The following is a 105125-nucleotide window of genomic DNA, read 5'->3' as shown; positions in this document are numbered from 1 at the left end:
TCCGCCCCGACCGCGACCGCCCGATGCTCAAGCTGCGCCCGCGAAGTCACCAACGAGTAGCCCGTGTCGAGGAGTTCGAGTTCGGGCCGCTCCTCCACATGGGTCAGCAGCCGGGCTGCCTGCTGGCGCAGTGCTCCACGGCTGCCTGCCGAGACCACCAGGGGAAGAGCGGGCGGGGCAGCCACATCAGGCGCGTCCGCAGCGTCCGGAACCGGCGCCGTCGGTGCCTCCTCGATGATCACGTGGGCATTGGTGCCGCTGATCCCGAAGGACGACACACCCGCCCGCCGAGGTTCCTTGCCGCGCGCCCACGGCTGGGCCTCCGTCAGCAGCCTGACCTGGCCGGATGACCAGTCCACATGCGCGTTGGGCTGGTCCGCGTGCAGGGTCTTGGGCAGGACCCCATGGCGCATCGACTCGACCATCTTGATGATCCCGGCGACACCGGCGGCGGCCTGCGTATGCCCCATGTTCGACTTGATCGACCCCAGCCACAGCGGCCGGCCATCCGGCCGGTTCCGGCCGTACGTAGCAAGCAGCGCCTGCGCCTCCACAGGGTCGCCCAACGTCGTACCCGTGCCATGCGCCTCCACCACGTCGACCCGGTCGCTGGCCACCTGGGCGTTGGTCAACGCCTGCTGGATGACACGGCGTTGGGCCGGTCCGTTGGGTGCGGTCAGGGCGCTGCTCGCGCCGTCCTGGTTGACGGCGCTGCCGCGTACGACGGCCAGGATGGGGTGGCCGTTGCGCTGGGCGTCGGACAGGCGCTCCACCAGCAGGACGCCCGCGCCCTCGCCCCAGCCCGTACCATCCGCGGTCGCCGCGAAGGACTTGCAGCGGCCGTCGGGGGCCAAGCCGCGCTGCTCGCTGAAGGCAATGAAGGTCCCCAGCGTGCCCATCACGGTGACGCCGCCGACCAGGGCCAGCGAGCACTCGCCCGCCCTGAGCGCCCGCCCGGCCAGGTGCAGGGCGACCAGCGACGACGAGCAGGCCGTGTCCACCGTCACGGCCGGCCCCTCCAGGCCCAGCGTGTAGGAGACCCGTCCTGACACGATGGAGCCGGTGGCCCCGCCCGCCGCGTAGTCGTGGTACATCACTCCGGCGAAGACGCCGGTACGGCTGCCACGCAACGACAGCGGGTCGATGCCCGCGCGTTCCAGCGCCTCCCAGGAGGTCTCCAGGAGCAGCCGCTGCTGCGGGTCCATCTCCCGCGCCTCACGCGGGCTGATCTTGAACAGTTCGGCGTCGAACTCGGCCGCGTCGTAGAGGAATCCGCCTTCGCGCGAGTACGTCTTGCCCGGCTTCCCCGGTTCCGGGTCGTACACCTCTTCGGTGTCCCAGCCCCGGTCGGTGGGGAATCCGGAGACGACATCCGTGCCGTCCGCGACCAGCCGCCAGAGTTCGTCGGGCGAGGTCACGTTTCCCGGGAATCGGCAGCCCATACCCACGATCGCCAGCGGCTCGTGTTCGCGCTGCTCATTCTCGGTAATCTGTTTACGGGCCTCACGCAGCTCAGTTGTCGCGCGCTTGAGATAGCCAAGAAGTTTTTCCTCGCTACTCACAGAGGTCACCCCGCCATTTCTTCAACTGCGCAGACTCAGCAACAGGACCGAATTCGCTACAGGATCGAATTCCTGAAATGACGCTACTCGGCTTCGACAGGCGGGCCAACCCCTGCCCCTCCTGACCCCACCCCTAAGCATCGGGGCAGGCCGGGTGACCAGTGGAGACGCAGGGGTTCTGCGGCTGCTACGCGGGGTTGTCCAGCTCCGCGTCGAGGATGTCGAAGAGTTCATCGGCGGTCGCCGAACCAATTTCGGGGCCCGATTCCCCGGACTCCGCGTCCAGCTCGCCCCGGAAGCTTTCCATCCACTCTGCCGTCAGGGCGCGAAGTCGCTTTCCGATGCGGGTGTGTTCTTCCTCATCCGGTGCGGCGGACGCCAGCAGGGATTCCAGCTTCGACAGCTCTTCCTCCAAGGGGCTCGCGGGCGCGTTCTCCGCCTCTTCGGCCAGCACCTCGGCTACGTATCCGGCGACGGCGACGGAAGTCGGATAGTCGAAGATGAGCGTGGCCGGAAGTCGGCGGCCGAGCAGGTCGCCCAGCCGGTTTCGGAGTTCGAGCGCCGACAGCGAGTCGAATCCCATGTCCATCAGGCCCCGGTCGGCCTGCACGGCATCGGGCCGCGCATGGCCGAGCACCTCGGCGATATGGCCGCGGACCAGGGTCAGCAGCGCCTTGTCGAGCTCGGCCCCGGCCAGCCCCGCGACGCGCTGCCGCAGGGCCGCGATTCCGGACGGTCCGGCTGCCGTACCGCCGCCGTCGGCGCGCGCGGCGGGGCGGACCAGCGTGCGGAACATAGCGGGCAGCGAGGCCGCCTGGGCGCGGAGCGCCTTGAAGTCCAGGTGGACGGGCACGAGTTGGTGAGGTCCCGGCAGGGTCGCGTCCAGCAGCGACAGGCCTTCGTCCGCCGTCAGCGCGGCGACACCGACCCGTGCCAGCCGTGCCGCGTCGGCCTCGGCCATCCCGCCCGCCATGCCGCCTTGCTGCTGCCACAGGCCCCAGGCCAGGGAGGTCGCCGCGAGGCCTGCTGTCCTGCGATGCGCGGCCAGCGCGTCCAGGAAGGCGTTCGCCGCGGCGTAGTTGCCCTGCCCGGCGCCGCCGAGCGTTCCCGCGATCGAGGAGAAGAGGACAAAGGCCTTGAGGTCCAGGCCCAGTTCGCTGGTGAGCTCGTGCAGATGCCAGGCGGCATCTGCCTTCGGGCGGAGTACGGCGTCGATCCGCTCCGGGGTGAGCGAGGAGACCACACCGTCGTCCAGGACTCCGGCTGTGTGGACGATGCCGGTCAGGGGGTGCTCGGGCGGGATCTCCGCGAGGAGTGCGGCCAGCGCGGCTCGGTCGGAGACGTCGCAGGCGGCCACTCGGGCTTCAGCACCCAACTTGGCCAGCTCTGCCTGGAGTTCTCCGGCGCCTGGAGCCTCCAGACCCCGACGGCTCACCAGCACCAGATGCCGTACGCCATGCTCTTCCACGAGATGCCGGGCCACCAGCGCGCCCAGGCCACCCGTGCCGCCCGTGATCAGCACCGAGCCCTCGGCGCCCCACACACCAGCACCATCGGGGGCCGCTGCGGCCCGTACGAGCCGAGGCACGAGCACCTCACCACCCCGTACCGCCACCTCAGGCTCACCCGAAGCCAAAGCGGCCCGTACCGCATCGGGCGAGTCCTGGTCGTCGGGCAGGTCCACCAGCGCGATCCGGCCGGGGTTCTCCTCGTGTGCCGCCCGCACCAGGCCCCAGACCGGCGCCTGGGTGACGTCCACGGCATCCCCCGGCACAGCGGCGACCGCCCGCCTGGTGACGACCGCGAGCCGGGTCTCGGCGGACTGTTCGTCGGCCAGCCAGTTCCGTACGGACTCCAGCACATCCCGCGTCACCGCACGTACGGCGGCCAGCGTCTCGCCCTCTGCGGGCTGGACGTTCAGCAGTTCCACCTCACCGGGCCGGGGCTCGCCGACCGCTCCGGCCGGAGTCCACTCCACCCGGAACAGCGAATCCCGATGCGCGTTGCCCGCCGCGCTCAGCTGCGCGGGGGACACCTCCCGGGAGTCCAGCGACTCCACCATCAGCACCGGCTCGCCAAACGAGTCGGCCGCCTCGATGACCGAAGCGTCGCCGCCCTTCAGCCGCTGGATACGCACCCGCAGCGCCGTCGTGCCCTCCGTACGCAGGGAGACCCCGTTCCAGGCGAACGGGAGAACGGTCCGCTCGGCCTTCCCCTGGCCCGCCTCGCCCGCCTCGCCCGCCTGGTCCGCCTGTTCGTCGGCGAGCAGCTCCGCGTGGAGTGCCGCGTCCAGCAGCGCGGGGTGCAGGGCGAACCGGGCAGCGTCCGCGTGCGCCTCCTCCGGCAGCGCGACCTCGGCGAAGATCTCATCGCCGCGTCGCCACACCGCCCTCAGGCCCTGGAACACCGGGCCATAGGCGTAACCCCGCTCGAAGAACCGCTCGTACGCGCCCGTCACATCGACCGCTTCGGCCCGCGCGGGCGGCCACTCGGCGAGGCTGCCGCCCATCTGCCCGGTGACGGCTGCGACGGAAGCGAGGACTCCGTCCGCGTGTCGGGTCCAGGGGGCGTCCTCACCGTCGTCGAGGCGCGAGTAGATCCGTACCGACCGCACACCGGCGTCATCCGGCTCGCCCACGACCACCTGAAGCGCCACGGCACCCTGTTCGGGCAGCACCAGCGGCGCCTCAAGCGTCAGCTCCTCCAGCCGCCCGCATCCGACCTCGTCCCCGGCCCGAAGCGCCAGCTCCACAAAGGCCGTGCCCGGCAGCAGCACACTGCCCAGGACGTCGTGATCGGCCACCCAGCCATGCGACTCGGCCGACAACCGCCCGGTCAGCACCACCCCGTCCCCTGCGGGCGAGGCCACGGCCGCGCCCAGCAGCGGATGGTCGACGACCCTCTGCCCCACCCGGGACACATCACCACTCGGCGTCGGACCATCCTGCCAGTACCGCTCCCGCTGGAACGCATACGTCGGCAACTCCACCCGCCGCGCACCCCGCCCGGCGAAGAACGCCGCCCAGTCCACATCCACACCCTGTGCATGAAGCGCGGCGACACCCGCCACCAGCTCCCGCTCCTCGGAGCGGTCACGGCGGAGTACGGGAACGAAGGCACCCTCGGCGGACTCCTGCCCCATGGCCGTCAGTACGGCGTCAGGCCCCAGCTCCAGGAACGTGGTCACCCCGCGCCCGGCCAACTCCCGGACCCCGTCGGCGAACCGGACGGCCTTGCGTACGTGGCGAACCCAGTACTCCGGGTCGGCCAGCTCGGCTGAGGCCAGTGCTCCGGTCACGTTGGAGACGATCGGGATGGACGGCTCGGAGTACGACAGCGACCGGGCGACGTCCCGGAACTCGGCCAGCATCGGCTCCATCAACGGCGAGTGGAAGGNCATCCAGCACGGCATCAAAAGCCTCAGCGAACACCGGAAACGCGCCGTACAACTCCCGGCCCATCCCCAGCCGCTGCGCCCCCTGCCCCGTAAAGAGAAAGGCCGTCAGCCCACCAGACCGAACGCCCCCACCCGCCGACCTGCCCTCCGCCACCGCCGCCAGCCCAGCCAGCAACTCCGCCCGATCCGTACCGACCACAGCCGCCCGCTCGTCGAGCGCCGCCCGCGTCGTAGCCAGCGAGAACGCCACATCGCCCACAGCGAGTTCAGCCCGCTCACTCACATACGCGTGCAACCGAGCGGCCTGCGCCCGCAGCGCCGCGCTCCCCTTCCCCGAGACCACCCACGGCACCACCGACCCATCCGTGGCCGCAGGCGGCTCAACCGACGCCTCCGGAGGAGCCTGCTCCACGATCACATGCGCGTTGGTCCCACTGATCCCGAACGACGACACCGCGGCCCGCCGCGGATGATCCGTCTCCGGCCAGTCCCGCGCCTCCATGAGCACCTCGGCCGCCCCCGCCGTCCAGTCCACCTGCGGCGACAGCTCATCCACATGCAGCGTCCCGGGCAGCACCCCGTGCCGCATGGCCTGCACCATCTTGATGATCCCGGCGACCCCGGCCGCGGCCTGCGTATGCCCGATGTTCGACTTGATCGACCCCAGCCAGACCGGCTGGCCCTCCGGCCGGCCCTGCCCGTACGTGGCCAGCAGCGCCTGCGCCTCGATCGGGTCGCCGAGCGTCGTCCCCGTACCGTGCGCCTCCACCGCGTCCACCAGGTCGGCCGACAGCCGCGCGCTGCTCAGCGCCTGCTGGATGACCCGCTGTTGCGCGGGGCCGTTGGGCGCGGTGATGCCGTTGCTGGCCCCGTCCTGGTTGACCGCGCTGCCGCGCACGACGGCCAGTACGTCGTGACCGTTGCGCAGCGCGTCCGAGAGCCGCTCCACCAGCAGGACGCCGGCGCCCTCGCCCCAGCCGACACCGTCGGCGGCCGCGGCGAAGGCCTTGCAGCGCCCGTCGGGCGCCAGGCCGCGCTGCAGACCGAACTCCACGAACGTGTCCGGAGTGGCCAGTACGGTCACCCCGCCGGCCAGCGCCAGCGAGCACTCGCCGCGCCGCAGCGCCTGGATGGCCAGATGCAGGGCGACCAGCGAGGAGGAACAGGCGGTGTTCACCGAGAGGGTCGGGCCCTCCAGGCCCAGCGTGTAGGCGACCCGGCCGCTGACCAGGCTGCCGTCGGCGCCGCCCGCGTAGTCGTGGTACATCACGCCCGCGAAGGCGCCGACGCGCTGGCCCTTCAGCGTCGTCGGGTCGATGCCCGCCCGCTCGACCGCCTCCCAGGAGATCTCCAGGAGCAGCCGCTGCTGCGGGTCCATCTCGCGGGCGCGCCTCCCAGGAGATCTCCAGGAGCAGCCGCTGCTGCGGGTCCATCTCGCGGGCGTCGCGCGGCGGAGATCTCCAGGAGCAGCCGCTGCTGCGGGTCCATCTCGCGGGCGTCGCGCGGCGCGATCCCGAAGAAATCGGGGTCGAAGTCGGCCACGTCGTGGAGGAAGGCACCGCCGCGCGCATACGTCTTTCCAGGGGTTCCGGGCTCCGGATCGTAGAGGTTGGCCAGATCCCAGCCGCGGTCCGACGGGAAGGACGACACGGTGTCCCTCCCGTCCCGTACGAGGTTCCACAGCTCGTCCGGCGAGGTCACGCCACCCGGGTAGCGGCAGGCCATGGCGACGATGGCGACGGGCTCGTGCTCCCGCTGCTCATAGTCGGCGATCTGCTTACGGGCCTCGCGCAGATCCACCGTTGCCCGCTTGAGGTATTCGAGAAGCTTTTCCTCGTTTTCGCTCACCGTTGCCACGCCTCTCCCACCCGACTTCGCTTGCTTGCTCTGTTCGTCCGACCACGTACACCGACTGCCGCCGCCTATCGGCTCTCGAGTTGTCGACTTCGAGTTATCGGCTTTCGAGTTCGTCGTCGAGCAGGCTGAAGATCTCGTCGGCGGTAGCCGACTTCACATCAGCGCTGTCGTCGCCGCCCCCAGCGGGACGGTTCCGCTCGGTCCAGGCGGCGACCAGCGCCCGGAGTTGGCCCGCGATACGGGCGTGCTCGTCCTCGTCCGGGGTGAGCGAGGCCAGCCCCGACTCCAGGCGGGCGATGTCCGCTTCCAGCGACCCCACACCCGCCGGTCCGCCGTCGCCCGTACCGCCGATCGCGCCCCTGATGTGCTGGGCCACGGCCTGCGCGTTGGGGTAGTCGAAGACGAGCGTGGCGGGCAGCCGCAGTCCGGTGACCCCGTTCAGGACGTTCCGCAGTTCGACGGCGGCGAGCGAGTCGAAGCCGAGGTCCTTGAACGCCCGGTCCGCTCCCACCGCTGCGGTCGTCGTATGGCCCAGTACGGCGGCGACATGCGTCCGTACCAGCTCCCGTACGTGCCGGTCCTGCTCCTCGTCGGACAGCCCGGCGAGCTGCTGCTCCAGCGCGGCACGGCCGGAGTCCGCGCCGCCTGCCGACGCCGCCCGGCGGGCCGCCGACCGCACCAAGCCGCGGAGCACTGGGGGGATGTCGTCCGTACGGGCCTTGAGCGCGGCCGCGTTCACCCGGATGGGAACCCGCATGGCATCGGCGCCACCGTCGGCCAGGGCCGCGTCGAGCGACTCCAGGCTCTCCTCGGGCGTCAGCGCTTGGAGACCCTGCCGGGCGAGGCGCTGCAGCACGCCGTCGCCGAGCTCGGCTCCCATGCCGACATCCCCGGCCCAGAGGCCCCAGGCGAGCGAGGTGGCGGCCAGGCCTTCGGCGCGGCGCCGCTCGGCCAGCGCGTTGAGGAACGCGTTGGCGGCCGCGTAGTTGCCCTGTCCCGGGCCGTCCAGGAGGCTCGCGGTGGAGGAGAAGAGGATGAAGGTCTTGAGGTCCAGGCCCAGTTCACGGGTGAGCTCGTGCAGATGCCAGGCCGCGTCCGCCTTCGGGCGGAGTACGGCGTCGATCCGCTCGGGGGTGAGCGAGGAGATGAGTCCGTCGTCGACCACGCCAGCGGTGTGGACGATGCCGGTCAGGGGCTGCTCGGGCGGGATCTCCGCCAGGAGGGCGGCCAGGGCGTCCCGGTCGGACACGTCACAGGCAGCCACTCGCGCTTCGGCGCCCAACTCACCCAGTTCGGCTCGTAGTTCTGCGGCACCTGGAGCGTCCAGTCCTCGACGGCTCACCAGCACCAGATGCCGTACGCCATGCTCCGCCACGAGGTGTCGGGCCACCAGCGCGCCCAGGCCACCCGTGCCGCCCGTGACCAGCACCGAGCCCTCGGCGCCCCACACACCAGCACCATCGGGGGCTGCTGCGGCCCGTACGAGCCGAGGCACGAGCACCTCGCCACCCCGCACCGCCACCTCAGGCTCACCCGAAGCCAACGCGGCCGACAGCACCTGCTCCGAAGCCTCGGAACCATCCGTGTCGATCACCACGAACCGGCCCGGGTTCTCGGCCTGCGCGGACCGCAGCAGACCCCACACCGGCGCCTGGGTGACGTCCACGGCGTCCCCCGGCACCGCGGCGACCGCCCGCCTGGTGACGACCGCCAGCCGGGCATCGGCAGACTGCTCGTCGGCCAGCCAGTTCCGTATGGACTCCAGTACGCCATCGGCCACTTCACGTACGGCGGCCAGCGTCTCGCCCGCGACGGGTTCGACCCGCAGCAGCTCCGGCAGCGGCCCGGCGTCAGCGGCCGGAGCGGCGGCCAGGGCGGTCCAGTCCAGGCGGTAGAGCGAGTTCGCCCCCGCCTGCCCTGCGGCGCCAAGCTGCTCCGGGGAGACCGGGCGGGAGACCAGCTCCTCCACGGTGAGCACCGGCTGTCCCGCGGAGTCGGCCACCGCCAGGCTCAGGGCGTCCGCGCCCTTGGTGCGGCGCAGCCGCACGCGGAGTGCGCTGGCGCCTGCGGCGTGCAGGGTGACTCCGTTCCAGGCGAACGGAAGCTGCGTGGCGCCCTCGTCCTCACCCTCCTCCGAGAGCAGTTCCGCATGCAGCGCCGCGTCAAGCAGCGCGGGATGCAGCCCGAAGCGGGCCGCATCGGACTCGGCCTGTTCGGGCAGGGCGACCTCCGCGAACACCTCACCGTCGCGGCGCCACACCCCCCTGAGCCCCTGGAACACCGGCCCGTAGTCGTACCCCTGGTCAGCCAGGCGCTCGTACGCACCCTCCAGCGGGACCTGAACGGCGTCCTCCGGTGGCCACATCCCGAGGTCGAAGTCGGGCGCCGAGGCGTTCGGAGTGAGGGTTCCGTCGGCGTGCCGGGTCCAGGGGCCGTCCTCGCTGTCGTCGGGGCGCGAGTAGATGCGTACCGACCGCACACCGGAGTCATCCGGCTCACCCACGACCACCCGCAGCGCCAGACCGCCCCGCTCGGGCAGCACCAGCGGCGCCTCAAGGGTCAACTCCTCCAGCCGACCGCAGCCGACCTCGTCCCCGGCCCGTACCGCCAGCTCCACAAACCCGGTCCCCGGCAGCAGCACACTGCCCAGGACGTCGTGATCCGCCACCCAGCCGTGCGACTGAGCCGACAGCCGCCCGGTCAGTACGACCCCGTCCGACTCCGGCGACACCACACTGGCACTCAGCACCGGGTGATCCACCGCGGCCAGCCCGGCCGAGCTCACATCCCCGACACCGGCATCCACCGGCTCCAGCCAGAACCGCTCCCGCTGGAACGCATACGTCGGCAGCTCCACCCGCCGNACCCCGTGCTCGGCCACCAGGTGCCGGGCCACCAGCGCGCCCAGACCACCCGTACCACCGGTGATCAGCACCGTGCCCTCGCCGTCCCAGGGTGCGGGCCGCGTCTCAGCGGGGGCGGTCTCGCGCGTCAGCCGGGGCGCGAGCATCCGGCCGCCCCTGACCGCGAGTTCGGGCTCGTCGGTGGCGAGTACGCGGGTGAGCAGACCGGTGTCCAGCTCCTCGGTCCGCGCGTCCAGGTCGACCAGGACGACACGGCCCGGGTGTTCCGCCTGGGCCGAGCGCACCAGCCCCCACACCGGGGCCTGGGCGAGGTCGACCGTGTCCTCGTCGGTGGCGACGACCGCGCCCCGGGTCACCAGGACGAGCCGCGCTTCGGGGTCGTCCTCGGCGAGGTGGGACTGGAGCAGCGTCAGCGCCCGGCCGGTGGTGTTCCGTACGGCGGCGGGAACGGCCTGCGTGGTGTCCCCGCTCGCGTGAAGCGCGACGACGGTCAGGCCCGCGAGGTCATCGGCACGGGAGGAGCCGGGTTCCACCGGGCCCCAGGCGATCCGCAGCGGCGTATCGGCGGCCTGCCCCTGTGCGGCCCGCAGCTGGTCCGCCGCGACCGGACGTACGAGGAAGTTCTCGATGCTGGCCACGGGTGCGCCGGTGGTGTCCGCGAGCTCGATGGCCACGGCGTCAGGACCGGTGTGCGTGATCCGCACCCGCAGGGCCGCGGCCCCGGTGGAGTGCAGGGCAACCCCGGTCCAGGCGAAGGGCAGCCGGGTCTCCTCGGAGACCGGCTGCGGGGAGGCGAAGTCGGTAGCGTGCAGTACGGCGTCCAGGAGCGCGGGGTGCAGGGCGAACGCGGCGGCGTCCGGGGCGATCTCGGCGGGCAGCGCGACCTCGGCGTACGCCTGGCCCTCGCCCTGCCAGACGGCGCGCAGGCCCTGGAAGGCCGGGCCGTATCCGTACCCCTGGCCGGTCATCTCCTCGTAGAGGCTGCTGATGTCGACCGGCTGCGCTCCTGGAGGCGGCCACTGGGTGAGGGTGTCGGTGGCGGGCGCGTCGGCGGCGGCCAGCACACCGCTGGCGTGCTGGGTCCACGGGGCGTCGTCGTAGGCGGACTCCGGGCGCGAGTGGAAGGTGATCTCCCGGTGTCCGCTGGCGTCGGGCGCGGAGACGACGACCTGGAGCGCCACGCCGCCGGTCTGCGGGATCACCAGCGGGGTCTGCAGGTTCAGCTCTTCGAGCAGTGCGCAGCGGACCTGGTCACCGGCCTGGACGGCGAGCTCGACGAAGGCCGTGCCGGGTAGCAGGGTCACCCCGGAGATCCGGTGGTCGCCCAGCCAGGGCTGCGAGCGCAGCGAGATCCGGCCGGTGAGCACCGCGCTGCCGTCGTCGGCCAGCGGTACGGCGGCGCTGAGCAGCGGATGCCGTACGGCGACCTGGCCGAGCGCGGTGGCGTCGGTGGCGGTGGCCGGGGCGTGGAGCCAGTAGTGGCGGCGCTGGAAGGGGTAGGTGGGCAGGTCGACGCGGGGGTGGTCGCCGGGCGTGAGGGCGGCCCAGTCGACGCGGGTGCCGTGGGTGTGAGCGGTGGCCAGGGCGGAGAGCAGCTCGCGCCGCCCGTCCCGGTCGCGACGCTGCGCGGCGACCAGCACGACGTCCTCCGCGCTGTCTCCTGCGCTGTCTTCCGCTGGCTGGTCGATGACCTCGCGGGCCATCGCGGTCAGTACGGCGTCCGGACCGAGCTCGACGTACGTGCTCACGCCGGCAGCGCGCAGCGCGCTCACCCCGTCGGCGAACCGGACGGCGGCCCGGACATGGCGGACCCAGTACTCCGGGTCGCGCAGCTCGTCCGAGGTGGCGATCCGCCCGGTCACGTTGGAGACGACGGGGATCGTGGGCGGCCGGTAGTCGAGGATCTGGGCGATCTTGCGGAACTCCGCGAGCATGGGCTCCATCAGCGGAGAGTGGAAGGCGTGCGACACCCTGAGCCTGCTGGTCCTGCGCCCTTCGGCCGCGAAGTGCTCCTTGAGGGCGAGTACGGGCTCCTCGTCACCGGAGACGACCACGGAGCGCGGCCCGTTGACCGCGGCGATGTCCACGCGGTAGGTGAGGTGCGGCCGTACCTCGTCCTCGGTGGCTTCTACGGCCACCATGGCGCCGGTCGCGGGCAGTTCCTGCATCAGCCGTCCGCGGGCGCCTACCAGGGTCGCCGCGTCCTCCAGGGAGAGCACCCCGGCCACATGGGCGGCGGTGAGCTCGCCGACGGAGTGTCCGGCGACGAAGTCGGGCCGTACGCCCCAGGATTCGAGCAGCCGATAGAGAGCGACCTCGATCGCGAAGAGTGCCCCCTGCGCGTAGGCGGTCCGGTGCAGGAGTTCGGCTTCGGGTGAGCCCTCGGGGGCGAACAGCACGTCCCACAGGGAGTGTTCGAGCTGGAGGTCCAGGTGGCCGATGGCGTCGGCGAGGGTGTCCGCGAAGACGGGGTACGCGTCGTGCAGCTCCTTGCCCATGGCCAGGCGCTGGCTGCCCTGCCCGGTGAACAGGAAGGCGAGTCGGCCACTGGTGGCCAGGGACTGGTTGAGGCCGCGTCCGGTGCCGCCACCGGCGGCGGTGCGCAGCGCCCGGACCAGGTCCATGCGGTCGTCGGCGAGCACGACCGCGCGGTGGCGGTGGACGGAGCGGGTGGTGGCCAGGGCGTGGCCGAGCGCGGCGGGGGTGACGTCGGGTCGGGCGTCGAGCAGGTCAGCAAGCCGCTGGGCCTGGGCACGCAGAGCAGGTTCACTCCGCGCGGAGAACGCGACCGGGGTGGGGCCCTGGTGGGACGCGAACACCGCACCCATGCCCTGCCGGGAACCTTCGCCGCCCTGCCGGGCGCCCTCCCTCGACACCGCTCCGGTCGGTGCCGCGCCCGCCGAGGTCGCACCCGTCGGCGCCGGTGTCGACGAGGCCGCTCCCGCCGGGTCTTCCTCGGCCGGGGCCTCCTCGATGACCACGTGCGCGTTGGTGCCGCTGACGCCGAAGGATGAGACCCCCGCCCGGCGCGTCCCGTGCGGGTTGTCCCAGGCCAGAGTCTCGGTGAGCAGCTCGACCGCACCGGCCGACCAGTCGACGTTCGGGGACGCCTCGTCCACGTGCAGGGTCCTGGGCAGGACGCCTTCCCGTAGCGCCATCACCATCTTGATCACGCCTGCCGCGCCCGAAGCGGCCTGGGTGTGCCCGATGTTGGACTTGATCGACCCCAGCCTGAGCGGCCGGTCGGCGGGCCGGTCCTGGCCGTACGTGGCGATCAGGGCCTGGGCCTCGATGGGGTCGCCAAGCGTGGTGCCCGTGCCGTGCGCCTCCACCGCGTCCACGTCGGCCGCGGTGAGCCCCGCGTCGGCGAGCGCCTGGCGCACCACCCGCTGCTGGGCCGGTCCGCTGGGTGCGGTGATGCCGTTGCTGGCGCCGTCCTGGTTGATGGCGGAGCCGCGGACGAGCGCGAGGACCGGGTGGCCGTTGCGCCGGGCGTCAGAGAGGCGTTCCAGGACGAACATCCCCGCGCCTTCGGAGAATCCGGTGCCGTCGGCCGCCGCAGCGAAGGGTTTGCAGACGCCGTCGGGAGCGAGGCCGCGCTGGCGGCTGAAGGCGGTGAGGGTGCCGGGGCTGCCCATCACGGCGACCCCGCCGGCCAGGGCGAGGGTGCTCTCGCCCAGGCGCAGGGACTGGACGGCCAGGTGCAGGGCGACCAGGGAGCCCGAGCAGGCGGTGTCGACGGTGAGGGTCGGCCCTTCGAGGCCGAGCGTGTAGGCGACGCGCCCGGAGACGACGCTGGGCGCGTTACCGGTGAGCAGATAGCCGTCGAGCCCGTCGGGCGCCTCGTGCAGCCTGGTCCCGTATTCCTGCGGTTCGGTGCCGATGAACACGCCGCAGCGGCTGCCGCGGAGCGCGTCGGGGTCGATGCCGGACCGCTCCAGGGCCTCCCACGAGGTCTCCAGGGCGAGCCGCTGCTGCGGGTCCGTGGCCAGGGCCTCGCGCGGGGCGATGCCGAAGAAGTCCGCGTCGAAGTCACCGGCGTCGGGCAGGAAGCCGCCGTGCTGGACGTACGTGGTGCCGGGGGTCTCGGGGTCGGGGTCGTAGAGGGCATCCAGATCCCAGCCGCGGTCGGTGGGGAAAGGCTCGATCACATGAGCCTCGCCGGCCACCAACTTCCAGAGTTCTTCAGGTGAGTTGACCTGTCCGGGGTAGCGGCAGCCGATGCCGACGACGGCGATCGGGTCGTCCGCGGCGGCCGGGCGGGCCGCGAGGGGCTCCACGGCCCGGCCGTGCGGCAGGCCAAGCGCCTCGGTGCGCAGATACTCGGCCAGCGCGGCGGGAGTGGGGTGGTCGAAGCCGACGGTGGGCGGCAGGCTCAGCCCGGTCGCCTCGTTCAGCCGCTGCTGAAGCGCGACCAGGCCCAGCGAGTCCAGGCCCTGCTCCTTGAACGGCCGGTCCGCGTCGATCGGGCTCGACGCCGCGTCAGGCCTGATATCCCGGAGTACCGCCGACGTCCGGGCGCACACCAGGTCGAGCAGGAGGCGGAGTTGCTCCCCGGTCGGCAGGGTCTCAAGTCGGGCACGCTCCATGTCAGAAACAACGCTTCCGGACCCGCTCATCTGCATACTCCACACCTTTTGCGATTTGCGCGGCAAGAAATCGGTGAACTCCCAGGGACAGAGCCTGGGTTGTGACTCTAAGCCGGGCGCGAAGCGCACCCATACCCCTAACCGCCCCCTACCAGGGAACGGTTAACCGTGAACCAGCTCGCCTTCCTGGGCCCCACCGAGTTCCTGGGGCGGTTCGTCGAACTTGCGCCGCACATAGAAGAGGTCGTTCAGCAGATCAGCGGAACCGATCTTCTTCGCCGGACCGCGTTCGGCTATTCCGGCGAGCGGGAGTGATCCGATATCGGACCAGCGGAGTCTGCCGTCGGAGTCGATATAACTGCGCGCCCGTCCCGCGTTGTCCGGATGCACGCAGTACGGGACATCGAGATATCCGCACTGGAATGCGGTGCGCAGGGCCCGCCCGATGTCCTGGTCGACATGGAGTACGGCGTCGACGAGGGCCCGCGCTTCTTGGTAGACCGCCGAATCCGCGCCATCGGGGGCATCGGGGCCATCGGGGGCGGTGGCCTTCGCCGCGGTCTGGCTCGCGTACTCCAGGGCCAGCACGTTCTCCGCGATCGTGGGGATACGGCGGGCCTCGGCGGCCGTCTTGACGATCAGCCGCTCGGCGCCGGTGGTGACCGCGAGCCGGGCGGCCTGCCCGAGCAGCCGGTAGGCGCCCCCGAACGTCTCGGGGTACACCCCCATGTAGGCGTAGATCACCACGTGCCAGTCAGGCGTGGGCAGCAGCTCGCGGCAGAGCCTGCGCAGCGCGGCGACGGCCTCCTGGTCCTGCGTCGGGTCGGTCTGCTGCGCATAGCTCAGCGACAGCGAGCGGATGCCGTGCTGGGCGAAGAACATCGCCTCCAGGAAGCTGATGGCGACCAGCTGGCTCGGCGGGCAGAGCTGGCCCATCATGCAGCCGCCGAAGGTCTCCAGATGCGGCTCGACCCCGACCTCGCGCATGCGCGTGTACAGCTCGCAGCAGGCCTCCCAGTTGCGGATGCCGTCGGCGAGCGGGGTGCGGCCGTAGGGCAGGCAGTACGAGACCGGGCCGCCCTCGGTGGCGCCGAGGCGCAGCCGCATCAGCGCCCAGAAGATGTCGATCGGGGTCGCGGAGCCGTGCCGGACCTGGACCGGGAAGTCCGGCCCTCGGACGCCGTCGAGCACCGCCGCGGTGGTGGCGGGCGGGTGCGTGACGACCGGGTAGCCGTTGAGGTCGGTGCCCTCGCGCAAGGCGGTCGCGGCGGCGTCGAGATCACCGACGCGGGTGTAGCTGTCCAGGGTGAGGGTGCCGACCGTGACGGCGTGCGCGGCCTTGGTGGCGGCAAGGCCCTCGCGCATCCGCTCGGGGGCGCCGAACCCCATGCGCGGCTGGACGACGAGGTGCCCCTGGTCCGCTGCCCGTCGTACGAATTCCCCGAAATCCACGGTCATGCGGATATCCGATCCTGGTCCTGATCCGTGCCGTTCGGGCCGTTCGGCGACCGCAGCAACGCGGACATGAAGAAGTGGAACGCGGCGAGCGGGTCCCGGCCGTCCTCGAATACGGCGTCGAATCCCGCCGCCATGAGTTCTTCCGCGCAGGTGGCGCTCTCGCCGCCGTCGGTGCCGAGTTTCCCGCCGATCACCACGGGTGTCGCGGCCAGCGGCGTACTCCCACGGAGCTGGCCGATGACGCGCATGCCGTCCTGGAATCCATGGCCGTTGACACTGCTGATGACGATCAGTTCGGGGTCGAGGGTGCGGCATTCGTCGACCAGGAGCGCGTCCGGGACGCAGGGCCCGAGGTTGACCACGTCATAGCCGAGCTCCTCGAGCAGCAGCTGCAGGAAGACGAGGTTCCAGGTGTGCGAGTCGGAGGCCATCGAGGTGACGATCACTGTTCCCTTGGGGCTGTCCCCGTACCCCGGCGTGGTCTCGGCGCGCGGCATCAACTGATCACTCACCGGTGTCCTCCTGCCGCAGCGAGGTGCGCACATGCGCGATCCGGGTGACCGAGACCAGCTCGCCCGCGCTGACCACCGCCTCGGCGGGCGCCGGCCTGCCGAGGAACATCAGCAGGCTGGAGGTGGGCCCGTACGCCCCGGTGTTGGGGATACGGACGAGATCACCGGCCTCCAGGACCGGCACCTCGATCTGCCGTCCCAGGACGTCGCCGGGCGTGCACAGCGGCCCGACCAGGCTCGCCTTCTCGGTCTCGGCACCCGCCTCGACCGAGACGGTCACCGGCAGCAGCCGCCCCAGCCCGGACATCCCGCCGAAGGTGTTGATCCCGGCGTCCGCGATGACGAACTTCCGGCCCCTGCTGACCTTGACGTTGCTGACCCGCGCCACCAGCGTGCCGCTGTCCCCGACCAGATAGCGCCCGGACTCGACGGCCAGGCGGGGCGCGCCCTGTCGCCACCGGGGGAAGTGCACATCGAGCGCGGCCTCCAGCTCGGCCTTCAGCTTGGGGTAGGCGGCCCGCTCGCCGTGCTGGGCGTAGGGCACCGAGAAGCCGCCGCCGATGTCGAGGAGCCGCAGCTCGACGCCCAGGTCGTCCTGGATCGCGGCGGCCACCTCGATGGTGTGGGTGAGCTCCCCGATCAGCGCCTCCTCGTCGCGGGCGTTGCTCTGCGAGAACAGGTGCAGCCCGGCGATCGCGGTGCCGGGCACCTCGCGCAGCTTCGGCGCCAGCTCGGCGACGGTCTCGCTGTCGATGCCGAACTGGGTGGGGGCGCCGGTCATCCGGATGCTGGTGGTGGCGCTGGCCTGGGCGCTGTTGATGCGCAGCAGGCAGTCGGCGACGGTGCCGTGCCGGGTGGCTGCCGCGCCGATGTGCTCCAAGTCGGTGAGCGACTCGGCCGAGAAGGTGCGTACGCCGCTGCCGATCGCCGTGTTCAGTTCCTCGGGGGTCTTGCCGGGCCCGGTGTAGAGGATGTCGGCGCCCGGGTATCCGGCCTCAAGCGCTGCGGCCAGCTCGCCGGTGGAGCTGATCTCCGCCTTGCAGGCCGGGCCCTCGCCCTCGCGCAGCGCCCGTACGAGATCGACGTGCGGGTTGGCCTTGAAGGCGTAGAACACCTCGAAGCCGTCGGGCAGCCAGCCGAACAGGTCGCGCCGGGCCGCCCGCAGCCGGTCCAGGTCGTACACGTACAGCGGAGTGCCGTAGCGCCGGGCCAGGTCCTCCGGATCGGTGGTGGTGGTCCTGTCACTCATGTCGCACTCCCGGAATCAAGCAGCAGGGCCAGCTCGCGGCGGGCGTTCTTGCCGTGCTGGGTGAGCGGGAACTGAGCGAGCACCCGGCAGACGGCGGGGACCTTGGCGGGCTCCAGGCGCCGGGTCAGCTCCTTGAGCACCGCGCCCGGTGCCAGGTCGCTCTCTACGAACAGGGCGAGGTCATGGCGCCCGCTGGGCGGCAGTGCGGCGGCCGCCCTGACCCCGGGGATGTCCATAGCGGCGCCTTCGATCTCCAGGGTGCTCATCCGGAAGCCCTTGCGTTTGAACATGTCGTCGCGTCGGCCTTCGAAATAGAGGTAGCCGTCGGCGTCGACGCTGCCGTAGTCACCGGTGTGCAGCCGGAGTTCGCCGCTGTCCGGGTCGGTCTTGAAGGCCTTCCCGGTCAGATCGGGGCTGTTCCAGTAGCCCGGCATCACATGCGGCCCCACGGCGACGATCTCGCCCACCTCGCCGGTGGGTACCGCCTTGCCGTCCGGGTCCAGGATCAGCACCCGGGTGCCCGGCAGCGGCAGGCCGACCGCGCCGGGGCGCTCCCGGTCCTCGGCGGGCGGCATCACGGTGATCCGCTTGGCCTCGGTCTGGCCGTACTGGCGGACCACGGCCGTGCCGGGGAAGTGCTCCCGCAGCGCGTCGATGGTGGCCGGCGGCAGCGCGGCGCCGGTGTTGGTGAACATCCGTACCGGGGCCGGGGCATCACGGTCGCGGCGGGCCAGGCTGACGATCATCGAGGCGAGCGAGGGCACGATGGGCACCACCGTCGCCCCGGTCTCCCGCATCCGGCGCAGCAGCAGCAGATCGGACTCGCCGTCGGCCAGCACGATCTCGCAGCGGGCGACACAGGTCATCAGGACCTTGTAGAGGCCGTAGTCCCAGGACATCGGGAAGCGGCAGAACACCACGTCGTCGGCGCGGTAGCCGAGCGCCTCGGTCAGTGCTCGGGAGGCGAAGGTGACCTGGGCGTGCGGGCAGACGACCGCCTTGGGCGCGGCGGTGGATCCTGAGGTGTAGATCAGGGTCGCCACATCGCCGGGGTCGACCCGCTCCGGCTCGATGCGGCGGCCCTGGGCGCGCAGTTCCTCCACCTCTGCCCACAGGTCGGCCAGTTGGTGCACCGGACCGGCGATCTCGCCGAGTATGTCGCCGGTCACCGTGTCGCCGATCAGCAGCTTGGGTCCGGCGTTGTCGATCACCTTGCGCAGGTGGTACGGCTTCATCGCCGGATTGAGCGGTACGAAGACCGCGCCGCACCGGGACGCGCCGTAGAACATGGCCGCCAGGGCCCGCCCGGTGGGCAGCTGGAGCACCACCCGGTCGCCCCGGCCGACACCCCGCTCGCGCAGCCAGAGCGCGAACGCCTGGCTGTACTCGGCCAGTTGCCGGTAGCTCCAGGCGCCGGCCGCGTCACGGACCGCGGGCGCGTCCGGCACCTCGGCGACGGCATCGTCAAGAAGACCGTGGACGAGTTCGGATTCTTCGTCCGTCGAATACGAGTGGCTGGCCAATGCCGCGCTCCCGCCTCGAGTCAAGGAACAGTTCGTCATTACGGATCGAATACTTCGACCACCACGCTAGGTTCGCCGCAAGAGCAGCCAAACCCCTAGCTCCCCCTACGAATTCCGCCCGACCACTGAAGAACGGAACATCCGTTGCCGGGCCGCGGGCGCGCTCATAGCGTCACGTCGGACACCCAGAGAAGTGGAGTCGCCATGTGGGACCAGAACTTCGAGTTCCTGCTGCGCGGGCAGCTGCCGTTCCCCGACGCCGACGTGGAATTCGAGGAGGACACCGACCTGCGTGACCTGGGCCTCGACTCACTGGGCGTGGTCGAGCTCCTGGAGGAGCTGGAGAAGGTCTACGGCGTGGAGTGCGTAAACGTGCTCCTGGGCGCCGAGAACTTCACCACCGTGGGATATCTGTGGCAGACCGTCCGCGCGGCAAACCCGACGGACGCCTACGCCCGGACGGGGCGCCGCCCCCTGGACGCCCGTTTTCAGGGCACGGCCCACCCTCTGCTACGCTGATCCAGCGACGTCACCCCTGGTGACAGCTCTTAACGGAGCCGATCTCCTTCCAGCTCAGGAAGGCGGCCGGAATCCCGTTGGGAACATGCCAGAGCGTGTGCGAGACTAGTCCCGCACACACGCTTGGTCCTGTGGAGCAGTTTGGAGTGCTCGCCACCCTGTCAAGGTGGAGGCCGCGGNTCTCCTTCCAGCTCAGGAAGGCGGCCGGAATCCCGTTGGGAACATGCCAGAGCGTGTGCGAGACTAGTCCCGCACACACGCTTGGTCCTGTGGAGCAGTTTGGAGTGCTCGCCACCCTGTCAAGGTGGAGGCCGCGGGTTCAAATCCCGTCAGGACCGCTGTGATCCCTTGTGGATCGCGTGGCTGGGTAGCTCAGTTGGTACGAGCGATCGCCTGAAAAGCGATAGGTCGCCGGTTCGACCCCGGCCCCAGCCACAACCCGAAGGCCCCGTCCAGTGGACGGGGCCTTCGCCGTGTCTACCGTTCCACCGCCTCCCGCGCGGCCGCGTCCCGCCGCGCACGCCGCCGCGCCCTGAGCTCCCGCATCACAAAGACCGACGCGACCACGGCCACCACGCCCAACAGCAGCACGGCATCCGGTACCTGGTCCCCCACATCCCGGGCCCACCGCTCGGCCGCGAACGACTCATCCGCTCCCAGCAGCCCCGGCAGCGCCGCAGCCCCGTCGTACACCAGGAACATCGCCCCCAGAACGACGAAGAAGACGCCGGACAGCAGCGACGTCGTATGCAACTCGAGCCGCCCGCCGATACGCAGCGTCCGGCCCCGCAGCCACCCCCGCCGCCCCAGCTCAAACCGCTCCCACAGCAGCGCCAGCACAAACAACGGCACCGCCATCCCCAACGCGTACACCGCGAGCAGCGCCCCGCCGTACCCCGGATTGCCACCCAGCGCGGCCACCGTCAGCACACTGCCGAGGATCGGGCCCGCGCAGAACCCGGCCAGCCCGTAGACGGCGCCCAGCGCGTACACGGACAGCGCGGTGGTCGGCCGGATACGGCCCGACAGTTCCGCCATCCGCCGCGAGGCGAAGCCCATGCCCAGGATCTGCAGCACCCCGAGCACGATGATCAGCCAGCCCCCGACCAGCACCAGCAGATCCCGGTTGCCGTAGAAGAAGCGGCTCGCATACGACCCCGCCGCGCCCAGCGGAACCAGCGTCGTCGCAAGACCGAGATAGAAGATCCCGGTCCGGGCCAGCAACCGCGACGAGCTGTCGATCGAGTACGCGAAGAACGCCGGAAGCAGCAGCGCACTGCACGGGCTGAGCAACGCCAGCAGTCCACCGAGAAACGCGGCGAGATACCCGATGTCACTCACTCGGCGGCCTGCTTCGCCGCCTCGATCGCCTGCGTGAAGGTCTCCTCAGGCTGGGCGCCCGCCAGCGGCCGTCCGTTGACCAGGAAGGACGGGGTCGAGGTGGCACCGAGCCCGTACGCCTCCTCGCGGTCCTTGTCGACGGCCCGCTTCGCCGCGTCGGACTCCCGGTCCTTACGGAACCGGGCGAGATCCTCGACGCCGGCCGTACGGGCCAGCTCGTCGAGCCGCCCGGCACCGAAGCCCTTCTCCTTCGCACCCGGCGCGAACGCCGCCTCGTGGAACTCCCAGAACCGGCCCTGCCGCCCGGCGGCCCAGGCGGCCCGGGCCGCGGCCTCGGACTTCGCGCCGAAGATCGGGAAGTTGCGCCACTCGATCCGCAGCGTGCCGTCGTCGACGTACTTCTTCACCAGAGCGGGCTCGGTGTCCCGGGCGAACTTGCCGCAGTAGGAGCACTGGAAGTCGGCGTACTCGATGAGCACCACGGGCGCGTCGGCCCGGCCCTGCGCGAGCGGGTCCTTGGCGTCGCGCCTGGCCAGCTTCTCCAGCTCGGCGTAAGCGCCCTCCTGCGGGTCGGAGGACACCTCGGCGGCCGGCTTGTCACCCGACGCGGCGGACGAGGTGGAGGAGCTGGACGAGGCGCCGTCCGGCTTGGTCGCCGTGTACGAGAAGACGCCGAGCAGTACGGCGGCGGTGAGGACGCCCGCGCCGAGCGCGATTCCGCGGCGCCGGGAGGTCTGGGCAGAGTTCTTTGCAGGGGTGACGGACACGGGGGTTCGGTACTCCTAAGAGAAATGAAGAAGAGGGGAAGAAGGGGAAGAACGGGAAGAAGGGGACGACGCTCAGCGAGTGACGCCAGCGCCAGCGCCACCAGCACCAGGAGCAGGAGCAGGAGCAGCCGGACAGGCCACCTCACCCGAGAGTCGCCGCACCGTGGCCACCGCGAGCAGCAGCAGCGAGACCACGGCCAGCGCGGGCTGCAGCGGCGCCCAGATGCTCAGCGCGCCCGATGTGCCCAGCGCGAGCAGCACCAGCTTGTTGCAGACCGGGCAGCCCACGGCGAGAAAGGACAGCAGTCCGCCGACCGAGCCGAGCCGCGACGCACGCCCCGCACGGCCCGCTGCCCCCGCACGGTCCACCGCTCCCGTACGGACGTACGTCGCAAGCAGCACCCCCGCGAGCAGCGCGGAGGCCACCAGTACGGGGTAGCTCCACGGCTCCGGCGGGATCTCGCGGCCGAAGACGGGGTTGGGGATCAGGTCCGTCGGCAGCCCGATCAGCAGCGCGCAGCCCACGGCGGAGCCGAGCGCGACGGCCCAGCGGGCGAGCGGCCAGGCGGCGGGGGCGCGCAGCGCGAGCCGCACGCTGGCGCCGCAGGCGCGCAGCAGAGCGCCCGCGCGGCGCGGGGCGGCAGTGGTCACTTCAGGTGTCTCCTGTCCTGAGCGTGGTGGTAGGGGGCCCGGAGGGCGGCCTACACGCGCAGGACGGAGAGTTCGACGGGGGTGGGCGGGTCGAGCGGCGGCGCCCGGTCGGCGAGCGCGTCGCCATGGGTGGTGTCGGCCAGCCAGGCGCCGTCGTACCCGCCGTGCCCGTGGGCGAGTGCCGTGAGCAGTTCGGAGGCGGCGGCCCCGCGCGGCGGCGTGGCCGGGTTCCCGTCGGGATCGGACGGGTCCCGCTGGCCGCAGCCCTGGCCGTCGTCCGTGGACGCGGCCCGGGCGGCATCGACGGCCGCCCGCTCCGCGGCTGTGTCACCGATGTCCGCCGTGGCAGCCGAGCCCGCCGTAACACCAGAGCCCGCCCTGACGGCCGGTGCCGCACTCGCGGCCCCGCAGAACACCCCCAGGGTCAACGCCACGAACACCACGCTGAGCAGCGCGTTCACCGCGGCGCGGCGGCGGGGGCAGGGGTGGGACATGGGTCCATACTGCACCACCGAAGCGGAGGGGGTGGTAATGCGTTCGCCAGCGATCCGGCACGAGTGAGATCCTGGGGTTCGTATGTCTACTTCCTTCGCCGACCTCCAGCAGCTGCTCGACGAGGTCTCACTCCGCGACGCGCACCGGCTGGGGCGCCGCCTCGAGGGCGCCCGCCGCATCCGCAAGCCCGAGGCCCGCCAGGCCGTCCTGGACGAGATCGCGGCCGAGGCCGGGAAGTCCGCTGCCCGGATACAGGACCGGCGCTCGGCCCTACCCGAGATCACCTACCCCGAGCAGCTCCCGGTCAGCCAGAAGCGGGACGAGATCCTGGAGGCGATCCGCGACCATCAGGTCGTGATCGTCGCGGGTGAGACGGGGTCCGGCAAGACGACCCAGATCCCGAAGATCTGCCTGGAGCTCGGCCGCGGCGTACGCGGCATGATCGGCCATACGCAGCCGCGCCGGATCGCCGCCCGCACGGTCGCCGAACGCGTCGCGGAGGAGCTGGACACTCCGCTCGGCGAGGCGGTCGGCTGGAAGGTCCGCTTCACCGACCAGGTGAAAGCGGAGTCCACCTTCATCAAGCTGATGACGGACGGCATCCTGCTCGCCGAGATCCAGACCGACCGCGAGCTGCGCGCCTACGACACGATCATCATCGACGAGGCGCACGAGCGGTCCCTGAACATCGACTTCCTGCTCGGCTATCTCGCCCAGCTGCTGCCCAAGCGCCCGGATCTGAAGGTCGTCATCACCTCGGCGACCATCGACCCGGAGCGTTTCTCGCGGCACTTCGGCGCCGCCCCGATCGTCGAGGTCAGCGGCCGCACGTACCCCGTGGAGGTCCGCTACCGCCCGCTGCTCGAAGAGGACAGCGAAGAGTCCGACCGCGACCAGATCACCGCGATCTGCGACGCCGTCGACGAGCTCCAGACCGAGGGTCCGGGCGACGTCCTGGTCTTCCTCTCCGGCGAGCGCGAGATCCGCGACACCGCGGACGCGCTCACCAAGCGCAGACTCAAGGCCACCGAGATCCTCCCGCTCTACGCCCGCCTCTCGCACGCCGAGCAGCATCGCGTCTTCCAGCGGCACAGCGGCCGCAGGATCGTTCTGGCGACGAACGTCGCCGAGACCTCGCTGACCGTTCCCGGCATCAAGTACGTCATCGACCCGGGCACTGCCCGTATCTCCCGCTACAGCCACCGCACCAAGGTCCAGCGGCTGCCGATCGAGCAGGTCAGCCAGGCCAGCGCCAACCAGCGCAAGGGCCGCTGCGGCCGTACGTCGGACGGCATCTGTATCCGCCTGTACTCGGAGGACGACTTCGAGGCCCGCCCGGAGTTCACGGACGCCGAGATCCTCCGGACGAACCTGGCGAGCGTCATCCTCCAGATGACCGCGGCCGGGCTCGGCGACATCGAGAAGTTCCCCTTCATCGACCCGCCGGACCACCGCAACATCCGCGACGGCGTCCAACTCCTGCAGGAACTGGGCGCACTCGACCCCACCCAGAAGGACGCCCGCAAGCGCCTGACCCAACTGGGCCGCAAACTCGCCCAGCTGCCCGTCGACCCCCGCCTGGCCCGCATGGTCATCGAGGCCGACAAGAACGGCTGCGTACGCGAGGTGATGGTGATCGCCGCGGCGCTCTCCATCCAGGACCCGCGCGAGCGGCCCGCCGAGAAGCAGGCCCAGGCCGACCAGCAGCACGCCCGCTTCAAGGACGAGACCTCCGACTTCCTGGCCTATCTCAACCTGTGGCGGTACGTCCGCGAGCAGCAGCGGGAGCGGGGCTCGTCCTCGTTCCGCCGGATGTGCAAGGCCGAGTACCTCAACTTCCTGCGTATCCGCGAGTGGCAGGACATCTACACGCAACTGCGTACGGTCGCCAAGCAGATGGGCATCCACCTCAACGAGGACGATGCCGCGGACCAGCAGGTCCACATCTCGCTCCTCTCCGGCCTGCTCTCCCACATCGGCATGAAGGACGTGAAGGAGAGCGCGCAGAAGGACGGCGCGAAGAGGGACGGCGGCCGGAACGACTACCTCGGCGCCCGTGGCGCCAAGTTCGCCGTCTTCCCCGGCTCCGCGCTCTTCAAGAAGCCGCCGCGCTTCCTGATGTCCGCCGAGCTGGTCGAAACGTCACGCCTGTGGGCCCGGGTCAACGCGAAGATCGAGCCGGAGTGGGTCGAGCCGCTCGCCCAGCACCTCATCAAGCGGACGTACTCCGAACCCCACTGGGAAAAGGACATGGCGGCCGTGATGGCGTACGAGAAGGTGACGCTGTACGGCGTCCCGATCGTCGCCCAGCGCAAGGTGAACTACGGCCGGATCGACGCGGAGGTCTCCCGCGAGCTGTTCATCAGGAACGCCCTGGTGGAGGGCGACTGGCGCACCCACCACAAGTTCTTCGCGGACAACCGCAGGCTGCTGACCGAGGTCGAGGAGCTGGAGCACCGCGCCCGGCGCCGGGACATCCTGGTCGACGACGACACGCTCTTCGACTTCTACGACGAGCGGGTCCCCGACCATGTCGTCTCCGGCGCCCACTTCGACTCCTGGTGGAAGCACAAGCACAAGGAGGAGCCCGAACTCCTGGACTTCGAGCGCTCGATGCTCATCCGGGAGTCCGCGGAGGCCGTCACCAAGGCGGACTACCCCGACTCCTGGCGCCAGGGCGCGCTGAAGTTCAGGGTCACCTACCAGTTCGAGCCGGGTACGGACGCCGACGGTGTCACGGTGCACATTCCGCTCCAGGTGCTCAACCAGGTCACGGACGAGGGCTTTGACTGGCAGATCCCAGGGCTGCGCGAGGATGTGGTCACCGAGTTGATCCGCTCCCTGCCGAAGCCGATCCGCCGCCACTACGTCCCGGCCCCCAACTACGCGAAGGCGTTCCTGGAACGGGCCGTGCCGCTGCAGGAGCCGCTGCCGGTGACCCTGGCCCGCGAGCTGAAGGGCATGGTCGGAGTCCCGGTCACGGCCGACGACTTCGACCTGGGCCGGGTGCCCGACCACCTCAAGGTCACCTTCCGGGTCGTGGACGAGCGGCGCCGCACGGTCGCCGAGGACAAGGACCTGGAGGCGCTCAGGCTCCAGTTGAAGCCCAAGGCCCGTAAGGCGCTCTCGCAGGCCGCCGCGGCCACCGCCGAGCGCTCGGGCGGCGCGGCCATCGAGCGCACGGGGCTCACGGACTGGACGATCGGCACGCTCAGCCGGGTCTTCGAGACCCGGCGGGCCGGTCAGCCGGTGAAGGCGTACCCGGCGCTGGTGGCGGGTGCCGACAGTGTCTCCGTACGCCTCTTCGACACCGAGGCCGAGCAGACGCAGGCGATGTGGCAGGGCACCCGGAGGCTGATCCTGCTGAACATCCCGGTGAACCCGGCGAAGTTCGCGTCCGAGAAGCTCACCAACCAGCAGAAGATCAGCCTGTCCGCGAACCCGCACGGCTCGGTTCAGGCGCTGTTCGAGGACTGCGCGACGGCCGCGGCGGACAAGCTGATCGCCGACCACGGCGGGCCCGCCTGGGACGAGGAGTCGTACCGCAAGCTCTTCGACCAGGTGCGCGCCGACATCGTCGACGTGACCGTCAAGGCGGTCGGCCAGGTGCAGCAGGTGCTGGCCGCCTGGTCGGCCTGTGAGCGCCGGCTGAAGGCGTCGCGGAGCCCCGCGCTGCTGCCCAACCTCGCGGACGTACGCGGCCAGCTGGACGCGCTCGTCAAGCCGGGCTTCGTGACGGCGACGGGTCTGCGCAGGCTGCCGGATCTGATGCGCTATCTGATCGCCGCCGACCGGCGGCTCCAGCAGATGCCGACCAACGTCCAGCGGGACACCACCCGGATGGCGAAGGTCCACGAGATGGCGGACGAATACGCCTGGCTGCTCGAACAGCTGCCGCAGGGCCGCCCCGTACCGCAGGAGGTCCTGGACATCCGCTGGATGCTGGAGGAGCTCCGGGTCAGCTACTTCGCGCATGCGCTGGGCACGGCGTATCCGGTCTCGGACAAGCGGATCGTGAAGGCGATCGACGCGGCCGCGCCGTAGGGGGTTTTCCGTAGCCGCGTCGTCACGGGCAGCGAGTTCGACCCACGGGATCCGCTGCTGTAGAGTCTCTTTTCGCAGCACAGCGCACGAATCGGTTGCTGCGAAACCTGGTCCTGTGGAGCAGTTTGGAGTGCTCGCCACCCTGTCAAGGTGGAGGCCGCGGNGGGCAGCGAGTTCGACCCACGGGATCCGCTGCTGTAGAGTCTCTTTTCGCAGCACAGCGCACGAATCGGTTGCTGCGAAACCTGGTCCTGTGGAGCAGTTTGGAGTGCTCGCCACCCTGTCAAGGTGGAGGCCGCGGGTTCAAATCCCGTCAGGACCGCAAGAGATAGCGTCAGATACGGAAGCCCGGATCATCAGATCCGGGCTTCCGCGCGTCTTGACGGGGTCAACTGCCGCCGGTACTCACACATCAAGGGATGAGTGACCCGAAGGGGGCGGCGGATGGCCAAGGCTGGACGGCACGAGACACGCGCCTTGTTACGGGCCCATCTGTCGGCCGCGTCCGGCTATCGCCACGTGACGCGCCACTGTCCGATCTGCCATCAGCTTCTGCGGCTCGCCCTGGAGCCCGCGCCGCGCCGCATGCCCCGCCCCTCGGAGGACCGGGAGCCGGTCGAGGAGGAAAGCCCCGCAGACGCGTGACCCGGGCGAGGGGCACTTCACCCCATCGCTGGGTCATCGACTGGGTCACCGACCCACGACCGGCCCACCGCTGGCCCGCCACTGGCCCATGACCGGCCCGCACTTGGCCTGTGACTGGCATCACAGAACAAGTTTTTGGAACCCCTGCACTTACACCACCCCTACAACGCCTCGATTTAATATGTGCAATTGCACGATCATGCTGAGGGCCGCAAAACGACCAGCCGGAGCGCCGGACCAGGAGCTGTCGCCCTGAGCGGACACCCCGCACCGGAGTCCGACGCGACCCACCCAAGAGCCGCCCAGCGACCCGCTCATGGGCCCGTCGAGCGCATAAAAAAATCGCGCTGGACCCGGCGGAGTCCAGCGCGATCAACGACATGCCCCCCACTAGGCGGGGTGGGACCTGTTGGGGCAGGACCCGTCGGGTAGAGCTACAGCCGGACGCGGTCCGAGTTGGGGGACCCGGACTTGCCCGATTGTGTACTGCTATGGAGTTGTTGAGGCTGTGCAGGTCAGGCCTCGCTACGCTGCTGCGGAATACCCGCAAGCAGCGCGCGGACCTCAGCCTCGCGATAACGGCGATGCCCACCCAGCGTGCGGATGGACGTCAGCTTGCCGGCCTTGGCCCAGCGCGTGACCGTCTTCGGGTCCACGCGGAACATCGTGGCGACCTCAGCCGGGGTCAGCAGCGGCTCGGCATCAGGGGTGCGAGCGGTCATGAGCGGCCTCCTCGGGAGAACCGAACCTTCTCGGTTCTTTCCTCTAAATTCTGCACCTTGGCCCGCGTTGCCCGAAATGGCGGACGCGAGTCGAGTCGGTTATAGGACGAACGGCTTGTCCTCGGCACTACAACTACACCATCTGTCCAGCCGCGTCGGCCAAACCGATGGAATTGCCCTCTCAGGTGTCCATCAACGACGGAACCCGATGGACCGTGCCATAGCGGACAGTCACGCCACTGTGACGATCAGTCACAGTGTGATCAGAAGTCATCAGGCCCCCCATAGAGTGCAATGCCGAGCAATCCGCCCACACTTGGACGGAAGGAGCCCTCCCCGGACTCCTTGTCCTATTTTGGCATGAGGGTGGGGGATCAGGGCAAGGGCACCGTAAGTGCGGTCCGTCACGCTTGAGGCAAAAGCCCGGATCGGGACCTACGTCCCCGGGTGCCCTTGACCCTAGCCTCGTCGCGGTCGCGGCAAAAGGCCTGAGGTGTCGGATATGTCACGCGCGGGTCAGCTTGCGAACTGTCGCTCGCGTACCGCACGCCACCGCTCCACCAGCCGCGCGTACGCCTCGGCCGCCGCGGCACCGTCCCCGGACCTGAGCGCCTCGATGCCCTCGGCGACATCCGCCGCCGAGTGGTCCGCGTCGAGCTGGCCCGCCGCAAGAGTGTGCACCAGGCCGCCGTAGTCCAGCTCGACCAGCGACCGGGGGTGGAACTCCTCCAGCCACCGCCCCACATCTACCAGGCCGTCGATCAGCGGACCCTCCTCGATGGTGTCCCGCAGCGCCTTCAGGGCACGCGCCACGCGCCGCCTGGCCTGCACCATCGGTGTGCGGTAGCGCAGCACCGGGGCCTGGTCGCCGTCGGCCGCCGAGCCCCCCTTGGCGTACCGCCGCTCCCCGTCGGAGACCAGCACGAACCAGCTCAGCGGAATCTGCCAGACCGAGGTGCGAATCCAGGGCCGCGCGTCCGGGTTGCGCTCGCGCCAGCGCTCGTAGTCCGCGGCCGCCTGACCGCGCACCACCGGGGGCAGCACCGCGTCCAGGACCGGCGCCGGCAGCTGCTCGGCGAGCTCGCCCAGCGCCTGCCAGCCGCGCAGCCGGGTCCGCCAGGGGCACACGCACAGCACCCCGTCGACATGGGCCACAAACGCGTCGGCGCTCTCGTGCACCGGCACCGGCACCGGTGGCGTCGGCAGTAAGTCCCGCAGGGACCGTCGCAGTTCGTCCTGGTACGAGGGATGCTCGGGCCGCCGCGCATAGCGCTCCCAGTGGCCGCGCTCCGGCTCGGGGAACGCCGCCAGCGGCTCGTACACCCGCAGATAGGACGCGTACGGGACAGCTGGCGAGGACACCTTGGGCACGACTGCTCCCTCCCCTGTAGCCCTTGCGGCAAACCGCCCGCGAAAGTCTGTGAACTCCGCGAATCGTCCCACCCCCCTCGGCCGGGAGAGGGTGATCCTCAGCACTGGACGGATCGCGAGGGCCCGGAGGTCTTACTCTCTTGCCCACGGCACTCGCCACCCGTACGAGCGCCGCCTCATCCGCCGCAACACACATGGGAGTCACCACCGTGACCGAAGTGACCGGCGCCCCTGCCGATGTACTGCACACCTTGTTCCACTCGGACCAGGGGGGACATGAGCAGGTCGTGCTCTGTCAGGACCGGGCCAGCGGCCTCAAGGCCGTGATCGCCATCCACTCCACCGCCCTGGGCCCCGCCCTCGGCGGCACCCGCTTCTACCCGTACGCGAGCGAGGCGGAGGCCGTCGCCGACGCGCTCAACCTCTCCCGCGGCATGTCGTACAAGAACGCCCTGGCCGGGCTCGACCACGGCGGCGGCAAGGCCGTCATCATCGGCGACCCGGACAAGATCAAGAGCGAGGAGCTGCTGCTCGCCTACGGCCGGTTCGTGGCCTCGCTCGGCGGGCGCTACGTCACCGCCTGCGACGTCGGCACCTACGTCGCCGACATGGACATCGTCGCCCGCGAGTGCCGCTGGACCACCGGCCGCTCCCCCGAGAACGGCGGCGCGGGCGACTCCTCCGTACTGACCGCCTTCGGCGTCTTCCAGGGCATGCGCGCCTCGGCCCAGCACCTGTGGGGCGACCCCTCACTGCGCGGCCGCAAGGTCGGTGTCGCCGGGGTCGGCAAGGTCGGCCACCACCTGGTCGAGCACCTCGTCGAGGACGGCGCCCAGGTCGTGATCACCGATGTCCGCGCGGAGTCCGTCCAGCGGATTCTCGACAGGCACCCCGGTGGCGAGGTCACCGCGGTCGCCGACACCGAGGCGCTGATCCGGGTCGAGGGCCTCGATGTGTACGCCCCGTGCGCGCTCGGCGGCGCGCTGAACGACGACTCGGTGCCGGTCCTCACCGCCAAGGTGGTGTGCGGTGCGGCCAACAACCAGCTGGAGCACCCGGGTGTGGAGAAGGACCTCGCCGACCGGGGCATCCTCTACGCGCCCGACTACGTGGTGAACGCGGGCGGCGTGATCCAGGTCGCCGACGAGCTGCACGGCTTCGACTTCGACCGCTGCAAGGCCAAGGCGTCGAAGATCTACGACACCACCCTCGCCATATTCGCACGTGCGAAGCGTGACGGGATTCCGCCGGCCGCGGCAGCCGACCGGCTGGCCGAGCAGCGGATGGCGGAGGCCCGCCGTAGCTGACTGAGGGGGCGGCTCGCCGACGGGTAGCGGACGCGTCGGAGAGACGAGACTCACGCTCGTCGGCGGGTCGCCCGCGAATAAGAGGTTAAAATCGGTGTTGACCAGCGGGGACAAGGGTTCCTGAGGGTCTCGGGGCGAGGCGTGTCCTGTGGGCGGCGTACCGTATGGCCGCCGAAGCAGGTACCGTTGAAGCCCTACGGACCGGTCTCTCCGAGGAGAGTCCGTTCTGAACCATGAACGCGTGTCAAGACTCTGGGGCCATCGAGCCTCATATCCAAGGGGGTCGAGCCATGGGGCGCGGCCGGGCAAAGGCCAAGCAGACGAAGGTCGCCCGCCAGCTGAAGTACAGCAGCGGCGGGACTGACCTGTCGCGTCTGGCCAATGAGCTGGGCGCATCGACTTCGAGCCAACCGCCGAATGGCGAGCCGTTCGAAGACGACGAGGACGAAGACCCGTACGCCCAGTACGCGGATCGGTACAACGACGAGGACGAGGACTCTTCAGACGAGTCCGGGCCCTCGTCGCGGCGCCGCGGCGCTTGACCTCGTTGCAGCAGCACCAGCTCGCTGGTCAGTCAGAGCCAGCGGCATAGATATTCACAGCACCCGGTCCGGGGCCTCAGCGCCGGACCGGGTTCTGTGCTGCCCTTTTCCGCGGCCTTTTCCGGTGTGCCGCGCCCGCCTCTCCGGCCGCGGCGGCAGGGCTTCCCCCGCCGCCGCGATGCGGCGTCAGCTCGCGTAGTCGCCGGTCAGCTCGGCGCCCGTGGTGTGGTCCCCGCGCTCGGCGATCTCGCCGGCGACCCAGGCGTCCACGCCCCGGTCCGCCAGCGTCGTCAGCGCCACGTCCACCGACTCCTGCGGCACGACCGCGATCATGCCGACGCCCATGTTCAGCGTCTTCTCCAGCTCCAGGCGCTCGACCTGGCCGGCCTTGCCGACGAGGTCGAAGATCACGCCCGGGGTCCAGGTCGAGCGGTCGACCGTGGCGTGCAGCCCGTCCGGGATGACCCGCGCCAGGTTGTTGGCGAGCCCGCCACCGGTGACATGGCTGAAGCCGTGCACCTCGGTGGTGCGGGTGAGGGCCAGGCAGTCCAGCGAGTAGATCTTGGTGGGCTCCAGGAGCTCCTCGCCGAGGGTCCGGCCGAGCTCCGGGATCTCCCGGTTCAGGGTCCAGCCCGCGCGGTCGAAGACGACGTGACGGACGAGCGAGTACCCGTTCGAGTGAAGACCGGAGGACGCCATCGCGATGACCGCGTCCCCCTTACGGATACGATCCGGGCCGAGCAGCTGGTCGGCCTCGACCACGCCCGTACCGGCGCCCGCTACGTCGAAGTCGTCCGGGCCGAGCAGCCCCGGGTGCTCGGCGGTCTCGCCGCCGACCAGGGCGCAGCCCGCCAGGACACAGCCTTCGGCGATGCCCTTCACGATGGCCGCGACGCGCTCCGGGTGCACCTTGCCGACACAGATGTAGTCGGTCATGAAGAGCGGCTCGGCGCCGCAGACGACCAGGTCGTCGACGACCATGCCGACCAGGTCGTGGCCGATGGTGTCGTAGACGCCCATCTTGCGGGCGAGGTCGACCTTGGTGCCGACGCCGTCGGTCGCCGAGGCCAGCAGCGGGCGCTCGTAGCGCTTGAGTGCGGAGGCGTCGAAGAGCCCGGCGAAGCCGCCGAGGCCGCCGAGGCCCGCGACCTCGGGGCGCTGGGTCTTCTTCACCCACTCCTTCATCAGCTCGACGGCGCGGTCGCCCGCTTCGATGTCGACGCCCGCGCTTGCGTAGCTGGCACCTGTGGTCTGAGACATGGCTGCAGAACTTTCGTGTCGTGTGCGACGGGGGTCTTACGGGCGACGGAGCGCGTCGGCGGCCGCCGGGCCGCCCGCAAGCTCGGTCTCCAGCAGCTGCTTGCCGAGCAGCTCCGGGTCCGGGAGGTCCATCGGGTACTCACCGTCGAAGCAGGCACGGCAGAGGTTCGGCTTGGCGATGGTGGTCGCCTCGATCATGCCGTCGATGGAGATGTACGAGAGGGAGTCCGCGCCCAGCGACTTGCCGATCTCGTCGATCGACATGCCGTTGGCGATCAGCTCGGCGCGGGTGGCGAAGTCGATGCCGAAGAAGCACGGCCACTTCACGGGCGGCGACGAGATCCGGATGTGGACCTCGGCGGCCCCGGCCTCGCGGAGCATCTTGACCAGGGCCCGCTGGGTGTTGCCGCGGACGATCGAGTCGTCCACGACCACCAGGCGCTTGCCCTGGATGACTTCCTTGAGCGGGTTCAGCTTGAGGCGGATGCCGAGCTGGCGAATGGTCTGCGAGGGCTGGATGAACGTACGGCCGACGTACGCGTTCTTCACCAGGCCCGCGCCGAACGGGATGCCGCTGGCCTCCGCGTAGCCGATCGCGGCGGGGGTGCCGGACTCCGGAGTCGCTATCACCAGATCGGCGTCGACCGGAGCTTCCTTCGCCAGTTTTCGGCCCATCTCCACGCGGGAGAGGTAGACGTTCCGGCCCGCGATGTCGGTGTCGGGGCGGGCCAGATAGACGTACTCGAAGACACAGCCCTTGGGCTTTGCTTCGGCGAATCGGGAGCTTCGCAGTCCGTTCTCGTCGATGGCGATCAGCTCGCCGGGCTCGACCTCGCGGACGAAGGTGGCGCCGCAGATGTCCAGCGCCGCCGACTCGGACGCGACCACCCAGCCGCGCTCCAGGCGGCCGAGTACCAGCGGGCGGATGCCCTGCGGGTCGCGGGCCGCGTACAGCGTCTGCTCGTCCATGAAGACCAGCGAGAAGGCGCCCATGACTTCCGGGAGGACCTGGGGCGCGGCCTCTTCTATGGTCAGCGGCTTGCCGTCGCTGTCCGTCTGGCCCGCGAGCAGAGCGGTGACCAGGTCGGTGTCGTTGGTGGCGGCCACCTGGGTGGCGCGGCCGTTCTCCTTGGGGAGGTCCGCGACCATCTCGGCGAGCTGCGCGGTGTTCACCAGGTTGCCGTTGTGGCCGAGCGCGATCGAGCCGTGCGCGGTGGCCCGGAACGTCGGCTGGGCGTTCTCCCACACCGAGGCTCCGGTGGTGGAGTAGCGGGCATGGCCCACCGCGATATGGCCCTGGAGGGAGCCGAGGGAGGTTTCGTCGAAGACCTGCGAGACCAGACCCATGTCCTTGAAGACCAGGATCTGGGACCCGTTGCTCACTGCGATGCCCGCGGACTCCTGTCCACGGTGCTGCAGGGCATACAGTCCGAAATAGGTGAGCTTGGCGACCTCTTCGCCGGGAGCCCAGACACCGAAGACGCCGCAAGCGTCCTGGGGGCCCTTCTCGCCGGGGAGCAGGTCGTGGTTGAGTCGTCCATCACCACGAGGCACGACACCGAGTGTAGGCGAGATCGACCACTGGTCCGAATTGGTGATACACCCGGTACACACAGAGTGAACGGCGGAGTGAGCGCCGGGGTGCGCCGCTCCTACTCCTGGTCCGGGTCTCCGGGTGCGCTGGCGTGCAGGCCCTCGCCGTCCTTGGTGAGGACCAGGGCGCGGTGCCGCACCTCGTATTCGGCGGTCCCTTCGAAGACCTTCCGCAGCCTGTCCTCGGCCTTCATCTGGCCTTTCTCGCACATCTTGCGGGTGGTGGTGGCGGGCGCCTCGAAGGTGATCCGGCCGTCGGTGATCCTGGCCTTGCTGGTGAAGTCGTTGCAGCCGAGGTTGCCGCGGACCGCGCCGTCATCGGCGATCTTGAAGTGCGGCTTGCCCTGTGCCGACTGCGGGAGTGAGACATGGGTCTCGCCGTCGTCCTCCGCGTATCCGGAGACCGACCACCTGGTGCCCTTCAGCGGTGCGGGCTTCTCCTCGGCCAGCTCGACGGTGTCGCCCTTCTTCGTGGTGAGGGTGAGGCGGTCGCCGCTGACCTCGGCGGTGAGGGCGCCGGTCAGGGCGCGGGCGAAGGCGTCCTCGAACTTCTGGATGTCCTTGCCGCAGCCGATCTCGGTCATTTCGCTCGGCTGTACGGTCAGCGTCTCGCCCTCGGCGGTGTAGTCGGCGCCGAAGCGGTTGCAGCCGTAGTTGCCTCCGACCCGCCCTTTGGTGTCGAACGTGACGTAGGCGCGCTGCGGCGCGTCCAGCTTCTCGCCCCCGGTGGTGAGGCTGGTGACACTCCAGTGGACGCCGGTCACCGGAACCTCGGGCTCGACGGTGCGGCTGCCGCCCGCCCCGGACCCGTCGCCGCCGTTCGCCGACTCGGTGCCACAGGCCGCGAGCAGCCCCAGGGCGGCCACGGCGGCGAGGGTGCTGAGGGTCGATCGCTGCTTGTCCATGCCGCTCTGACGGGGCAAGAGGGGTTTCTGGTTCCCCTTCTCCGCTCGCTTCCCCCTTCTCCGCTCGCTCCCCCTCCCCCGTTCGCTGTCGTTCTCTCCGCTCGCTGTCGTTCAGGACATCAAGGGCAGCAGCGCGGACAGGTCGGCCCGCTCCCCGCTCGCGGCGACCTTCGCCTCGTCGAGCGCGGTCTTCCACTCCGTACGCCCGGTGGCGAGCCGGATCCAGGTCAGCGGGTCGGTCTCCACCACGTTCGGCGGCGTGCCTCGGGTGTGCCGCGGCCCCTCGACGCACTGCACCACGGCATACGGCGGAACCCGCACCTCCGTAGAGGCACCGGGCGCCTTGACGGCCAGCGCGTCGGCGAGCAGCCGCGTACAGGCAGCCAGCGCCTGGCGCTCGTAGGGGATGTCCAGCCCGGCGGCGCGGTTCAGGTCGTCGGTGTGGACGACCAGCTCGACGGTACGGGTGACCAGGTAGTCGGTGAGCGTCATGGCCCCCGGCGGAGTCCACACCAGCCGCTCGCCGGGCACGGCGGCGATGCGCTCGGCAAGCCGCTCCGCCGTCCGCGTGAAGAACGCGTCCAGGTCGGGCTCCCGCTCGGCGAGCCGCTGCATGCCGTCGGCGACCTGCTCGGCGACCCCGGCCGAGGCGAACAGCAGGCCGTGCGGGTCGGCCTCCTGCCGCGCGGGCTCGTCCAGGTCGACGAACTGGCTGACGGACTCGACCGTCATGGCGATATGCGCCACCAGCTCACGGACCGTCCAGTCCCCCAGGTGCGTGGGACGCGCGAGCTGCTCGTCCGTCAGGGTGCGCACGGCCGCGTGCACATGATCGAACTGCCCGGTGACGGCGGCACGGATCTTGGCGGGGTCATAGGTACGGGCTCGGCGCTTGGCAGGTGGCATGGGTCCGAGCGTAGTTCCGGGCACCGACAACGCGGCCCGGCTCTACGACAACAGCAGCACGACCGCCGCCCACACGACGCTCGCCACCACCGCCACCGGACCGAGCGGCATCCCGTGCTCACCCGGCACGCTGTCCTCGGTGGGCCGCAGACCCGGATAGCGGTGCAGGGCCCGGATCTCCTCCACGGCCCGTACGGAGACGGCCTCGGCGCCGAGCTTCCGCTCCAGCCAGGGCCAGCCTGCGTGCCGCAGCGCGATGCGCACCCCGCTGTCGCCGTCCCCGGGCGCGCGTCCCCGTACGAAGATGGCGTCCTCGCTGCGGTCGATCCCCTCGAACTCGTCCCAGGTGACCTGCCTGACCCGCCAGGCACCGGCGATCCACAGGCCGGAACGGTCGGCGGTGATCCGCCAGTTGAGGGCGGTCCCGATCGCGCTGACGGCGGACGGCAGGAACGCGAGCAGCACGAACCAGCTCAGACCGAAGCCGTCGGAGCGGCTCAGGAGCCCCCAGATGACGCCGACCTCGACGGCCAGCATCAAGGCGCCGCCCGTGCGACCGGCCGGGCCCGCCGACCAGCGCCGCGGCCGGTCGGTGGGGGTCATCAGGACGGCGGTCTCCTCGGGTGGCCGCAGCCCGCTGTCGCCCGTGCCGCGCTTGGTTCCGGTGGGGCTCGGGAGAAGTCCGGTGCCCTCGGTGCGGACCGGTGCCACGGAGCACTCGACCACCACCTCGTCATCGTCGACGGCCACCGAGATCACCTCGCCGCCGGCGTGCGGGGCCCCGTAGAGCACGGCCTCGCGCAGCGGCGGCTCCTCTTCGGTGTCCCGGAAGACGGCGGCAATGCTCGCCATCGCCTCGCCGAGCGCCTGCTGGGCGGCGTCCTGATCCTCGGGGGCCTGCCCGCGGTCACCTCCGTCCGCGCCGTCGTGCTCGTCCCCATCCTCGTCCCCGTCCTCGTTCTCGTACTGCTCGGACGAGTAGAAGCGCAGGATCGGCCGCTCACCGGCGAGGTCGTCCGCCGCGTACACCAGCGTGTCGGCGCCGTCCTTCTCCTCCCGCACCAGCACGCTCAAGGCGGGCACGGGACCCGCCCGCAGCCGGGCGTGGCGACGGCGGCCGTCGATGCCGTTCCCGACGAGCGCGAGACCCGGCAGCGCCGCCGCGAGCAGGACCAACTGCCAGCCGGAGGCGTCGTACGGCTCCGAGACCAGCCGCGCCCAGCCGTCGTCCGCGTCCTTGCCCACCAGGACGGCGGTCTCGCCGCCGACGGGGTGGTGCTCGGGGTAGTGCGCTTCGAGCTTCAGCTCCTTCGCACCGGGCAGGGCGACGGTGACACTCTCCTCGCCCCGCTGGATGACTTCGGCGCGCACCAGGTCCGCACGGGCCGCCCGCTCCTCGTCCCGCGCGACCCCGTCGACGCCCTGCCAGGCGGCGTACGCGGCGACGGCCAGCAGCGGAACAGCGAGGGTCAGCGAGGCCCGCCCGCGCCTGAACCTCATGGCGCGTGCGGGCAGCGGATGCCGGACGGGACCCGCCGCGCGCTCGGCGAGCACCCGCTGCCGGTGACGTGCCGAGAGCCGCTCCAGCAGCGTGACGGCGGTGAAGCCGACGGCCGCGAGTACGCCCAGCCGCGCCACACCGGGCGCCGTGCCGAGCGCCTCCGACGACAGGAGCACCATCGCGCTGAGCGGCCCGATGACCAGCAGCGCCAGACCCGGCTGCCGCCAGACCCAGTACAGCTCAAGCAGCGCGAGCCCGGCGAGGGTCGTCCCCCACCACTCGGGCCCGCACGGCGCGGCCGTCGTACAGACCACGGTGTCATCCGCCACGATCGCCCAGATCGTGGCGGCGAGCAGCGCCAGGCACGCCCACAGCGGATGGGTGTGGCGACCGGGCACGGCGGCGGCCCACTGGCGGGCGTCGGCCGACTGCCAGGGCCGGGTGCCCGCGGGTATGTGCTCGGGCGGCAGGGGCACGGGGAGGGCGTTCACTTGCGCATTATGACCTTGGGATCGGTCGGAACCGTGAACTTTTCGCCGCCGCGCGGGACGCCGACGCCACGCCAACTGAAGGGAATGCCACGCGCTTTGTCCACGTCGGGGCTGTCCATCAGCTGGAAGTGCAGATGCGGCTCGGTGGTGTTGCCCGAGTTGCCGCAGTGGCCGACGAGCTGCCCGGCCGTGACCCGGTCACCGGGTCGCACCGCGAGCGAACCCCGCCGCAGATGGGCGTAGGCGGCGTACACCCCGTCACCGAGATCGAGTACGACGTGGTTGCCGAGCACCCGGTGGGTGCCGACCAGGCCGCGCAGCTCTCCCTCGGCGAGCAGCACCCACAGCGCCCCGAGCAGCGAGTTGCGGCTGAGGTGGTCGCGCTGCTGGTCGGTGGCGGCCACCACGGTCGCGTCGGCGACGGCGTACAACGGAGCACCGAAGGCCGGGAAGGCGCGCGGGCTCCGGGCGAGCGGCCACAGCCAGGCGAAGGCGGGGCGCTCGGTGCCCTCCGGCTCGCCCACGATGTCGATGGCGTATGTCTGCCCGAGCTGGTGGGTGCCGTGGCTCGGGGTGCGGTCGGCGGGGCTGTTCACGGCGGACCAGCGGCCGGTGACCGGCGGGTCGACCTCGACCGGTTCGCGCGGGGCGACCTTGTGGTGGTGCGCGGCCAGCCGACCGCTCGCGATCACACAGACGACCCCCAGCAGCAGCGGCGTGAACTGCCACCAGACAACGCCGTAGCCGAGGGCGATACGCGCTGTGGTCAGCGCGAGGAAGGCCACCGTGAACAGCCGGTAAAGGCTCTCGAACAGCTTGGTCAAAGACATGCTTTCCCCCTGAATCGGGCCCTGGTCAGGGCCTGGTCGTGGCGATGGCCACCAGCAGCGGTACGACCCGGGTGACGGGCACCTCGTACTTGCCGCGTCCGGTGCTGTGCAGCCAGCCCGCGCTGGTCAGTTGCCGCAGGTGGTGGTAGATCTGGCCGCTGGTGCCGACCCCGTCGATGTCGGTCAGCTCGGCGACCGTGCGGCGGCCGCCGACGATCTCCCGCAGCAGCCTCATCCGTACGGGATGGCCGAGTGCGGCGAACGACTCGGCGGCCTCGGTCCACTCGCCCTCGACCAGGTCGTCGGTGGTGAAGGCCCGCTGCCACCCGTACTGCTCCTCGGTCGGAAGCCGTACGGACCCGGTGAACAGCACCCCGCCGTCCGGCTCTTCCTGGAGGTCCTCTTTGAGACCTTCGAGCGCCCAGAACTTCTCCCCGAGCGGGCTGGACCGCTCGCTCGGGCGGCCTTCGGCAGCCGCGAGCGCCGCCAACCGCCGCTCCAGCTCCGCTACACGCTCTTCAAGCTCCATCGTCGAACTCCATACATCGAAGATACGTAATTACGTAATTGCCGACAAGGGGAAGGGTCGGCCAGAACGCGCTTCGGCCCCGCCCGGAGTGAGTCCGAGCGGGGCCGAAGTGGCACAGGTGCCGCGTACGCGGCGGCGATCAGGCGAACAGCCCCGGCAGGGTCCGCTCGTGTGCCGTCCGAAGCTCGGCCAGCTCGATGCCGAACTCGCCCTGGATCTCCACCGCGTCGCCGTCCACGACGCCGATGCGGGTCACGGGCAGCCCCCGCGCCCCGCACATGTCGGTGAAGCGGAGCTCCTCGCTGCGCGGGACGGCGACGACCGCGCGGGACGCCGACTCGCTGAACAGGAAGGTGAAGGCGTCCAGGCCGTCGGGGACGACCAGGCGCGCGCCCTTCCCGCCCCGCAGGCAGGACTCGGTGACCGCCTGGATCAGGCCGCCGTCCGAGAGGTCGTGCGCCGCGTCGATCATGCCGTCGCGGGAGGCCGAGATCAGGATCTCGGCCAGCAGCCGCTCCCGCTCCAGGTCCAGCTTCGGCGGTAGGCCGCCGAGGTGGTCGTGGACAACCTGGGACCAGGCCGAACCGCCGAACTCCTCGTGGGTCTCACCCAGCAGATAGAGGAGCTGCCCCTCTTCCGCGAAGGCGATCGGCGTACGGCGCGCGACGTCGTCGATCACGCCGAGCACCGAGACGACCGGCGTCGGGTGGATCGCCGCCTCGCCCGTCTGGTTGTAGAGCGAGACATTGCCGCCGGTGACCGGGGTGCCCATGACCAGGCAGGCGTCGGCCAGACCACGGGTGGTCTCGGCGAACTGCCACATGACGTCCGGGTCCTCGGGCGAGCCGAAGTTCAGGCAGTCGGAGACCGCGAGCGGCTTCGCGCCGGTGGCGGCGACGTTGCGGTACGCCTCGGCCAGGGCCAGCTGCGCACCCGCGTACGGGTCGAGCTTGGCGTACCGGCCGTTGCCGTCGTTGGCGAGGGCCACGCCGAGGCCGGTCTCCTCGTCGATCCGGACCATGCCGGAGTCCTCGGGCTGCGCGAGCACCGTGTTGCCCTGGACGAAGCGGTCGTACTGGTCCGTGACCCAGGACTTGGACGCCTGGTTGGGCGAGGCGACCAGGGCCAGCACCTGCTCGCGCAGCTCGGCCGAAGTGGCCGGGCGCGGGAGCTTGTTCGCGTCGTCCGCCTGGAGGGCGTCCTGCCAGGACGGCCGGGCGTACGGGCGCTCGTAGACCGGGCCGTCGTGGGCGACGGTGCGCGGGTCCAGGTCGACGATCTTCTCGCCGTGCCAGAAGATCTCCAGCCGGTCGCCGTCCGTCACCTCACCGACGACGGTGGCGGTGACGTCCCACTTCTCGCAGATGGCGAGGAAGCGCTCGACCTTCGCCGGCTCGACGACCGCGCACATGCGTTCCTGCGACTCACTCATGAGGATTTCCTCGGGAGTGAGCGTGGAGTCGCGCAGCGGTACGTCGTCGAGCTCGACGCGCATCCCGCCGGAGCCGTTGGAGGCCAGCTCGGAGGTCGCGCACGAGAGCCCCGCCGCGCCGAGGTCCTGGATGCCGACGACCAGCTTCTCGGCGAAGGCTTCCAGGGTGCACTCGATGAGCAGCTTCTCCTGGAAGGGGTCGCCGACCTGGACCGCGGGACGCTTCGACGGCTTGGCGTCATCGAAGGTCTCGGAGGCCAGGATCGAGGCGCCGCCGATGCCGTCGCCGCCCGTGCGGGCGCCGTACAGGATGACCTTGTTGCCGGGGCCCGACGCCTTGGCGAGGTGGATGTCCTCGTGCCGCATGACGCCGATGGAGCCCGCGTTGACCAGCGGGTTGCCCTGGTAGCAGGCGTCGAAGACCAGCTCGCCACCGATGTTCGGCAGGCCGAGGCAGTTGCCGTAGCCGCCGATGCCCGCGACCACGCCCGGCAGGACGCGCTTGGTGTCGGGGTGGTCGGCGGCGCCCATCCGCAGCGGGTCGACGACCGCGACCGGGCGGGCGCCCATCGCGATGATGTCGCGGACGATGCCGCCGACGCCGGTGGCCGCGCCCTGGTAGGGCTCGACGTACGAGGGGTGGTTGTGCGACTCGACCTTGAAGGTGACCGCGTAGCCGTGGCCGACGTCGACGACGCCCGCGTTCTCGCCGATGCCGACGAGCATGGCGTCGGACTCCGGCGCCTTCTCGCCGAACTGCCGCAGATGGACCTTGCTGCTCTTGTACGAGCAGTGCTCGGACCACATCACGGAGTACATCGCGAGCTCGGCGCCGGTCGGGCGGCGACCGAGGATCTCGCGGACGCGCGCGTACTCGTCTTCCTTGAGGCCGAGTTCGGCCCACGGCAGCTTGGTGTCCGGGGTCTCGGCCGCGTGCTTGACCGTGTCCAGCGTCATGCGGTGACCAACTTCTTCAGGATCGAGGTGAAGAACCCGAGGCCGTCGGTGCCGCCCGAGCCGATCAGCGGCTCGACGGCGTGCTCGGGGTGCGGCATGAGGCCGACGACGTTGCCCGCCTCGTTGGTGATGCCGGCGATGTCGCGCAGCGAGCCGTTGGGGTTGCCGTCCAGGTACCGGAAGGCCACCCGGCCCTCGGCCTCCAGCATGTCCAGGGTCCGCTCGTCGGCGACGTACTGGCCGTCGATGTTCTTGAGCGGGATCGAGATCTCCTGGCCGGCCGTGTAGTCGGCGGTCCAGGCGGTCTTGTCCGTCTCCACCCGCAGCTTCTGGTCGCGGCAGATGAAGTGCAGGTGATTGTTGCGGAGCATCGCGCCGGGCAGCAGATGGCTCTCGGTGAGCACCTGGAAGCCGTTGCAGATACCGAGGACCGGCATTCCGGCCTTCGCCTGCTCGATGACCGACTCCATCACCGGCGAGAACCGGGAGATCGCGCCGGCCCGCAGATAGTCGCCGTAGGAGAAGCCGCCGGGCAGCACCACGGCGTCGACCTGCTTGAGGTCCTTGTCGCGGTGCCACAGCGGCACGGCCTCGGCGCCGGCGACGCGGACGGCGCGCTGGGTGTCGCGGTCGTCGAGCGTTCCGGGGAAGGTGACGACTCCGATGCGGGCTGTCACTTCGGCCCCTCGGGCGTCTCGACCTTCACTTCGAAGTCCTCGATGACGGTGTTGGCGAGGAAGGTTTCGGCCATCTCGTGGATGCGGGCGAGGGCGGCGTCGTCGACCGGTCCCTCCACCTCGAGCTCGAAGCGCTTCCCTTGGCGGACGTCCGCGATTCCCTCGAAACCGAGGCGCGGCAGTGCACGCTGCACCGCCTGTCCCTGGGGGTCGAGGATCTCCGGCTTGAGCATGACGTCGACTACGACGCGTGCCACTGGCACTCCCGGTGTGTGGTGCGTGAGCAGGTCAGTTCAGACTACCCGGACAAAATTTCTACGCGAGTAGATTCGTAGTTACATACGTGATGGCCATCACGTTCGGGTATCGGGTCCGGCACCTTGGGGAAAAATTCCGGGAAAACCTGGGACCCACACCTAAATCGCCCGGGATCAACATTGCGCCGCGGACACGCTGAGAGATTTAACGGGACTTCACAATGCAATGCCGGGCACTGTACAAAGGAAACACAAGGAAACACGAGGAAAATCGCAAAGGCACCAACGCTTCCTCGAAACAGCTTGACAGTCGGGCATTGCCGCAGGTCAGCAGGGTGATGCCACATGAAGGGACCGATATTCGTGGCGCAACGTGTCGTGGTCACTCTCTCTGACGACATCGACGGCGGAGAAGCGTCGGAAACGATCGCCTTCGGCCTGGACGGCAAGTCGTACGAGATCGACCTCAATCCAGCCAATGCCAAGAAACTACGCAAGGCGCTGGCTCCGTACCTGCACGCGGGACGCAAGCAGACCGGGAAGCCGGGTAAAGCGGGTAAGCCGGGCAGGGTCTTCAAGCACACCACCGTGACGGCCAACCCGGCGGCCGTCCGCGCCTGGGCGCGCTCACACAAGATGGACGTACCGGCACGTGGCCGGATTCCGAAGAAGGTCTACGAGGCGTTCGAGGCGGCGAACTGAGCGGTGGGGTTCGCTGCGGCGTTCCTGCGGGGTTCCTTGCGGGGTTGGCCGCGGGCCCGGACGCGGTACGCGCCGCGGCGTGGTGCGGTGGCGCCCCGCGCGGGTGTGGTGGCGCCGGGGCCGCCTCCCTCCGTCGCGGAGGGAGGCGGCCCGCGAGGGAGGCGGCCCGCGCCATCGCGGAGCCGCAGCTCGGACCCTCCGCCAACCCCCGTACGCAGCCGACTTGCGCTGCACCCCCGTTGATCNCCGCCCCCCGCGGGGGGGGGGGGGGGCGCCCCGCGAGGGAGGCGGCCCGCGCCATCGCGGAGCCGCAGCTCGGACCCTCCGCCAACCCCCGTACGCAGCCGACTTGCGCTGCACCCCCGTTGATCAGCTAAAGTCTGGAGCACGCCGCAGGGCACGGGCCGAAAGGCCGGGCCACGCGGAGTACATGCGGGTGTAGTTCAGTAGCAGAACACCCCCCTTCCAGGGGGGAGGCGCAGTGTGCAATTCCTGTCACCCGCTCTGCATCGCTTACCAATCACGCAAGTCGATCAGGTAAGCTGGTGCCTGCGCCGGCCGGTGAGAGCCGATCGGATGCGATGCGGACGTAGCTCAGTTGGTAGAGCGCAACCTTGCCAAGGTTGAGGTCGCCAGTTGCGGACGTAGCTCAGTTGGTAGAGCGCAACCTTGCCAAGGTTGAGGTCGCCAGTTCGAACCTGGTCGTCCGCTCGGGAGCGCAACCTTGCCAAGGTTGAGGTCGCCAGTTCGAACCTGGTCGTCCGCTCGGGAAAGAAGCCCCGGTGCCTCAGGTACCGGGGCTTCTTCGTGTGCCGTGTGCACTGCCGCCGCTCACCGCTGCCGCGCACGGCTGTGTGAGCGTGGCCACATCTGGAAGGTCGGTGCCGAGAACCGTCACGCGGAGGTGTGTCTCAGACGCTCACGAGGTTGGTTATAGTGGAGGGGCACCAAGCGGTGCGCGTGCGAACGTAGCTCAGTTGGTAGAGCGCAACCTTGCCAAGGTTGAGGTCGCGAGTTCGAACCTCGTCGTTCGCTCCACGGGAGAAGCCCCCGATGTCATCGACATCGGGGGCTTCTTCGTGTGCCGCGTCAGGACCAGGCGGTACCGGTCAGCAGCTCGTACGCCTCCAGGTACTTGGCGCGCGTACGGTCCACGACCTCCTGCGGCAGCGCGGGCGGCGGCTGCTCGCTGCGGCGGTCCCAGCCGGAGGCCGGCGAGGTGAGCCAGTCCCGTACGAACTGCTTGTCGTAGGACGGCTGGGCTCGGCCCGGCTGCCAGCTGCTCGCGGGCCAGAAGCGCGAGGAGTCCGGGGTGAGCACCTCGTCCGCGAGGGTGAGTTGGGTGCCGTTCGCGCCGTCGGCGGCGAAGCCGAACTCGAACTTGGTGTCCGCGAGGATGATGCCGCGCTCCCGCGCCACGTCCCGCGCCCTGCCGTACACGGCGAGGGTGGCCTGGCGCAGCTGCGCAGCGGTGTCGGCGCCGACCTGGCGGGCGACCTCCTCGTACGACACGTTCTCGTCGTGCTCGCCGACCTCGGCCTTGGTGGCGGGCGTGAAGATCGGCGCGGGCAGCTCGGAGCCGTCGGACAGGCCCTCGGGCAGGGCGAGTCCGCAGACGGTGCGGGACTGTTCGTACTCGACCAGGCCCGAGCCCGTGAGGTAGCCGCGCGCGACGCACTCGACGGGGACCATCTGCAGGGACTTGCAGATCAGGGTGCGGCCCGCCCAGTCGGCGGGGGCGCCCGGCGGGAGGTCGGTGGAGATGACGTGGTTGGGGACCAGGTCGACCAGGCGCTCGAACCACCACAGCGAGAGCTGGGTCAGTACCCGGCCCTTGTCGGGGATCTCGCTGGGCAGCACCCAGTCGTAGGCGGAGATACGGTCACTGGCGACCATGACGAGGTCGCCCGCGTCGTTCTGGTACAGGTCGCGCACCTTGCCGGTGTGCAGATGCACCAGACCCGGGACCTCGATGGGCTCGGGCTTTTCAACGAATCCGGACACGGTTCCTCCCCGTGGTTTCGGCCAATGATCCGATTCTCCCGTATCGATCGGAGATCTTTGGCCAGGGGTGGTGGGCGGAGGTGATGTGGCTCAGTCGCTGCTCAGTCTCATGTACTCAGTCGCGCTTGCAGATGCGGTCCAGGAGGTTGGCGGTCGCTCGCTGGATACGGGCGTCCACATGGCCGGGGCGGTCCAGCGCGGGTGACCAGGCGAAGGTGCCGGACGCGAAGACCAGGGCGCCGGACGGGGCGCGGTAGAGCGAGGTCTCCTGGTGGCGGCGGGCGCCGTCGCCGTCCTCGTACGGGGAGTGGGCGAGCAGGATGCGGCCCTGGTGCTCGGGGAGCGCGGTGCGCGGGTAGTACCGGTCCGCCTCGCCCGCGACCATTCCGGCCAGTTCGTCGCCCTCGTACGCGCCGGTCGCCTCCCAGAGCCAGTGCTCGGAGTTCCGTACGACCAGGGGGCGCGGCTCGGGGACCCGGCCCGCGTACTGGATGCCGAGGAGTTGCTGCTCGGGGCGGTCGATCTCGCGCCAGAGCGCGGGGCGGCCGGGGCCGTGGCGCTTGCGGCAGGTGAGCAGCCGGTCGGCGACGCCGGAGGGCGAGGGGCCGAGCTCCACCTGCCAGTACATGGTGTTGGCGGAGAGGAAGACCAGCGAGGTGCCGTGGTCTCTGGCGAGTTCGGCCGTACGGCGCATGGGCACCGACCAGTACTCGTCGTGGCCGGGGAAGACCAGGCCCCGGTAGCGCGTCGGGTCGACGCGGCCCGCGTGCAGGTCGCGGGTGTCGGCGTAGGCGATGTCGTAGCCGTACCGCTCGGCCCAGCGGATGAAGTCGTAGGCGTGGCCGACGTGCAGTGGCAGGCCCGCGCCCGCGTACGGGCGGTCGAAGGAGACCGTGATGGCGGCGTCGCTCTCGCCGAGCAGACGGCCCTGCTCGTCCCAGGCGTGGTAGAGGCTGGCGCCGGTGCGGCCGTCCTCGGGGTAGAGGTTGTACGCCTGCCAGGTGATGTCCGGCATGAGCAACAGCAGGTCGGCCGGGTGGCTGTCGCGGACCGTGAACGGGATGTGGGAGCGGTAGCCGTCGGCGGTGGTGAGGACGGCGACGTACGCGCCGATGCTCCAGTAGCTGGGGATCTGCAGCCGCCAGGACAGCCACCAGTGGTGACAGGAGACCGTGCGGTCGGCGGTGAGTGGCGGCGGCTGGACGATGCCGGAGAGGCGGGGACTGGTGGTGATCTTCGAGGCACCGTCGCCGCCGTAGTGCCCGATGCGGTAGATGTCGACGCCGAACTGCTGCGGCGGGTCCACGGTGACATGGAAGTCGATCGCCTCGCCGGGTGCCGCGGCGCCGGTGGTGGTGAAGCCCTTGATCTGCCGGTGTACGTCGTCCGCGCTGCGGGGGCCGCTGGTGCGGGGCTTGGGGATCCCCGCGCCGGGGGCCTGGGCGTGGTCGACGTACCAGGGGACGACCTTCCCGGTGTCGTCGAAGTAGTACTCACCGTCGCGCAGCCAGGGCAGGGGGCCCTGCCCGAAGGGGTCTGACACGGCGTGCGCCAGCGCCCCTGACTCCCACCGGCGGATCTGCTCCGCGCTCATGTCGCTCCCCTCCCTCGCTCCCCCGAGGCCCGCGCGCCGACTGGCTGAATCAGCGACCGATCCCAGCACATCACATTACGCACTCACTCCGTCACCGTTCGTCGCGAATTGGCGAAAACGGAACTATGGGCTCCGCCTTCGGTCCACGCGTGCTTCGCGCGGTCTTCGGGCGGGCTTCGGGCTCGGGCCCGGTCCGCCAGGTCCGGCGTGCTGGTCCGCCAGACCCTGCCGACCGGTTGTCAGACCAGGCGCACCGGCTTCTCCGGTCGTACGCCCCGCTGGGCCAGCCAGTCCCGCAGGGGGTCGGGGTCACCGTCCTCGACCAGGCTCATGACCCGTGGGCCGAGGTCCGTGGCCCGCTCACCCGCGACCAGCAGGGCGGGGCCGTCCAGCCAGTCCAAGCCGGGGGCCGCGCCCGCGGTGTCGATCGCCGCGCAGCAGACCATCGCGGTGACGTGGTCGGCGAGCAGCTCCCGTCCCGTGCGGGGCGGCTGGAGCGGGAACAGCGGCAGCTGTCCGTCGTCCCAGAGCCCGTCGTCAGGACCCAGGCCGGGCGGTGTCGGCGGGGGAGCGGCTGCTTCCTCGCGGGCCACCTCGGCGGTGAGCCGCGCGGCCAGGATCTCTCCGGGATCACTCTCCGTGTCCGTCACGGGTCGCGTGACGGGCTCGGACGCGGCCTCCGCGGGGTTCTCCGAAGCCGGATCCGGCTTGGCCCCTGGCCTGATCTGGGGCGTCGGCCCCGGCGTGATCTCGGACGTCGCCCCTGCCGTCGGCTCGGGCACGGGTGTGCCGGTGAGGTGGTCGATGACCCGGTTCAGAGTCGGGACCTCGGGGTCGGCTATGCCCTCGGGATCAGCTATGAGCTCGGGGTCGGCTACGGGCTCGGGGTTGGCTATGAGCTCGGCCGTCGGGTCATGCGTCGGGGAAGCCGTCGGGTCAGCCGTCGGTTCGGTGTCTGGCCTCGCGACCAGATCGGCGCCGGCGCCGGTGCCGGAGCCGGGGCCCGCGGCGGGCTTGAGGCCGGGGTCCGCGCCGCGTCCGGTGCCGGGGTCCGCGCCGCGTCCGGTGCCGGGGTCCGCGCCGCGTCCGGTGCCGGGGTCCGCGCCGCGTCCGGTGCCGAGATCCGCGCCGCGCCCGGTGCCGAGATCCGCGCCGCGCCCGGTGCCGAGATCCGCGCCGCGCCCGGTGCCGAGATCCGGGCCGCGCCCGGCGCTTGGCGCCCGGACCCGGTCGCCCGCGCCTCGCCCGCTCGCGCCTCGCCCACCCGCGCCTCGTCCGCCCAGCGTGTCCAGGACGCGGTGCAGCCTCGCGGCGTCCATGCGCCACTTGCGGTCGACGACCTCTTCCGGGTACTCCTGCCAGCCCACAGGGGACCAGTCCGGAGTCTGCTCCGCCGGTCCGCCGTGGAACAGCCGGGCGGCCAGCAACGATGCGGCCTCGTCCACGCTCCCCGGCTCCTCAAGCAGGTCGCAGGCGGGGCGCTCGCCGAGCCGGGAGGCGAAGCCGTCGGCCAGCCGGTCGCGCCGGGAGAGCTCGGTGAGGGCGGAGACCACGCCCGCGTCCAGCCGCGAGGGCCAGCGGCCCATCCGCCAGGCGGGCAGCGCGACCCGGGTGAGTAGCCGGTCCCAGCCCGCGTACGCGAGGCCGACCTGCTCCTGGGCGACGATCCGCGGACCGTAGTCCACAGTCTGTGCACGCTCGGCGGCGGCGGCCGCGACCCCGCGCTCCATCTCGGCGGCATGGCCACGGCAGGCCCGCAGCAGCAGCCGGGAGATCCAGCCGACACCGGACAGGACGGCACGGGACACCGGACCGCGCCCGGGACGGGACGCGACGGCCACCGCGGCGTCCAGGCCGCGGACGAAGCGCCGGGCCGCCGCTATGTCGGGGTGCGCCGACGGGCCCGTACCGGCGACGACCGGGGCGAGCACCGCCCGTAGCTCACCGACGCGCATCCACCACATGAAGGGAGAGCCGACGACCAACACAGGAGCCACCGAGCGCGCCCGGTCACCCGGGCCGCGCGGAACTCGTGGTCCCGGCTGGCCCTGGGCCGGATGGGTGCGGTCCTCCAGCCAGCTGTCGCAGTCCGGGGTGAGCGCTATGGCCGACGGCGCGGGCACTTCCAGGCGGTCGGCGAGGTCCCGCACCAGGCGGTACAGATCGGGGGCCGACTCCTCGGTGATCGGGACGGTGGGGCTGAGCGCGGGCCGCGCGCGGGCGACGACCAGCGCCACCCCGGCAGCGGCGAGCAACACCAGCAGCGCCCCGACAGTCAGCAGCCACAGCGCGAGGTCCAGGCCGCCTCCACCGCCTCCGCCGCCGATCCGCCCCGTACCGGCGGCGACGAGCAGCACCACGGCGACCGCCGCGGGCAGCAGCGCGACCGCCAGCGCCCTGCTGCGAATACGCAGCACGGCGAGCGCCCGGGAGCGCGCTGCCCGCGCTCCCGCCTCGCCACTGAAACTGGTTCCGGACACGACCCGACGTCACCCCCTCTGCCCTGCGACGGCTTTGCTCACTCCCCCACTGTGACACCCACCACTGACATCGCAATGCCGGTGGGCCAAGTGCCGGAATGCTTGCGCCGCACCCTAGTTGGGGCGTTGGGGCACGTCAGCCGTATTCGGGAGCGCTCACTCGATGGAATGGCCTTGGGTAAAGCTGTAGACGCGTGGGGCCCGGATCAGGTGTCAGATCCGGGNATCGGGGTGGGATCGAGTTCGCGAGCACTCCTCAACGTCTTGTATTGTTTGCGGCGGAGGATTCGCCTAGTGGCCTAGGGCGCACGCTTGGAAAGCGTGTTGGGGGCAACCCCTCACGAGTTCGAATCTCGTATCCTCCGCCAGTGCCTCACCGGGCACGACTCGAAGGGCCCCACCGTTCGCGGTGGGGCCCTTCGACGTGCTTGCTCCCAGTTGCGGTGATCGGACGGGGTCGGATCTCGGCGAGCGTCCGGTGACCGGCCTTCACCGCCTCTTCTTGCCACCACTGGCTCCCGCCCGCGCACGAGCCGATCCGTACGCCACAGCCACCAGGCAGTCGCCGCGACTCCGCCAAGGATCAACACCCCGACGCGGTACGGCCACAGGTCGCCTGTCTCAGCAATCGCCAGTCGCACGCGGTATCGCGCAACTACTGTGGGTCACATGCGCCCCTCCGACGTGCCTATGCCTCCTGCAATTGCCGCTCGTCCTCGTGACCCTCGTGGCTACCCCATCCCGGCGATCACACCGTGGGAAGGAGGCATGCCCCAGTTCGCCTCGCTGAGCATGAGACGTGTGTTCCTTTGTCTGACGCAGCGCAGATGCACCGTATGCGGCCGGGAGATGCCGCCCGGCCCGGTGTGGCGGGTTGTGGATACCGAGGAAACCGAGATGTTGGCGGAAGTGCTCTCACGCGGAGTCGGTGACAAGTTCCGCAACATGGCACCAACCCAGGAGGGCCCGGGGCACCGGTCATGCATGATCTACAGCGCGATGGTCTGCCCCTTCCTCGGAGGGCCGGAAGCCCGCCGCGGGCAAGGCGCCAACTCCTACGGCGAAGAGATACCGCCTGGCGAAGCCCGCGGGCATAAGGGCGGCGTCGTCGCTTACGACTCCTGCGAGTTCCGGGAGACGCCGGTCGGTTCCGGCTGCGTGTACGGCCATCCCCTCGAACTGCTGGAGTACGAACGCGGCGAGGACCTGCTGAACGCATTGAAGGAAGCCGTGGACGCAGACACCGAAGCCCTGACCGGCACGTGTCCTCCGTGGCTACTGGACGACGAGACAGCGGTGGAGGCTGCGTTCCTCCTCGCGATGCGCACTCCCGAAGACACTGCAAGGCTCAAAGCCCAGCGGCGGATGGCGGAAGCGCGGCGCAAGCGGCAGAAGCAAGCCAAGGCATCCCGCCGACGCAACCGCTGATTTTGTGAAGCAACCTAGAACCCGAAAGCACGCGCCCTGACCGTGCCCTTCAGGAGCCGTCAGCGGCCGAACTAGGCAAAGCGCAAAGTGCCGTTGCCAGTCGGTCACTGTCACTGCTCACCCTTACCCTCAACTGCACACACGCGACGACGCGCGAGAGGCCGCCTGGCATGGCTAACGACAACGACATGTCCCCTGAAGTGCAGCGCATGATTCAAGAAGCGCAGGCCATGATGACCGACGAGGTCATGGAGGAGACCCTTCGCAGCAAGGCCGGCGTTGACCCCAGCCACCTGGCCACGTTGCTGGATCTCGTGGCGATCGGCATCACCAACGGTGCCTGGCGGAACGGCTGCGTCGAGAATTGGCACGCCGAAGGCCGACTGTCGGACGGCGACATGATGCGCATCAACAGCTACACCACGGATGCCGTACGTCGACGTCTGAAGGGTTGGTGTATCGAGTCCGGAATCATTTCGGCGAGCAGCAGCGCGCTGGAAGAGACCGACGTGGAGGATGTGGACGTCCTTGTCGGTCGTATCTTCCGATGGCTGACGCATGCTGAGCGCAGGCTCCCCACCGGCATGACTCTCGGCGAGTTGGCTCGTTCCAGGGAAGACCTCGAAGAGTACGAGGACCAAGCGGATCGGGCCCTCGGCGGCTTTACCGGACAGATGGAGGACAAGGGCGTCCGATTCGGCCTCCTCCGCACCGCCTGCCACGGTGCCCTGGCCTGCTCCCAGTGGTGGGCGCATCCCACATGGCCCGACCGCGTCGAACGCTTCATTCGCGTCCTTGACGATGCGACCGAGCCTCATTGGGGTTCTAAGGGGGAGCGAAGGGAGAGACTGGGCGTCGAGCCGACCTCCGTGGAGGACCGCGATGTTCTGCGCTCCACGCTGCTGGGGAGCCCGTGGAAACTCGATCCCACAGCTGCCGAGTGGATCGTGGATGCCGGGATCGGCTACCTGACGCCCGAAGCAGGGCTCTCGGCCGCAAACGCGTCCGATCAGAAGTAGCCAATAGGCATTGAGGCAAGACTCCACCCGAGCTCATGCACGCCCCTCCCCGCTCACAGTTCGGGGAGGGCCGGGGGCATCGGAGGACACGACAGCCGCGGCGGGAGCGGCCACAAGGCCGGTCAGCTCCGTACGGGCCGGCCGTGCCATAACACTCGCGGCGTGGCCGACACGACAACGCACACTCCCCGTGGCTCCAGTCCGCCTCGGCAAGATGAAACGACACTGGCGGGGAGGATGGCAGGCAGCCCCAGCCGCGTGCGGTTCCCACCCGTACGCTGGGTCTCGCGCCTCGGACGACGTGCCAGGCCCGCCGCCCGGCGACTGAGTTCGGGCCGGGCATGTACGCCTATCCCACCAGGGCGATGGAGGAGAACGCCGGCTGAACGTCGCCCCGACACCCCTTGCTGATGCGGTCCTCACACCAACACTGGCCGTGGCTGATCACGGGCAACCTGACTCTCTCTGGTCTCAGTTTTGGTCTCGTTTACCCCCGTCCGGCGCCGTTCGAAACCCCCCACGATCACCCGCTCCGCCGCAGGCCAGCACGCTCCCGGCCCTCGCCGAACCCCGCTGCCACGGCACGGCCGTTGTCCCGCGACCGGCCATGGAGCCGCAGACCAAGGAACGACTGGACGCCTCTGGACCCGACAAGAGGAAACCCGCAGTGCGGCGGCCTCGCAAGGCATGGATTTCGGTGCGGAACCGAGACGCCCAGAGTCACAATCTCGTCGCCCCTCGACTGCTTTGGACCTTCGAACCGCCCTGTCACCCTATGCTTCAGAAGCATCAGCTGAGTGTTACGAGGCACTGTTCTCGGACGACGCCCAGAGGCACCATAGTTCTATGGACAGTGGCGCCAGAGTCCCGTCGTCGCCTCCGCCTTTGGCCCGGCCGAAGCGGCGCAACGCGGTGCTCGGACTGTTCGACGCCCCCGTGTACCGGGACTGGGCGTTCTGGATGACCATCAGCTGGGGACTTCTCGCGGCTGCCTCAATTCCGTCCAGTAAAGAACCGAGCGCTCTACCGACATGGCTGGACACCCTCCTCGCCATCGTCGTGTTCATCGCGCTGTTCGGCATATTCCCAGCTTGGCTGCGGCTGCTCTTCCGCCGATGGCGGAGGCATCGACGGGAGGAGCCACCCAGCGCGGCGCCACGGGTGCCGGCCCAAACCGCTGGGCCAACAACCGTACGGCCGCCTCGGCCCGGTGGGCCGGCGCCGCCCTCCAGGCACGCCCCACAACGCCCGGTTACCCCCGCGCCGACTCCCCAGCCGTCGCCGACTGTGCCGACCAGCAGCGTGCACCGGGAAGACGGCCGTCAACCTCCGCGCTCCTCGCAAGCACTCGTGACCGCCCGGGAATCGCTGCCACACCCCCTCGCCCGCGCCGTACGAGCACTCCAACGGGCACACGCCCCGAAGGACCAGTACGAGGCAATGCTCGAGGCTGCCGAGATTCTCGCCATCACCCTCACGGTCACCGGGGCGGCGCTGCTTCAAGGACAGATCGATGGCCGTGTCACCGGCGACAGTGATCAGCGAGATCGAGCGCGGCGGGGGCTGGCTGCGCTGCGAAACGGCCTCCAGCGCACTACGTTCGGGACGTGGACGAATTGGCTCGACCAGCACCTCGGACCGATCGCCCACACCCAGCCCGACCTGATCCCCGGCCTCCGGAACGCTCTCCAGGACGACGGCGAAACCCCGGGGATCCTCACAGATCTCCGGGCCCTGCAGAACGAACGCAACCGCACATCGCACGGCGACAAGCCCCGGAGCCCGCAGGAATCCGCTCTACGCGTGGTCGAGTTCAGACCGCAGCTCGAACGGGCCCTGGTAAAGGCCGAATTCCTCAGCGGCGCCCCGTGGCTTCTCACCCTTTCGTGCAGCTATCGGCCGAGACCACGAGCCTTTGAAGTAGTCATGCAGCGCGTAACGGGAGACCACCCCGATTTCGAGTGTCAGTCCTTCACATGGGCCGAGCCTGTCGCCAACGACACGTTCTACGTGCTGAGTTCAGAGGGTCCACTCGCCCTGGCGCCCCTCGTGGCCAGCCTCCTGTGCGATCAATGCGAGCAAATGGAGATCTGCTACCCCTCCTCGGTCGATCGACGCACCGGGCCTGCAGTGTTCAAGAGCTTCGCCCGGGGTCATGAGGTCTACGCCCCCGAGCTGGGCGACGAGATCCGCACGCTGCCCGATTGCCGACCGGACGACGGCTCACCGTAGGCACCCTTCTCTGCGACTCACGCTTGCGGCACCTCGCGAGATATACTCAGAGACACATTGGATATCTATGGAGGTGCATCGATGACCCGGACTGTGATCGATCTCGACGACGGCCTGGTCGCCGACGTGGCCAAGGCTCTGGGCACCAGCACCAAGAAGGAAACCGTCAACACCGCCCTGCGCGAGGTTCTGGAGAACCGGCGGCGCGCGCTCGCGCTCGCGCGGCTGCGGGCAGCGGCCGACGAAGGCGCCTTCGACCTGGATCTCTTCGAAGACAAGCGGAACTACCGCAGGTGAACGCGGCACAGTTTCTGATCGACACCAGCGCGCTCGCACGGTTTATGCGCGCTGACGCCGAGCAGTACGGCTGGGACCAGGCCGCAGCGGCTGGGCTGATCGCGACCTGCCCCATCACGGAGCTCGAATTCTTCTACAGCGCCCGGTCCGCCGCGGACCGGGCGCAGGGCATCGAGGACATACGGCTGCTTTTCGGCTGGGTGCCCGTCGACGACCGCGCGCACGACCGTGCATGGCAGGTCCAGGAGGTACTCACCAAGCGCGGGCAGCACCGTAGCGCCGGAGCGGTTGACCTCATCGTGGCGGCCACCGCAGAGCTTCAGGGACTGACTCTGCTGCACCGCGACCGTGACTTCGACTGCATCGCCGCCGTCACCGGTCAGGCACTGCAGTGGTACGGGCCCGAACCGGGCAAGTAGCCGATGCGCAGTTGCAGTTCTGGTTGCATTCACCGACGTACAGAACCGTTCAGAAACCCCATCTGGGTCGGCGGAGCTGCAGGTCAGGACGTTCTTGTACCGTCCAGAACGGCCAGGCGAAGACTTGGAAAGCATGTTGGGGCAACCCCTCACGAGTTCGAATCTCGTATCCTCCGCCAGTGCCTCACCGGGCNCGTACAGAACCGTTCAGAAACCCCATCTGGGTCGGCGGAGCTGCAGGTCAGGACGTTCTTGTACCGTCCAGAACGGCCAGGCGAAGACTTGGAAAGCATGTTGGGGCAACCCCTCACGAGTTCGAATCTCGTATCCTCCGCCAGTGCCTCACCGGGCACTTGAAGACCCCGGACCGCTTCAGCGGCCGGGGTCTTCAGCATGCTCTGGTCTCAGTTTCAGTCTCACTAACTTATGACATTCCCGACATTCTTTGCGATGTGCCGCGACGCCTTCCCGACGAGCCCCGAACGCCCGGACCGGCAGACGCATGCTGCTAGCACCACCAGGAGATAGGAGTATGTTTTATGTAGGCGTACTTCTATATCTGGAGCTAGCTCGTGGACAAGCCTGCCGAGATGTTCGACCGGGATTACGAGTGGTCAGCGCTGAGCCGGTTCATCGCCGATCCTCAGCCAGGAGCGACCCTGGGTGTGGTCTCCGGGCGTCGCCGCCAAGGCAAGACGTTCCTGCTGGATGCCGCCTGCCGTGCCGCCGGAGGGTTCTATTTCGGTGCGACCGAGGCCGCCGATGCCGAGTCGCTACGGCGGATCAGCACAGCGCTGACCGCCCACGTCCATCCCGCCAGCCCGTTCCACTTCGCCAACTGGGCAGAGGCCGTCGACGCACTGCTCGCGCTCGGCGCCGAGCGGCCCGTCCCCGTGGTGATCGACGAGTTTCCGTGCCTCGCCAAGGCCAACCCGGAGCTGCCCTCGATCATCCAAGAAGCGTTGCGGCCTCTGCGTGACCAGCGCGCCGGCTCCCGTACCCGGCTGCTGCTGTGCGGCTCTGCGCTGTCCTTCATGGGCCGGCTGCTGTCGGGCAACGCCCCACTGCGCGGACGGGCGGGGCTGGAACTGGTCGTCCGCCCCCTCGACCACCGCCTCGCCGCCGAGTTCTGGGGCATCGCCGACCCTCGCCTGGCCATGAAGGTGAACGCGATCGTGGGCGGCACTCCCGCCTACCGGCGCGAATTCGCACGCGGCGACACGCCCAGGGGTCCGGATGACTTCGACGACTGGGTCGTCCGCACCGTCCTCAATCCCGAAACCCCCCTCTTCCGCGAGGCCCGCTATCTACTGGCCGAGGAACCCGACCTTCGCGACACCGCCCTGTACCTGTCCGTTCTGGCCGCCGTCGCCGACGGCAACGCCACCCGCGGGGGCATGGCCGGCTACCTGGAACGCAAGGCCACCGACATCGCCCATCCCATCAACGTCCTCGAAGACGCGGGTCTTCTGCACCGGGACGCGGACGCCTTCCGCGACAACCGGCCCACCTATCGCATCGCCGAACCACTGATCGGCTTCTACCACGCGATCATGCGACCCGTCTGGGACCAACTCGAACGCCCCGGCAGTGCGACACGGGTCTGGCAGGCCAGCCGTCGCCGCTTCGTCAGCAATGTCCTCGGGCCTCATTTCGAACAGGTCTGCCGCGACTGGGCGCTGCATCACGCCGACCCCGAGCTTCTGGGCGGTCTGCCCGCCCGCGTCGGACAGGGCGTCGTCCGCGACCCCAAGGCCCGCACCGGCCACGAGGTCGACGTGGCGGTCATCGGAATCGCGGATGGCGCCAAGCCGCCACTGCTGGCCATCGGAGAGGCCAAGTGGAACGACAACATGGGCGCTGCCCACATCGAACGTCTCCGGCACATCCGCGACCTCGTCACCCTGGCGGGCCGCTACGACACCACCAACACCCGGCTCGTCTGCTTCAGCGGATACGGCTTCAACGACAAGGCGCACGCCGCAGCGGCGGCCGACCCGGACATCCGACTGATCGACCTGGCAGTCCTGTACGGCCAGGTCACATAGAGGGCCCTTCGAACGTGCTCGGGCGCCGGGCGCCGTCAAGCCACGCCCCTCGCCCTGTTGATGGACGTGCACGCGCCGTAGCCGCCTAGTACTCCAGCTGTAGATCGCGATCTTCAAGCCTGAGTGGCTTGTCGCTGGTAGTGGCTGTCCTGGGATCGGGCCTGGTGGCGGCGTCGCCAGTGGGACCAGTCGAGTCGGTGGGCCGTGTCGTGGACGCGTTGGACGACGAGCGCGATGAACAGGCGTTGGATCTCGTTGCAGGTGAGCGGTATCAGTCTGTTTGGCCTGGGGTGGCGGGCGTGTTCGTCGGCACGGACGATCGTGAGGAAGGCGTGGGCGAGCATCGCGAGGGTGACCCAGCGGTGCCAGGACGTCCAGCGCCTGACCTGGTGTTCGTCCAGTCCAGCCAGGCCCTTGCCGGACTGGAAGGTCTCCTCGATCGTCCATCTGCGTCCGGCAACCCGCACCAGGGTGGACAGCGGAACCCGGGTGGCTGAGTAACAGCGGTAGAAGGCGAGTTCGCCGGTGCGCCGGTTGCGGCGGACGAGCAGTTGGTGGTGGCCGGGCCGGTCGTCGGCGATGTCGGCCAGGGCCCAGTCGTGGAAGCGGTGCCCCTTGGCTCCGGCGCCGGCGGAGAGTTTTTGCCAGGCTCGCTTCGGCAGCTTCTTGACCAGGGCGTCAGCGCGGAGCTTGCCCGCGCGGGTGGTGATCTGGTGGTCGTGGGCGACGGCGAGTACGTAGCCGATCTCGCGTCTTTCCAGCTCGGTTCGCAGGTGCGGATTGCCTCCGTAGACCTCATCGCCTGCGACCCAGGAAGCGGTGACACCGGCGTCCAGTGCGCGGCCGATCATGCGGGCGGCGAGTGCGGGTTTCGTAGTGAAGCCGACGGTGTCGGGTATTCCGGCGGCCCGGCAGCGGGCAGGGTCCTGGGTCCAGGAGCGCGGGACATACAGCTCCCGGTCGATCGCCGCATGGCCCCGCGGGGTGGAGTAGGCGAGATAGACAGCGACCTGGCTGTTCTCGGTGCGTCCGGCGGTGCCGGTGTACTGGCGCTGCACGCCCACCGTGGCGGCGCCCTTCTTGCGATCACCGGTCTCGTCGACGACCAGGACTGCCGCGTCGTCGTGCCGTTGCTCGACGACGAAGCCACGGATGTCGTCGCGCACTGCGTCGGCGTCCCACTTGGCCCTCGACAGCGGATGCTGCAGACCGTACGGGGTCGCGTCCCCGGCATACTCGGCGAGCGTCCAGCAGTTCTTGCGCGGCAGGTCCGACAGCAAGCCTTGCACGAACGCCCGTGCCCGCCGCCGTGGTTCCACCCTGACGAACCGTCCCGCGATACGGCCCATCAGGACCTCGAACGCCTCCTGCCACCGGGCAGGATCTATGCTGTGACCTGCGGCCACCGTCTGATCTTCTGTCTTCACACACCGATGATCACCGGTGGCCGTACCCGTTCCCGGACCGGCCCTGACGAGCAGGATCACGGTCGGGCCGAAGCACCAGCTCTGGAGTTGAGTCGGCCGATGGACATGTCCTCCCGAGAGATCCGCATACCCCTCAACGAGGTCGTCGCAGTCTTGCAGGACCTGAACGAGTTCGTGGTTTCCCTCGACCAACTTGGATCCCGCATGGCATTCGGAACCGCCGACGAGCACACCATCGGCAAGTTCATCGTCGACTGGGATGTCGCCCGACGCTTGTCCCGAGCCCGACGCGTCATCAGTGTCGCGCTGGACGGGCAACTGAGCGAGGAAGACAACGCCGAGATCGACGCCCTGTGTGAACAGGGCCGCTTCTATGGCACGGACAGCACCATCAGCCCCTCCACTGACCAGTCCAGCTGAGACAGCAAGCACATCGGACCGGACCAATCGAGACGGGGATCAATTCGGCCCAAGACCTGGCACCGGGCCAGCAAGATCGCGATCTACAGCTGGAGTACTAGGGCAACCGGATCTTCTGATCAGGTACAGCGAGGGAAAACGGGGCAAGTCTGCATCTGCCGTACTCATCACATTCACGATGCTCACCGAGGGCCGGAGGGCCGTAGCTGAGCAGGGCGCGGAGTAGTCCGTCGCGCCGTAGATGCCAAGGGATCAGATTGAGGCGGCACCGTCGAGTCGAGACCTGCACGGCCTCGATACTGGCGGAGCCCGCGAGCACGCCCACATGGAGAGGAAAACGATCAGAAAGAGTCAAATTGCTGCCACCAAGGAGCATCTACTGATCCCATTGGGCGGGATTCGGACATCGCATGTGCCTCACGGCGCCGCTCTCTAGCCTTCGCAAGGAGCGAGACAAGCATCTCGCCTTGGTTGGGCGACCGGAATGATCTGAGCGCGAGGGGACAACAACATGTCCGGGGAAATCGGAAACAATCCGCCGGTGTACACCGAAATCATCAAGGTGACGCCCGAGGAGTGCTCGGGCTGGATGACCAGGAGGACATGCAATCGAGTCCCCTTGAAGCGCTCGAATGTAGATAAGTTTAAGAACATTCTCCGCAGCGGGGAATTTCGCACAACGCATCAGGGGTTCGCGCTCGACTGGCATGGCTGCCTCATCGACGGACAGCACCGCGCCGCGGCGATCATCGAGACCGGTACGTCGGTAACCGCACAGGTCACGTACAACCTCAGCCCCGAGACTTTCACCGCGATTGATGGTGGCCGTGTCCGCACTGCGGGCGACTTCGTTGCGCAGATCACCGAAATGAAACAGGCCAACGCCAACGTGTACGCGGCCACGCTGAAGATTCTCGCCAACCGCTCAGCAGGATCCTCCTGGACCCGCTGGACGAACGGCCGACTCACTGCCGAGGAGCTGCAGGAACTGGTGGTGAAGTGGCCCGTAGACGAGGAGCACATCCTCCGCCTAGTGAACAAGGGAAAACAGTGCCATGCGAGTGCAACGGGCTTGATCGTGGCCTTCAAAATCATCACGGAAGCATGGCCGGACGAGGTCGCCGACTTGTTTTTTGATGGCATCGGCGATGCCAGCCGCGAATTCATCGGGCGAGATCCCCGAGCCATGTACACGAACACCATGCTCAGCGTGAACCGGGGGATGGTCAGCCGGGACAGTGTGCAACAGTCAGCCCAGGCGGTCAAAGCCTTCAACGCTCTTATCTCCGGCGAGTCCATCGGCACCCTGAAGAAGATGAAGTTGGGCGGCATTAAGACCGTTCTTGATCGAACGACCGGTGAGGAGATCCAACAGGAATACCTGGCGGATCGTTATCCGGAAGTCATTTCGCATACAGCCATCCCCAATGACAAGTGGCTCGGGAGAGATAGTGTGAGGCTCTTCGGATAGGACGACCCGGACCGCGCCACAATGTGCGGGCAGTAGGCCCCATATCGTGCTGCACTACTGCAGGCTCCCTACCTCACAGCCCGCGCGGCCCCGAGTTCCCACGGCGGGCGCCCCAGCGCGGCGGAGGGGGCGGCGCGTTCTACGGCGGTGATCCGCGCTGGGTCACGGGACTGCTGGACCGGCAAGCGGGGAAGCGGGAAGCCGCCGGTCGGATGCGTGAAACTGCCGGCCACCGTCACGATGCCCAGCACTGCTGGGCATCGTGACCGCTGCTGGCCCGCCGCGTACCCGCTGGCAACGGTGGCCGCGAACATCTCGAACCAGGGCGGTCCCTCGCTCTCGACCACGATGAGATCCAGGCAGCGGTACAGCCCTGATGCCAGCAAGTGAGTGCAGAGGGTGCCCTCTGATATCGCACTCAGCTGTTCGGCGACAGGGGATCTCAGTCCCGCGACCTCGCGAAGTCGGCTCCGGCGAGCAGGTCGGCGGAACGCAGGACAGGGTCTTCAATCCCCATGGCCTCCATAACATCCGCCACAGAAGCCACGTACCTGCCCTTCACCTTGCGGACACGGCAGGGGAATCGATCCGCTCTCACCAACCCAGCCGCCTTCGATGCATCAAGGCCAAGGAGTTCTGCCACGATACGAATGGGCAGGGAGCCGGAGAGCCACTGTGACATCGGCCGCTCGGTTGAACTCACTCTGCCTCCTCCTGAGTTCCGTCTGGTTCGCCAGAATCACCTTCGGGCAACTGATCCCTCTCCAGAGCGAGCAACTCGTGCAAGATCCCCAGGTGGTGCAGGGTCGCACCCATGCGTTCGCCGCTGATCCGCTTTCTCAGCGCTGCGTCCATACTGCCGATAACTTCGACGCCCGACTCACCCCGTGTGGGTGAGTAGCCGTCATCTCTTCCGCCCCCGTAGGCGGCAAGGCTGTACGGATCCGTAGTCCGCTCCGCCGGATCTGCTCGCGGAACCGCCCATCCCGCAGCATTGGCGGCTCGAACGACCTCGCCGCGGACATCGTTACCATGGGTCACCATTGCCAGCCCATGTAGTGCACCGAACACCATCGCGGACCTCACATCCGCCACGTCGACGCAGAACGTAGCCGACACTCTCGCGGCCGACTTCCGCAGGTAGGGGGTGATGAAGTACAAAGCAAGCAACTGACTGCGGCGAGCCAGGTTCGGCACATCGCTGTGGGCATCGCGCCCCACACCTCGCCACAAGGCATCGCGCAGCGCGACATCGACGGCGTCTCGCGCCGCCGCTGCCTTAGCCTCAGAGAGCGTGAGGTGCTCACTCGCCGAGCATCTCTGCCCCGGCGCGTGCGGACAGACCAGCTGTCCACGAAGGAGCTGCGAGACCTGCAGCTCGATCGACTTGAAGATGTCTGCCGAAGGCAGCAAGGACACGGGCTCGCTCCTGTTCATTCCAGTGGCGACGACAGGCTCACCGGCATGAAGCGCTGCCATCCCCGCTCGGACGTCGGTCCGCCGATATGGATGAATGACGCGAGACGACTGAATGGAAAGTAGTCACCCCGACTGCTCTGCCCGAGACGCCTCATCGACCACTCGCGTGCAATGAGCTGCCGGTGTCGGCTGGAACGTTCATTCCACGCAAGCAGCGGTAGCGACGCAATCGGTCAACACAGCGTTCGACCTGCGGGCGCCCAGCCCCGAAGGTTGACCGATATGTCGGCGCCCCTCTTGTGGGCCGTTAGCCGCACCCGCTACGACGGTCCCTATGTACCGATGGTCGCCGCTCAACGATCGACAGCTGGCCTTGCTCACCCGCATCGGAGAAGGAACGGATCCCGTTACCTCTGAGAGCCCGGAACTTGCCTGCACCGCGCGTGCCCTCAAGGGCCGGGGCCTCATCACCATGCCCAAGCATGGTGGGAAGTGGCAGGCGGCGATCACCGATGACGGTCGCTTCTACCTGGAACACGGCCACCATCCGGACCGGCCAGAGCCAGCCCCACGCAGACAACGGCCGGCAGCAGCCGAGTCGAAGCCGGAGGATGCGGCACCTCCCCGCCGGCAAGCGACGCCCCAGCCCGGGGCGAAGCCGACGCCAGCGCGGCCCCTCAGGCCGCCACGACAGTCACCAGCGGACATCGGAGCGGCTTTGATCGCGGAGGTGCAGAAGGCCGGTCGGTTCCTTCGGATCCCGGACCCGAGCAACGAGGAGCGGGCCCGCTATCGCCGGGCGTTCGACGCCGCGCGGCAGTGTGCACCGGAGGGCTACCACCTGAAGTACAGCGGGCGGGCGAAGGGGGATTTCTTCCTCAGCCTGCTCCGGGTGACAGGCGAGGACGACACCGAGTGGAACCGGATCCGCCTGGCACGCAGCCGAGTGTTCACCGACGTCGAGGACGTGATCACGGCGGTCACCGCGGACCACAGCGCCTTTGAGATCTCGGACGAGGTACTGCCGCGAGTGCTCTCTCTCCTTCGACACCTCGCCGAGCAGGCCCTCGCGCGGCACGGCGAGATCGCGGTGTCGAAGAAGCGCAGGCAGCCGCGGCCGTTGCTCACGGTCCACGGCAGGACGTACGAGATCAGCTTCAAGGAACGGCAGAAGCAGGTCCGATACGTGCCCAGGCAGCCAGGCCGGCGGACGTACGACTGGCAGCGGGTCACCCCGGCCCACCGGTTCGAGCCGTCCGGCGAACTGGAACTGCAGGTGACCCAGCAATCGGGGTACAGCTACGGCTACCGCTACGGCTGGAAGAAGGAGTGGGCTGACACCGCCAAGAAGCCGTTGGAGGACCAGATCGACTCCGTCCTGCGGGCGCTGAAGGCCCGCGCGGAGGAAGAGGAGCAGGCCCGGCTGGCGCGGGAGGCGGAACAGCAGCGTCAGCGTGAGGGGCGGGAACGGCAGGAGGAGGAACGCCGCCTGCGAGAGGCCAAGGAAGAAGAGGAGCACCGCCAGCGGGAGGCGGAGAAGAAGGAGCGCGCGCGGCAAGAATGGGAAACGGCGGTCAGCGTCGCGACGATCAAGGCGGTGGACGCCGTACGGGTCGACCGGTTCGGCATCGCCCTGGCGCGGTGGCGGGCCGCAGGGGAGATGCGGGCCTTCTGCGCCGTGCTCGATGAGGCCGCCTCCGCTGCGGACGACGCCCACGAAGCCGAGCGGCTTCGCGAGTGGTCTATGTGGGGGAAGGCAGAAGCCGACCGGCTCGACCCGACCGTAGCCGGCAAGAGCCTGACCGCCCACAGCCTCCACGCGGAGCCCACGGGCGACCAGCTGCGGCCCTTCCTCGACGGATGGCATCCGCAGCGGCCGGAGAAAGAGAAGCCTCCGAAGACGGAAGAGCCCGAGGCGGAAGCCGAACCACCCGTGCCGGAGCCCGAGCGGTGGCGTAGCTTCACCGACGAACGTCTGGACCAAGGCTGGAGATATGGACCCCGAGGTCGCGCTCAATGGTGGAGGCGATGACACCGTGCCCGCGGTCACGTAGGGCCTTCACCGATTTCTCCACAAGTTTCCCGAGCCGGACGACCTCGTCCCGAAGGGCGACCAGCTCGTCGTAGCGCTCGGCCTTGTCCTGGCCACACCACTCCCGGACGGTCCGTAGGACGGCCGCTTCCGCGTCCAGCTTGCGGTCGTCCCGGCGGCTGTAGGAGTACCAGGAGGACTGCGTGCGCTCCTGATCGATGGCCTGCTGCCTGCGGTCCACCTCCGGAAGGATGTCGTCGGCACGACGGCCGGCCACGAGTCGTGCGATGCGCTCAGTGACCGGCCACCCGGCCAGGCTCATGGCGTCACGCTTCTCGTAGACCATCGGATCGCATCGCAGCTCCGAGGGGTCCATCCCGACAAGAGGGGCGCTGTCGTCGAGACGGCCCATCTCCAGGATCCCGGCGTCTCCAACACTGCGCCGCAGACGCAACTTGCTCTTCGGGCGGACGAACCCGAGGACCAGCCGCGCGGCCTCGAAGTCGGCACTCCCCCGCGCGTGCCGCGACGCCTCGGCCAGGGCTAGTTCGCTCGCGTCGTCCGCGCGGAACGCCTCGACGTCCTCCCAGCGCGCCGCGAGGGAAGTCGCGTCGACCCACTCCTGCAGTCCGGCATCGTCACCGTCGAGGAACCGCACGTGGAGCCAATCAGCCCGGCCGCGACCGCCTACCCTTACGACCTCGACGCGACGAACCGCGCTGCCCAGCTCCTTCGGCCTCGCTCGGTAGGCCCAGTGTTCACCCATCTCCATGTGTCCATTGAGCCAGCTCTGTTGATCCCGCTGCCCAGGCGATTGCCAAAATCCAGCAGATAGAAGTCGAAGGCCCCGACGGCGGCCGACCCGCTCGTCCAACTGATCGGCGTGACGACCCTTGGCCACCAAGTCTGAGCATGCCCCCCGCATTGCCGCCCGGCGGGAGAACAATGGTGAACGCCGCACCGCCGTCGGCGTTGCAGCACGCAAGGCGAGCCACTCTTCAGGGCACGGGCTGCCGCCTTGTCCACACTCCGCTCCACCGAGGATCCCGAATGACGAAGAGCACGACCGTCCGAGTCGGTCGCTTCCACACAGGACGTTTAACCGAGGGACGCCCTCAGGCTCTGGACGCCTGGCGTGTCACCACCGACGATGCCGATGTAGCCGCCCGTGTCGCCGGCTTCCTGGGTGGCGAACCCCGACCAAACGATGGGACAGGAGGACCTGGCCGTGCCTACGAAGTGCTGACGAGCCGAGAGAGCGTACGCGTTCTCCTGGATGGGCCCGAGGCGGTGGCGGCTGTGGTTGCCGTGCGGGGGCGGGAGCACACGTTCAGCGTCGAGCTGGCTCGCCAGACGGCTCGGGAGGCGCATCAGAGATTCTTGGAGCCGGGCGAGGTGAACGCGCGCCGGGCAGACCTCGCCGGGCAGACGGTGATCCTTGTCGACGACGTCTACGGGACAGGCCGGTCTTGGACGGCTGAGGCATGCTCGCTGACTCGGCTGGGGGTGCGGCGCACTCTGGGCCTTACCGCGACCTGCACGCTGAGCGATCGGTCCGGCCCATGCCGAGATGACGATGCGGAGGATCCGCTGGCAGGCGGAGGACAGCCCCGCTGAGCCCGTTGGCGGTCCCGGCCCGCTGGCTGAGACTGCGGGCGGGCGCGCCGGTGCCCGGCCTGTTCAGTCTGTGGCCGCCGCGGGCGCCTTGCCCTCGACCGTCACCACGGAGCCCGGACTCAGTTGCCCGTGCAGCCACTTGGCGTCGGACCCGCGCAGGCCGATGGAGCCGTGGGTGACGTCCTTCTTGCCGGGTGCCTGCTCGTCGTACGTCATGGCGAAGATGTAGGTGGTGCGGTCGTCCGGGCCGCGCAGTTCGATGACCCAGGAGAGCGAGAGGTCGTACTCGCCGCCGCCGAATCCGACGGACTCGCTGGTGAGCCGCTTCGTACGGTACTTGGCGACGACCGTCATCCGGCCCGGCTTCGTGGGGTTGTCCGCGGAGCCCGACGACACGGGCAGGTCCCGGCCCCGCAGGGTCAGCGTGCGCTGCCCGAGGTCGACGGTGACGGCCGGCGCGGCCGGAGTGGAGGCGGCGGGCGGGGCCGGGCGCCGTTCGGAATCCGAGCCGCCGAGGGCCGTGGTCAGGCCGAACGCGAGGGCTGCGGCCACGACGGCGGTGCCGCCCGCGACGGCGGTGTGGCGGCGGCGTCTGCGGGATACGGCCCGGCGGCGGACCTCCGCGCCCGTCGTGGGGGCGGGCCCCCTGCCGCTGGCGGCCAACTCGCGCAGGGCGGAGGAGAGTTCATCGGACACGGTCGCCCTCCTCCCTCTCGCCGCTCCCGCCCAGTACGCCGGTCTCACTTGTCTCACTTGCGGACAGCAGCTTGGCGAGGGCCGCCCGGCCACGGGAAAGGCGGGCCTTGACCGTACCGGCCGGTGCGCCGGTTTCGGAGGCTACCTGCTCCACGCTGAGGTCACACAGGTGGTGCAGCACGATCGCCAGGCGCTGGGCTTCCGGAAGCTGCCGCAACGCCGCGACGAGAGCGACGTGTTCGAGGGCGACGTGTTCGAGGGCGGGGCCCGGGGCCTGACCAGGCGGCGGGGTGCGGCGTACCAGCTCCAGCCACCGCCGGGCCCGCCGCCAGTTGCTGACCGCGAGCCGCATCGCGACGGTGCGGATCCAGGCTTCCGGGGCCTCGCTGGCGAGGAAGTCCCGCCGCCGGTCCCAGGCGCGCACGAAGGCCTCCTGGACAACGTCCTGGGCCTGGCCGTAGTCACCGGTGAAGGCGTACACCTGGCCGACGACCCGCGGGAACGCCGACGCGTAGAACGTGTCGAACTCGTCCTCCGTCATGCCGCCCCCGTCATGCCGCCCTTGTGATCCCAGAAGTTCTTTCTTCTGCGTGCAACCCGGCGCCTTCCGGCGTGCGTACAGGTCGCGTACATCGAAGCACACCACCCAGGGGGCTCAGTTGACCAGGAGAAACAAGATGACCAGGGGAGCGGCGGCCGTGGCCGCTCTCGGCGCGCTGCTGCTCGTGGGCTGCACGGGCGGCGGACAGGGGACCGGGGAGGACACCGCGGGCGGTGCCGGTGGCGGCACCGGGGACCGGCCCGCCAAGACCGCCACGGTGGACAAGGACACCCCGCGCACGGAGAAGCGGTCCGACCCGCAGCCCGGGCCGCTGCCCGCGGCGCTGCGCGAGGGCGCCAAGGTCAATGTCCACAACGGCCAGACGGTCGGCGTCGGCATGCCGGTGTCGGTGACGTTCGCCCGGCCCGTTCCGGCGTCCGAACGCGCCGCGGTGGAACGGCGTCTGAAGGTGACGACGAACAACGGCACCACGGGCTCCTGGAGTTGGGTCAAGGACCGCAACCTGCATGACGGCCAGCGGATCGACTACCGCCCGAGGGCCTTCTGGAAGCCCGGCACGAAGATCACCGTCCGGGCGGGCTCGGCCATCGACAGGACCGTCGTGGTGGGCCGCTCCCTGGTGGCCACGGTCGACGTGCGCACCCACACCATGACCGTGGTGAAGGCCGGGACGACCCGCCGCGTCCCCATCACGGCGGGCGCCCCGGGAATGGACACCTGGAACGGCACGATGGTCGTCTCCGACAAACAGCGCCGCGTCCTGATGGACTCCCGGACCGTCGGCTACGGAGACGCGTACAAGGACTACTACGACTACGCGGTGCACATGACGACGTCCGGCACCTATCTCCACCAGAACCCGAAGGCCAACACCTACGCGGGGCGCAGCAACGTGACGCACGGGTGCATAGGTCTCGCCACGGACGGCACGGCACGCCGCTTCTACGAAGAGGTGATACCCGGCGACGTCATCCGCGTCACCGGCTCCAAGGAGACGGTCGCCCCCGGGAACGGGTACGGCGACTGGAACGTGCCGTGGGACCAGTGGAAGGAGGGCAGTGCCCTGTAGCCACTGAAGGCTCACCGCACCCACCGAAGGCGTGGATCCACGAACGTTGGGTCGACCATCACCGGCGAACCAGCCCTCTTCTCCCGCTCGGCAGGTGCGGTCGAGCCGTGTTCGCAGCGCGGCGGCCTGTCTCGCTCGCGGTGCAGAGGTCGCCCACGCTGACGTGTCCGGAGACGGGCGGCCAGGCTTCTCCCTTCCTGGCCGGTCCGGTCGGGCACTCGTTCCACCGATAATTGGCCCAGTTCTTTGGTGCTGAAGTGGCCTGGTCAGTGGTGCACTTCGGACCGTAGAGTCATGATCATGAATGACGAAACCACCCCCGCCATCACGCCTGACACCGCCCTCCCGGCCGTGCTGACCCGCCATGTGGACGCCGAGATCTGCGCCGATCCGAGCAGCGTGATGACCCTGCTGGCCGACTCGGACGCCGCTGGCGCCGACGGCGGCTTCACGAGCTACCGATCCACCTTCAGCAAGGGGGCCGTCGGAGCTCCGGCGCACTTTCACACCAAGGCGACGGAGCTGTTCTTCGTGATCAGCGGGTCTCTGCAGGTGCTGGTGGGCGACGAGGTCACCGTCCTGAACGCGGGCGACTTCCTGGCGGTGCCGCCGCACACCCCGCACGCCTTCGCCGCGGCGCCCGGCGCCGAGGCGGACGTCCTGTTCGTGTTCACCCCTGGCATGGGCCGGTTCGACTACCTGCGCCTGCTCGGCCGGGTGATGCGCGGCGAGGCCGACCCGAAGGAGATCGCCGAGTCCGCGGAGCGCTTCGACAACCACTACGTCGACAGCCCCGCATGGCGGGCCGCCCTGGAGCGCTCGGCATGATCGACTCCACCGTTCACGTCCGGGTGGCCCGCCCCTCGCGGGACCTCGCCGCCGCGGAACGCTTCTACGTGGACGGCCTCGGGCTCACAGTCCTGTGGCGCACCACCGAGCGCACCCCGGGCGAGCACGACCTCCTCATGGTCGGCCCGCCCGGCGGGTCCTGGCACTTCGAGTTGACGCACGACCCCGAGCGTCCGCTGGAACCCACCCCGACCGTGGACGACCTGTTCGTGGTCTACCTGGGGACCCCGGTGGACGAGGCCCTGATCACCCAACTGATCGCCGCCGGCGGCACCCAGGTCCCCGCGCACAACCCGTACTGGGACGAGCACGGCGCGACGATCACCGACCCGGACGGCTACCGCCTCGTCCTGTGCACCCGCACCTGGGGCTAGGGGGCGTCTCCCCACGGGCGACTTGAAGGACACCGTGCGGCGTGCCCGGGAGAAGGGGTTGTACGTCGGGTCTGGGAAGTCTGGACAGCCCCTCGGCGGGGCGGGTCCTGGTCGACGGCCGGCTCGGGTGCGGGTGAGCCGCTGGTGCTGCTGCACGGCGGGATGGGGGCGGGCGAGCTGTTCGCGCCACTGCTGCCGGGGCTGACCGAGGGGCGGCGGGTGATCCTGGTCGACCTGCAGGGGCACGGCCGTACGGTGGACACCGACCGCCCGCTGCGTGTGGAGTCGATGGGGATGACGTCGCCGCCCTGCTCAAGCACCTCGGCCTGGCCCGGGCGGACGCGCTGAGCTGCCTCGCCCGGGTGCTCGTGCTGTACGGACGAACCGTGCGCCAGACGTCGGCGTACTCGGCGGCGGCGTACTCGGCGTCGGCCGCCGGATCCAGCGCCAGCCGGTAGCCGGGTCGATCACCGTCTGCTGCCACCGCCGTGATCACCCCAGCGGAGCGGGGTGGCTAACCTACTCGCTATGACGCCCCAGTTGACCCTGCTGTCACGCGTGGCCTACGACGGGCGGGAGATCACCGCTCCCCGGCTCCGGGGGCTGCTCGCACTGCTCGCGGGCGATCTGCGGGTGGGGTGCAGTACCGCGCAACTGGTGGAGGGGCTCTGGCCCGATGAGCAGCCTGGGAATCCGGTGAACGCGCTGCGGATTCTGGTTTCTCGGGCTCGTTCCCAGTTGGGCGTGGATGTCATCGCCAGCACGCCCACCGGCTATCGGCTCGCCCTCGGGGAGGAGCAGGTCGACAGTTCGGTGGTGTTGCGGTGTGCCGCCGACAGTGCCCGGCACGGCCGGGGTGGCGACCATGTCGCGGCTCTCGCCAGTGCGGAGGCGGGGCTCGTGTGGTGGGACGGCGTGCCGGGCGGCNCGGCGCCGCATGCCGCCGGAGTAGGTGGAGGCGGGCTTCTTCGCCGCGTCGGCGAGGTCGAAGCGCTCCAGGAGTTCGGCGGCGATGCGGCGGCCCTCGCGGCGGGAGAGGTGGTGCAGGTCCGCCATGAGGAGCATGTTCTCCTCGCCGGTGATCAGGTTGTCGACCGCGGAGAACTGACCCGTGACACCGATCGCGGCGCGTACGCCTGCGGGGTTCTCGGCCAGATCGTGCCCGCCGACCCGGAGCCCGCCCGCGTCGGCGGTGATCAGGGTGGAGAGGATCTGGACGGCGGTGGTCTTGCCGGCGCCGTTCGGGCCGAGCAGCGAGTAGATCGTGCCGGCGGGGACGAGGAGATCGATGCCGTCGAGGACGAGCTTGTCTCCGTAGGACTTGCGGAGTCCCGTTACGTTGATCGCTTGCTGTCGTGAGGTCATGTCCCAGAGCGTGCGGGGCGCCGCGCTCAACGACATTTCACGGCGATTTCAGCGTGCCCGGCGTACGGCCACGACCGTGTCGTTGACCTGCTGAAATCGTTGCCCTTGTCGTGCGAGTTCTCGTGGTGACGGCGGGGTCGACCGGGGACGTCCTGCCCTATACGGGGCTCGGGGTGCGGCTGCTGGAAGCCGGCCACGAGGTGGCCCTCGCGACCCACGCGGGGTTCGAGGCCACCGTGCGTGCTCGCGGTCTTGACTTCCGCCCGCTGCCCGCGGACCCGCGCGCCGAACTGGCCTCGGCCACGGGTCAGCGGCTGGCCCGTGCGAGCACCGGGCCGCTGGCGCTGGCCCACCTCATGCGGATGGGGCGGGCGCTCATGCCCGAGCTGGGGCGCGGGGTGCTGGCCGCGGTGGAGCAGGGGGCGGATGTCGTGGTGCTGTCCACGCCTGTGGCGCGGCTCGGGCATCTGATCGCCGAGGGCCTGCGGCTGCCCAGCATGGGCGTGTACCTCCAGCCCTGGACCCCCACCGGGGAGTTCCCCCCTCCCTCCTTCGGCGGGGCCCGCTCGCTCGGCGGGGCGGGCAACCGGGTCGCCGCGCGGGCCGTCCTGGCGGCGACCGACCGCATGTACGCCTCCACGGCGCGCGAGTTGCGCGCCCGCCTCGGCCTGCCGAAGCGGGCCGACAGCAGCTCCCCGCGCCGGGAGAGCGGAGGCTGGCCGGTCCGCTACGCCTACAGCCCGACCGTGCTCCCGCGCCCCGCGGACTGGCGGCCCGAGGCACAGGTCGCCGGGTACCTGTGGCCCGCCCGGCCCCACGGCTGGCGCCCGGACCCGCTGCTGTCCGACTTCCTCGACGCGGGCCCGCCCCCGGTGTTCGTTGGTTTCGGCAGCGTCGTCGCCGCCGATCCCGAACGCCTGGCCCGTACCGCCGTGCGGGCGCTGCGAGCCGCGGGCGTACGCGGAGTCGTGCAGGCCGGGTGGAGCGCGCTGGCGGTCCAGGGGGATGACGTACTGACCGTGGGGGAGGTGCCGCACGACTGGCTGTTCCCGCGGATGGCGGCGCTCGTCCATGCCGCGGGCGCCGGGACGACCGCGGCCGGACTGCGCGCCGGGGTACCGGCCGTCCCGGTGCCGGTCCAGCTCGACCAGCCGTTCTGGGCCGCCCGGTTGACCGCGCTGGGCGTGAGCCCGGGACCGGTGCCTTTTCGGCAGCTGACCGCCGAGCGGCTCGCCTCGGCGGTGCGTCGGGCCGTCGAGGACCCCGTCTATCGGGTACGCGCGCGACGGGTCGCCGAGCGCATCGCCGCCGAGGACGGAGCCGGCCACGTGGTGGCGGCCGTGCGGCGCCTGGCACGCGACGGGCGCGACCACGCGGGCTAAGTGCCCGTACTCATGCGTCCGCGTCACCGGCCCCGGCAGGGTGGCGACAGCAGCGAATGCGCACAGTACGGCGCGTGATCCAGCCAAACCCCTGCGTCCCCCTGCGCTCAGTGGGCACACTCGCCAAGGATCGACAGGCTGTGTCCCACTCCCCTCACCTCTTGGAGCAAGCGGTGTCGCCGCAGGAATACCCCACGCCAGCTCCCAAGTCCGGCCGCACCGGGTGCCTGGTGGCGCTCGGAGTCGTCGGGGCCGTGATCGTCGGCCTCGTACTGCTGAACAACGGGGAGGATGACACGCCCGCCTCATCCTCGTCCTCGTCCCCGTCGTCATCGCCTTCCTTCTCCTTGTCGCAGTCGCAGTCGCCGTCGCCGTCGGTCAGTTCGCCGTACGACGACCCGTACGACTCCACCACCGACCCCGCCGCCGCTCCGTCGAGCGAGGCCCCCGACCCGTTCGACAAGGGCACCTGCCTCAACGGCACACTGCCGGACTCGACGACCGCGCAGAGCGTCAGCGGTGTCGAGGAGGTCTCCTGCTCGGCGTCCGACGCGCACTACCGGGTGATCCAGACGATCCCCCTGACCTCGGACCTGAGCCGCTGCAACAGCAACTCCCGCACTCAGTACGCGTTTTCCCACCGCTACACCCTCAACGGATCGACCATCAACGAGTACGTGTACTGCCTGGTCGGCATCGGCTCATACGCGCGCTGAGACCGGCCAGCGCCCGCAGCAGATGGGGGCGTCGGCGGTGCGGCCACCTCGTAGAACACAGCCGGGGAGGTGTGACAGGTCGCCGTGTCAGCCCTCGCCGATCTCGGCCAGCAGTTCGGCCCGGAGCTCCTGCGGCAGGTTCCGCCAGTCGATGTCGAGAAGTGCGCCTTCCATCGCCCACAGCAGGTTCCGGCTCAGCCCCGGCGTCCCCGCGCCCCGCAGCCGCCGGTACGCCTCGGCGGAGCCCGCGGCCTCCAGGTCGGCGACGGTGTGGATGCCGACGGCCGCGAGCATGCGGGCGCTGGCCGGTCCGAGGTTCCGCAGTTCCGTGATGCGCATGTCACCCAATCAACGTCGGTCGGCCCGGCAAACGCCCACACAGCCGCGTCGCGGCCGACCTTAGCGCCCGTACGCGGCGACGAGTTGGCCGACCAGCGTCGCGAAGGGCATGTCGAGGTCGGCGTAGACGTCCGCCGCCTTGGGGTGGGCGTTGTCGGCGAGGATCTCGACGACCAGGCTGGCGTAGTCGCTCACGATGACGCCCGCCTGCTGAAGCCGTAGCAGTCCCGTCTCCCGCTTGGTGGCGGAGAAGGTGCCGGAGGCGTCGACCGCGACGTAGGCGGTGTAGCCCGCGGCTGTCGCGGCGATCGCGGGGAGGGCCGCGCAGACCTCGAGCGAGACCCCGGCGATCAGGAGCTTGTCGCGTCCGGTCGCCTCGACGGCCCGGCGGACGCGGTCGTCGTGCCACGCGTTGACGGTGCTCCGGTCGATCACCTCAAGACCGTGCGGCAGTGCGGACCGCAGCTCGGGGACGAGAGGACCCCACATGCTGTCCGCCGCCGTCGTGGTGGCGACGATGGGGAGGTCCAGGCGCGCCGCCGCCCTGGTGAGACCGGCGACGTTGTGCTTGAGCTCGCCCACGTTCATGTCGCGGACGCCGGTGAACAGCCCGATCTGGTGATCCACCAGCAGGAGGGCGGTGTTGTCAGCGGTGAGGGTGTCGTGGAAGCGCTTCTGCATGATTCGTTCTCCCGTGTTCTGTGTGTTCTGTGTGTTCTGTGTGTTCTGTGTGTTGTGTGTGTTGTGTGTGTTGTCTTATGGGTTGGGTTGCGTACGTTGGCGGACGCGTCCCGCGATGAGAAGTGCGCCCAGCGCCGAGGCCGCGCCGATCAGGCCGGTGGTCGCCCACAGCACCCGCGCCCCCAGCGGGAGCAGCGTCGTACCGAGTACCGGGGCCAGGGCCGCACCCGCGGACCAGCTCATCCCGGAGAACCCGGCGTAGGTGCCCTGGAGTTCACGGGATGCCAGCGCGGCCACGATGGTGGGCAGGGTGCCCGCGACGACGATCTCGCCCGCGGTCCACACCGCCACCGTGAGCGCGAGCCCGCGGGCGTCGTGCACGAACGCGGTGAGGGCGAAGCCCGTCGCCACGACGGCGGTTCCCGCGGCGAGTACCCGCGTGGGGTCGTGCCGGGCCACCCACGGGCCGGTCAGCGGCTGTACGACGATGATCAGGACCCCGTTGAGTGCCATGGCTAGGCCGAAGTGCGCCCGGCTGATGCCCTGTTCGGCCATGGCCAGCGGAAGTGTGGTGAAGGCCTGGGCGTACAGCGCGCCGTACGCCGCCGTGATGGCGCAGACGGCGAGCATCAGCCGGTCCCGCAGCACCTTCCGCAGCCGCCCTCCGGGGAGGGAGCCGCCAACCGGGCGGGACTCGGGCACCGTCGTCCACACGACCGCGGCGAAGGCCACCGCGACGGCCGCGTTCACACCGAACATCGCGCGGGCGCCGTGGTCGGCGAGCCAGCCACCGGCCACCATCGCGACCGAGTAGCCGAGGTTCATGCCCCAGAAGAGCAGCCCGTACGCCCTTGGGCGCAGTGCGGGCGGTACGAGGTCGGCGACCATCGCCTGGGAGGCGGGCCGGTAGGACTCGATGGTGAGCCCGAGCAGGAACGCGGTCGCCGCCATCGCGCCGAACCCGCTCACCGCGCCGAGTACGACCATCGCGGCGGAAGTGGCGAGCATCCCGCCGGTGAGGGTCGCCCGGCGGCCGATTCGGTCGGCCAGCCACCCGGAGATGACCTGCGAGCACAGGGATCCGACACCGAAGGCGGTCATGACGGCCCCGGCCTGCGCGAGGGTGAAACCCTGGACCCGCACCAGGTACACGGACAGGAACGGCTGGACGATGGCGCCGGTGCGGTTGATGACGGTGCCGAGCCAGAGCATCCAGAAGGGACGCGGCAGGGTCGGCGGACCAGGGGCGGTCGCGGCGGGGCGGGACGTGAGGACGGCCATGCGGTCATGGTTGACCGGCGATCCGCCGACCCGTAAATGTTTCAGCTGTGACTGAATCCTCGAAGGCCGAGCCAAGCACCGAGCCGAGCGCCGAGCCGAGCGCCGAGCCAACTGGCAGGCCCTACGCCGAGTTCGACTTCACCTCGGCCGACCTGGCCCGCCTGAGGTTCGCCTTCTCCCCGGCCTCCGAGGCGGTGGCCAGCCTGCGCCTGCTCCAGGACCCCGGCCGCCACGCCCTGCACCTCCCGTGGATTCGCGCCGTACGCCCCCGGCTGGCCTCGCTCGACCTCCGGCTGCTGTGCGAACTGGCCCCGCTCGGCGCCTACATCGTCGACTTCCTGACCCCGCCGCCCACCAGCCCGCTGCCGGACATCACCGCCGAGCTGGAGCTGATCGCCGCGGCGGACGTGGACAGCGCGGTGTCCGAGGTGTCCCGGGTGCCGGGCGCCGACACCCCGGTCGTACGGGAGTTCCTCGCCGACCCGGCCGCGGGCGTCGCGCGCGTGGCCGACGAACTGCGCCGGTACTGGGACACCGCGCTGGCGCCCTTCTGGCCGCAGATCCGCGGCCTGTTCGACACGGAAGTGCTGCGCCGCTCCCGTCAGTTGACCCGTGACGGAGCGGGAGCGATGTTCAACGACCTCCACCCGAACATCACGTGGCACGACGGCCGCCTGCGCGTACGGACCCGTGCCTGGCGGCGCACCGGCCCGCTCGGCGGCGACGGAATGATCCTCATCCCCAGCGTCTTCCACTGGCCGGACACCACCGTGATGGCCGAGCCGTACCAGCCGAACCTGGTCTACCCCGTACCCGGCGTGGCCACCGTCTGGTCGCACGGCGTCGTCCCCACCCCCGACGCGCTCGACGCCCTGATCGGGAAGACCCGCGCCCGTATCCTCGTCACCCTCACCGAGGCGGCCACCACGACCATCCTGGCGCGGCGGCTCACCATGGCGCCCGGCGCGATCAGCCAGCACCTGAAGGTCCTGTGCGGGAGTGGCCTGGTCACCCGGCGCCGCAGCGGGCGCGAAGTGTTCTACGAGCGCTCCCAGTTGGGCGACTCCCTGAGCGCGGCCCCATAAGACGGGCCCGGGCTCGTAAGGCGGGCCCGGGCTCATAGGGCGTGCCCGGTCTGCGAGGTGGGCTCAGGCCGCCCGCAGCCGCTCGGTGATCGTGGCCAGCCGCTCGCCCTGGTAGCGGGCCGCCGCCAGGACGTCGTCCCCGACCGGGCCGCCCGCGCCGGAGGCGTGCGAGGTGCCGTACGGGTTGCCGCCGGCGGCGCCGACCAGGGGGCTGGTGAAGCCGGGCGGGACGATCAGCGAACCCCAGTGGTGCAGGGTGTTGTAGAGGGCCAGCAGAGTGGACTCGTTGCCGCCGTGCGCGTTGGCCGCGCTGGTGAAGCCGGTGGCGGGCTTGTCCGCGAAGACGCCCTGCTGCCACAGGCCGCTGGTCGTGTCGATGAACTGCTTCAGCTGGCTGGCGACGTTGCCGAAGCGGGTCGGGGTGCCGAAGGCGTAGGCGTCCGCCCAGGCCAGGTCGTCCAGGGTGGCCTCGTCGACCTCCTTGGTGGCCTCCACGTGCTCACGCCAGGCCGGTACGGAGTCGATGACCGCGGCCGGGGCGAGTTCCGCCACCCGTCGCAGCCGCACCTCGGCGCCCGCGTTCTCGGCGCCCTCGGCGACGGCCTGCGCCAGCTCGTGCACGTTTCCGGTGGCGGAGTAGTAGACAACCGCGATCTTGGCAGACATTTCGGGCCCCTTCCCAAGGCTGACGTAGAAGCGGATGGCTATCCGGTTCGACAGTGCCCAGTTAAACGGATAGCCATCCACTTGCGCAAGAGCTTCCTGGAGAAAAGTGGATAGCTATCCGATACGCTGCGGGTATGCCAGGTATCCCCGCCGACGAGCCCCGCCGCATCGACCTCCCCCTGGCCGGAGAGGCGCCCCCCGAGCGCGCCGACGCCGCCCGCAACCGGCACAGGATCCTCGACGCGGCGGCCGCGCTGGTCGCCGAGAAGGGCCCCGACGCGCTCACCATGAACGCGGTGGCGCACGCCAGCGGGATCGGGGTCGGCACGGTCTACCGACGGTTCGGCGACGTCGCCTCACTGCTGATCGCGCTCCTCGACGACCGCGAACGTCAGTTCCAGGAGGGGTTTCTAAGCGGGCCGCCGCCACTGGGCCCCGGCGCCCCGCCAGCCGAGCGGCTGCGCGCCTTCCTGCACCGGCTGGCCGACTACACCGACGAGCAGCAGGCGCTGCTGATGGCCGTGGAGTCCGCCGACCACAGCGCCCGGTTCAACAACAGCCCCTACGCGACGATCCACACCCATGTCGCGATGCTCGTCGCCCAGCTCCGCCCCGACGCCGACGCACAGGTCCTGGCCCACCTGCTGCTCGCCCCGTGCGCCCCCGTCCTGGTGCACCATCTGCGTCACCAGCGCGGCCTGTCCGCGGCCCGCCTCAAGAACGGCATCGACGAACTCCTCGGGCTGAGCGGCCTCAGCGGCGCCAGTGGCGTCAGCGGCGTCAGCGACCCCGGCTGACCGTCGACTTCGACGGCCGCCCCGCCAGGGTCACCGCACGCAGCACCCACTCCACCGGACCCATCCGGAAGCGCCTCAGCAGCCGCACACTCAGGGCGAGTTGCGCCGCGTACACCACGAGAGCTCCGCACACCGCCGCCGCGGCGCCGGCCTTCCCGTACAGACCGAACCCGTACCCGGTGAAGACGAGAGCCATCACCAGCGACTGCGTCAGGTAGTTGGTCAGGGACATCCGCCCGGCGCCCGCGAGGAGAGCGCCCAGCCCGGTGGTACGGGGGCCGCGCCCGGCGCGGGTGACCCAGAGCAGGAACCCGGCCCCGTACGCGGCACTCAGCGCCGGTGCCATGGCCATGCCGACGATCATCGCCGGAAACTCCCATACGGCCACCGGCAACGGCCCGACCGAACCCACCGCCATGAACAGCGCCCCCGGCACCCCGACGACCGCCCCCACCACACAGATCCGCCGCAGCCGCTCCGGGTGCTCGGCAGCACGGGCGAGCAACTCCCGCTTACCTGCGGCGAGTCCGACGAGGAAGGCGGCGACGACATACCCGCCGGTCAACACCGTCGCCAGCAGAATCTCCGCCCACTGCCCGACGTTGGCGCCGATCACGTCGGCCGCGCTGCCCCGGTACGCCTCCGTCAACTCGGCCGCCTCGGCCAGCAGCGCACTGTCCGGCTCGGGCCCGTCCAGCATCGCACCAAGTCCGATGAACAGCAGTACGGCGGTGGCCGTCAGGTAGATCCGGCGGGCGATCCGCCAGGCCTTCTCCGGCGACACCCGCCGGGCGGCCAGCAGAATCAGACCGAACAGTGCGTACGCCATCAGGATGTCGCCGGTGTAGAGCAGCGCGGCATGCAGCATCCCGAGCACCAACAGCCCGGCCAGCCGCCGCACCATCCGCGGCCCGAAGCGGGCACCGGCACGCTCGGCCGAGGTCATCTGGAGCGTGAAGCTGTACCCGAAGAGAAACGAGAACAGCAGATAGAACTTCGCCTGCGCGAAGGCCACGACCAACCAGGTGGCCACCGTGTCCGCACCACTGGCCCCGGGGTCGCCCAGCCCGCCGTAGTAAGGCCCGGCCATCGCCAGCACATTGACGACGAAGATTCCCCCGAGCGCGAACCCGCGCAACGCGTCGACCTCCAGGACGCGGGGCGTCACGCGGCCTGCCGGTTGGGGCGTGGCGTATGACGCGGTCCCTTGCTCCATGTGCGATCCCCGAGGTCCGTGCGGTCGTGTGGTCAAGCGGTCGTGTGGTCAAGCGGCCATGCGGTGAAGCGGTCGTGTGGTCAAGCGGCGCGGTCAAACGGCCAGAGACCGAGCCTGCCAGCCGACGGCGGCCACCTCGTCGCTCCACAGCAGGAGGCTCCGGCCGTCTCCTCGCTCCCCAGCAGGAGATCCGGGTCCTCCCCCAGGCCGCCGGTCGATATCCCTCGCTCCGGCGAGGCCCCCGCCACCGGCCAGCCGGGATACTGACACGGCCTCTGCCCCGAGGAGCCGCCGCATGGTCCCGCAGTTCCCGAAGTTTCCGCAGTTCCGTCAGTTCCCGCAGTTCCCGCGCCTCAGGGCGCGGCTCGTCGACCGGCTCCGTACGGCCAATCCGTACGCCGTCGACATCCCGCTCGCCGCCCTGGTGCTGCTCGCCGTCTCGCTCCAGTTCGTCCTCCCGGAGCGCGGCACCCGGATGGACTGGCTCGGCGTGTTGCTGGGCCTCGGCACCGTGCTGCCGCTGGTCTGGCGGCGGCGGGCGCCGTTCATCGCCGCCTGCGCGGTGTCCGGGTTCACCACGGCCATGGCGCTGCACGACCGCCCCGCGCCGGACGTGTCGTACGGCGGCATGGTGATGCTGTACACCCTGGCCGCGATCGCCCGGCCGTGGCAGCGGCGGATGATGCTGGTGGGCTGGCTCATCGGCACCACCTGGACGATGACGGTCAAGGAGGGCACGCAGCCGTTCGAGCACGCCTTCCATGTGCTGGTCCTCTTCTTCTCGTACGGACTCGGCGCGCTCAGCCGGGTCCAACGCGCCTACACCTCCGCCCTGGAGGACCGCGCCCGGCGCCTGGAACGGGAGAGGGCGAGCGAGACCGCGCGGGCCGTCGCCGAGGAGCGGTCCAGGATCGCGCGGGAGATGCACGACATCCTGGCGCACGCGGTCAGCCTGATGGTGGTCCAGGCGGAGGCCGGGCCGGTCGTCGTGCGCAGCGACCCGAAGCGCGCCGAGGCCGCGTTCGACGCGATCGCCGGGGCGGGGCGGGACGCGATGGTGCAGCTGCGGCGCATCCTGGGCGTGCTGCGGGAGGCGGAGGCACCGGGCGAGCGGGTGCCGCAGCCCACTCTGGACGCCGTGCCGGGCCTGCTGGCTCAGGTCGAACAGACCGGCCTGCGCGTGGAGTTGACGACCACTGGAGTGCCTCGGGCGCTACGTCCGGACACCGAGGTCTCGGCGTACCGCGTGATCCAGGAGGCGCTGACGAACGTGCTGAAGCACGCGGACACGGCCTCCCTGGTGCGGATTCACCTGGACTGGGGTGAGGGCGAGTTGGTGTTGTCCGTCCAGGACGACGGGGTGGCCGCCGCGGCCCCGCGCCCGCTGCACCCCCCGAACCGCCCAGGTCACGGACTGATCGGCATCCGGGAGCGCGCCGCGGCCGGCGGCGGTACCGCGGCGGCCGGACCAGGACCGGATGGAGGGTTCCGCGTCGTCGTACGGCTGCCCACGGCATCCTTGGAGCATGAGCATCCGGGTAGTGGTCGCCGATGACCAGGAGTTGGTGCGCAGCGGATTCTCCATGATCCTCGATGCGCAGTCGGATATCGAGGTGGTGTCGGAGGCGGGGGACGGGGCGGAGGCGGTGGCCGCCGTCCATCGGCACGCGCCCGACGTCCTCCTCCTGGACATCCGGATGCCGGGCATGGACGGCCTCGAAGCGGCGCGCCTGGTGTGCGCGCAGTCCAGTTGCCGGGTGGTCATGCTCACCACCTTCGACCTGGACGAATACGTCTACGACGCGCTGTACGCGGGGGCCAGCGGCTTCCTCCTCAAGGACGTCCGCCGAGACGACCTGGTGCACGCGGTACGGGTCGTGGCGGCGGGTGACTCGCTGCTCGCGCCCTCGGTGACCCGGCGCCTGGTCGCCGACCTCGTCAAGCGCCGCCGCACCGAGGCGGCCGCCGAGCCGGTGTCCGCGGCCACCCGCCTCGCGGTGCTCACCGCCCGCGAGGAGGAGACGCTGCGGCTGCTGGCCCGTGGGCTGACCAACGCGGAGATCGCGGCGTCCTTCACGGTGAGCGAGCACACGGTGAAGACCCATGTCAGCAATGTGCTGAGCAAGTTGGGGCTACGGGATCGGATACAGGCGGTGATCTGCGCGTATGAGGTGGGGTTGGTGACACCGGGCGAGGGCTGACGCCCGAGTGCAGGTGCGCTGTGGCGCGCGTCAGGGATTGCTCCCCCACCCCGCCGGGCTGAAATTCAGCCCGTCCGGCGTTTGAGGACCGGGGTCTGGGGCGACCCACACCCCCCGCTCAGGACTTGGTCAGCTCGAAGGACNCCCGCACGAGGGAGACCTAGCCCGCCCGACGGAGCCCCACAGACCGCGCGGACCGGCGATGCCCCCCGCACCCCCTCACCGCAACGCTGAGTGGCGACAACCCACCAGCCCCCGGAGGGACCCGTGCTAGCCGTACTCGCCCGGACGGCCACGCGCCGCCCACTCACCGTGATCTTCGCCTGGCTGCTGCTGATCGCCCTCGGCTTCGGCGTCGGCACGGGCGTATTCGGCCGCCTCTCGGACTCGGTCCCCGAGGTCAAGGCCACCGAGTCCGACCGCGCCGCCGAGCGCCTGGCCGACCTCGACCCGGCCGGGGAGTCCATCTCCGCGGTCATCGAGGGCGAAGTGGCCCGCGCCGACGTCGAAAGCGCCGTCGCCGACGTCCGCCGCATCCCCGGTGTCGCCGAAGTCCCCGACCCCTATACGACACCGGGCCTGGCCGCCGAGGACGGCCGCGCGCTGCTGATCCCGGTCACCCTCGACGGCGACCTCACCGACGACGCCGAGTCCGACGCCGTGAACGCGGCCGCCGACCGCATCCGTACGATCGACGCCGACCAGGTCGCGGTCAGCGGCGGGCCGCTGCTCGGCGAGCAGTTCGGCGAGCGGGCCCAGAAGGACGTCATGCAGGCCGAGTTGATCTCGCTGCCGGTCGTCCTGGTTCTGCTGCTCGTCATCTTCGGCGGGCTGCGGGCGGCGGGCCTGCCGCTGGTGATCGCGGTCACCGGCGTCGCCGGAGCCTTCGCCGCGCTGTTCGCCTTCAGCCTGGTGACCGACGTCTCCGTGTACGCCGTGCAGGTCACCACGATGCTCGGTCTCGGACTCGCGGTCGACTACGCCCTGTTGATGGTGGTCCGCTTCCGCGAGGAACGCGCCGGTACGGACGATGTCGCCGAGGCCGTCCACCGCACCGTCGCCCGCGCCGGACGCACCGTGCTCTTCTCCGGCGTCACGGTGGCGGTCAGCCTGGCCGGACTGCTCGTCTTCCCCAACACCTTCCTACGCAGCATGGGCCTGGCCGTGGCCGCGGTCGTGGTGGTCGACATGCTGGCCGCGCTGACCCTGCTGCCCGCGCTGCTCACGCGCTTCGGCAGCAAGATAGCCCCTTCCCGTACGAAGCCGAAGAAGTCCGAGTCGCCTGAGTCGTCCGAGTCGGGGGAACCCGGGCAGGTCTTCGCCCGGCTCGCCCGGATCTCCGCCGCCCGCCCCGTACTCGTCACGGTCACCGTGGTCGCGGGCCTGGTCGTCCTGGCCCTCCCCGCCCTCGGCATGAAGCTCGCGGTGGGCGACGCCCGTTCGCTGCCGACCAGCACCGAGGCCCGGCAGCTGTACGACGGCATGCAGGAGCACTACCCGACGGGTACCGGAGTCGACCCGGTGACCGTCCTCATCGCCAAGGACGCCGACCCGGCCCTCGCCGACCGCTTCAGCACGCTCCCCGGCGCGGCCTCGTCCGCCACCCGTACGCTCCCCGACGGCACCACTGTCCTCAGCCTGACCCCGACCGGCACGGTCGACGGACCGGCCGCGACCGGCCTGGTCGAGAAGGTGCGCGAACTCCGCGCCGACGAACCGGTCGAGGTGACCGGAGTCGCCGCCCGGCTGGTCGACTTCCGCTCCATGCTGGCCGCGGGCGCGCCCTGGGCCGCGGCGATCGTCCTCCTCGGCATCTTCGCCCTCCTCTTCGCCTTCACCGGCTCGGTCCTGATCCCGCTGCGCACGATCGTGACCACCCTGCTCAGCCTGGGCGCGGCACTGGGCATCGTGACCTGGGTCTTCCAGGACGGGCACCTGGCGGGCTGGCTCGGCGCGGAGGGCCTGGGCCAACTGAGCATCACCGCACCACCGTTGATCGTCGCGATCGCCTTCGGCCTGGCCATGGACTACGAACTGTTCATCCTGGCCCGGATGCGCGAATCCTGGCTGGACTCGGGTGATGCGCGCGAGTCGGTCGTCGTCGGCCTGCAGCGCTCGGGCCGGGTGGTCACCTGCGCGGCGCTGCTCCTCGCGGTCGTCTTCGCCGCGTTCATGACGGGCGGCTTCTCGCCGATCCTGCAGATCGGGCTCGGCCTGACGATGGCGATCCTCATCGACGCGACGGTGGTCCGGATGTTCCTGGTCCCGGCGATGATGACCCTGCTGGGCCACCGGGCGTGGTGGTCCCCGGCACCGCTGCGGCGCGTCCATGCGCGGTACGGCCTGCGGGAGGAGGCCCCGGAGCTGGTGAAGCGCTAGCTACGGCCGACGAGCACCGGCCGCCCACGAACCTCTCGTGGGCGGCCGTACGCCCTGTCGCCTCAGCCGCGCAGAACCCAGCCGCGCCGCATCAGGCCCCGGCCTCGGCCCCCGCCCCGGCGCCGCCCGGCGCGGGAATCGATTCCGTGTCGAAGGTCCCCTCCACGATCTGCCGCGCCAGGTCGGACATCCGCACCTGGCGGGACCGCGCGAAGCTCCTCAGTGCCCCGAACGCGTCGTCCACCGAGGCCCCCCACCGCTCCGCCAGCAGTCCCTTGACCTGCTCGATGACGACGCGGTTGTTGAGCGCGGCCTGCAACTGGCCGCGTTCCACATAGCTCTGCTCCAGCGTGCGCTGCTGGAGGATCGCGATGGTCGCGACATCGGCCAGCGCCTGGCCGAGCGCGAGTGCGTCCGGCGTGAGCCTGACGGTCTCGGTGTGGAAGAGGTTCAGCGCCCCCACCACCCGGTCGCGCAGCCGCAGCGGCAGCGCGTGCGTCAGCGCGAAGCCCGTCTCGCGGGACCGGGCCGCGAACACCGGCCAGCCCATCGTCGCGGCCGGGTTCGTCAGTTCGATGTTGGTACGCGGCGTTCCGGTGCGGTAGCACTCCACACACGGACCCTGCTCGTGCTGGAGCGCGAACAGCTCAAGCAGCCGGGTGTTCTCGTCCGATGCCGCGATGATCTGCAGCTCACCGTACTCGTCCGCGAGCATGATCCCGGCGGCCGAGACGTCGAGCAGCTCCACACAGCGGTTGGACAGCCGGTGCAGCAGGTCGATCACGTCGAAGTCGACGATCAGCGAGTCCGCCACCTCTACGAATACCTCTGCCAGTCGTTCCTCGCGGGCCATGTCGCTCATCCCCTCTCGCCTCTGGGCGCGAGTGGCCCGTTCCCATCGTCCTGGAATCTGAGGCGTCTGGCCACCACGTCTTCGGCGACCGCGCCGACCTCACGCTCACTGCCGTACGCGAAGGCCCGCAGCCGCAGCAGCGCCTCGGCCAGCGGTACGCCGAGCTGGGCGCTGACCATCCCGGTGGCCTGGTGGACGACGGCGCGGCGCAGGGTCTGACTGCTGTCCCCGCCACCGCCGCTCAGGAACAGCGCGGTCAGCGCGTGGGCGAGCACCAGGGCGTCATCCGTCTGCTGTCTGGTCAGCATCAGCGGTCTGGCCCGTACGGCCGTCATCACCCCGACCTGGATCGCCCCGACGGCCAGCGGAAAGCTGAACACCGCGCCGACCTTGATCCCGTCGAGCGCTGACCGCAGCGGCGGCCAGCGCATCTCGGCCAGCGCCTGGAAATCCGGTACCTGCACCACACCACCCGTGCGAATCGCGTCGGGCCCCGGCCCCACGCCCAACGTGAACTGCATGTCCTCGAACCGCGCGCTCATCAGACCCGAACACCACACCAGCTCGGTGCTCCCCCGCTCCAGCGTCAGTGACACGGCCAGCCCGTCGACGCGCAGCGCCTCCGCGCACGCGGCGGAGCGGTCGGCTCCGAGGCCGGTCGAGTCTCCGGCCACCGGACGCAGCACCCGCAGGACTTCCGCCATCCGGTTACTGACCACCAGTGCTCGCCCGCCTTCCGATCACCAGGGTCCACAGGGCTCCCGTGAGGAAGCTTCACGGTGCCTCTGCCATTCTCCCCTGCCAGGCGTCCGACACCGTGGCGTAGCGGGGGAACCGGGCCGTGAGTCCGGCGGCCCGCAGCAGCATCGTGATACCTCGGTGCCGGTAGACGACCCTGGTCCAGCCGCCCCGCTCGTGCGAGCGCCGGTGCGTGGCGCAGAGCACGGGCAGCGCGCTGCCGTCCATGAAGGTCACCGCACTGAGGTCCACTATCAGCGGAGCACCGCCCCACGGTCCGGCCGCAGCGCCGTCCAGGCTCGCGCCGAAGGCCACCGCCGTCACGAGATCGAGTTCGCCGTCGGCGCTGACCAGGCAGTATGCGATATGGGCCCCGGCTGGGCCCGCTGAGGCCACTGGGTCCAGGTGTACGGAGTAGTCGGTAGCCATCGGCCCCATCTCCTGAAGGTGGGCACTGCCTGTATCGGCCTGTGCGGAAGGAGGGGAACCGGGGTCACGGGCGCCGTAGCGGCAGGCTAGTCCGTTCGGGCCGTACCCGCACCAATCCTGGACATGTGCACGAATAACGTACACATGCACGTCACCGGGCATGGCGCGATCATCGAGACATGAGCACATCCAGCACCAAGCGCACCATCCACCTCGCCCAGCAGCCCGAAGCCGACGAGCTGCTCGGCCGCAGTCCGCTGGCCGCCCTGGTCGGCATGCTGCTCGACCAGCAGGTTCCGATGGAGTGGGCGTTCGCGGGTCCGTACACCATCGCCCAGCGGCTGGGCGCCGACGACCTCGACGCGCACGAGATCGCGGCGTACGACCCCGACGCCTTCGCCGAACTCCTCTCCACCAAACCGGCCGTCCACCGCTACCCCGGCTCGATGGCCAAGCGCGTCCAGCAGCTCTGCCAGTTCCTGGTCCACGAGTACGACGGCGACCCCGAGGCCGTCTGGCGGGACGTCGCCACCGGCAAGGAACTGCTGACCCGCCTCAAGGCCCTGCCCGGCTACGGCGACCAGAAGGCCAAGATCTTCCTGGCCCTGCTCGGCAAGCAGTACGGCGTACGCCCGAAGGGCTGGCGGGAGGCCGCGGGGGCGTACGGCGAGCAGGGCTCGTACCGCTCGGCGGCGGACATCACAGGCCCGCAGACGCTGGCGAAGGTCCGCGCGTACAAGCAGGAGATGAAGGCGGCGGCCAAGGCGGCGAAGGCCGCGAAGTAGTCACGGGGGAAGTAGTCACTTGGCGGTGTGCGTCTCCGCCCACACCGTCTTGCGGGGCGCCGGGCCCTCCGTGACACCCCACCGCTCCGCAAGCGCGGCCACCAGCAGCAGGCCGCGCCCCGACTCCTCGTCAGCGGGCGGGGGTTGGGCGGCGGGCTCGCGCACCGGACGGTCGTGCCGGGTGTCGGTGACCTCGATGCGGAGTACGCCGTCCTCGCGCAGCGTCAGGCGCAGCTCGAAGCCGCGGCCCGCCACGCGCGCGTGGAGCACGGCGTTCGACGCGAGTTCGGCGACCAGGGCGGCGGCCGTGTCGGACAGTTCGCTGTCGTACGGGATGCCCCAGGCGTCGAGCTGGTGGAGCGCGAGCAGCCGGGCCAGGCGGGCGCCGCGACGGGTCGCGGAGAAGCACTGACGGAACGTGAACACGGCTGTGGCGGCGATTTCGGTACGCATGAGGCCCACGTTCGCGGGACGGTCGGGCGTGTCACCAGGAGCGGGCCGCGTACGGAGCGCCACCGTACGCGCACGCGTTGTAGACAGTACCGCCGATGTGCCGTAACCCTGGGTGAGTTGATCGCGGGGAGATCCAACCCACCGGGAGGTGGCCGCGTTATGGCATGGGAGCACGAGGAACCAGAGTCCTCGGACAGCCTGAAGACCTTCGGCGCGGTGGTACAGGCCCTGCGCGAACACGCCGGAATCAGCCGGGAGGACTTCGGCGAGCTGGTCCGGTTCTCGAAACACACGGTGGCGTCCATCGAGTTGGGGCGCCGGATGCCGGACGACTCGTTCGTGGAGCTGGCGGAGCCAGCGCTCGGCAACACGGGGGCGCTGCGGAAGGCGCTGAAACACCTGGCGCGGCAGCCGGGGTTGGCGGCCTGGTTCCGGCTGTGGGCGAAGCTGGAGCAGACGGCGCTGGCCCTCTACACGTACGAATGCCGTCTGATTCCGGGCTTGTTGCAGACGCCCGCGTACGCGCGGACGTTGTTCGCCAACCAGTTGCCGCCGCTGGGGGACGAGCAGATCGAGGCGCAGTTGGCGGCTCGGTTGGAGCGGCAACGGCTGTTGCGGGAGCGGCCGAACACCGCGTACAGCTTCATCCTGGAGGAGCATCTGTTCCTGCGGCGGACGGGTGGCGTGGAGGTGACTCGGGAGCTGATCGACCACGTGCTCGACGTCGCCACCATCCGGAACGTCAGGATTCAGGTGATGCCGCAGGTGCGGGAGGGCCATGCCGGGCTGGACGGCCCAATGCAGCTCCTGGAGACCCCGGAGAATAGGTGGCACGCCTACTGCGAGGGGCAGCGGAGCGGCCTGTTGATCTCCGATCCGAAAGAAATCAGCGTGCTCCAGATGCGGTATGCCACCATGCGCTCACAGGCTCTCGCTCTCGAAGACTCCGTGAGCCTGTTGCAGCGGATGCGAGGAGCACTATGAGCGCCACCACGGAACTGGCCTGGTTCAAGAGCAGCTACAGCAGCAGCGGCGACGGCGACTGCGTGGAAGTCGCCCTCTCCTGGCACAAGTCCAGCTACAGCAGCGGGGGTGACGGCGACTGCGTAGAAGTCGCCACCTGCCCCACCACCATCCACGTCCGCGACTCCAAGGACAAGCAGGGCCCCCAGCTCGCCCTCACTGCACTCGCCTGGGAGGAGTTCGTCACCTACGCACGTTCTTGACGCCGAAGCGTTCGCCGCCGATCCAACCGGAGGATCTGGCTCCACTGGCCCACATGGCAGGAACATGATGGGCCAATCCGGCGAAATCGAACACGAGTTGCGGGAACCTCTTCTCCCCAGGCCCTGAGATCGCTACCGTCCCTCCCACCTCATTCGCCTGACCTGGGGAAGGACTTCTGTGAGCGCATCACCCCGTTCGCGCAGAACCGTGGCGGCTCTTGCCGCCGCCGCCCTCGCCACCCCGCTTCTGCTGGCCGCCTCCGGCCCGGTCGCCGCCGCCGATCGCGGCCACGACAGGCCGGCCCACGACGCCAAGAAGCTCGCCCACCAGCTGGTCAAGCGGTCGTCGGCCGACGGCGCGTACCGGCACCTGGAGAAGTTCCAGGAGATAGCGGACGCCAACGGCGGGCACCGCGGGGCCGGTTCGCCCGGGCATGACGCCTCGGCCGAGTACGTCTACAAGCTGCTCAAGAAGGCCGGCTACAAGGTCTCGTACGACACCTTCGACTTCACGTACATCGAGACGCTCGCCGAGTCGATGTCCGTCGTGTCGCCCGAGCAGCGCGACGTCGACATCTTCGCGATGTCGTACACCAAGTCCACGCCGGAGGGCGGGATCGAGGCCGAGGTCGCGGCCGTCCCGGTCGACGAGGACGGCACGACCGGCTGCGAGGCCGATGACTTCGCGTCCGGCACGTACACCGACAAGATCGCGCTGATCAAGCGCGGTGGCTGCACCTTCGCGCAGAAGCAGGAGATGGCGGCGGACGCGGGCGCCGTCGCCGCCGTCATCTACAACAACGGCGAGGGCAACCTCAACGGCACCCTCGGCGGCCCCGACGCCGGGAAGATCCCGACCGGTGGCATCACGCTGGCCGAGGGCGAGGCGCTGGCCGCCGACGTCGAGGCGGGCGGGGCCACGGTCAGCCTGGAGATCCGCCAGCTCCAGGAGGAGCGGGAGACCAGCAACGTCATCGCGGAGACGCCCGGCGGCGACGCCGACAACACCGTGATGCTCGGCGCGCACCTGGACTCGGTCACGGCGGGCCCCGGCATCAACGACAACGGCTCGGGCTCGGCCGGCATCCTCGACGTCGCGCTCAAGCTCGCGGACCGGACCAAGATGGGGAAGAAGGGCTACGGCCACCACAAGAAGGCGCCGCGCAACAAGGTCCGCTTCGCCTGGTGGTCGGCCGAGGAGCTCGGTCTGCTCGGCGCCGAGCACTACGTCGGGAGCCGCACCGAGAAGCAGCTGTCGGAGATCAAGGCGTATCTGAACTTCGACATGATCGCCTCGCCGAACTACGGCCTGTTCGTGTACGACGGCGACGACTCGGACGGCGTGGGCGCGGGCCCGGGGCCTGAGGGCTCGGCCCAGCTTGAGCGCGGCATCACGGACTTCATGGACAAGAAGAACATCCCGCACGAGGGCACGGACTTCACCGGGCGCTCCGACTACGGCCCGTTCATCGAGGTCGGCATCCCCTCGGGCGGCACCTTCACCGGCGCCGAGGGCGTCAAGACCGAGGCGCAGGCGGAGAAGTTCGGCGGCGAGGCGGGTGTCGCGTACGACTCCTGCTACCACGCCGAGTGCGACGACCTGAAGAACATCGACATGAAGGCCCTCGACGTCAACATCGACGTCATCGCCAACGCGGTCGGCCACTACGCCCACGACCTGCGCCCGCTCAGCGAGCCGGTCGACTTCGTCCCCACCGAGGGTGACGCGGGCAGCGGCGGCGGTCTGCACGAGGACCACGGCCACGAGCCCGTGACGGAGTAGGCAGAGTAGGCAGAGCAGGCACACCGGTAGAACAGGCGGAACAGGCGGAAGACACTCGATAGGTGGACCTTCCATGACTTTGCCCGGCCCTTTACAAGGGGCCGGGCAGAGTTGTACGACTCCGAGGCTGCGCCCAGGGGCAGTTGCCCGGTAGGCTTTCCGTGTGATCTTCAAGCGCATCGGAAACGGCCGGCCGTACCCCGACCATGGCCGGGAAAGCACCCGCCAGTGGGCGGATGTCGCACCGCGCCCGGTCCGCCTCGATCAGCTCGTCACGACGAAGCAGCAGCTGGACCTTGAGACGCTGCTCGCCGAGGACTCGACGTTCTACGGCGACCTCTTCGCCCATGTCGTGAAATGGCAGGGCGACCTCTATCTGGAGGACGGCCTGCACCGCGCCGTGCGCGCCGCGCTCCAGCAGCGCCAGGTACTGCACGCACGCGTGCTTGAGCTGGGATAACAGCGGCGACCACCCCCGAGGGCAGATCCGGGATTGCCCCGTTTGGGTAGCGTCGTACGCCGTCCGCTGATCATTTAGTAGGCATAGACACCAGGTCGGATTACGCTGCGCCCATGAGCATGCTCACTCCCCCCGGCATGGGCGGCGAATACCGCATCACGGGGGACAAGTACCCCCGGATGCATCGAAACCGCAAGCGCCGCAGGATCGTGCTCGCGTTGGTCGCCTCGGTCGCCGCGCTCGGTCTGGCGGGCTGGGGGACACTCCAGCTCGTCGATGTGTTCTCGGGTGACGACAAGGATCAGACGGTCGCCGCGAACAAGCCGGACTGCGGGCCCGCGGCGGCCGCCTCCGCCTCGCCTTCCAAGGCGGCGACCCGAAAGGCCCTCCCCGAGCCGGGCCAGATCACGGTCAACGTCTTCAACGCCACGCCCCGCGGCGGCCTCGCCAAGAAGACCGCCGACGAGCTGAAGAAGCGCGGCTTCGCCATCGGCGAGGTCGACAACGCGGGCAAGGAGTTCGACAAGAAGATCAAGGGCACCGGGATACTGCTCGGCGCGAAGTCCGCCAAGGACGGCGCCCTGCCGGTCCTGGGCACCCAGCTCTCCGGTGCCGAGCACCGGACGGACGACCGCAAGGGCAAGGACGTCGACCTGATCATCGGCACCGGCTTCAAGAAGCTGGCCACGAAGAAGGACGCCGCCGACGCCCTGGTCACCCTGACCAAGCCGTCCCCGGCGCCCTCCGCGAAACCTTCCTGCTGACGCGGAACCGTTCGTTCGGTGCTACTCGGCGGCGCCGTACATCCGGTCGCCCGCGTCACCCAGGCCCGGCACGATGTACCCGTGCTCGTTGAGCCGCTCGTCGACGGCCGCGGTCACCACGGTCACCGGCGTCCCCGCCAGGTCGCGCTCCATGACCTCGACACCCTCGGGGGCGGCGAGCAGCACCACGGCGGTCACGTCGTCGGCGCCCCGCTTGATCAGCTCCTGTACGGCGGCGACCAGCGTGCCCCCGGTGGCCAGCATCGGGTCGACCACGTACACCTGACGCCCGGAGAGGTCCTCCGGCATCCGGGTCGCGTACGTCGACGCCTGGAGCGTCTCCTCGTTGCGCACCATGCCGAGGAAGCCGACCTCGGCGGTCGGCAGCAGCCGGACCATGCCGTCGAGCATGCCGAGGCCCGCGCGCAGGATCGGCACCACCAGCGGGCGCGGGTGGGAGAGCTTCACGCCCGTGGTCGGCGAGACCGGCGTCTCGATGTCGACCTGCTCGGTCCGTACGTCCCTGGTGGCCTCGTACGCGAGCAGGGTGACCAGCTCGTCGGCGAGGCGCCTGAAGGTCGGGGAGTCGGTGCGCTTGTCGCGCAGGGTGGTGAGCTTGTGCGCTACCAGCGGGTGGTCGACGACGTGCAGGCGCACGGTTTCCTCCAGGGGGGTCTGGCACTCTGTCCAGGGGGGCTGATCTGCAACAACGGCCGCAGGAGCGAACCGGCACCCAAGGCTACCGGGATGCCGTGGGGGTCGGCCCCGGCGCATGCGGCCGCAGCGGTGGCATGACTCGCCGCGTCGGAGGGAAAGTGGTGGGGACGAACCAGGCCGGGTGGTGAAGCCGATGCCAGACCTCAACGACGAGGAACCGGACCAGCGAGACGCCGAGCAGCGCGAGAGCGACGCCGAGCGCAGGCGGCGGCGCGCCCGGTTCCTGCACGAACTGCACGAGGCCAAGGAGCTGCGCGCCAGGGTGCAGCCGCGCCGGGTGCGGGCCGCCCGGATGCGGCAGGCCATGCGGATGCGCACGTTCCGCTGGTAGTGCGGCGGACGAGTCGCACAGGGGGCGCAGTGCGGCGCGTACAAACACAGCGGCGGAAGACCTCTCGCGAACGCCTGGTTTCTGCCACGATTCCGATGGGCGGGTCGCCTTTCGCACACCCGCCCAGCCAACTCCGCCGGGGGGACCCCCAACCGGCACGCCTACGACCAGTGGGAGAGTCACGGTGTACTTCGCCGCACTGCTCGCGCGCACCGAAGACGGGTGGGAAGCGAGCGATACAGAGCTCGACGATGTGGAGACCCTGTCGGATCTGGCCGACCTGGCACGGGAGGCCTCGCCCGGGGCCGATGACGAGACGGTCCTCGTGTTCATCGAGCAGGAGGACGTCTGGTTCGGCGTCATCCGCGTGGACGGCGAGGAGGACCCTCGTATCTACGTCTCCGACGCGGCCGCGGCCGCACGCTCCTCGTACGGGGAGATCCTGACCAGCGCCCTGATCGGCGGGGACGACGACGACCCGGACGACGACCTGGACGCCCTGGACCTGGACGGCACCGAGGAGGGTGAGCCGGACGGCGGCTCGGACGACCTCGAAGCCGACTCCGCCGAAACCGCCAGCGGTCACCCGGCCCCGCCGCCGGGTCCGCTCGGCGAGGTCGGGGTCCTGTCCGACCTCGGCCTGTCCGACAAGGAGCTGCTGTCGCTGACGTCAGACGCCCTGTCGGAGATCGCCGACGCCCTGGGGGCGGCCGAGATCCTGGAGGCCGTCCGCTAGTGCCGACCCAGCACGACCCCGTACCCGACGTGCCCGACGTGCCCGAGGCATCCGAGGCACCCGAGGTGGGGGACCCCGTACGAGATCCCTGGACGGACGCGATGCGCACCGCCCTGGGCGAGGCCGCGCGAGCCGCGTCGGCCGGCGATGTGCCGGTCGGCGCGCTGGTGCTGTCCCCGGCCGGTGCGGTCATCGCCACCGGCCACAACGAACGCGAGGCGACCGGCGACCCCACGGCGCACGCCGAGGTGCTCGCCATCCGGCGCGCCGCCACGGTGCTCGGCGAGTGGCGGCTGTCGGACTGCACACTGGTCGTCACGCTGGAGCCGTGCACGATGTGCGCGGGCGCGATCGTGCAGTCGCGGGTCGGCCGGGTGGTCTACGGCGCCCGCGACGAGAAGGCGGGCGCGGTCGGCTCCCTCTGGGACGTCGTACGCGACCGCCGCCTCAACCATCGCCCCGAGGTCGTCCAGGGCGTCCTCGCCGACGCGTGCGCCGACCAGCTCACCCGCTTCTTCCGCGACCGCTGAGGATCATCCGAGAAGCGGTTGTGGAGCCCCGGCACCGCACGCGCCGATACCGATTTCGGCGCACGGGCACACTTGGGCTAAGCTCTCTCTCGGTAGCGTGTCCGAGCGGCCGAAGGAGCTCGCCTCGAAAGCGAGTGTGGCGCAAGTCACCGTGGGTTCAAATCCCACCGCTACCGCCGCCCCCCCCCCCCCCCCCCCCCCCCCCCCGCCTCTCTGGCTTCCGTCTCAGTTTCCGTCTCAGTTGGTCACCTTGAGCGGTAAATCGGCTGTTGATCCATCCGCCCACCTCTACGCTGCTTGCGTGGATCGTGACTGGATGCGGCAACGCCTAGAAGCGTTTGATGCGCTCGTGACCAAGTACCTGGCAGCGAAGGGGGCCACTTCATCCGTGTTCTCCGATCGGCCACGCCCGGTCAACCCTGAACTTCCGGCACTTCGCAGCGAGATGATCAAGGCGGAGCCCACGATCAGGAAGATCCTTAGTTGCCTCGACCCCGAGCTAACGAAGGACATTGACCTCGACAAGGGGCACGGACAGCACGTGGCCGTGAACCAGGCTCGCCGTGCCCTCGGAATGCTCTCTGACATGGACGAGTGGGCGGTCCACCTGACGCCAGACGCCCCCGCTCTTCGCGCCGATCAGCTCCACCCGTGGGTTTGGGACGCCGCTCGTACCTTCTGGGAATCGAAGCATTTCCGAGCAGCAGTCCACGCCGCTGCTACTTCGATCAATGCCCACCTTCAGGACAAGCTCAGCCGGAGAGACCTCTCCGACGCCAAGCTGGTCCAGGAAGCACTGACAGACAAAGCGCCAGAGCCCGGCAAGCCTCGTCTCCGAGTGCCAGGAGACCAGACAGACGCTAGCGTCCAGAGCCGCCAGCGTGGAGCCATGAATCTTGGAGCAGGTGCGTACTTCGCCCTGCGGAACCCCGCCGCACACACAGAAGGCGATTTGCCGGAACAAGAGGCGTTGGAGCAGTTGGCCACATTCAGCATGGTCGCGCGGCTCATCGACGAGTGCCAGGTGGTGACCTAGCAAAGCGGGGGGCAGGCTCGAAAGCCTGCCCCCCGCTGATTCAGTGGGCCCGCACGAAGGTCCCGGCGAGGCCATCGTCATCCGGACCGTCCGTGTCCGGCTTCCAGATAAGCCCGTCGACCTGCTCGGCAACGCTGGTACGCACGGTGTCGACCATGTGCTGATACCGCGCGGCCATGGACGTGGACGACCAACCCATGAGCCCCATCACGGCGCGCTCCGGGACACCGAGGATCAGCAGCACGGTAGCCGCGGTGTGCCGCGCGTCATGCAGTCGGCCGTCCCGCACCTTCGCGTCCTGCAGCAGCTCCTTCCACTCGTCGTAGTCCGTGCGCGGCGGGGAACCGCGGCCGACCTCGGTCGCGAAGAGCCAGCCCTCTTCCTGCCACTTGTCGCCCGCTGCCGTTCGCTCAACGTCCTGCCGAACCCTGTGCGTACGGAGCAGATCCACAAGCTGTGGAGGAAGCCCCACCGCCCGGCGTCCGGCCCGCGATTTCGTCTCGGCAGTCTCCGGATTGGTCCGCTGCCGCTGCGGGCAGTACCCGGCCTTGCGCCCGCAGGTGTCCCCACAGCCGTGGGCGTATCGGGGGCGCCGCCTACTCCGACGGACCCACAGAACCCCGTTGTCCAGGTCGACATCAGCCCACCTGAGGCCGAGCGCCTCCCCTTGCCTCAGGCCGAGGGAGAGAGCCACGGCCCAGCGAGCGGAGTTCCGGCGCCGGTCGGCCGCACGTAGGAGGCGCTGAACCTCCTCGACCGTGTACGGCTCGACCTCCTCTTCCCGCACCCGCGGGGCCTTGGCCAGCCTCACGGGGTTCTGCCCGAGGTGACCGCGCCGGACTGCTTCGTTCAGCGCGGTCCGGAAGGTGCGGTGCACTTGGTGGGCGGTCCCGGCCTTGCTCCCACGCTCCTGCATCCGAACGTAGAAACGCTCGATGTGCTCGGGGCGCAGCCGGTCGAGCCGGTGCGCTCCCAGCGCCGGAATCAGGTGCTTCCGGACGGCGACGCCGTACCCGACCATGGTGTTCTCGTTGACCGCGAGCGGAGCGATGTTCTCCACCCAGTGGGTGAGCCAGGTCTTGACCGTCCAGGGCTTACCCGGCTTGCGCACGGTCCCAGCGTCGCGTTCGCGCTCCAGCTTGCGAACCTCATAGATGACCTCGGCTTGGGTCTTCCGCTCGACATGGCGCCGGTCGGGCTTCCCGTTGTCCCGGACGCCGACGGTGACGCGGCCGTGCCACTTCCCATCCTTGCCGAGATAGATGGATGACGCTCCGTTCGGCTTGCGGGTGCGCTTCTTCTTGTCGTCGTTCACGGTGCTCCTCAGACGGTCGTGTTCGAGCGGTGGGCCTTACGGAGACGAGCGACGTACTCGGGAACAGCGTCCGCGGGCACCCTGCGCAGGCGCCCGACGGTCACGGACTCCAGATCGCCAGAGGCGATGAGTCGAAAGCAGACGGTCCGCCCAACACCCAGGCGGCGGGCGGCCTCTTCGACCGTCAGCAGTGCGAGCGTGGGATCACTGGGCAGTTGGCGTTCATCGATGGCGCCGATCACAGCTCGGTCCTCGTGCTGGGGCCCGCTGCCGGAACTCGATACGGAAGTACGCATCGGGACGTGCCTCCTCTGCGGGGTGGGGCCGCTGCCCCCTCCTGTCAGGTCCGCGACTTCCGCTACCTCCGCTACCGCCCTGGTCAGGGACGTGATCGAGGTAGCGGATAGGGGTAGCGGTAGCGGATAGGTAGCGGTGCGGTAGCGGACGGCATGTCGCCATCCGCTACCGCATCACTGCTGGTCAGACCGCGTTCTCACCCTCGGGTAGCGGAAGTAGCGGACTTTCCGGGAGAGGGGGGCAGTACCGCTGCCACGCGTCGTACAGATCGGCCGCGTAGTAGCCCTTGAGGACCCCGCCACCGGTCTTGATGTTCCGGGAAGTCACGGGGGCGCCGTCGGCGGTGACGTACTCGCTGAGCATCCGCGACAAGCGGCGCGAGTCGAGAGGTTTGCCGTTGAAGTCGGCCCACGGGGCATCGTCAAGGGCGTTGAGCCGATCCAAGATGGCGATCGTGGGCAGTCGGTCGATACCCGTCATGACGTGGTCGCGGAGGTCGGTGAGCAGCCGGATACCGATGCTGCCCTTGTCGTTGACCTGGGAGGCCTTGACCAGTTCGAGGCAGGCGTCGCGGGCTCTGCGCGGCCAGTGCCCGCCGACCGCGTCGGCGACGGCGAGCAGCGGTTCCCACACATCGGCGGGCCGGTCGGTGACGCCCTCGGGCATCTCCGGCCACGCGCCCGAGACCTGCTCGCTGACCTGCTCGGCCCATGCGGCGAGACGGTCGCGCAGGGCGAACCCCTCCTTCTCGTGCAGGCGCGAGCGGTACGGTTCGGCCTTCTCGTTCCTGGCCCGTCGGCGCATGCGGATGATGACGGAGCGGGTCAGGATGGTGTCCGGCAGGGAGCCGAGTCCGGCGACCGCGACGGCGGTGTAGGACGGGAAGGCCTGCACGGTCTGGTTGGCGCCGTCGCCCACGCACCGGTACATCACCTTGCCGCGGCGGTGGCCTGCGTTGATGAACCCGCGGAGCTGCTCATTGTCCCCGGCCTTGGGGCCGAAGATGGTGTCGATTTCGTCGAAGAGGATGGTGGGCCGCTGGCCGTCGACCCCGGACACAGCGCGGAACAGCGCGGCGGCGGACGCGTCGACCGCGGCCATCGGATGCGGGACCAGGGTTTCCACGATCTCCAGGGCCCGCGACTTGCCCGACCCCGGCTCGGGGGACAGGAACGCTAGGCGCGGCGTGGACTCGAAGCAGTCCAGCAGGTGAGCGTGGGCGTCCCACAGAACCACGGCGACATGTGCGGCCTCGGTGGGGAAGACGTTGAAGCGCCGGTGGAACGCCTCCACCTCATCGAGCAGCGCCGCGCCGTCGATGGGCGACGCGGGCGGGGTAGTGCTGGTCATGCGGCGGCCCTCCCTTCCTGGGGGGTACGCAGCGGGCAGGTGTCGCGGTGGGCGGTGTGGTCGTCGATCAGGTCGACCACGCGGCGGTGGCCGACGGCGGACCGGTCCCGGCCGCACGCGCACTTCGAGGTCGCGGTGGGCACCGCGCCGCGGGGTGCGGTGATGTGGAGCCAGGCCACGGGGTGCCGTCCGTCGCTGCGTGGCGGGTTCGGGCGACAAGCTAAAAGGACGCCTTCGGCGCCGCCCTTCGGGGCGCCCACGGCCGCGCCTTCGACCTGTGGCGCGGCGGCGCGGGGGCCGGACGGGGTGCGGGTAAGGCTCTTAGGGGCAGGGCGGGNGCTATGTGGCGGTCGGCGCGGGCTCCGCCGAGCGGGTACCGGGGGACGCGGTGGCGCCTACGGGTGACGTGGTGCTGGTGCCACTGGGCGGCGAGGGGGCCAAAGGCGCGAAGAAGGGTTCCAAGGGCGGGGGCGGGGCGTCTGACCCGGACGGGACGGACGGCAAGGTTGGGACGGGCGGCGAGGTTGGGACGGGCGGCGAGGGCTCGGAGGACGGCTCCGGCTCCGACGCCGAGTCCAGCCCGGGCTCGGGGTCCGGCTCGGGGTCCGGCTCCGGCTCCGGTGACTTGGAGGGGAAGTCGCCAGGCGGCAGCGGGAGTTCCGGGCCGTCCGCCCCGTCCAGCTCGTCGAGCCCGGCCAGTCCGTCGAGCCCCTCCAGTCCGTCCGGCCCGAACACCGACCCCGCCCCGCCAGCCGGGCCCGCCGTACTCAAGGTCGGTGACCCGGCGCGGGCACCCGCCGACCAACGCTGGTGCGAGAAGGTCACCGTGAAGTTCACCAACACCGGTGGTACGGCGGTACGTTCGGGCACGATCACCTTCGGAACGCACATCATCGGCGCGCTCGGCGTCGACTGGGCGACGATCGAGTCGACCGAGGCGCTACCGACGCCGATCGCCCCCGGCACCTCCAAGACGAAGTCCTGGACCGTGTGCGTCGCCAGCTGGCGCGTCCCGCTGGGCATGCATGTGGAGACCCAGGACGTGTCGGTGAAGTGGCAGTAGCGGAGTAGTCGGAGCAGCGCCCTAGCTGAGGGCCAGCCAGGCGACCCCCGCCACGATCGCTACGGCGAGCACCACACCGACGATCAGCCCGATACGCGGTCCGGCCGGAGCCGCCACCTGCTGCTGCCGCTGCGGAGCACCCTCGTCGACGAAGGCGCGGAACATCTGCGTACTGCCCGCGGGGTCGTGCTGGCCCTCGGGGCCCTGGGGCGCGTGGGGGTTGTGTGCCATGCGCCAGGAGCCTAGCGAACCGGCGACGTGCGCCCAACCCCGGGCGCCGCCCCAGAACCCGACGGCGACATTGCCTGCCCTTTACACACTTTGCCCACTTTTCATTTGCCTGCAGCAACTAAATAGCTCTATGGTTGCCCTAAGCAACGAATGGAGGGGGTGTCGAGCCATGGCCGAGCAGGGCCAGTACGAGGAACTCGCCCGCCAGCTGAGCGCCATCGGCGCCGTGAAGCGTGACCTGGCCCGCGTACTTCCGCACGAGTGCCCGCCGGGCGCGGCCGCCGTACTCGTCGTGCTCGACCGGCACGGCGAGATGCGGATCGGCCGACTCGCCGAACTGCTCGCCATCGACATGTCGGTGACGAGCCGTCATGTGGCGCATGTGGCGGAGCGCGGCTGGATCGACCGGTCCCCCGCCCCCGAGGACCGGCGCTCCCGCATCCTGCGGCTGACGCCCGCGGGCCGCGAGCTGATCACCGAGCTCAGCGACCGCTACAGCCGCGCGCTCGCCGACCACCTGCGGGACTGGTCGGACGACGACGTACGTCAGCTGAGCTCGCTGCTCGCCCGGATGCGCGCCGACTTCGGCGACTGCCGGGCCTCGACCACCCGTATACCCGCGTGACTGGCATGACCCGCGTGACCCGTAAGAAAAGGAACCCCATGGGCGGCACCGCAGACACCGAAGACGCAGAGACAGCGACAGAGGCAGAGACCAAACCGATGACCCACCGGCAGATCATGGAGGCGCTGTCCGGGCTGCTGCTCGGTATGTTCGTCGCGATCCTGTCGTCGACCATCGTGTCCAACGCCCTGCCCCAGATCATCTCCGACCTCGGCGGCGGCCAGTCCGCGTACACCTGGGTGGTGACCGCGTCCCTGCTGGCGATGACGGCGACCACCCCGCTGTGGGGCAAGCTCTCCGACCTCTTCAGCAAGAAGCTGCTGGTCCAGATCGCCCTGATCATCTACGTGCTGGGCTCGGCGGCGGCCGGACTCTCGCAGAGCGCGGGCATGCTGATCGCCTGCCGGGTGGTCCAGGGCATCGGCGTCGGCGGGCTCTCCGCCCTCGCGCAGATCGTGATGGCCGCGATGATCTCGCCGCGCGAGCGCGGCCGGTACAGCGGCTATCTGGGCGCCACCTTCGCCGTCGCGACGGTCGGCGGACCGCTGCTCGGCGGTGTCATCACGGACGCCGACTGGCTGGGCTGGCGCTGGTGCTTCTACGTCGGCGTGCCGTTCGCGGTGATCGCGCTGATCGTGCTGCAGAAGACGCTGAAACTGCCGGTGGTGCGACGTGAGGTGAAGGTCGACTGGAGCGGTGCCTTCTTCATCACGGCGGCGGTCTCGCTGCTCCTGGTGTGGGTGACCTTCGCCGGGGACAAGTACGACTGGGTCTCCTGGCAGACCGGCGTCATGGTCGGCGGCGCGTTCGCCCTGGCCGCGCTCTTCCTGCTCGTCGAGTCCCGGGCGAGCGAGCCGATCATCCCGCTGCGGCTCTTCCGCAACCGTACGATCGCGCTGTCGTCGCTGGCCTCGCTCTTCGTCGGGGTCGCGATGTTCGGTGGCACGGTGTTCTTCAGCCAGTACTTCCAGCTGGCGCGCGGCGAGTCGCCGACGATGTCCGGGGTGCTGACCATCCCGATGATCGCCGGTCTGTTCGTCTCCTCCACGGCCTCCGGCCTGATCATCACCAGGACGGGCCGCTGGAAGGCGTGGCTGGTCGCCGGGGGCGCGCTGCTGACGGCGGGCCTGGGGTTGCTGGGCACCATCCGGTACGACACCGACTACTGGCGGGTCGCGCTCTTCATGGCGCTGCTGGGCCTCGGCATCGGCATGATGATGCAGAACCTGGTCCTGTGCACCCAGAACCAGGTGGCCCCCGAAGACCTGGGCGCCGCGTCGTCGGTCGTCACCTTCTTCCGGTCGCTGGGCGGCGCGATGGGCGTCTCCGCGCTGGGGGCGATCCTGGGCACGCGGGTCACGGGTTACGTCGAGGACGGCCTGGCCGAACTCGGCCCCGAGGGCGCGGCGATGGGGCACGCGGGTACGGGTGGCGGGGGCATCCCGGACCTGGACTCACTGCCGGGGCCGCTGCGGACGGTGATCGAGGGGGCGTACGGGCACGGGATCGCGGATGTGTTCCTGTACGCGGCGCCGTTGGCGATGGTGGCGTTGGTGGTGACCCTGTTCATCAAGGAGGTGCCGCTGCGGACGGCGGGGGCGTTGGCCTCGGCCTCGGCCTCGGAGCCGCGTCCGGCCGAGGCGGCTCCGGTCCCGGCGGGGACGGTATCGGACCGTGGGGGCCAGGGCCGGAGCTGACAACCCCACCGTGGCGAGCCAGAGCGCCTGAAGGGCCGCATTGCTTGGTGGACGAGGAGTACCGTGAATGCCGGAACCGGAGGCCAGCGACCTTCCCGAGCGCCGGGCTTCTGCCGGGCCTGGCGGCCGGGCGCCTTCGCCCATATCCTCGGCACCTCCGTACGCGCCGAGCAGGGAAGCGAAACGATGACCGCCGAGGACAACGACCACACGCTCTCCACTCCGTTGACGGACATGACCCCCGCTCACGCCTCCGTCGCCCTGCTGGAGTGCCTGGCCGACAAGCTCGGCAGCCGGGCCTCGGTCACGGTTGTCTACGGTGACCCCGTCACCAGTGATGGCGTCACGGTGATCCCGGTTGCCGAAGTCGCCTTCGGATTCGGTGGCGGCACAGGCGGCGAAACCGGTACCGCCAAGAACGGCGAGGGCGCAGGGGGCGGCGGGGGAGCAGCCGCCCGACCCCGCGGCTTCATCGAGATCAAGAACGGCACGGCCACCTACAAACCCCTGCGGGATCCCTGGGTAGACGTCGCCGTCCCCCTAGCCGCTCTCCTCGTAGGCATGGTCATCCCACGACTCACCCGCCGCCTCGCCAAGCGCCGCTCTCGCTGATCCCGTAGCCGTGCCCCGCCGCTCCGCGCTGCCGTTGCCTCCGGGGCCGACGCGTGTGAGTACGCGTACTCACGCGGAGTACGCGGCGTTGGCCAGACACTGTGTCCATGACACGCGTACCTGCTTCCACCAACACGGTCGCCCGCCTCCGGCACGCCCTCGCGGCGACCGCCCTCGCTGCCCTGGTGCTTACCGGTTGCGGCAGCGAGGGGGTGGGTGACGGTGAGCCGCTGGGCAAGCCGGGCGGCAGCGGCGCCGCCACGGCGCGTGCCACACCGCCGAGCACCGAGCAGGCGGCGTTCATGGCGATGCTCGACAAGTTCGCACGGCCGTGTCCCTTGGCCGACGAGACCGGGCCGGGTCCGGTCGGCAAGAAGCCGACTGCCCCGGAGGAAAGGGACAGTCTCGCCCCCGGCGAGACGCCTCCGACCGACCCGATCGAACCCGGCGCTCCCACCGGCCCCGAGGCGGAGTTGAACGACCGCGACTGGTGCGCGAGCGTGCGGCACGAACAGCGCATCGTCCAGGCGCTGCAGGCGGTGGCGGAGCCCACCCCCGCCAAGGTCAGGAAGGTCCTGAACGGCCTCGGCTACATCGACGAGCGCATCCACGGCCTCAAGCAGGACGGCAAGGCCACACGGTTCTACCTCGACCTTCGTGAGCATGGCGGCCGGCTCTGCGAGGAGGGCTCGGCGGCGGGCCCGGAAACGGACGTCGTCGCGTGTATCGCCCCTGCCACTGGAGCGTTCACAGTTGAGATGGTTGAGATGACGGAAGAGTAACCCCCACCTCCACGTGCCCCCGCCGCCTCGTGCCCCCACCGCTTCGCGCTCTGCCTTCAGCTTGTCGGCTGGGTGAGGTCGTACAGGGTGGTGCCGTCCACCGTCACCTCCTTGAACGTGGACTCGACCCAGGAGGTGATCTCCGAGCTGCCGTTGCCGCCGGGGCCACCGATGCGCATGCCGCCTTCGCCGCCTGCGCCGCCGCTTCCGATGAAGTAGTGGATCTGGCCCTCGGCGACGTACTGCTTGAACTGGGCGAGCGTCGGGGACGGGTCGCTGCCGTTGAAGCCGCCGATCGGCATCACGGGGTCCCCGGTGGCGAGCTGGTAACTGGCCGCGTTCTGCGCGCCGATGGCCGCGGCGACCCAGGTGTAGTCGGCGGAGTCGGCCGCCAGCTTGGCCTGGACCTCGTCGCTGACGTTCGCGCCGTCGAGGAGGCCGCCCATGCCGCCCCCACCGCCGCCGCGAACGCGGCCGTCGTCGGCGCCGCCACCGGCGCCGCCCGGCATGCCGTCGCCGTTCGGCCGCTGGTTCTGGCCAGTGCCGTCCTGGCGCGGGCGCTGCCCCGGACCCTGATTCTGTCCCTGGCCTCCCTGGCCTCCCTGCTGACCGCCGTCACCCTGCTGGCCGGGCGGCTGCATGCCGGTGCCACCACCAGGACCGCCACCACCGGGACCACCTCCGCCACCGGTGCCACCACCAGGACCGCCACCACCGGGACCACCTCCGCCACCGGGACCGCCCCGGCCCCCCGCCACCGTCGGCCCAGCCGTCACGATCGACCCGGCGTGGCCCTCGTTCACCGTAGTGAGGGTGTACGCGAGCGGCCCGGCCAGTGACGCCGCGAGCCCGAGTCCGGCGACCGCCAGCACCAACCGGCGCCCGAGCCGCCCCGCGAGCAGCAGCCCGAGCCCGGCCGCCAGGCCCGCGCCGAGCACCGCCCAGCGCAGCCACGGCAGATAGTCCGGGGAGCGGGAGAGCAGGACGTACCCCCAGTACCCGGTCACCGCGACGGTCAGCCCGAGCGCGGCCGACGCGAGCAACCTGGCCCGCTCCTCCCAGAGCATGGCCGCACCCATGCCGACCAGCGCCGCGATGTACGGCGCCAGCGCCACCGTGTAGTACTCGTGGAAGATGCCCCGCATGAAGCTGAAGACCGCGGCGGTCATCAGCAGCGAGCCGCCCCACGCGAGGAACGCGGCCCGGGCGGTGTCCGTGCGCGGCGCGCGCCAGGTCAGCACGAGACCCGCGACCAGCAGCATCAGAGCGGCCGGGAGCAGCCAGGAAATCTGCCCGCCGATGTTGGAGCCGACCAGCCGGTCGATGCCGGTCTCGCCCCAGCCGCGGCCGCCCCCTCCGACGCTCCCGGGCTCGTCACCGTTGATACGGCCGAGGCCGTTGTAGCCGAAGGTGAGCTCCAGGAAGGAGTTGGTCTGCGAGCCGCCGACGTACGGGCGCGAGGACGCCGGCCACAGCTCGACGATCGCGACCCACCAGCCGCCCGCGACGATCATCGCGAGCCCGGACAGGGCGAGTTGGCCGAGCCGTCGGAGCGGCCGGGTCGGGGCGCACACCCCGTACACGAGAGCCAGCGGCGGCAGGATCAGGAAGGCCTGAAGTGTCTTGGTGAGGAAGGCGAGGCCGACCGCGACGCCCGCCCACACCAGCCACTTGGTCCGCGCGTCCTCCAGCGCGCGCAGCACGCAGTAGACGGTGACGGTCATCAGCAAGGTCAGCAGCGCGTCCGGGTTGTTGAACCGGAACATCAGCGCCGCGACGGGCGTCAGCGCGAAGACCGCCACCGCGATCAGCCCGGCCGCGGCCGGGAAACGGCGCCGTACGGCCGCGTACAGCACACCGGCCGTGGCCACGCCCATCAGCACCTCGGGCACCAGGATCTGCCAGGAGCCGAGGCCGAAGAGGCGTACGGACAGCGCCATCGGCCAGAGCGCGGCCGGGGGCTTGTCGACGGTGATGGAGTTCGCGGCGTCCGATGAGCCGAAGAAGAACGCCTTCCAGCTCTCGCTGCCCGCCTGAACGGCCGCCGAGTAGAAGGAGTTGGCGTAGCCGGATGCGCTCAGGTTCCAGAGGTAGAGCACGGCGACGGCCAGCAGGAGGCAGAGGAACGCGGGCCGCACCCAGCGGCCGTCCTCGGGCCTGCCGCGCCAGACACGCCACGGCAGGCCGAGCCTTGGCGGGACGCCCGCCGCGGCCGGCGGCGATGGCGGAACGGGCGGAACGGGCGGGGCTGCGGGCAGAGTCATCGGAGGGTCCTCGGGTCGTTCGGGGCGTTCAGGTGGTCGTTCGGATCGTTCAGGTGGTCGTTCGGGTCGTTCGGGGTGGGAAGGTCCGACGGATCGGAGGCGCCGGGCACGGCAACCGCGCCCCGGTCCGGGAACACCCAGGCCCGGAAGAGCAGGAAGCGCAGCACCGTCGCCGCCAGGTTCGCGGCGATCAGCACGGTCAACTCCGTACCGTGCGAGGGGTTCACGGCGGCCGCGTCCAGCGCCGCCAACGAACCGCTGGTCAGCGCGAGCCCGACCGCGAACACCACTAGTCCCTGCGCCTGGTGGCGTACGGCGCGGTCCCGACCCCGTACGCCGAAGGTCAGCCGCCGATTGGCTGCCGTGTTGCCCACCGCCGAGACCAGCAGCGCCGCCGCGTTGGCGGCCTGCGCGCCAAGCCCGAACCGGAAGACGGAGTACAGCACCAGGTAGAACAGCGTGGACAGCGCGCCCACGACGCAGAACCCGACCAGCTGCCGGGCAAGACCACCCGGCACACCGGACAGCCGACGGTCCCTGGGGTCGTCCCCGAAGGGGCGTGCGAGCCGGTCCAGAGGGAGCGCGCCGACGGCCAGCGCCCGCCCCACGCGCCACACGCCCTTCAGGTCCTCGGTCGCGGTCCGCACGATGTGCACCCGTGAGTCCGGGTCGTCGACCCAGTCCACCGGCACCTCGTGGATACGCAGCCCGGCCCGTTCGGCGAGCACCAGCATCTCGGTGTCGAAGAACCACCCGGTGTCCTCGACCATCGGCAGCAGCCGCTCGGCGACCTCGCCCCGGATGGCCTTGAAGCCGCACTGCGCGTCACTGAAGCGGGCAGCCAGCGAGCCCCGCAGGATGAGGTTGTACGTACGCGAGATGAACTCCCGCTTGGGACCGCGCACCACCCGCGCGGAACGGGCAAGACGCGAGCCGATCGCCAGGTCCGAGTGCCCCGAGATCAGCGGGGCGACCAACGGCAGCAGCGCGTTGAGGTCGGTGGACAAGTCGACGTCCATGTACGCGAG

General features: G+C 70.1%; 87 protein-coding genes, 9 tRNA genes and 3 pseudogenes (1 of these 99 only partly in view). 50 read left to right on the top strand and 49 right to left on the bottom strand.

Annotated features, from left to right (window positions below; all coding sequences use genetic code 11):
• The 7 genes and pseudogenes from U9R90_RS18675 to U9R90_RS18645 form a co-directional block, all read right to left on the bottom strand.
• A pseudogene (locus U9R90_RS18675) lies at nucleotides 1-1562 on the bottom strand (type I polyketide synthase); the annotation flags it as partial.
• Nucleotides 1563-1749: 187 nt separating this feature from the next.
• A pseudogene (locus U9R90_RS18670) lies at nucleotides 1750-6807 on the bottom strand (SDR family NAD(P)-dependent oxidoreductase).
• A gap of 103 nt (nucleotides 6808-6910) precedes the next feature.
• A pseudogene (locus U9R90_RS18665) lies at nucleotides 6911-14257 on the bottom strand (SDR family NAD(P)-dependent oxidoreductase); the annotation flags it as partial.
• Nucleotides 14258-14431: 174 nt separating this feature from the next.
• Nucleotides 14432-15727, bottom strand: a complete 1296-nt coding sequence (locus tag U9R90_RS18660; RefSeq protein WP_411057581.1) for a methylaspartate mutase — start codon at nucleotides 15725-15727, stop codon at nucleotides 14432-14434.
• Entirely contained in the window at nucleotides 15724-16239 is a 516-nt protein-coding gene (locus U9R90_RS18655) for a cobalamin B12-binding domain-containing protein (protein ID WP_411057580.1), read from the bottom strand. Before U9R90_RS18655 ends, U9R90_RS18660 begins: the two co-directional genes overlap by 4 nt.
• The gene (locus U9R90_RS18650) at nucleotides 16232-17488 is read right to left on the bottom strand and encodes a type III PLP-dependent enzyme (protein ID WP_411057579.1); all 1257 of its coding nucleotides are present in this window, start codon (nucleotides 17486-17488) and stop codon (nucleotides 16232-16234) included. The genes U9R90_RS18655 and U9R90_RS18650 overlap by 8 nt, the downstream gene beginning before the upstream one ends.
• Nucleotides 17485-19011 carry an AMP-binding protein gene (locus U9R90_RS18645; RefSeq protein WP_411057578.1) on the bottom strand — a complete coding sequence of 509 codons (1527 nt, stop codon included), beginning with the start codon at nucleotides 19009-19011 and terminating at the stop codon, nucleotides 17485-17487. Before U9R90_RS18645 ends, U9R90_RS18650 begins: the two co-directional genes overlap by 4 nt.
• 204 nt (nucleotides 19012-19215) lie before the next feature.
• On the opposite strand from U9R90_RS18645, the gene U9R90_RS18640 reads away from it, so the two are divergent.
• The 4 genes from U9R90_RS18640 to U9R90_RS18625 all read left to right on the top strand — a co-directional run bounded on the left by U9R90_RS18640 (nucleotide 19216) and on the right by U9R90_RS18625 (nucleotide 19965).
• Nucleotides 19216-19530 carry an acyl carrier protein gene (locus tag U9R90_RS18640; RefSeq protein ID WP_411057577.1) on the top strand — a complete coding sequence of 105 codons (315 nt, stop codon included), beginning with the start codon at nucleotides 19216-19218 and terminating at the stop codon, nucleotides 19528-19530.
• 125 nt (nucleotides 19531-19655) lie between these two features.
• Nucleotides 19656-19754, top strand: a tRNA-Asp gene (locus U9R90_RS18635).
• 39 nt (nucleotides 19755-19793) lie between these two features.
• A tRNA-Asp gene (locus tag U9R90_RS18630) sits at nucleotides 19794-19868 on the top strand.
• A gap of 23 nt (nucleotides 19869-19891) precedes the next feature.
• Nucleotides 19892-19965, top strand: a tRNA-Phe gene (locus tag U9R90_RS18625).
• Between the two features lie 42 nt (nucleotides 19966-20007).
• Here U9R90_RS18625 and U9R90_RS18620 read toward each other — a convergent pair.
• From U9R90_RS18620 to U9R90_RS18605, 4 genes are all read right to left on the bottom strand, one after another.
• Entirely contained in the window at nucleotides 20008-20871 is an 864-nt protein-coding gene (locus tag U9R90_RS18620) for a cytochrome c biogenesis CcdA family protein (RefSeq protein ID WP_411057576.1), read from the bottom strand.
• The gene (locus U9R90_RS18615) at nucleotides 20868-21638 is read right to left on the bottom strand and encodes a DsbA family protein (RefSeq protein WP_411057575.1); all 771 of its coding nucleotides are present in this window, start codon (nucleotides 21636-21638) and stop codon (nucleotides 20868-20870) included. The genes U9R90_RS18620 and U9R90_RS18615 overlap by 4 nt, the downstream gene beginning before the upstream one ends.
• Nucleotides 21639-21710: 72 nt before the next feature.
• On the bottom strand, nucleotides 21711-22253 hold the full coding sequence (locus U9R90_RS18610; protein WP_411057784.1) for a hypothetical protein: 543 nt from the start codon (nucleotides 22251-22253) through the stop codon (nucleotides 21711-21713).
• Between the two features lie 86 nt (nucleotides 22254-22339).
• Entirely contained in the window at nucleotides 22340-22783 is a 444-nt protein-coding gene (locus U9R90_RS18605) for a hypothetical protein (RefSeq protein ID WP_411057574.1), read from the bottom strand.
• Between the two features lie 82 nt (nucleotides 22784-22865).
• On the opposite strand from U9R90_RS18605, the gene hrpA reads away from it, so the two are divergent.
• From hrpA to U9R90_RS18590, 3 genes are all read left to right on the top strand, one after another.
• Nucleotides 22866-26828, top strand: coding sequence for an ATP-dependent RNA helicase HrpA (gene hrpA, locus U9R90_RS18600; RefSeq protein WP_411057573.1), 3963 nt, complete (start codon nucleotides 22866-22868; stop codon nucleotides 26826-26828).
• Between the two features lie 247 nt (nucleotides 26829-27075).
• Nucleotides 27076-27150: transfer RNA gene (locus tag U9R90_RS18595), tRNA-Asp, on the top strand.
• Nucleotides 27151-27272: 122 nt separating this feature from the next.
• A complete protein-coding gene (locus U9R90_RS18590) occupies nucleotides 27273-27473 on the top strand; it encodes a DUF6274 family protein (RefSeq protein ID WP_411057572.1) in 201 nt (66 codons plus the stop codon).
• A 515-nt stretch (nucleotides 27474-27988) separates the two neighbouring features.
• Here the strand turns inward: U9R90_RS18590 and bldC are convergent.
• On the bottom strand, nucleotides 27989-28195 hold the full coding sequence (bldC, locus tag U9R90_RS18585) for a developmental transcriptional regulator BldC (protein WP_003949541.1): 207 nt from the start codon (nucleotides 28193-28195) through the stop codon (nucleotides 27989-27991).
• A gap of 516 nt (nucleotides 28196-28711) precedes the next feature.
• Nucleotides 28712-29566 (bottom strand): hypothetical protein, encoded by an 855-nt coding sequence (locus tag U9R90_RS18580; protein ID WP_411057571.1) that lies wholly within the window; start codon nucleotides 29564-29566, stop codon nucleotides 28712-28714.
• A 209-nt stretch (nucleotides 29567-29775) separates the two neighbouring features.
• Here U9R90_RS18580 and U9R90_RS18575 point away from each other — a divergent pair, with 209 nt between their 5' ends.
• Nucleotides 29776-30873 carry a Leu/Phe/Val dehydrogenase gene (locus U9R90_RS18575; protein WP_411057570.1) on the top strand — a complete coding sequence of 366 codons (1098 nt, stop codon included), beginning with the start codon at nucleotides 29776-29778 and terminating at the stop codon, nucleotides 30871-30873.
• Between the two features lie 290 nt (nucleotides 30874-31163).
• The gene (locus U9R90_RS18570; protein WP_411057569.1) at nucleotides 31164-31415 is read left to right on the top strand and encodes a DUF3073 domain-containing protein; all 252 of its coding nucleotides are present in this window, start codon (nucleotides 31164-31166) and stop codon (nucleotides 31413-31415) included.
• Between the two features lie 186 nt (nucleotides 31416-31601).
• Here U9R90_RS18570 and purM read toward each other — a convergent pair whose 3' ends face one another.
• The 10 genes from purM to purS all read right to left on the bottom strand — a co-directional run bounded on the left by purM (nucleotide 31602) and on the right by purS (nucleotide 42753).
• Complete coding sequence (gene purM, locus U9R90_RS18565; protein ID WP_411057568.1) at nucleotides 31602-32675, bottom strand: phosphoribosylformylglycinamidine cyclo-ligase; 1074 nt, start codon at nucleotides 32673-32675, stop codon at nucleotides 31602-31604.
• Between the two features lie 36 nt (nucleotides 32676-32711).
• The gene (purF, locus tag U9R90_RS18560) at nucleotides 32712-34229 is read right to left on the bottom strand and encodes an amidophosphoribosyltransferase (RefSeq protein WP_411057567.1); all 1518 of its coding nucleotides are present in this window, start codon (nucleotides 34227-34229) and stop codon (nucleotides 32712-32714) included.
• Between the two features lie 98 nt (nucleotides 34230-34327).
• On the bottom strand, nucleotides 34328-35191 hold the full coding sequence (locus U9R90_RS18555; RefSeq protein WP_411057566.1) for an META domain-containing protein: 864 nt from the start codon (nucleotides 35189-35191) through the stop codon (nucleotides 34328-34330).
• Between the two features lie 93 nt (nucleotides 35192-35284).
• Nucleotides 35285-36079, bottom strand: coding sequence for a sterol carrier family protein (locus tag U9R90_RS18550; protein ID WP_411057565.1), 795 nt, complete (start codon nucleotides 36077-36079; stop codon nucleotides 35285-35287).
• A gap of 42 nt (nucleotides 36080-36121) precedes the next feature.
• The gene (locus U9R90_RS18545) at nucleotides 36122-38071 is read right to left on the bottom strand and encodes a hypothetical protein (RefSeq protein WP_411057564.1); all 1950 of its coding nucleotides are present in this window, start codon (nucleotides 38069-38071) and stop codon (nucleotides 36122-36124) included.
• Entirely contained in the window at nucleotides 38068-38901 is an 834-nt protein-coding gene (locus U9R90_RS18540) for a M23 family metallopeptidase (protein WP_411057563.1), read from the bottom strand. Before U9R90_RS18540 ends, U9R90_RS18545 begins: the two co-directional genes overlap by 4 nt.
• A gap of 25 nt (nucleotides 38902-38926) precedes the next feature.
• A complete protein-coding gene (locus U9R90_RS18535; RefSeq protein WP_411057562.1) occupies nucleotides 38927-39430 on the bottom strand; it encodes an ArsR/SmtB family transcription factor in 504 nt (167 codons plus the stop codon).
• A 139-nt stretch (nucleotides 39431-39569) separates the two neighbouring features.
• Entirely contained in the window at nucleotides 39570-41819 is a 2250-nt protein-coding gene (purL, locus tag U9R90_RS18530; protein WP_411057560.1) for a phosphoribosylformylglycinamidine synthase subunit PurL, read from the bottom strand.
• Nucleotides 41816-42496 (bottom strand): phosphoribosylformylglycinamidine synthase subunit PurQ, encoded by a 681-nt coding sequence (gene purQ / locus U9R90_RS18525; protein WP_411057559.1) that lies wholly within the window; start codon nucleotides 42494-42496, stop codon nucleotides 41816-41818. The genes purL and purQ overlap by 4 nt, the downstream gene beginning before the upstream one ends.
• Complete coding sequence (gene purS / locus U9R90_RS18520; RefSeq protein ID WP_411057558.1) at nucleotides 42493-42753, bottom strand: phosphoribosylformylglycinamidine synthase subunit PurS; 261 nt, start codon at nucleotides 42751-42753, stop codon at nucleotides 42493-42495. The genes purQ and purS overlap by 4 nt, the downstream gene beginning before the upstream one ends.
• Nucleotides 42754-43116: 363 nt before the next feature.
• Between purS and U9R90_RS18515 the strand changes: the two genes are divergently transcribed.
• The 4 genes from U9R90_RS18515 (at nucleotide 43117) to U9R90_RS18500 (ending at nucleotide 44493) form a co-directional block, all read left to right on the top strand.
• Nucleotides 43117-43455, top strand: a complete 339-nt coding sequence (locus U9R90_RS18515) for a histone-like nucleoid-structuring protein Lsr2 (RefSeq protein ID WP_411057783.1) — start codon at nucleotides 43117-43119, stop codon at nucleotides 43453-43455.
• A gap of 432 nt (nucleotides 43456-43887) precedes the next feature.
• Nucleotides 43888-43959: transfer RNA gene (locus tag U9R90_RS18510), tRNA-Gly, on the top strand.
• A 134-nt stretch (nucleotides 43960-44093) separates the two neighbouring features.
• Nucleotides 44094-44166 (top strand) — tRNA-Gly (locus U9R90_RS18505).
• 251 nt (nucleotides 44167-44417) lie between these two features.
• Nucleotides 44418-44493 (top strand) — tRNA-Gly (locus U9R90_RS18500).
• Nucleotides 44494-44544: 51 nt separating this feature from the next.
• On the opposite strand, the gene U9R90_RS18495 is transcribed toward U9R90_RS18500, so the two are convergent.
• The 3 genes from U9R90_RS18495 to U9R90_RS18485 all read right to left on the bottom strand — a co-directional run bounded on the left by U9R90_RS18495 (nucleotide 44545) and on the right by U9R90_RS18485 (nucleotide 49533).
• On the bottom strand, nucleotides 44545-45459 hold the full coding sequence (locus tag U9R90_RS18495) for a phosphoribosylaminoimidazolesuccinocarboxamide synthase (RefSeq protein WP_411057557.1): 915 nt from the start codon (nucleotides 45457-45459) through the stop codon (nucleotides 44545-44547).
• Between the two features lie 115 nt (nucleotides 45460-45574).
• On the bottom strand, nucleotides 45575-47053 hold the full coding sequence (locus U9R90_RS18490) for a N,N-dimethylformamidase beta subunit family domain-containing protein (RefSeq protein ID WP_411057556.1): 1479 nt from the start codon (nucleotides 47051-47053) through the stop codon (nucleotides 45575-45577).
• Nucleotides 47054-47292: 239 nt separating this feature from the next.
• A complete protein-coding gene (locus U9R90_RS18485) occupies nucleotides 47293-49533 on the bottom strand; it encodes a hypothetical protein (RefSeq protein ID WP_411057555.1) in 2241 nt (746 codons plus the stop codon).
• Between the two features lie 280 nt (nucleotides 49534-49813).
• Between U9R90_RS18485 and U9R90_RS18480 the strand changes: the two genes are divergently transcribed.
• The 7 genes from U9R90_RS18480 (at nucleotide 49814) to U9R90_RS18450 (ending at nucleotide 56976) form a co-directional block, all read left to right on the top strand.
• Nucleotides 49814-49901 (top strand) — tRNA-Ser (locus U9R90_RS18480).
• Nucleotides 49902-50301: 400 nt separating this feature from the next.
• Nucleotides 50302-50961 (top strand): hypothetical protein, encoded by a 660-nt coding sequence (locus U9R90_RS18475; protein ID WP_411057554.1) that lies wholly within the window; start codon nucleotides 50302-50304, stop codon nucleotides 50959-50961.
• Nucleotides 50962-51131: 170 nt separating this feature from the next.
• Nucleotides 51132-51980 (top strand): hypothetical protein, encoded by an 849-nt coding sequence (locus tag U9R90_RS18470; RefSeq protein WP_411057553.1) that lies wholly within the window; start codon nucleotides 51132-51134, stop codon nucleotides 51978-51980.
• Nucleotides 51981-53420: 1440 nt separating this feature from the next.
• A complete protein-coding gene (locus U9R90_RS18465; protein WP_411057552.1) occupies nucleotides 53421-54212 on the top strand; it encodes a hypothetical protein in 792 nt (263 codons plus the stop codon).
• Nucleotides 54213-54293: 81 nt separating this feature from the next.
• Entirely contained in the window at nucleotides 54294-54509 is a 216-nt protein-coding gene (locus tag U9R90_RS18460) for a type II toxin-antitoxin system VapB family antitoxin (RefSeq protein ID WP_411057551.1), read from the top strand.
• A complete protein-coding gene (locus U9R90_RS18455) occupies nucleotides 54506-54928 on the top strand; it encodes a PIN domain nuclease (RefSeq protein ID WP_411057550.1) in 423 nt (140 codons plus the stop codon). Before U9R90_RS18460 ends, U9R90_RS18455 begins: the two co-directional genes overlap by 4 nt.
• Before the next feature lie 572 nt (nucleotides 54929-55500).
• On the top strand, nucleotides 55501-56976 hold the full coding sequence (locus tag U9R90_RS18450) for an AAA family ATPase (protein WP_411057549.1): 1476 nt from the start codon (nucleotides 55501-55503) through the stop codon (nucleotides 56974-56976).
• A 113-nt stretch (nucleotides 56977-57089) separates the two neighbouring features.
• Here U9R90_RS18450 and U9R90_RS18445 read toward each other — a convergent pair whose 3' ends face one another.
• The gene (locus U9R90_RS18445) at nucleotides 57090-58325 is read right to left on the bottom strand and encodes an IS701 family transposase (RefSeq protein WP_411057782.1); all 1236 of its coding nucleotides are present in this window, start codon (nucleotides 58323-58325) and stop codon (nucleotides 57090-57092) included.
• A gap of 282 nt (nucleotides 58326-58607) precedes the next feature.
• On the opposite strand from U9R90_RS18445, the gene U9R90_RS18440 reads away from it, so the two are divergent.
• Both U9R90_RS18440 and U9R90_RS18435 read left to right on the top strand, forming a co-directional pair.
• Nucleotides 58608-58823 carry a hypothetical protein gene (locus U9R90_RS18440; protein WP_411057548.1) on the top strand — a complete coding sequence of 72 codons (216 nt, stop codon included), beginning with the start codon at nucleotides 58608-58610 and terminating at the stop codon, nucleotides 58821-58823.
• A 511-nt stretch (nucleotides 58824-59334) separates the two neighbouring features.
• Nucleotides 59335-60294: a hypothetical protein gene (locus tag U9R90_RS18435; protein WP_411057547.1), complete on the top strand. Its 960-nt coding sequence runs from the start codon at nucleotides 59335-59337 to the stop codon at nucleotides 60292-60294.
• A gap of 699 nt (nucleotides 60295-60993) precedes the next feature.
• On the opposite strand, the gene U9R90_RS18430 is transcribed toward U9R90_RS18435, so the two are convergent.
• Nucleotides 60994-61713, bottom strand: coding sequence for a hypothetical protein (locus U9R90_RS18430; protein WP_411057546.1), 720 nt, complete (start codon nucleotides 61711-61713; stop codon nucleotides 60994-60996).
• Between the two features lie 730 nt (nucleotides 61714-62443).
• On the opposite strand from U9R90_RS18430, the gene U9R90_RS18425 reads away from it, so the two are divergent.
• The gene (locus U9R90_RS18425) at nucleotides 62444-63745 is read left to right on the top strand and encodes a hypothetical protein (protein ID WP_411057545.1); all 1302 of its coding nucleotides are present in this window, start codon (nucleotides 62444-62446) and stop codon (nucleotides 63743-63745) included.
• On the opposite strand, the gene U9R90_RS18420 is transcribed toward U9R90_RS18425, so the two are convergent.
• The 3 genes from U9R90_RS18420 to U9R90_RS18410 all read right to left on the bottom strand — a co-directional run bounded on the left by U9R90_RS18420 (nucleotide 63675) and on the right by U9R90_RS18410 (nucleotide 66599).
• Nucleotides 63675-64517 (bottom strand): PE-PGRS family protein, encoded by an 843-nt coding sequence (locus U9R90_RS18420; RefSeq protein WP_411057544.1) that lies wholly within the window; start codon nucleotides 64515-64517, stop codon nucleotides 63675-63677. The two genes, U9R90_RS18425 and U9R90_RS18420, sit on opposite strands and share 71 nt — an antisense overlap.
• 908 nt (nucleotides 64518-65425) lie before the next feature.
• Nucleotides 65426-66058 carry a L,D-transpeptidase gene (locus U9R90_RS18415; protein ID WP_411057543.1) on the bottom strand — a complete coding sequence of 211 codons (633 nt, stop codon included), beginning with the start codon at nucleotides 66056-66058 and terminating at the stop codon, nucleotides 65426-65428.
• Entirely contained in the window at nucleotides 66048-66599 is a 552-nt protein-coding gene (locus tag U9R90_RS18410) for a SigE family RNA polymerase sigma factor (protein WP_411057542.1), read from the bottom strand. Before U9R90_RS18410 ends, U9R90_RS18415 begins: the two co-directional genes overlap by 11 nt.
• Before the next feature lie 136 nt (nucleotides 66600-66735).
• Between U9R90_RS18410 and U9R90_RS18405 the strand changes: the two genes are divergently transcribed.
• The 4 genes from U9R90_RS18405 to U9R90_RS18390 all read left to right on the top strand — a co-directional run bounded on the left by U9R90_RS18405 (nucleotide 66736) and on the right by U9R90_RS18390 (nucleotide 69260).
• Nucleotides 66736-67689 (top strand): L,D-transpeptidase, encoded by a 954-nt coding sequence (locus U9R90_RS18405; RefSeq protein ID WP_411057541.1) that lies wholly within the window; start codon nucleotides 66736-66738, stop codon nucleotides 67687-67689.
• Nucleotides 67690-67983: 294 nt separating this feature from the next.
• Nucleotides 67984-68517: a cupin domain-containing protein gene (locus U9R90_RS18400; RefSeq protein WP_411057540.1), complete on the top strand. Its 534-nt coding sequence runs from the start codon at nucleotides 67984-67986 to the stop codon at nucleotides 68515-68517.
• Nucleotides 68514-68912 carry a VOC family protein gene (locus U9R90_RS18395; protein ID WP_411057539.1) on the top strand — a complete coding sequence of 133 codons (399 nt, stop codon included), beginning with the start codon at nucleotides 68514-68516 and terminating at the stop codon, nucleotides 68910-68912. Before U9R90_RS18400 ends, U9R90_RS18395 begins: the two co-directional genes overlap by 4 nt.
• Nucleotides 68913-69056: 144 nt before the next feature.
• Nucleotides 69057-69260 carry an alpha/beta fold hydrolase gene (locus tag U9R90_RS18390; RefSeq protein ID WP_411057538.1) on the top strand — a complete coding sequence of 68 codons (204 nt, stop codon included), beginning with the start codon at nucleotides 69057-69059 and terminating at the stop codon, nucleotides 69258-69260.
• 204 nt (nucleotides 69261-69464) lie between these two features.
• Here U9R90_RS18390 and U9R90_RS18385 read toward each other — a convergent pair whose 3' ends face one another.
• Nucleotides 69465-70277 carry an ATP-binding cassette domain-containing protein gene (locus tag U9R90_RS18385; protein ID WP_411057537.1) on the bottom strand — a complete coding sequence of 271 codons (813 nt, stop codon included), beginning with the start codon at nucleotides 70275-70277 and terminating at the stop codon, nucleotides 69465-69467.
• A 110-nt stretch (nucleotides 70278-70387) separates the two neighbouring features.
• Here U9R90_RS18385 and U9R90_RS18380 point away from each other — a divergent pair, with 110 nt between their 5' ends.
• Together U9R90_RS18380 and U9R90_RS18375 are read left to right on the top strand one after the other, a co-directional pair.
• Entirely contained in the window at nucleotides 70388-71659 is a 1272-nt protein-coding gene (locus U9R90_RS18380; RefSeq protein WP_411057536.1) for a glycosyltransferase, read from the top strand.
• 173 nt (nucleotides 71660-71832) lie between these two features.
• Nucleotides 71833-72375, top strand: a complete 543-nt coding sequence (locus tag U9R90_RS18375; protein ID WP_411057535.1) for a hypothetical protein — start codon at nucleotides 71833-71835, stop codon at nucleotides 72373-72375.
• 87 nt (nucleotides 72376-72462) lie between these two features.
• Here U9R90_RS18375 and U9R90_RS18370 read toward each other — a convergent pair whose 3' ends face one another.
• From U9R90_RS18370 to U9R90_RS18360, 3 genes are all read right to left on the bottom strand, one after another.
• Nucleotides 72463-72714: a TfoX/Sxy family protein gene (locus U9R90_RS18370; protein ID WP_411057534.1), complete on the bottom strand. Its 252-nt coding sequence runs from the start codon at nucleotides 72712-72714 to the stop codon at nucleotides 72463-72465.
• 60 nt (nucleotides 72715-72774) lie between these two features.
• Nucleotides 72775-73395 carry an isochorismatase family protein gene (locus U9R90_RS18365; RefSeq protein ID WP_411057533.1) on the bottom strand — a complete coding sequence of 207 codons (621 nt, stop codon included), beginning with the start codon at nucleotides 73393-73395 and terminating at the stop codon, nucleotides 72775-72777.
• Nucleotides 73396-73470: 75 nt separating this feature from the next.
• Nucleotides 73471-74676, bottom strand: coding sequence for an MFS transporter (locus tag U9R90_RS18360; RefSeq protein ID WP_411057532.1), 1206 nt, complete (start codon nucleotides 74674-74676; stop codon nucleotides 73471-73473).
• A gap of 47 nt (nucleotides 74677-74723) precedes the next feature.
• Between U9R90_RS18360 and U9R90_RS18355 the strand changes: the two genes are divergently transcribed.
• Complete coding sequence (locus U9R90_RS18355) at nucleotides 74724-75761, top strand: DUF5937 family protein (RefSeq protein WP_411057531.1); 1038 nt, start codon at nucleotides 74724-74726, stop codon at nucleotides 75759-75761.
• 63 nt (nucleotides 75762-75824) lie between these two features.
• Here the strand turns inward: U9R90_RS18355 and wrbA are convergent, their stop codons facing one another.
• Nucleotides 75825-76427, bottom strand: coding sequence for an NAD(P)H:quinone oxidoreductase (gene wrbA, locus U9R90_RS18350; protein WP_411057530.1), 603 nt, complete (start codon nucleotides 76425-76427; stop codon nucleotides 75825-75827).
• Between the two features lie 134 nt (nucleotides 76428-76561).
• Between wrbA and U9R90_RS18345 the strand changes: the two genes are divergently transcribed.
• Entirely contained in the window at nucleotides 76562-77224 is a 663-nt protein-coding gene (locus tag U9R90_RS18345; protein ID WP_411057529.1) for a TetR/AcrR family transcriptional regulator, read from the top strand.
• On the opposite strand, the gene U9R90_RS18340 is transcribed toward U9R90_RS18345, so the two are convergent.
• Entirely contained in the window at nucleotides 77208-78440 is a 1233-nt protein-coding gene (locus U9R90_RS18340; RefSeq protein ID WP_411057528.1) for a DUF418 domain-containing protein, read from the bottom strand. The genes U9R90_RS18345 and U9R90_RS18340 overlap by 17 nt on opposite strands.
• 295 nt (nucleotides 78441-78735) lie before the next feature.
• On the opposite strand from U9R90_RS18340, the gene U9R90_RS18335 reads away from it, so the two are divergent.
• From U9R90_RS18335 to U9R90_RS18325, 3 genes are all read left to right on the top strand, one after another.
• Complete coding sequence (locus U9R90_RS18335) at nucleotides 78736-79995, top strand: sensor histidine kinase (RefSeq protein ID WP_411057527.1); 1260 nt, start codon at nucleotides 78736-78738, stop codon at nucleotides 79993-79995.
• Nucleotides 79967-80641 (top strand): response regulator, encoded by a 675-nt coding sequence (locus U9R90_RS18330; protein WP_411057526.1) that lies wholly within the window; start codon nucleotides 79967-79969, stop codon nucleotides 80639-80641. The genes U9R90_RS18335 and U9R90_RS18330 overlap by 29 nt, the downstream gene beginning before the upstream one ends.
• A 267-nt stretch (nucleotides 80642-80908) precedes the next feature.
• A complete protein-coding gene (locus U9R90_RS18325) occupies nucleotides 80909-83020 on the top strand; it encodes an MMPL family transporter (protein ID WP_411057525.1) in 2112 nt (703 codons plus the stop codon).
• Between the two features lie 91 nt (nucleotides 83021-83111).
• On the opposite strand, the gene U9R90_RS18320 is transcribed toward U9R90_RS18325, so the two are convergent.
• The 3 genes from U9R90_RS18320 to U9R90_RS18310 form a co-directional block, all read right to left on the bottom strand.
• Complete coding sequence (locus U9R90_RS18320) at nucleotides 83112-83882, bottom strand: GAF and ANTAR domain-containing protein (RefSeq protein WP_411057524.1); 771 nt, start codon at nucleotides 83880-83882, stop codon at nucleotides 83112-83114.
• A complete protein-coding gene (locus U9R90_RS18315) occupies nucleotides 83879-84577 on the bottom strand; it encodes an ANTAR domain-containing protein (protein ID WP_411057523.1) in 699 nt (232 codons plus the stop codon). Before U9R90_RS18315 ends, U9R90_RS18320 begins: the two co-directional genes overlap by 4 nt.
• Nucleotides 84578-84647: 70 nt before the next feature.
• Nucleotides 84648-85040 carry an STAS domain-containing protein gene (locus tag U9R90_RS18310; protein WP_411057522.1) on the bottom strand — a complete coding sequence of 131 codons (393 nt, stop codon included), beginning with the start codon at nucleotides 85038-85040 and terminating at the stop codon, nucleotides 84648-84650.
• A gap of 179 nt (nucleotides 85041-85219) precedes the next feature.
• On the opposite strand from U9R90_RS18310, the gene U9R90_RS18305 reads away from it, so the two are divergent.
• A complete protein-coding gene (locus U9R90_RS18305; protein WP_411057521.1) occupies nucleotides 85220-85825 on the top strand; it encodes an HhH-GPD-type base excision DNA repair protein in 606 nt (201 codons plus the stop codon).
• A 15-nt stretch (nucleotides 85826-85840) separates the two neighbouring features.
• Here U9R90_RS18305 and U9R90_RS18300 read toward each other — a convergent pair whose 3' ends face one another.
• Nucleotides 85841-86278, bottom strand: a complete 438-nt coding sequence (locus U9R90_RS18300; protein ID WP_411057520.1) for an ATP-binding protein — start codon at nucleotides 86276-86278, stop codon at nucleotides 85841-85843.
• Between the two features lie 159 nt (nucleotides 86279-86437).
• Between U9R90_RS18300 and U9R90_RS18295 the strand changes: the two genes are divergently transcribed.
• The 5 genes from U9R90_RS18295 to U9R90_RS18275 all read left to right on the top strand — a co-directional run bounded on the left by U9R90_RS18295 (nucleotide 86438) and on the right by U9R90_RS18275 (nucleotide 90511).
• The gene (locus tag U9R90_RS18295) at nucleotides 86438-87262 is read left to right on the top strand and encodes a helix-turn-helix domain-containing protein (protein ID WP_411057519.1); all 825 of its coding nucleotides are present in this window, start codon (nucleotides 86438-86440) and stop codon (nucleotides 87260-87262) included.
• A complete protein-coding gene (locus U9R90_RS18290) occupies nucleotides 87259-87504 on the top strand; it encodes a DUF397 domain-containing protein (RefSeq protein WP_411057518.1) in 246 nt (81 codons plus the stop codon). The genes U9R90_RS18295 and U9R90_RS18290 overlap by 4 nt, the downstream gene beginning before the upstream one ends.
• Before the next feature lie 208 nt (nucleotides 87505-87712).
• Nucleotides 87713-89287, top strand: coding sequence for a M28 family metallopeptidase (locus tag U9R90_RS18285; protein ID WP_411057781.1), 1575 nt, complete (start codon nucleotides 87713-87715; stop codon nucleotides 89285-89287).
• Nucleotides 89288-89450: 163 nt separating this feature from the next.
• Nucleotides 89451-89747 carry a type II toxin-antitoxin system VapB family antitoxin gene (locus U9R90_RS18280; protein ID WP_003986294.1) on the top strand — a complete coding sequence of 99 codons (297 nt, stop codon included), beginning with the start codon at nucleotides 89451-89453 and terminating at the stop codon, nucleotides 89745-89747.
• A 113-nt stretch (nucleotides 89748-89860) separates the two neighbouring features.
• Complete coding sequence (locus U9R90_RS18275; RefSeq protein ID WP_411057517.1) at nucleotides 89861-90511, top strand: LytR C-terminal domain-containing protein; 651 nt, start codon at nucleotides 89861-89863, stop codon at nucleotides 90509-90511.
• A 21-nt stretch (nucleotides 90512-90532) separates the two neighbouring features.
• Here the strand turns inward: U9R90_RS18275 and upp are convergent, their stop codons facing one another.
• The gene (gene upp / locus U9R90_RS18270) at nucleotides 90533-91168 is read right to left on the bottom strand and encodes a uracil phosphoribosyltransferase (RefSeq protein WP_411057516.1); all 636 of its coding nucleotides are present in this window, start codon (nucleotides 91166-91168) and stop codon (nucleotides 90533-90535) included.
• Nucleotides 91169-91361: 193 nt separating this feature from the next.
• Between upp and U9R90_RS18265 the strand changes: the two genes are divergently transcribed.
• From U9R90_RS18265 to U9R90_RS18245, 5 genes are all read left to right on the top strand, one after another.
• Entirely contained in the window at nucleotides 91362-91559 is a 198-nt protein-coding gene (locus U9R90_RS18265; protein ID WP_411057515.1) for a hypothetical protein, read from the top strand.
• Nucleotides 91560-91743: 184 nt separating this feature from the next.
• A complete protein-coding gene (locus U9R90_RS18260; RefSeq protein WP_411057514.1) occupies nucleotides 91744-92295 on the top strand; it encodes a hypothetical protein in 552 nt (183 codons plus the stop codon).
• Between the two features lie 101 nt (nucleotides 92296-92396).
• A complete protein-coding gene (tadA, locus tag U9R90_RS18255; protein ID WP_411057780.1) occupies nucleotides 92397-92825 on the top strand; it encodes a tRNA adenosine(34) deaminase TadA in 429 nt (142 codons plus the stop codon).
• Nucleotides 92826-92916: 91 nt separating this feature from the next.
• Nucleotides 92917-93001, top strand: a tRNA-Ser gene (locus tag U9R90_RS18250).
• 125 nt (nucleotides 93002-93126) lie between these two features.
• On the top strand, nucleotides 93127-93861 hold the full coding sequence (locus U9R90_RS18245) for a TIGR02391 family protein (protein WP_411057513.1): 735 nt from the start codon (nucleotides 93127-93129) through the stop codon (nucleotides 93859-93861).
• A gap of 40 nt (nucleotides 93862-93901) precedes the next feature.
• On the opposite strand, the gene U9R90_RS18240 is transcribed toward U9R90_RS18245, so the two are convergent.
• From U9R90_RS18240 to U9R90_RS18225, 4 genes are all read right to left on the bottom strand, one after another.
• Nucleotides 93902-95176: a tyrosine-type recombinase/integrase gene (locus tag U9R90_RS18240; protein ID WP_411057512.1), complete on the bottom strand. Its 1275-nt coding sequence runs from the start codon at nucleotides 95174-95176 to the stop codon at nucleotides 93902-93904.
• Between the two features lie 8 nt (nucleotides 95177-95184).
• Nucleotides 95185-95391 (bottom strand): excisionase family DNA-binding protein, encoded by a 207-nt coding sequence (locus U9R90_RS18235; RefSeq protein WP_411057779.1) that lies wholly within the window; start codon nucleotides 95389-95391, stop codon nucleotides 95185-95187.
• Between the two features lie 265 nt (nucleotides 95392-95656).
• Nucleotides 95657-96823, bottom strand: a complete 1167-nt coding sequence (locus U9R90_RS18230) for a DUF3631 domain-containing protein (RefSeq protein ID WP_411057511.1) — start codon at nucleotides 96821-96823, stop codon at nucleotides 95657-95659.
• Nucleotides 96820-97002 (bottom strand): hypothetical protein, encoded by a 183-nt coding sequence (locus U9R90_RS18225; RefSeq protein ID WP_411057510.1) that lies wholly within the window; start codon nucleotides 97000-97002, stop codon nucleotides 96820-96822. The genes U9R90_RS18230 and U9R90_RS18225 overlap by 4 nt, the downstream gene beginning before the upstream one ends.
• A 164-nt stretch (nucleotides 97003-97166) precedes the next feature.
• Here U9R90_RS18225 and U9R90_RS18220 point away from each other — a divergent pair, with 164 nt between their 5' ends.
• Entirely contained in the window at nucleotides 97167-97886 is a 720-nt protein-coding gene (locus U9R90_RS18220) for a hypothetical protein (protein ID WP_411057509.1), read from the top strand.
• A 21-nt stretch (nucleotides 97887-97907) separates the two neighbouring features.
• Here the strand turns inward: U9R90_RS18220 and U9R90_RS18215 are convergent, their stop codons facing one another.
• A complete protein-coding gene (locus U9R90_RS18215) occupies nucleotides 97908-98117 on the bottom strand; it encodes a hypothetical protein (protein WP_411057508.1) in 210 nt (69 codons plus the stop codon).
• Nucleotides 98118-98286: 169 nt separating this feature from the next.
• Here U9R90_RS18215 and U9R90_RS18210 point away from each other — a divergent pair, with 169 nt between their 5' ends.
• From U9R90_RS18210 to U9R90_RS18195, 4 genes are all read left to right on the top strand, one after another.
• Nucleotides 98287-98742 carry a MarR family winged helix-turn-helix transcriptional regulator gene (locus tag U9R90_RS18210; protein ID WP_411057507.1) on the top strand — a complete coding sequence of 152 codons (456 nt, stop codon included), beginning with the start codon at nucleotides 98287-98289 and terminating at the stop codon, nucleotides 98740-98742.
• A gap of 38 nt (nucleotides 98743-98780) precedes the next feature.
• Nucleotides 98781-100439, top strand: a complete 1659-nt coding sequence (locus tag U9R90_RS18205) for an MDR family MFS transporter (RefSeq protein ID WP_411057506.1) — start codon at nucleotides 98781-98783, stop codon at nucleotides 100437-100439.
• Between the two features lie 63 nt (nucleotides 100440-100502).
• Nucleotides 100503-101051, top strand: a complete 549-nt coding sequence (locus tag U9R90_RS18200; RefSeq protein WP_411057505.1) for a spore germination protein GerW family protein — start codon at nucleotides 100503-100505, stop codon at nucleotides 101049-101051.
• Between the two features lie 107 nt (nucleotides 101052-101158).
• On the top strand, nucleotides 101159-101833 hold the full coding sequence (locus tag U9R90_RS18195) for a hypothetical protein (protein WP_411057504.1): 675 nt from the start codon (nucleotides 101159-101161) through the stop codon (nucleotides 101831-101833).
• Between the two features lie 56 nt (nucleotides 101834-101889).
• On the opposite strand, the gene U9R90_RS18190 is transcribed toward U9R90_RS18195, so the two are convergent.
• Together U9R90_RS18190 and U9R90_RS18185 are read right to left on the bottom strand one after the other, a co-directional pair.
• Nucleotides 101890-104097 carry an ArnT family glycosyltransferase gene (locus U9R90_RS18190; RefSeq protein WP_411057503.1) on the bottom strand — a complete coding sequence of 736 codons (2208 nt, stop codon included), beginning with the start codon at nucleotides 104095-104097 and terminating at the stop codon, nucleotides 101890-101892.
• Nucleotides 104094-105125, bottom strand: partial view of a glycosyltransferase gene (locus U9R90_RS18185; protein WP_411057502.1) — the 3' portion only. Its footprint extends 375 nt past the window's final position; only the last 1032 of its 1407 coding nucleotides appear in the window; its start codon lies beyond the right edge, outside the window; the stop codon is at nucleotides 104094-104096. Before U9R90_RS18185 ends, U9R90_RS18190 begins: the two co-directional genes overlap by 4 nt.

This window comes from Streptomyces sp. E11-3 (assembly GCF_046540415.1).
Taxonomy (GTDB): Bacteria; Actinomycetota; Actinomycetes; order Streptomycetales; family Streptomycetaceae; genus Streptomyces.
This window is presented reverse-complemented; position numbering and strand designations above follow the sequence as displayed.

Coding starts and splice junctions, on each gene's coding strand:
- U9R90_RS18660 (WP_411057581.1), bottom strand. CDS start 15,727: ATGACCGTGGATTTCGGGGAATTCGTACGACGGGCAGCGGACCAGGGG.
- U9R90_RS18650 (WP_411057579.1), bottom strand. CDS start 17,488: ATGAGTGACAGGACCACCACCACCGATCCGGAGGACCTGGCCCGGCGC.
- U9R90_RS18640 (WP_411057577.1), top strand. CDS start 19,216: ATGTGGGACCAGAACTTCGAGTTCCTGCTGCGCGGGCAGCTGCCGTTC.
- U9R90_RS18605 (WP_411057574.1), bottom strand. CDS start 22,783: ATGTCCCACCCCTGCCCCCGCCGCCGCGCCGCGGTGAACGCGCTGCTC.
- hrpA (WP_411057573.1), top strand. CDS start 22,866: ATGTCTACTTCCTTCGCCGACCTCCAGCAGCTGCTCGACGAGGTCTCA.
- U9R90_RS18590 (WP_411057572.1), top strand. CDS start 27,273: ATGGCCAAGGCTGGACGGCACGAGACACGCGCCTTGTTACGGGCCCAT.
- bldC (WP_003949541.1), bottom strand. CDS start 28,195: ATGACCGCTCGCACCCCTGATGCCGAGCCGCTGCTGACCCCGGCTGAG.
- U9R90_RS18570 (WP_411057569.1), top strand. CDS start 31,164: ATGGGGCGCGGCCGGGCAAAGGCCAAGCAGACGAAGGTCGCCCGCCAG.
- purM (WP_411057568.1), bottom strand. CDS start 32,675: ATGTCTCAGACCACAGGTGCCAGCTACGCAAGCGCGGGCGTCGACATC.
- U9R90_RS18550 (WP_411057565.1), bottom strand. CDS start 36,079: ATGCCACCTGCCAAGCGCCGAGCCCGTACCTATGACCCCGCCAAGATC.
- U9R90_RS18540 (WP_411057563.1), bottom strand. CDS start 38,901: ATGTCTTTGACCAAGCTGTTCGAGAGCCTTTACCGGCTGTTCACGGTG.
- U9R90_RS18535 (WP_411057562.1), bottom strand. CDS start 39,430: ATGGAGCTTGAAGAGCGTGTAGCGGAGCTGGAGCGGCGGTTGGCGGCG.
- purL (WP_411057560.1), bottom strand. CDS start 41,819: ATGACGCTGGACACGGTCAAGCACGCGGCCGAGACCCCGGACACCAAG.
- U9R90_RS18490 (WP_411057556.1), bottom strand. CDS start 47,053: ATGAGCGCGGAGCAGATCCGCCGGTGGGAGTCAGGGGCGCTGGCGCAC.
- U9R90_RS18475 (WP_411057554.1), top strand. CDS start 50,302: ATGCCCCAGTTCGCCTCGCTGAGCATGAGACGTGTGTTCCTTTGTCTG.
- U9R90_RS18470 (WP_411057553.1), top strand. CDS start 51,132: ATGGCTAACGACAACGACATGTCCCCTGAAGTGCAGCGCATGATTCAA.
- U9R90_RS18465 (WP_411057552.1), top strand. CDS start 53,421: ATGCTCGAGGCTGCCGAGATTCTCGCCATCACCCTCACGGTCACCGGG.
- U9R90_RS18460 (WP_411057551.1), top strand. CDS start 54,294: ATGACCCGGACTGTGATCGATCTCGACGACGGCCTGGTCGCCGACGTG.
- U9R90_RS18445 (WP_411057782.1), bottom strand. CDS start 58,325: ATGGGCCGTATCGCGGGACGGTTCGTCAGGGTGGAACCACGGCGGCGG.
- U9R90_RS18440 (WP_411057548.1), top strand. CDS start 58,608: ATGGCATTCGGAACCGCCGACGAGCACACCATCGGCAAGTTCATCGTC.
- U9R90_RS18435 (WP_411057547.1), top strand. CDS start 59,335: ATGTCCGGGGAAATCGGAAACAATCCGCCGGTGTACACCGAAATCATC.
- U9R90_RS18420 (WP_411057544.1), bottom strand. CDS start 64,517: ATGGAGATGGGTGAACACTGGGCCTACCGAGCGAGGCCGAAGGAGCTG.
- U9R90_RS18410 (WP_411057542.1), bottom strand. CDS start 66,599: ATGACGGAGGACGAGTTCGACACGTTCTACGCGTCGGCGTTCCCGCGG.
- U9R90_RS18405 (WP_411057541.1), top strand. CDS start 66,736: ATGACCAGGGGAGCGGCGGCCGTGGCCGCTCTCGGCGCGCTGCTGCTC.
- U9R90_RS18400 (WP_411057540.1), top strand. CDS start 67,984: ATGATCATGAATGACGAAACCACCCCCGCCATCACGCCTGACACCGCC.
- U9R90_RS18395 (WP_411057539.1), top strand. CDS start 68,514: ATGATCGACTCCACCGTTCACGTCCGGGTGGCCCGCCCCTCGCGGGAC.
- U9R90_RS18370 (WP_411057534.1), bottom strand. CDS start 72,714: ATGCGCATCACGGAACTGCGGAACCTCGGACCGGCCAGCGCCCGCATG.
- U9R90_RS18365 (WP_411057533.1), bottom strand. CDS start 73,395: ATGCAGAAGCGCTTCCACGACACCCTCACCGCTGACAACACCGCCCTC.
- U9R90_RS18360 (WP_411057532.1), bottom strand. CDS start 74,676: ATGGCCGTCCTCACGTCCCGCCCCGCCGCGACCGCCCCTGGTCCGCCG.
- wrbA (WP_411057530.1), bottom strand. CDS start 76,427: ATGTCTGCCAAGATCGCGGTTGTCTACTACTCCGCCACCGGAAACGTG.
- U9R90_RS18345 (WP_411057529.1), top strand. CDS start 76,562: ATGCCAGGTATCCCCGCCGACGAGCCCCGCCGCATCGACCTCCCCCTG.
- U9R90_RS18340 (WP_411057528.1), bottom strand. CDS start 78,440: ATGGAGCAAGGGACCGCGTCATACGCCACGCCCCAACCGGCAGGCCGC.
- U9R90_RS18335 (WP_411057527.1), top strand. CDS start 78,736: ATGGTCCCGCAGTTCCCGAAGTTTCCGCAGTTCCGTCAGTTCCCGCAG.
- U9R90_RS18330 (WP_411057526.1), top strand. CDS start 79,967: ATGAGCATCCGGGTAGTGGTCGCCGATGACCAGGAGTTGGTGCGCAGC.
- U9R90_RS18320 (WP_411057524.1), bottom strand. CDS start 83,882: ATGAGCGACATGGCCCGCGAGGAACGACTGGCAGAGGTATTCGTAGAG.
- U9R90_RS18315 (WP_411057523.1), bottom strand. CDS start 84,577: ATGGCGGAAGTCCTGCGGGTGCTGCGTCCGGTGGCCGGAGACTCGACC.
- U9R90_RS18310 (WP_411057522.1), bottom strand. CDS start 85,040: ATGGCTACCGACTACTCCGTACACCTGGACCCAGTGGCCTCAGCGGGC.
- U9R90_RS18305 (WP_411057521.1), top strand. CDS start 85,220: ATGAGCACATCCAGCACCAAGCGCACCATCCACCTCGCCCAGCAGCCC.
- U9R90_RS18300 (WP_411057520.1), bottom strand. CDS start 86,278: ATGCGTACCGAAATCGCCGCCACAGCCGTGTTCACGTTCCGTCAGTGC.
- U9R90_RS18295 (WP_411057519.1), top strand. CDS start 86,438: ATGGCATGGGAGCACGAGGAACCAGAGTCCTCGGACAGCCTGAAGACC.
- U9R90_RS18290 (WP_411057518.1), top strand. CDS start 87,259: ATGAGCGCCACCACGGAACTGGCCTGGTTCAAGAGCAGCTACAGCAGC.
- U9R90_RS18275 (WP_411057517.1), top strand. CDS start 89,861: ATGAGCATGCTCACTCCCCCCGGCATGGGCGGCGAATACCGCATCACG.
- U9R90_RS18265 (WP_411057515.1), top strand. CDS start 91,362: ATGCCAGACCTCAACGACGAGGAACCGGACCAGCGAGACGCCGAGCAG.
- tadA (WP_411057780.1), top strand. CDS start 92,397: ATGCGCACCGCCCTGGGCGAGGCCGCGCGAGCCGCGTCGGCCGGCGAT.
- U9R90_RS18230 (WP_411057511.1), bottom strand. CDS start 96,823: ATGACCAGCACTACCCCGCCCGCGTCGCCCATCGACGGCGCGGCGCTG.
- U9R90_RS18215 (WP_411057508.1), bottom strand. CDS start 98,117: ATGGCACACAACCCCCACGCGCCCCAGGGCCCCGAGGGCCAGCACGAC.
- U9R90_RS18210 (WP_411057507.1), top strand. CDS start 98,287: ATGGCCGAGCAGGGCCAGTACGAGGAACTCGCCCGCCAGCTGAGCGCC.
- U9R90_RS18205 (WP_411057506.1), top strand. CDS start 98,781: ATGGGCGGCACCGCAGACACCGAAGACGCAGAGACAGCGACAGAGGCA.
- U9R90_RS18195 (WP_411057504.1), top strand. CDS start 101,159: ATGACACGCGTACCTGCTTCCACCAACACGGTCGCCCGCCTCCGGCAC.
- U9R90_RS18190 (WP_411057503.1), bottom strand. CDS start 104,097: ATGACTCTGCCCGCAGCCCCGCCCGTTCCGCCCGTTCCGCCATCGCCG.